This window comes from Chryseobacterium sp. HMWF035, assembly GCF_003094695.1.
Classification (GTDB): Bacteria; Bacteroidota; Bacteroidia; order Flavobacteriales; family Weeksellaceae; genus Chryseobacterium; species Chryseobacterium gambrini.
Map to the genome: position 1 here is coordinate 1 of NZ_QEHP01000015.1, position 98344 is coordinate 98344.

90 protein-coding genes and 1 pseudogene are annotated in these 98344 nt (G+C 36.5%); 53 read left to right on the forward strand and 38 right to left on the reverse strand.

What is annotated here, in order from left to right:
* Window positions 1-60: 60 nt before the first annotated feature.
* The 4 genes from DD829_RS02460 to DD829_RS02475 are packed head-to-tail and all read right to left on the reverse strand — an operon-like array spanning window position 61 to window position 8573.
* Entirely contained in the window at window positions 61-426 is a 366-nt protein-coding gene (locus DD829_RS02460; RefSeq protein WP_116547488.1) for a hypothetical protein, read from the reverse strand.
* 5 nt (window positions 427-431) lie between these two features.
* The gene (locus DD829_RS02465; RefSeq protein WP_108408999.1) at window positions 432-4034 is read right to left on the reverse strand and encodes a DUF6443 domain-containing protein; all 3603 of its coding nucleotides are present in this window, start codon (window positions 4032-4034) and stop codon (window positions 432-434) included.
* Window positions 4035-4041: 7 nt separating this feature from the next.
* On the reverse strand, window positions 4042-6903 hold the full coding sequence (locus DD829_RS02470) for a hypothetical protein (RefSeq protein ID WP_108408998.1): 2862 nt from the start codon (window positions 6901-6903) through the stop codon (window positions 4042-4044).
* A gap of 5 nt (window positions 6904-6908) precedes the next feature.
* Window positions 6909-8573, reverse strand: coding sequence for a T9SS type A sorting domain-containing protein (locus DD829_RS02475; RefSeq protein WP_108408997.1), 1665 nt, complete (start codon window positions 8571-8573; stop codon window positions 6909-6911).
* 999 nt (window positions 8574-9572) lie between these two features.
* Between DD829_RS02475 and DD829_RS02485 the strand changes: the two genes are divergently transcribed.
* Genes DD829_RS02485 through DD829_RS02505 form a run of 5 tightly spaced genes read left to right on the forward strand, consistent with a single transcriptional unit; the run spans window position 9573 to window position 13121 of the window.
* Entirely contained in the window at window positions 9573-9821 is a 249-nt protein-coding gene (locus DD829_RS02485; protein ID WP_165796547.1) for a hypothetical protein, read from the forward strand.
* A gap of 46 nt (window positions 9822-9867) precedes the next feature.
* Complete coding sequence (locus DD829_RS02490) at window positions 9868-10494, forward strand: NUDIX hydrolase (protein WP_108408995.1); 627 nt, start codon at window positions 9868-9870, stop codon at window positions 10492-10494.
* A gap of 27 nt (window positions 10495-10521) precedes the next feature.
* Window positions 10522-11328, forward strand: coding sequence for a lysophospholipid acyltransferase family protein (locus tag DD829_RS02495; RefSeq protein WP_076395816.1), 807 nt, complete (start codon window positions 10522-10524; stop codon window positions 11326-11328).
* A gap of 8 nt (window positions 11329-11336) precedes the next feature.
* Complete coding sequence (locus DD829_RS02500; protein ID WP_228408106.1) at window positions 11337-11777, forward strand: hypothetical protein; 441 nt, start codon at window positions 11337-11339, stop codon at window positions 11775-11777.
* Between the two features lie 6 nt (window positions 11778-11783).
* The gene (locus tag DD829_RS02505) at window positions 11784-13121 is read left to right on the forward strand and encodes a UDP-N-acetylmuramate--L-alanine ligase (RefSeq protein WP_108408994.1); all 1338 of its coding nucleotides are present in this window, start codon (window positions 11784-11786) and stop codon (window positions 13119-13121) included.
* Between the two features lie 249 nt (window positions 13122-13370).
* Here the strand turns inward: DD829_RS02505 and DD829_RS02510 are convergent, their stop codons facing one another.
* From DD829_RS02510 to DD829_RS02530, 5 genes are all read right to left on the reverse strand, one after another.
* The gene (locus tag DD829_RS02510; protein ID WP_108408993.1) at window positions 13371-13817 is read right to left on the reverse strand and encodes a lipocalin family protein; all 447 of its coding nucleotides are present in this window, start codon (window positions 13815-13817) and stop codon (window positions 13371-13373) included.
* A 138-nt stretch (window positions 13818-13955) separates the two neighbouring features.
* Window positions 13956-14225 (reverse strand): RebB family R body protein, encoded by a 270-nt coding sequence (locus tag DD829_RS02515; protein ID WP_108409000.1) that lies wholly within the window; start codon window positions 14223-14225, stop codon window positions 13956-13958.
* Window positions 14226-14562: 337 nt separating this feature from the next.
* A complete protein-coding gene (locus DD829_RS02520) occupies window positions 14563-15438 on the reverse strand; it encodes an aldo/keto reductase (protein WP_108409144.1) in 876 nt (291 codons plus the stop codon).
* A 76-nt stretch (window positions 15439-15514) separates the two neighbouring features.
* Entirely contained in the window at window positions 15515-16030 is a 516-nt protein-coding gene (locus DD829_RS02525; protein ID WP_108409145.1) for a GNAT family N-acetyltransferase, read from the reverse strand.
* A 10-nt stretch (window positions 16031-16040) separates the two neighbouring features.
* Window positions 16041-16949, reverse strand: a complete 909-nt coding sequence (locus DD829_RS02530) for a LysR family transcriptional regulator (protein ID WP_108409146.1) — start codon at window positions 16947-16949, stop codon at window positions 16041-16043.
* Window positions 16950-17174: 225 nt separating this feature from the next.
* Between DD829_RS02530 and DD829_RS02535 the strand changes: the two genes are divergently transcribed.
* The 3 genes from DD829_RS02535 (at window position 17175) to DD829_RS02545 (ending at window position 18885) form a co-directional block, all read left to right on the forward strand.
* Complete coding sequence (locus DD829_RS02535) at window positions 17175-17789, forward strand: NAD(P)H-dependent oxidoreductase (protein ID WP_108409147.1); 615 nt, start codon at window positions 17175-17177, stop codon at window positions 17787-17789.
* 73 nt (window positions 17790-17862) lie between these two features.
* Window positions 17863-18075, forward strand: a complete 213-nt coding sequence (locus DD829_RS02540; protein WP_410493802.1) for a putative quinol monooxygenase — start codon at window positions 17863-17865, stop codon at window positions 18073-18075.
* A 42-nt stretch (window positions 18076-18117) separates the two neighbouring features.
* Window positions 18118-18885, forward strand: coding sequence for a type 1 glutamine amidotransferase domain-containing protein (locus DD829_RS02545; RefSeq protein WP_228408107.1), 768 nt, complete (start codon window positions 18118-18120; stop codon window positions 18883-18885).
* A gap of 279 nt (window positions 18886-19164) precedes the next feature.
* On the opposite strand, the gene DD829_RS02550 is transcribed toward DD829_RS02545, so the two are convergent.
* Window positions 19165-19608, reverse strand: a complete 444-nt coding sequence (locus DD829_RS02550; protein ID WP_108409148.1) for a carboxymuconolactone decarboxylase family protein — start codon at window positions 19606-19608, stop codon at window positions 19165-19167.
* Between the two features lie 65 nt (window positions 19609-19673).
* Entirely contained in the window at window positions 19674-20246 is a 573-nt protein-coding gene (locus tag DD829_RS02555) for a Crp/Fnr family transcriptional regulator (protein ID WP_108409149.1), read from the reverse strand.
* Window positions 20247-20314: 68 nt separating this feature from the next.
* On the opposite strand from DD829_RS02555, the gene DD829_RS02560 reads away from it, so the two are divergent.
* Complete coding sequence (locus DD829_RS02560) at window positions 20315-20680, forward strand: DUF1304 domain-containing protein (RefSeq protein ID WP_076395792.1); 366 nt, start codon at window positions 20315-20317, stop codon at window positions 20678-20680.
* A gap of 167 nt (window positions 20681-20847) precedes the next feature.
* Here DD829_RS02560 and DD829_RS02565 read toward each other — a convergent pair whose 3' ends face one another.
* Both DD829_RS02565 and DD829_RS02570 read right to left on the reverse strand, forming a co-directional pair.
* On the reverse strand, window positions 20848-21303 hold the full coding sequence (locus DD829_RS02565) for a thioredoxin family protein (RefSeq protein ID WP_228408108.1): 456 nt from the start codon (window positions 21301-21303) through the stop codon (window positions 20848-20850).
* A gap of 386 nt (window positions 21304-21689) precedes the next feature.
* Window positions 21690-23759 carry a TonB-dependent receptor plug domain-containing protein gene (locus DD829_RS02570; RefSeq protein WP_116547490.1) on the reverse strand — a complete coding sequence of 690 codons (2070 nt, stop codon included), beginning with the start codon at window positions 23757-23759 and terminating at the stop codon, window positions 21690-21692.
* 122 nt (window positions 23760-23881) lie between these two features.
* Here DD829_RS02570 and DD829_RS02575 point away from each other — a divergent pair, with 122 nt between their 5' ends.
* The 9 genes from DD829_RS02575 to DD829_RS02615 all read left to right on the forward strand — a co-directional run bounded on the left by DD829_RS02575 (window position 23882) and on the right by DD829_RS02615 (window position 32726).
* Window positions 23882-25069 (forward strand): homogentisate 1,2-dioxygenase, encoded by a 1188-nt coding sequence (locus DD829_RS02575; RefSeq protein ID WP_108411025.1) that lies wholly within the window; start codon window positions 23882-23884, stop codon window positions 25067-25069.
* 196 nt (window positions 25070-25265) lie between these two features.
* The gene (locus DD829_RS02580; RefSeq protein WP_108411024.1) at window positions 25266-26540 is read left to right on the forward strand and encodes an acetyl-CoA hydrolase/transferase family protein; all 1275 of its coding nucleotides are present in this window, start codon (window positions 25266-25268) and stop codon (window positions 26538-26540) included.
* A gap of 135 nt (window positions 26541-26675) precedes the next feature.
* Complete coding sequence (locus DD829_RS02585) at window positions 26676-27455, forward strand: hypothetical protein (protein WP_108411023.1); 780 nt, start codon at window positions 26676-26678, stop codon at window positions 27453-27455.
* 230 nt (window positions 27456-27685) lie between these two features.
* Window positions 27686-28816: a 4-hydroxyphenylpyruvate dioxygenase gene (hppD, locus tag DD829_RS02590; RefSeq protein ID WP_087707682.1), complete on the forward strand. Its 1131-nt coding sequence runs from the start codon at window positions 27686-27688 to the stop codon at window positions 28814-28816.
* Between the two features lie 71 nt (window positions 28817-28887).
* Window positions 28888-29373, forward strand: coding sequence for a hypothetical protein (locus DD829_RS02595; protein ID WP_076395835.1), 486 nt, complete (start codon window positions 28888-28890; stop codon window positions 29371-29373).
* A gap of 69 nt (window positions 29374-29442) precedes the next feature.
* Window positions 29443-30690 (forward strand): fumarylacetoacetase, encoded by a 1248-nt coding sequence (fahA, locus tag DD829_RS02600; protein WP_116547491.1) that lies wholly within the window; start codon window positions 29443-29445, stop codon window positions 30688-30690.
* 101 nt (window positions 30691-30791) lie between these two features.
* Window positions 30792-31205, forward strand: coding sequence for a GxxExxY protein (locus DD829_RS02605; RefSeq protein ID WP_116547492.1), 414 nt, complete (start codon window positions 30792-30794; stop codon window positions 31203-31205).
* Between the two features lie 89 nt (window positions 31206-31294).
* Window positions 31295-32116, forward strand: a complete 822-nt coding sequence (locus DD829_RS02610; protein WP_108410520.1) for a flavin reductase family protein — start codon at window positions 31295-31297, stop codon at window positions 32114-32116.
* A 7-nt stretch (window positions 32117-32123) separates the two neighbouring features.
* On the forward strand, window positions 32124-32726 hold the full coding sequence (locus DD829_RS02615) for a hypothetical protein (RefSeq protein ID WP_108410519.1): 603 nt from the start codon (window positions 32124-32126) through the stop codon (window positions 32724-32726).
* A gap of 32 nt (window positions 32727-32758) precedes the next feature.
* Here DD829_RS02615 and DD829_RS23430 read toward each other — a convergent pair whose 3' ends face one another.
* Complete coding sequence (locus DD829_RS23430) at window positions 32759-32947, reverse strand: bacteriocin-like protein (protein WP_185204911.1); 189 nt, start codon at window positions 32945-32947, stop codon at window positions 32759-32761.
* 83 nt (window positions 32948-33030) lie between these two features.
* Window positions 33031-33870: an alpha/beta hydrolase family protein gene (locus DD829_RS02620; RefSeq protein WP_108410518.1), complete on the reverse strand. Its 840-nt coding sequence runs from the start codon at window positions 33868-33870 to the stop codon at window positions 33031-33033.
* 204 nt (window positions 33871-34074) lie between these two features.
* On the opposite strand from DD829_RS02620, the gene DD829_RS02625 reads away from it, so the two are divergent.
* Genes DD829_RS02625 through DD829_RS02635 form a run of 3 tightly spaced genes read left to right on the forward strand, consistent with a single transcriptional unit; the run spans window position 34075 to window position 36262 of the window.
* A complete protein-coding gene (locus DD829_RS02625) occupies window positions 34075-34848 on the forward strand; it encodes a HipA family kinase (protein ID WP_076395768.1) in 774 nt (257 codons plus the stop codon).
* Window positions 34835-35218, forward strand: a complete 384-nt coding sequence (locus DD829_RS02630; protein ID WP_108410390.1) for a DUF3037 domain-containing protein — start codon at window positions 34835-34837, stop codon at window positions 35216-35218. Before DD829_RS02625 ends, DD829_RS02630 begins: the two co-directional genes overlap by 14 nt.
* Before the next feature lie 21 nt (window positions 35219-35239).
* Complete coding sequence (locus DD829_RS02635) at window positions 35240-36262, forward strand: alpha/beta hydrolase (protein ID WP_108410389.1); 1023 nt, start codon at window positions 35240-35242, stop codon at window positions 36260-36262.
* A gap of 72 nt (window positions 36263-36334) precedes the next feature.
* Here the strand turns inward: DD829_RS02635 and DD829_RS02640 are convergent, their stop codons facing one another.
* From DD829_RS02640 to DD829_RS02665, 4 genes are all read right to left on the reverse strand, one after another.
* Window positions 36335-37261: a helix-turn-helix transcriptional regulator gene (locus tag DD829_RS02640; protein WP_116547493.1), complete on the reverse strand. Its 927-nt coding sequence runs from the start codon at window positions 37259-37261 to the stop codon at window positions 36335-36337.
* 532 nt (window positions 37262-37793) lie between these two features.
* Window positions 37794-38234, reverse strand: coding sequence for a transposase (locus DD829_RS02650; protein ID WP_116547495.1), 441 nt, complete (start codon window positions 38232-38234; stop codon window positions 37794-37796).
* 87 nt (window positions 38235-38321) lie between these two features.
* A complete protein-coding gene (locus tag DD829_RS02655) occupies window positions 38322-39494 on the reverse strand; it encodes a glycosyltransferase (protein ID WP_108411306.1) in 1173 nt (390 codons plus the stop codon).
* Window positions 39495-40063: 569 nt separating this feature from the next.
* A complete protein-coding gene (locus DD829_RS02665; protein ID WP_116547497.1) occupies window positions 40064-41587 on the reverse strand; it encodes a hypothetical protein in 1524 nt (507 codons plus the stop codon).
* A gap of 534 nt (window positions 41588-42121) precedes the next feature.
* Between DD829_RS02665 and DD829_RS02670 the strand changes: the two genes are divergently transcribed.
* Window positions 42122-43219 (forward strand): serine hydrolase domain-containing protein, encoded by a 1098-nt coding sequence (locus DD829_RS02670; protein ID WP_108410595.1) that lies wholly within the window; start codon window positions 42122-42124, stop codon window positions 43217-43219.
* A 105-nt stretch (window positions 43220-43324) separates the two neighbouring features.
* Here the strand turns inward: DD829_RS02670 and DD829_RS02675 are convergent, their stop codons facing one another.
* The 6 genes and pseudogenes from DD829_RS02675 to DD829_RS02695 all read right to left on the reverse strand — a co-directional run bounded on the left by DD829_RS02675 (window position 43325) and on the right by DD829_RS02695 (window position 52740).
* On the reverse strand, window positions 43325-44086 hold the full coding sequence (locus tag DD829_RS02675; RefSeq protein WP_165796673.1) for a phospholipase D family protein: 762 nt from the start codon (window positions 44084-44086) through the stop codon (window positions 43325-43327).
* A 235-nt stretch (window positions 44087-44321) separates the two neighbouring features.
* Window positions 44322-45218, reverse strand: a complete 897-nt coding sequence (locus tag DD829_RS24045; protein ID WP_317047715.1) for an alpha/beta hydrolase — start codon at window positions 45216-45218, stop codon at window positions 44322-44324.
* A 30-nt stretch (window positions 45219-45248) separates the two neighbouring features.
* Window positions 45249-47966, reverse strand: a pseudogene (locus tag DD829_RS02680) (TonB-dependent receptor plug domain-containing protein); the annotation flags it as partial.
* A gap of 133 nt (window positions 47967-48099) precedes the next feature.
* Window positions 48100-50433 carry an ATP-dependent helicase gene (locus tag DD829_RS02685; protein WP_108410491.1) on the reverse strand — a complete coding sequence of 778 codons (2334 nt, stop codon included), beginning with the start codon at window positions 50431-50433 and terminating at the stop codon, window positions 48100-48102.
* A gap of 87 nt (window positions 50434-50520) precedes the next feature.
* Window positions 50521-50883 (reverse strand): response regulator transcription factor, encoded by a 363-nt coding sequence (locus DD829_RS02690; RefSeq protein ID WP_108410490.1) that lies wholly within the window; start codon window positions 50881-50883, stop codon window positions 50521-50523.
* A gap of 3 nt (window positions 50884-50886) precedes the next feature.
* Entirely contained in the window at window positions 50887-52740 is a 1854-nt protein-coding gene (locus tag DD829_RS02695) for a PAS domain-containing sensor histidine kinase (RefSeq protein ID WP_108410489.1), read from the reverse strand.
* Between the two features lie 184 nt (window positions 52741-52924).
* Between DD829_RS02695 and DD829_RS02700 the strand changes: the two genes are divergently transcribed.
* From DD829_RS02700 to secG, 3 genes are all read left to right on the forward strand, one after another.
* Window positions 52925-54238 (forward strand): M16 family metallopeptidase, encoded by a 1314-nt coding sequence (locus DD829_RS02700; protein WP_076395751.1) that lies wholly within the window; start codon window positions 52925-52927, stop codon window positions 54236-54238.
* 49 nt (window positions 54239-54287) lie between these two features.
* Window positions 54288-56333: a M16 family metallopeptidase gene (locus tag DD829_RS02705; RefSeq protein ID WP_108410488.1), complete on the forward strand. Its 2046-nt coding sequence runs from the start codon at window positions 54288-54290 to the stop codon at window positions 56331-56333.
* 131 nt (window positions 56334-56464) lie between these two features.
* A complete protein-coding gene (secG, locus tag DD829_RS02710; RefSeq protein ID WP_076395831.1) occupies window positions 56465-56812 on the forward strand; it encodes a preprotein translocase subunit SecG in 348 nt (115 codons plus the stop codon).
* Between the two features lie 75 nt (window positions 56813-56887).
* Here the strand turns inward: secG and DD829_RS02715 are convergent, their stop codons facing one another.
* From DD829_RS02715 to recR, 5 genes are read right to left on the reverse strand one after another with little or no spacing between them, the layout of a single operon-like run.
* Window positions 56888-57919 (reverse strand): lipopolysaccharide biosynthesis protein, encoded by a 1032-nt coding sequence (locus tag DD829_RS02715; protein ID WP_108409999.1) that lies wholly within the window; start codon window positions 57917-57919, stop codon window positions 56888-56890.
* The gene (locus DD829_RS02720; RefSeq protein WP_108410000.1) at window positions 57916-59046 is read right to left on the reverse strand and encodes an NAD-dependent epimerase/dehydratase family protein; all 1131 of its coding nucleotides are present in this window, start codon (window positions 59044-59046) and stop codon (window positions 57916-57918) included. Before DD829_RS02720 ends, DD829_RS02715 begins: the two co-directional genes overlap by 4 nt.
* A gap of 18 nt (window positions 59047-59064) precedes the next feature.
* Complete coding sequence (locus DD829_RS02725) at window positions 59065-59874, reverse strand: glycosyltransferase family 2 protein (RefSeq protein ID WP_108410001.1); 810 nt, start codon at window positions 59872-59874, stop codon at window positions 59065-59067.
* Window positions 59875-61047 carry a hypothetical protein gene (locus tag DD829_RS02730; RefSeq protein ID WP_123906791.1) on the reverse strand — a complete coding sequence of 391 codons (1173 nt, stop codon included), beginning with the start codon at window positions 61045-61047 and terminating at the stop codon, window positions 59875-59877.
* 3 nt (window positions 61048-61050) lie between these two features.
* Window positions 61051-61665: a recombination mediator RecR gene (gene recR / locus DD829_RS02735; RefSeq protein WP_076395741.1), complete on the reverse strand. Its 615-nt coding sequence runs from the start codon at window positions 61663-61665 to the stop codon at window positions 61051-61053.
* 178 nt (window positions 61666-61843) lie between these two features.
* On the opposite strand from recR, the gene DD829_RS02740 reads away from it, so the two are divergent.
* From DD829_RS02740 to DD829_RS02775, 8 genes are all read left to right on the forward strand, one after another.
* Entirely contained in the window at window positions 61844-62449 is a 606-nt protein-coding gene (locus DD829_RS02740; RefSeq protein ID WP_076395739.1) for a hypothetical protein, read from the forward strand.
* 27 nt (window positions 62450-62476) lie between these two features.
* On the forward strand, window positions 62477-62935 hold the full coding sequence (locus DD829_RS02745) for a hypothetical protein (protein WP_108408561.1): 459 nt from the start codon (window positions 62477-62479) through the stop codon (window positions 62933-62935).
* A 95-nt stretch (window positions 62936-63030) separates the two neighbouring features.
* A complete protein-coding gene (locus DD829_RS02750) occupies window positions 63031-63522 on the forward strand; it encodes a hypothetical protein (RefSeq protein WP_076395735.1) in 492 nt (163 codons plus the stop codon).
* An 84-nt stretch (window positions 63523-63606) separates the two neighbouring features.
* A complete protein-coding gene (locus tag DD829_RS02755; RefSeq protein ID WP_108408564.1) occupies window positions 63607-65052 on the forward strand; it encodes an aminoacyl-histidine dipeptidase in 1446 nt (481 codons plus the stop codon).
* A 116-nt stretch (window positions 65053-65168) separates the two neighbouring features.
* On the forward strand, window positions 65169-65402 hold the full coding sequence (locus DD829_RS02760) for a hypothetical protein (protein WP_108408562.1): 234 nt from the start codon (window positions 65169-65171) through the stop codon (window positions 65400-65402).
* Window positions 65386-65685 carry a type II toxin-antitoxin system RelE/ParE family toxin gene (locus DD829_RS02765; protein WP_108408563.1) on the forward strand — a complete coding sequence of 100 codons (300 nt, stop codon included), beginning with the start codon at window positions 65386-65388 and terminating at the stop codon, window positions 65683-65685. The genes DD829_RS02760 and DD829_RS02765 overlap by 17 nt, the downstream gene beginning before the upstream one ends.
* Window positions 65686-65708: 23 nt before the next feature.
* A complete protein-coding gene (locus DD829_RS02770; protein WP_108408565.1) occupies window positions 65709-66290 on the forward strand; it encodes a TIGR00730 family Rossman fold protein in 582 nt (193 codons plus the stop codon).
* Window positions 66291-66334: 44 nt separating this feature from the next.
* On the forward strand, window positions 66335-68485 hold the full coding sequence (locus tag DD829_RS02775) for a prolyl oligopeptidase family serine peptidase (RefSeq protein WP_116547503.1): 2151 nt from the start codon (window positions 66335-66337) through the stop codon (window positions 68483-68485).
* 65 nt (window positions 68486-68550) lie between these two features.
* Here DD829_RS02775 and DD829_RS02780 read toward each other — a convergent pair whose 3' ends face one another.
* Together DD829_RS02780 and DD829_RS02785 are read right to left on the reverse strand one after the other, a co-directional pair.
* Complete coding sequence (locus tag DD829_RS02780) at window positions 68551-68880, reverse strand: 2Fe-2S iron-sulfur cluster-binding protein (RefSeq protein WP_087707626.1); 330 nt, start codon at window positions 68878-68880, stop codon at window positions 68551-68553.
* Between the two features lie 62 nt (window positions 68881-68942).
* A complete protein-coding gene (locus DD829_RS02785; RefSeq protein ID WP_108410176.1) occupies window positions 68943-69998 on the reverse strand; it encodes an NAD(P)/FAD-dependent oxidoreductase in 1056 nt (351 codons plus the stop codon).
* A gap of 156 nt (window positions 69999-70154) precedes the next feature.
* Here DD829_RS02785 and DD829_RS02790 point away from each other — a divergent pair, with 156 nt between their 5' ends.
* Together DD829_RS02790 and DD829_RS02795 are read left to right on the forward strand one after the other, a co-directional pair.
* Complete coding sequence (locus DD829_RS02790; protein ID WP_116547499.1) at window positions 70155-70925, forward strand: DUF3108 domain-containing protein; 771 nt, start codon at window positions 70155-70157, stop codon at window positions 70923-70925.
* Between the two features lie 117 nt (window positions 70926-71042).
* Window positions 71043-73466: a DUF5916 domain-containing protein gene (locus DD829_RS02795; protein WP_108410983.1), complete on the forward strand. Its 2424-nt coding sequence runs from the start codon at window positions 71043-71045 to the stop codon at window positions 73464-73466.
* A gap of 635 nt (window positions 73467-74101) precedes the next feature.
* On the opposite strand, the gene DD829_RS02800 is transcribed toward DD829_RS02795, so the two are convergent.
* From DD829_RS02800 to DD829_RS02815, 4 genes are all read right to left on the reverse strand, one after another.
* Complete coding sequence (locus DD829_RS02800) at window positions 74102-74746, reverse strand: response regulator transcription factor (protein ID WP_108409809.1); 645 nt, start codon at window positions 74744-74746, stop codon at window positions 74102-74104.
* Window positions 74743-76461, reverse strand: a complete 1719-nt coding sequence (locus tag DD829_RS02805; protein WP_116547500.1) for a sensor histidine kinase — start codon at window positions 76459-76461, stop codon at window positions 74743-74745. The genes DD829_RS02800 and DD829_RS02805 overlap by 4 nt, the downstream gene beginning before the upstream one ends.
* A gap of 178 nt (window positions 76462-76639) precedes the next feature.
* Window positions 76640-77650 (reverse strand): phenylalanine--tRNA ligase subunit alpha, encoded by a 1011-nt coding sequence (pheS, locus tag DD829_RS02810; protein ID WP_108411033.1) that lies wholly within the window; start codon window positions 77648-77650, stop codon window positions 76640-76642.
* Window positions 77651-77779: 129 nt separating this feature from the next.
* Entirely contained in the window at window positions 77780-78439 is a 660-nt protein-coding gene (locus DD829_RS02815; protein WP_108411032.1) for a YceI family protein, read from the reverse strand.
* An 85-nt stretch (window positions 78440-78524) separates the two neighbouring features.
* On the opposite strand from DD829_RS02815, the gene DD829_RS02820 reads away from it, so the two are divergent.
* Complete coding sequence (locus DD829_RS02820) at window positions 78525-79460, forward strand: sulfate/molybdate ABC transporter ATP-binding protein (RefSeq protein WP_108411576.1); 936 nt, start codon at window positions 78525-78527, stop codon at window positions 79458-79460.
* 408 nt (window positions 79461-79868) lie between these two features.
* Here DD829_RS02820 and DD829_RS02825 read toward each other — a convergent pair whose 3' ends face one another.
* Window positions 79869-80213, reverse strand: a complete 345-nt coding sequence (locus DD829_RS02825; protein ID WP_076395707.1) for a zinc ribbon domain-containing protein YjdM — start codon at window positions 80211-80213, stop codon at window positions 79869-79871.
* A 56-nt stretch (window positions 80214-80269) separates the two neighbouring features.
* Here DD829_RS02825 and DD829_RS02830 point away from each other — a divergent pair, with 56 nt between their 5' ends.
* From DD829_RS02830 to DD829_RS02910, 17 genes are all read left to right on the forward strand, one after another.
* A complete protein-coding gene (locus DD829_RS02830; RefSeq protein ID WP_108409736.1) occupies window positions 80270-80602 on the forward strand; it encodes a hypothetical protein in 333 nt (110 codons plus the stop codon).
* Between the two features lie 69 nt (window positions 80603-80671).
* Window positions 80672-81877 carry an RsmB/NOP family class I SAM-dependent RNA methyltransferase gene (locus DD829_RS02835; RefSeq protein ID WP_076395703.1) on the forward strand — a complete coding sequence of 402 codons (1206 nt, stop codon included), beginning with the start codon at window positions 80672-80674 and terminating at the stop codon, window positions 81875-81877.
* Window positions 81878-82130: 253 nt separating this feature from the next.
* Window positions 82131-83795, forward strand: a complete 1665-nt coding sequence (locus DD829_RS02840) for a GLPGLI family protein (protein ID WP_108409737.1) — start codon at window positions 82131-82133, stop codon at window positions 83793-83795.
* 323 nt (window positions 83796-84118) lie between these two features.
* A complete protein-coding gene (gene asnB / locus DD829_RS02845; RefSeq protein WP_116547501.1) occupies window positions 84119-85792 on the forward strand; it encodes an asparagine synthase B in 1674 nt (557 codons plus the stop codon).
* A 272-nt stretch (window positions 85793-86064) separates the two neighbouring features.
* Window positions 86065-86877, forward strand: a complete 813-nt coding sequence (locus tag DD829_RS02850; RefSeq protein WP_084196489.1) for a hypothetical protein — start codon at window positions 86065-86067, stop codon at window positions 86875-86877.
* Window positions 86878-87218: 341 nt separating this feature from the next.
* The gene (locus DD829_RS02855) at window positions 87219-88625 is read left to right on the forward strand and encodes an MFS transporter (RefSeq protein ID WP_108410615.1); all 1407 of its coding nucleotides are present in this window, start codon (window positions 87219-87221) and stop codon (window positions 88623-88625) included.
* Window positions 88626-89035: 410 nt separating this feature from the next.
* Window positions 89036-89911: a pirin family protein gene (locus DD829_RS02860; protein WP_108410616.1), complete on the forward strand. Its 876-nt coding sequence runs from the start codon at window positions 89036-89038 to the stop codon at window positions 89909-89911.
* Window positions 89912-90133: 222 nt separating this feature from the next.
* Window positions 90134-91036 (forward strand): pirin family protein, encoded by a 903-nt coding sequence (locus DD829_RS02865; RefSeq protein WP_108410617.1) that lies wholly within the window; start codon window positions 90134-90136, stop codon window positions 91034-91036.
* Window positions 91037-91058: 22 nt separating this feature from the next.
* Window positions 91059-91592: an NADPH-dependent FMN reductase gene (locus tag DD829_RS02870; RefSeq protein ID WP_108410622.1), complete on the forward strand. Its 534-nt coding sequence runs from the start codon at window positions 91059-91061 to the stop codon at window positions 91590-91592.
* Window positions 91592-92170: a TMEM175 family protein gene (locus DD829_RS02875; RefSeq protein ID WP_108410618.1), complete on the forward strand. Its 579-nt coding sequence runs from the start codon at window positions 91592-91594 to the stop codon at window positions 92168-92170. Before DD829_RS02870 ends, DD829_RS02875 begins: the two co-directional genes overlap by 1 nt.
* 1 nt (window position 92171) lies before the next feature.
* Entirely contained in the window at window positions 92172-92390 is a 219-nt protein-coding gene (locus DD829_RS02880; RefSeq protein ID WP_087707574.1) for a (4Fe-4S)-binding protein, read from the forward strand.
* Window positions 92390-92788, forward strand: coding sequence for an OsmC family protein (locus DD829_RS02885; RefSeq protein ID WP_087707571.1), 399 nt, complete (start codon window positions 92390-92392; stop codon window positions 92786-92788). The genes DD829_RS02880 and DD829_RS02885 overlap by 1 nt, the downstream gene beginning before the upstream one ends.
* A 1-nt stretch (window position 92789) precedes the next feature.
* Window positions 92790-93089, forward strand: a complete 300-nt coding sequence (locus DD829_RS02890; protein ID WP_175608849.1) for a GNAT family N-acetyltransferase — start codon at window positions 92790-92792, stop codon at window positions 93087-93089.
* A gap of 153 nt (window positions 93090-93242) precedes the next feature.
* Entirely contained in the window at window positions 93243-94802 is a 1560-nt protein-coding gene (locus DD829_RS02895; protein ID WP_108410619.1) for a sodium:solute symporter, read from the forward strand.
* 42 nt (window positions 94803-94844) lie between these two features.
* Window positions 94845-95366, forward strand: a complete 522-nt coding sequence (locus DD829_RS24050) for a hypothetical protein (RefSeq protein ID WP_108410620.1) — start codon at window positions 94845-94847, stop codon at window positions 95364-95366.
* A 77-nt stretch (window positions 95367-95443) separates the two neighbouring features.
* Window positions 95444-96295 carry a transketolase gene (locus tag DD829_RS02905; RefSeq protein ID WP_076392612.1) on the forward strand — a complete coding sequence of 284 codons (852 nt, stop codon included), beginning with the start codon at window positions 95444-95446 and terminating at the stop codon, window positions 96293-96295.
* Between the two features lie 86 nt (window positions 96296-96381).
* Window positions 96382-97329 (forward strand): transketolase family protein, encoded by a 948-nt coding sequence (locus DD829_RS02910; RefSeq protein ID WP_087707565.1) that lies wholly within the window; start codon window positions 96382-96384, stop codon window positions 97327-97329.
* A 70-nt stretch (window positions 97330-97399) separates the two neighbouring features.
* Here the strand turns inward: DD829_RS02910 and DD829_RS02915 are convergent, their stop codons facing one another.
* Entirely contained in the window at window positions 97400-98215 is an 816-nt protein-coding gene (locus tag DD829_RS02915; RefSeq protein WP_116547502.1) for a GLPGLI family protein, read from the reverse strand.
* Between the last annotated feature and the right edge of the window lie 129 nt (window positions 98216-98344).

Genomic DNA, 98344 nt, shown 5'->3' on the forward strand with positions numbered 1-98344 from the left:
TCGCAATTGCGGTGGGTTCTTTATTATTGCTCACGGATTACAAATCCGCGAGATCGGGTTTTACAAACCATTACCTTTCGTGACATGTCTTTTCATTTTATATTTGAAATCCTCAAAATTAGAATCCCAAAAAAATGGTGGATTATAAGTATATAAAATCGCTAATTCATCCATAAAAAATCTTACGCGTTCGCCACAATTATCTTCATAACCATCATCTTCATAATTGTAAACAAAATCATTTGCAAATTCCCTGAAGTCTATGGATGTTAAAAGATATTTATCCTTATATAGATTGATATACTCAAATATTGAAATAATAAAATCTCTATATTCATCCAAGGTCATCTTGGAAATATTTTCTGGTCTTAGCTCAATTTCTAATTTTTCCTGAATTTGTTTTATAATTAAGTCTCTTTCTTCCATATGATTTATTTTACAGGTTGCCAAGCCGGGGCAGTAGTTTGAATTAATGCCCTAAATGTTCCTACGTTCATAGGAATTGCCGGGCGTATTTGTCCATAAAAGGGATTTGAAGTATTTGGGACAGGTGTTCCAATCAAGCCATAAGATATTAATGAACTTGCTGATATTCTAAATAAAGTTTGTTTTTTATGAGTATCAGGAACATTTGATGGTATGCTATCTCCATAACCCACAGTAACAGACAAACCATTTGAGAAAAGAGGTGTTATCATAGTGGAGTTAGGAAGAAAATTAACATCTTTATCTCTTAAACCTAGTTTGTCCAAACCTTCTCCAACCATAGGCACTCCGTTTACACTTCTCATGTTTCTATATAAATATAAATTAGGATCTGGTTCCGCCGGTATATCTGTTGCCCCTGTAAGCGGAATATCATAACCACGTGCATGAGAACTGTCTCCGTTTAGCATTAAAGGTATTGCGAATTGACCTGCCCTTGAAATAGTTCCCAGTACCGCTGCAACTTCTTCCCAATTTAAAGCTGTCTCAAATGATCCTTCCAATGTTCCTACTTGTACAGGTGACACTCTTGTTATTACTGCACCAGGTAAAACTGTTGAGATCTTCGCATCCCTCTTAGCTGTTCCAAAAAGTCGGGCAAAAAAGTTTGAAAGAATTTGTCCTAATTGGATTCCTGTGCTGCTTTTAGGTGTAGGGTCACTTCCCCCACCGCCTGCTGCATCCTGCCATAACGACATCTGATTGCTGAAATTAGCTGCTCCCAAAGTACTTCCTGCAAAGTAATCACCTCCTGTTAGTGTCGTATTAGGATCAAACTCCCAATATACGGCAGAAACATTCTGCATTCCGTCCGGATCTAAAAACATTACCGGATTATTATAGGCATAAGCGTAAGGAGACCATCGTCTGGAAGTTTCTGCCAAAGGATCTGTTACGCCCCATCTTGCGATGTCGCTCATATACATCCTTGCCCCGTAATCGCTCCATCCGGTTTCTGTTTGCAGCTCTTTACCATTGTATTGGTAGCTGTATGCAGGATTTCCTGTCGTCTGGTTATATCCTTCATGCTTCATCCCAAAAGGGTAGAAGTTGTTCTCTTCAAGAACTTCTGCGCTGCCATTGGTGTTTTTAAAGTAGCTTACTCTAATGTTCCCCAAATGGTCTGTATAACTGTAAATATACTTATTATTTTCGAAATTATAATATCCTTCTGCGGTTGGAACAAATTTTAAAGTAAGTACAGAGGGAATTCCTTTTTTTCCGTCCCCTTCGTACTGAAAGCCATCGAGATATTCTGTTACTTTTGAGGACAACTGAGTAATTGTTCCTAAAGGATTATAAGGCGCATAATTGTAAACTTTTCTTAATTTGGTACCATCCGCACGATAAAGATAAGAGGTGTTTTCATTAATCCTTCCCGTACGGGTAGATAATCCTGTATTGAATTTCAAATAATCTGGTTTGTTCAGTATGTTGTACTCAATCTGCAAAATTCCTTTATCTATCTGGCTGGTCATATTTCCGTTGGCATCATAAGAGATGGTGTTTCCTGAAGTATCAGGGTAACCGCTGTAATTGGTAGAGCTGTCGGTAACAGAAGTAAGCCTATTACCCGAATAAACATAACTAAGATTATCCATCAGTGATGCTGTTCCGGAAATCCCTTTCGTATATCTTTGGAGCGAAATAATATTTCCTCCGAGATCATAGCCCGCAATTTCGTTGTAGAAATTGTTTTGAGGAACGGAAGCTTCCGGTTCAGCATAAATTCCCTGGCTCAGCCTGTTCAGATTGTCATACTGGTAACTGTATTTTCGCAATACATTATCCTGTGCAGATTTCCAGCTTACAGAAGATATATTTCCACTGTATTTTCCTGCAGAGGTGTTGGTAGGATCAAAATAAGACAGAGAGTATGCAAAAAGATCGGTTCCAAGATTTGCAGGATCATTTATTGTAGTAATAGCTCCTCTTAGATTATAGGTGTAGTCTATACTCTGAAGATTGTTTCCCACCTTTTTATTGGTAAGCTGGGAAAGTTCGTTGTATGAGTTTTGAGACAGCAATTCCTGAGGATTACTGTTTACCTGGTGCCACTGTTTTTTCAGGCGGTTTTGGCTGTCGTATTCATACGTCTGAGAAATTATTTTCTCGGTGTCGGAAGACACTCTTTTATGATAAATCTTAGTCTGCAGAACCACACCCGTAAAATCCAGAGAAGATTCTGTTTTGGTATAGCCGCCTAAATGATTAATCGCGTAGCTTCCAATAGGTCTCCTGTTTGTATCATACCATATATAGCTTTTTGTCCAGTTGTCATCCTCAATATTCTTCACCATCGATAGTGTGGGAAGAGTCTGGGTATTAACAGCATCGGCGGCATTATCGCCAATGGTATTACTCCCCATAATCTGAGCAGGTCTTGCAGGGCCGTTCTGAAGATAGGTATCATAATAATTGATGGTAAGAATCTTTGTAAACACAGCAGGGTAGGCAGAGTTTGTATAATATGCCGTTACTCCGTTCGCATCAAATCCTGTTGTATTTCTGCTCTCATTCAGTGCAGAAGAGCTGTTTGCCAAAGTCTGTTCAGCCTGCCTTCCTGTACTTCCATAGTTTTGTGCACTTGTATAAATTCCTGTGTAAAGTACTCTTCCGAACTGGTCGTATTTCGTGAAAAACCATTGTTTTAATACTCCCGTATTGGCATTCTGAGATAAGATCATACGATCCTGCTTATCATACACCATATATTCCCATCCTTTTCCGGGAATCTTCTTTTCCACCAGCCTGTTCCAGCCGTCATAATGATACTGGTAGCAAAGATTGTCTAATGTAGTTTGATCTACCTGTCCTGATTGTGCCGCTAAAGGAGGGATTACATAAGCCAACTGTCCATATTCGTTGTAAATATAGTAGGTATCTGCATTTTTATTTCCGTCTTTCCTTCTTAACAGAACAGTTTGTCCTTTTTTATTTTTAAATTCTATACTTACATTATTATCCTCATTTGTAACTACATTCTTTGTAAGCGTACTGCCTGCATAGTTACCGGAATTGGCAATGGTATATTTCGTTCTTCCTTCAAACCAGTCTGTAGAAATAGTGTACTTTCTTACTTCCCCATCTTCGTTGGTATTGTAATTAAAATTTACAGGTTTATTCGCCCAGTTATTACCTGCCTGTATCTGCTGTTGAATTCTTTCTATTGGCGAGTTTTCCAAAATTTTCTCAGAATAGATCTTTTCCGCTCCGTAGATTGCGGAAGCATTGGCTAAAGGAGAGGCGTAGATCGCTCCGTTCTGGGTTGTTGCCTGCGGAACAGGTAAATAGCTTTTTGTCTGTCTTCCGAACGGGTCATATTCTATATGGCTTACGATATCCCGTCCCAGCGGTGTTGCTTTGATATCGATCGTCTGCACAGGCTTTCCCCAACCGTCAAAATACTGGACGTTTTCAGAAACTTTAGAGCAATCTCCGTTAAGACATGTTTTGCTATATACGTAGTTTTCCGAGGAAGTAAGATTGGTCTGTGCAAAATACATCGCTACAAACAGCAAACTTGAAATACTTAAAATCTTTTTCATGATAACATTAGTGTTTATAGTTGTATTGATATTCTTTTAATGTTTTGAATGATACTGTTCCGGATGAATCCTTTTCCATTCTCTTTACTCTTTTTAGTCTTCCTGCATCATCATATTCATACACTTCTCTTAAACCGGAAGGTGGAGTGGTGGTAGTGATTCCTGAAATGGGATCGTATGTATAAGTCGTTATCGGATAATTGGCTAATGCAGGGTTTTTTCTGAAGTTATCCAAAGCGGTAAGCAATGCCGGTTCATAGGTTCCGTTCAGGTTATCTGCATCAGAAAGAGTAATAATATCTGTAGCCAAAGAAGCAATCTGGCTGTATGCTGCACCTTCCACCTTTGCAATCAGAGAGGTTTTATTATATCCGTAGACCAAGGCTGTTGTTAAACCTCCCGGACTTGAAACCTGAAGAAGATTGCCCTTGTCATCATACAGATCCATCTTTACGCTTTCTTTTGTACTTCCGTCTGCCAGATTGGTTGTAACCACAGAAGTAGGGAGCAGGGAAGAGTTGGCAAACAGAGTGGATGATTTTGATACCGTTTTTCCGTTCTCTTTCTCTTCAGTTTTTACAGGGAACCCTTTCATATATGCACTTTCCAGATGAGCATACCCTGATATATTGATAGGATAAGTAAGGAATTTTTCCTTTATATCTCCGTCGATAACCGATTTCGTATAAATAGGTTTGCAGTTGAGATTGCTGATCTGCGTTTCAGACTGGTTTTCCAGCACTTTTCCTCCCGGATAGAAGAGCTTCTCTGTATGCGTGGTCTTTGTAATATATGCAGGTTTGCTGGAGTGTTTTTGAGATAAAATATTCAACGGATATTCAGCATCAGAATAGTTGGCAAACTCATAATTGATTTCTTTTGATGCCAATAAAGTATTTTGCTGATCATAAACCTCTTCTTTAGAAGGCAGCCCGTTTTTCGTTAGATTATAGTATGACCAGAAAAAGGCGGGTTCTAATTGAGTTCCTCCATTCTGAATCTTTGGGTAATCATTGGGAGTTTTAAAAGTCTTGTTGGTATATCCTTTTCCGTTCTCAAAAACTTTTACATTATTATAAAGTACATACGGTGACATAGGATCATCTTCGGTATCTCTTTCGTTGTAAAATAAATATCCGCTGCTGCTGTTATTTAAAGTAAAAGAATCATATCCGTAACTGATCGTTTTTTCCGGTGTGGTTTCCGAAATATTTTTATAATATTTTATATTCTTAATTCTCTGCCCTTTCGCAGGAAGAGAATTTCTAAAAGGACCCGGTAAAAATTTAGTACCTGTAATTCCAAAAGTTCCAATTCCTTTTGCTCCGTCTGCCGATGATACTTCAAGGGTATAGTTTCCCGGATTGTTGGAAAATACAGGATTGTTATAATTGGCTGCTGCATTGCTATACTGCCCGCTCCAGATTTCCTGACTGCCTTTTTTCAATTTGAAATTAAGGCGCGGATGTATATCCGGTGGCGGTAACTGCGAACCGATGGGATCATTGGGATCCGGCATTTCCGGTTCAGGATATGTAAAAGTATCTAAGTTGATGAACAGCTCAAACCTTTTTATTTTGGCAGGATCTCCCGGTATGGTAAAATTATATATTTGTGTAGTTTCGCTATTTAGCGGAGAATTTACTAATGTTTCTTTAGTTTGAATGGCAGGATCAAAGCCATATGCTTCCATATAAGCTACATATTCAGGATCACTATAATTAAAATACTGTTCATTACTTTCAAAATTATACTGGATAACTCCTCCTGTTGGAGTCACCACTTTTTCCAGCATACCATCCGTTACACGTCCTATAAAATCTGTAATATTATTATAAATAAAAGATGTTTCTTCTATTTTAACGTTGTTTTTATCATTTTTTCTTATGGAAGCCAGTACACGTTTTCTCTTAGCTTCCTCATCATAAGGATGCGTAAGAATGCTGTTATTAATCATATAACTGTAATAGGTTTCCCCTGCAGGATTTTTTAAAATAATTTTATTTAAGGTGAACGGATCATTCACCGTCTCTTTCAGGCTTTCATCATAAGCAAAATCAAATGTAACTTCACCCTTTGGAGTTTTGATAGATTTTATTTTACAGTACTGATATTCAATCTTACCTCCGGGAAAAATCTTATTTTTCTTCTCATATTGAAGTGTTGCAATTTCAACACCTATCGGATTGACAATTTTTGTTAAAAAATAAGATGATTTAAATGTTGGAGCCACAAAAACAGAATTTGAACAGGGATATTGTCCATAATCATATTCCTGAAAATAATATTTGTAACCGTTATCTGCTGTTATAGTAAAATTATCAGCTTTAAATGTAGTTGTATTGCTGTCCCTTACGTATTCGATTTTAGCATTATTAGGGCTAAGATTAATAAGGCTGAATGTATTGGCAACTACATCTCTTTTTATTCTGAATTTTCCTGACAGTCCCGGTAATGAATAGTAATACATGTCATCGAATTCGTTATTAAAATGATTGGGTGCGGAAGGATTATCATAGCATTCATCCAATTCTCCTATAACCTTTTTATAAATAACACTGGTTCCGAGCAATGACCAGCCATAACCAACATCACTAATTCTATCTGTATTTTCGTAGTTTTGAATATTGTAGCTTAAACTTATCGGATAACTCAGCGTATTATCACTCATAGGAACACTTAAAAGCGGAATATTGATTTCAGGAATTCCTGTAGCTTCATTAACAGGAACATCCGAATACCGGGATAATGAGGCAATTGACGGTGAGGCAATCGAATTATGCACAGTTTCTCCAATGCTATTTTGTGCATATCCTTTCTGCAATCCTAATATCAGAAGGGTTTGCAGTATAAAAATATTTTTTCTCATTTGTCTTATTTTTTAATCAATTTAGCATTCGCCGTTTTGTCATTGGTTTTCACCACCACCAGATACGCCCCCTGAATCAGCGGCTGGGTATTGATCTTGGTGATCTTATTTTTTGTTTTTACCATTTCAAGCTTTCTTCCGCCCATATCATACACTGCAATTTCAGCTTCAAATGCTCCTTCTCTCAAGCCCTCAAAGCCAAGCTCCACGTACACATAATCCGTTACCGGGTTCGGGTAGATCTTAATATCCTGCTTTTCGATCAGCTGGTCAACCTGTTTATCTCCCAGCTTCACGATCTTCCAGTTTTCTTTTCCCAGTTCCTCTGCGCTGGTTCCTGCGAGTACAATTGATCCGTCACGGTTCAGCTTAATATCAGATAATCTTTCCTCTTTTTTTCGGGATTCTCCTTTTACGTGCTTTCTCCACTGCTCATTTCCGTTCTGGTCGAGATACAGCATCCAGAAAGTCTCATCATCATTTTCAATCCTGCCTTCCGCCTGTGTGTAACCGCCTAAGAGAATTCCCTTAGACTTCCCGCCTCCGTCTTCCTGCTTCCCGGCAATGACGCACATTCCCATCAGAACATCCCTGTTTTTAAAGCTGTAGGATTTCTGCCAGATTTCTTCGCCTCTTTCATCAATGGAGATTAGCCAAAGATCGGTTCCCTCTTCAATACCAACGGATTTATTTCCCGATCTTTCCGATCTGGATTCCCCTCCGATCAGATAACCTGTTGAAGTCAGGGCAAGTGTTCTTATATGATCATCGCCTTTACCTCCGAAATTCTTTTCCCATTCCACTTTTCCGTCTTTCGAAAGTTTCACGATCCAGTAATCGCCTTCACCAAAATTGTTGCTTGTTTTTGGTTGATAGTTGATGGTTTTACTACTTCCAGCCTCCGTCTTCCCGCTTCCTGCCAAAGCTGCGCTTCTGGAATAGATCCCTAACAATGCTCCTCCGTCTTTGGTGGGAATCATTTTTTCCACTTCATCCAGACCTTTTCCGCCTAATACCAATTGGGATAGTTCCTTCCCGTTTTTATCCAGTCTTACTACCAAAACATCTTTGGAACCGTAGCCCTTCATTTTCGGATCCTGAGCGGAGCCGAAGGATCCTGCTACAAAGAACCCCATATCGGTGGTCTGAATCACCGCCCGCGCTTCTTCATCCGCTGTACTGCCAATCGTTTTCTGCCATAATTCATCGCCAAATTCGTTGATTCTGATAAGCCAGAAATCGCTGCCTCCTTTGGAATCGTCCTTTTTATCTAGCCCTTTTCCTGAATAGCTGGAACCCGCCAAAAGAAATCCTCCTTCCTGCGTATTGACGGTTGCCGAAAGAAAATCATGGTTTTTCCCAGAGAAATATTTTTCCCAGACCTCTTCGCCCTGCTGGTTCAGTTTTACCAGATGGAAATCGTAACCGTTGTTCTGCTGCGAGGTGGCAGAAGGCAGACCGGAGGTTGCAGGAGAGCTGCTGCCTGTGATCTTTTGGCTGTTACCCCGAATGCTGCTTCCGGTAATTAAATACTGCTGATCGATGGTCGTGGTGATCTGTGAGAGAAAGTCCTGCGTAGAAGACCGGATGTCTTTCTGCCAGACCACTTCCTGGGCATACACCCCCAGAATGCTGCACAGAGTGAACACACTCATGCCGAGTTTTTTCATACTTAGTGTAATTTTAACGTTATTGTAAAGGTGAAATTAAGAAAGGGAATGCTTAGAAAAATAAGGAAACCCGCATTCTTAAAGTATTGATCCTGAATTTGACAGAACCTGTCCGAAATTTATTTGTTTTAATCATGGCTATTGTTTTTTTATGAGCTTTTAACAGCTTGTTTTTATTAATTTTTTGTTCAGAATAATAAAAATAAACTCCTGTCTTTTTTACTTTTCTGCAAAATTACAAAGCATTAACGACAAAACATGTCGTTTTATTTTAAAGGATGCTTTTTTTTTCAAAAAGGTTGGAAATCATGGTGAAAAATATTTTTTATGGGTGTATTTTAATGTACGCTTCGGCTCCGCTCAGCGCACTGCGTGGGGTTGCATTACAATAATTTGTTTAAATGAAATTGTAGTGCGCTTCGGCTCCGCTCAGCGTACGGTGGAGGGTTTCGTTTACAATGATCTGTTTAAAATGAAATTGTAGTGCGCTTCGGCTCCGCTCAGCGTACGGTGGAGGGTTTCGTTTACAATGATCTGTTTAAATGGAATAGCACTGAAGTACGCTGAGCGGAGCCGAAGCGTAAAAATATCTGCATTAAAATTTTATCGGAGATAAAATCTTTGCGCCTTAAAACGTGATTAAAAAATAAATACCTGCGTCTTTGCGATTAAAACAACTTTAGGAATGATTATTTACGATGAGGTGCGCTTCGGCTCCGCTCAGCGCACGGTGATGGTTTGGCTTACAATGATCTGTTTAAAATAAAGTCGCACTGAAGTACGCTGAGCGGAGCCGAAGCGTACAATTAAAGAAATACGGTAATCAAAATTCTCCCTAAATCATTCGACTGCTGTTCGGTATTCCTTCGGAAAAAATCCCATTTTTCCGAAGCCGATCCGAAGAAGACCCGAACATGACCCGAAGAAATGGGTTTTCAAACCGGTCAAAACCGGTCAAAAGCAGTCAAAACCGGTCAGAATTTTTTATGATGGTGGAAAATGGACATTTCTGTGGTAATTTTAACCCGTTCATCAAAAAACATCCTTCAAAAACAAGCAAAAAAACAGATTTTCAGAAATTTATTCATTCAAACAAATCAACCAAGCGGTACGCTGAGCGAAGCCGAAGCGCACAGCCATCAATCATCAACCATCAATCACCAATCATCAATCATCAATCATCAATCATCAATCATCAACCATCAACAAACAGCCAACTACCCCTCTCCCACTTTTACCATTAATTAACATTCTCCGCTCTTCCTTTCTTCAAAAGAAATGATTAAATTTGAGAATGAGTTTTGGAAAAGATTTATTAAAGAAAATAAAAACTGCGGAATTGCCGGGAATCCATGCGCACGGTGTTTTCTCGCCTCCTTCCCGCCCTGTTTTTACGTATGAAGAGGTTTTGGAAAAAAATCCAAAGTTTGCTGCCGTAAATATTGTTTTGTACCTGAAAAACGATGAGTGGCATTTCCCTTTAATCCAGAGAACCATTAATGAGCACGACCGACACAGCGGACAGATCTCTTTACCGGGCGGAAAGCGCGAAGAAACGGATGAGGATTTTGCAGAAACTGCCGTGCGGGAAACTTCAGAGGAAATCGGCATCGAGAAACATTATGTACGGATGATTCGCGAAATGTCGCCGATCTACATTCCGCCCAGCAATTTTTATGTCTATCCTTATATTTCATACACCAGAAAGAATCCTGAATTTATTCTGCAACAAAGTGAAGCAGTGGAAGTGATCGAATTTCCGATCACCTGTTTTCTCAATCTTCCGGATGAGCCGGACATGATGGTTTTGCCAAGCACGGCAGGAAATGAAGTTCCGGTGATTAATTTCAACGGATATATTATCTGGGGCGCTACCGCAATGATCCTGAGCGAATTCAGCCAGTTGCTGAAAAAAATGTAACTTTGCAATACCGTGTTTAATTGAGAGATGGCGAAGAAAAACATTTTCACCGACGCGTTCGGAACTCCTTATTTTTTAAAAAGGCTGATTATTTTTATTTTAGGAATTGTATCTTACAGAAGATTCAACGGCTTTAATAAACTGAAAATCACCGGTACTGAGTATCTTGTGGATCTTCCGGATTCCAATGTGCTGTTTGTATCCAACCATCAGACGTACTTTGCAGATGTGGCAGCAATGTATCATGCATTCTGCTCGGTGAACAATGGATATTTAAACACCATTAAAAATCCGATCTATCTTTTAAATCCTAAAATCGATTTTTACTATGTAGCTGCGGAAGAAACCATGAATAAAGGGATTCTTCCTAAAATCTTTAAGATTGCAGGAGCAGTAACGGTAAAAAGGACTTGGAGAGCAGAAGGTAAAAACGTCAACCGAATGGTAGACATGAGCGAGGTCGATAATATCATGAAAGCCTTGGATAACGGTTGGGTAGCTACTTTTCCTCAGGGAACCACGGCAGCATTTGCACAGGGAAGAAGGGGTACGGCAAAACTGGTAAAAAACCAACGTCCTATTGTTATTCCTATTAAAATCAACGGATTCAGAAGGGCTTTCGATAAAAAGGGACTTCGTGTAAAAGTAACGGGCGTAAAACCAACGATGGAATTTAAAGCGCCTCTTGATATAGATTACGATAAAGAAAATGCGCAGCAGATTCTGCATAAAATCATGACAGCGATTGAGCAGACGGAGGACTTCAATGTTCTGCACAGTTATGATGAAGAATTAAAAGCTAAAAAATCAGAGCAAAAAGAGTCAGATAATTAAAGTATAAAATGATGAAAAGAATATTAGGAATTTTATTCGCGATCATAGTATTAGTATCCTGCAACAGCCAGAAAGTGTATTCGGATTTCGACATCAGCTATTCGAAAAGCGGGGGATTTGCACCGATATATGAAAATCTTCTGATTAAAGGAAATACTGCTCATTATTCTTTCGAAGGACAGGGTAAAAAATACAAGCAGGATTTTAAAATTACAGACGAAGATCTTAAAAAGCTGGACAATACACTCTCCCAGAATAATTTCAGAAGAATACAGGAAGACCACCAGAAAATTTATGACGGGATTGCCACAACGATCAACATAAAAAAAGGTCCGAATGAAGGCAGCAAAACCGATGCAAGCTCGGTAATGCCGAATTACAAAACAAACTGGACGAACATTACCAATGCTTTTCAGGAGATCATTAATACTAATGTAAAAAAACCGTAAATACAGTTGAAAACCCATTTCATCGCGATCGGCGGAAGTGCGATGCACAATCTTGCCATTGCATTAAAAGATAAAGGATACCATGTAACAGGTTCGGATGATGCGATCTTTGAACCTTCGAAATCACGTTTGGAAAAGAAAGGAATTCTTCCCGGAGAAATGGGATGGTTTCCGGAAAAGATCACTTCCGATATCGATGCCGTCATTCTCGGAATGCACGCCCATCAGGATAATCCGGAATTGGCGAAAGCCAAAGAGCTTGGGCTGAAAATCTATTCGTATCCCGAATTTCTGTACGAACAGTCTAAAGATAAAACAAGGGTTGTAATCGCGGGTTCACATGGAAAAACAACGATTACTTCCATGATTCTTCATGTGCTGAATTTCCATCAGAAAGAGGTGGATTTCATGGTGGGAGCGCAACTGGAAGGTTTCGACTGTATGGTGAAACTTAGCGAAGACAACGATTTTATGGTGTTGGAAGGGGATGAATACCTTTCCTCTCCTATCGATCTCCGTTCGAAATTTTTGCTCTATCAGCCGAATATTGCTTTACTGAGCGGAATTGCATGGGATCACATCAACGTATTCAAAACGTTTGATGATTATGTGGAGCAGTTCAGAAAATTTGTGGCAAGTATTACAGCGGGCGGTGTTCTGGTATACAATGAAGAAGATGCCGAAGTGGTAAAAGTGGTGGAAAGTGCCGAAAATTATTTCAGAAAAATTCCTTACAAAACCCCTGAATACGAAATTGTAAATGGTAAAGTTCACCTGAAAACGGAAATGGGCAATGTTCCGCTTTCGGTTTTTGGCGCACACAATTTATTAAATCTGGAAGGGGCAAGACACATCTGCCATACGCTGGGAATTATGGATGAAGATTTCTATGAAGCGATCATGAGCTTTAAAGGAGCTTCAAAGCGTCTGGAAAGGGTGGAAAGAGAAGACAACGGAACATTGTATAAAGATTTTGCACATGCGCCGAGTAAGGTAAAGGCAGCCGTAAAAGCATTCTGTGAGCAGTTTAAAAACGAAAAGAAATATGGTTTCCTTGAACTTCATACGTATTCCAGCTTAAATCCTGTGTTTCTGGAGCAGTACGATCACGCAATGGACGGACTGGATGAAGCGATTGTTTTCTATTCTGAAGATGCCCTGAAAATCAAAAGAATGGAGCCGATTTCACCGGAACTGATTAAAGAAAAGTTCAAAAATGAAAATTTAAAAGTGTTCACCAACGCGGAAGAACTTCATGCGTACTGGAACACACTGGATAAAACACACGGCGTTTATCTCATGATGAGCTCCGGAAATTTCGGAGGTCTTGATCTTACGAAATAAACTGTACAGAATATAAAAAACAAACTCCTTTCAGACCGAAAGGAGTTTTTTATTTTATTGACTTACCCCTTTTTACTCATAAAGGCTTTCCTTCGTCAGGCTCAGGATAAACTAAGCTCAGCCTGACAATATTTAAATATTGCGGTTAGTATTCGAGAGGTCACCCTGAGCTTGTCGAAGGGACCCTATTATAAAACCGCCTGCTCATTATTATTCTCTAATATTAAGTAAAAGGATAAATCAATTATTTTATTTGATTCTTTTATAAAAACGTCTCAATACATCTTTCGCTCCGTCGCCGTCGAAATCCTGAGTGCGGTCTTCTACCACCATATCATATTCATTAAGCTTTGTGATGTAGTAAGGATACTTTTCCTGCCCTTCAAACCAGAATGTACTGTTTGTTTTATCAAACGTATATTTTTGGCTTACAGCATTTCCTTTTTCGCAGGTATTGTTGTTCTGGGCAAAAGAAATGGAAAAAAGATGGGTAGAAGTAAATTCGTGGGTACTCATTTTCTGACATTCCGTTGAAAAAGAAACAAGAATCTGCTGATTTAAAGATTTGTAAATCTCGGTTTTTTCGACATACCATGTTCCGATAATGGAAGATTTATTGTCTGTGTTCTGATCTTCATCACTTCCGGTGCAGGAAATAAAAGAGAGCAGAAAAAATGACATGAGTATTTTGTTCATATTGATAAAAACTATTCTGGCTGTTCTAATTTCTTAAACAGAGGTATTGTAAGTCCGCAAAAATAGATGAAATTCACGGCTTATACACGTCATGCCGAAAAAAATCAGATGTTTTTGTTATTTAAAATTTTTGAATATTCAGACACCGCCATTCAATATTTTTGTAATGGAAATCGCATCCGCAACTGTATCGATGCTGTAAATCTGCATCACGCCCTGTTTAGTTGCTGCCTGAGCTAATATATTCTGCTGATTCTGAGCGCTTACTGCATTCTGAAAAAGTATGCCTGTAGAATGTGCCATAGCCTGATAAAGATTTCCCATTGCCATCGCAGGAGCCTCTCCTAAAACTTTTATATTAGCCTGAGTTACCGCATCGGTGATTTGATCATTAACTTTTGTATCCATAATTTTAGTTTTTAAGTATCATCGTAAAGTTAAATGATATTTTTTAATAAAAAAAGAAGCAATAATAATTTACTGCTTCTTTTTATTTAAAACATATTTAAACTAATTTCAGAATTAACCGCAAAAGGGACAAAAGATAATTGTTAAAACGAATTTCATTAATAATCAAAGCGCTCAAAAGAATAAAAATCAAAGATTTTTAAAAACTATGGTGAGCTTTTTCATTGATAATGATCAACTTTAAATAAAAAATTTAGTACATCTTTTGTGACTTTTGTGGTTAAATAAAAGTTTAAACAGACTTTTAATGAAAACTATTTAAATGAAATTCCAGATCTTAAATATCCGCTACCGATTTCAGCATTTTCTGCTCCCATTCCGGATCTTTCGGATCGAAGAATAATCTTTTTCCGGTGTCTAAAGAACGAACCACGTTCATTTCATCTTCGGTTAATTCAAAATCAAAAATATTAAAGTTTTCTTCAATTCTGGAAGGGGTAACCGATTTAGGAATCACGCAGAATCCTTCCTGTAAGTGCCATCTTAAAATTACCTGCGCCACCGTTTTACCGTATTTTTCGCCGATTGATTTAAGATCCTGATGATCCAGTAATCCTGCGTTTCCGTTTCCAAGCGGACTCCAAGGCTGCGTGATGATGCTATTTTCCCTGTTGTACACCTGAAGTTCTTTCTGCTGGAAAATCGGGTGCAGCTCGATCTGGTTAATCACAGGAAGTACCGTTGCATTTGCCTTCAGTTCCTCCATTTTATCTTCAGGGAAATTACAAACCCCGATTGCTTTTATTTTTCCTTCCTGATACAGTTCTTCCATCGCTTTCCATGCTCCTTTGAAATCCGAATACGGCCAGTGAATAAGATACATATCCAGATAATCCAGCTGCAGTCGGTCTAAAGTTCTCTGAAAAGCCCCTTTTGCCTGCTCATAAGAAGTATCCTGAACCCAAAGTTTCGAAGTAATGAATAATTCTTCACGGTCTGTTCCGCTGTTTTTAATCGCATTTCCTACTGCGGTTTCATTCTGGTAAATGGAAGCCGTATCAATCATTCTGTAGCCGGTTTCAATGGCTTTGATCACCGCATCTTCGCATTCCTGAAGATTTTCCATCTGCCAAACCCCGAATCCTAAAGCCGGAATATCCACTCCGTTGTTCAGTGTAATTACAGGCTGCCCTGTGTATGTTTTCTGTTGCATACTTTTTATTTATCTATTTAATTGTTAATTGTTGATTGTTGATTGTTAACTTTTTTAATTTTCATTTGAACTATCATTAGATTTTTAATCCGGCAGGTTCGATCTTATACCTCAAACCTTGATGACCATCAAAATCGAATTCTCTATCGTAAACAAGTCCTAATTTTTCTAAAACCTTTATAGAAGCAATATTTTCAGCCATAACTCTTCCTACAATTTTACTCAGATGAAATTCATTAAAGCCATATTCTAAACATGCTTTTGCACTTTCTGTTGCAAATCCTTTGTTCCAGTATTCTTCAAAGAAACGAAAACCGATATCCGTTTCATCTGTTTCCTTACTGTATTTCAGACCGCACCATCCCAGAAAATTTCCCGTAGTTTTTTCAATTACTGCCCACCTTCCAAAACCATTTTCATCATAATCTCTGTAGTTCAACAAAAAATCTCTGGCTTCTTCCACGCTCTGAAAAGGCACGTTTCCAGTATATTTAATAACATTGGGATTATTATTAAGATCATAAAAACTTAGTGCATCATTTGAATTTAATTCACGTAAAATAAGCCTTTCTGTTTCAAGAATTTTTTTCATAATTAAATGTTTATATGTCTTCTTTCCCCATCATCTTCCTGAAAAGTTCTTTGATATGATCAATCTCCGTCTGATAATTCGTTTTCTTCCGGCATCCGAAATGCAGCGTGTTTTTCAATGGTTTTTCGCCTTCCCAGATCAGCTGCACTTCTCCGTTTTCAATTTCTTTTTTGCATAGAAAATCAGGAACCACTGCCAAACCTGTTCCGCCTTTCAGACAACGCACAATTGAATTCAGGTTCGGAACGATATAATTGGGACGGAAGTTTGGTTTATGCCCGAAATTCAGAATCCAGAACTGAAAAAGATGCTCCATATCTCCTGCCGTTCCGTACCATTTTTCGTTTTTCAGCCATTCTTCCGCGTGTTCGATTCCCTTTTCATTTAAAATAATTTCAAACTGCTCTTTATCAACATCTTTTCCTCCCACAAGAATGATCTGTTCGGAAGAAAATGCTTCATGCTCAATATTCGGCGAAACTCCTTTTTTGGGAGTAATGATTAAATCTAAAATTCCTTTATCCAGCTGATCGAGCATTTCGCGGTATTCTCCGAAGCTGATGATCAGATTGAACGGCAGACTGGAAACGTACTGCTCCAGTGTTGTCTGAAAGGTTTCAAAACACATGCCGACACTGATAGTTGGCGTGAGTTTCTCCGTCGATTTCTGAAAGTTTTTTTCTACCTCTTCCAGTTTTGCCAAAGGTTCCGTAATCGCATTATACAAAACCTTTCCTCTTTCCGTAGGAATCATTCTCCTTCCGGTCCTGTCGAATAACTTATACCCGACATAGGCTTCAAGCGAACTGAGATGCAGACTTACGCCCGGTTGCGAAATAAACAGGGTATCCGCAGCTTCGGTAAGCGTTCCTGTTTTATAGATTGCCTTAAAAGTTCTGTACCATTCTAAATTAACCATAGGTATTACTTTTATGATGCAAATGTACCTAAATAATCATGATTATGATATTTTCAGCATCAATGAAAGCGATAAAGGCGGTCTATATTTAAAATAAAAAACTGATAATCAACCATATATACTAATTATCATTTAAATAATACTTAGCTATGATTTTTATTATTTTTCTTATAGCAATTTAGCCAATACCTTTGTCCATGTAAAATTTAAACAATCATAAAAGCAATGAAAAAAGTATTAATTATCAACGGAGGACAGAATTTCGGACATTCCGGAGGAAAATATAACCAGACTATCGCAGAGAACACACTGGAAGTGCTTAAAAACTTTGAAAATGTAGAAGTAAAAATCACCAACGTAGATGAAGGGTATGATAAAAATGAAGAAGTGGCAAAATTTGTATGGGCAGATTACATCATTTACCATACTCCGATCTGGTGGTTTCAGTTACCAAACGGTCTTAAAAAATATATCGATGAAGTCTTCACTGCAGGACACGCCAAAGGAATTTATATGAGCGACGGAAGAAGCGCCGATAATCCGCAGATCAATTACGGAACCGGAGGAATGCTTGGCGGAAGAAAATATATGGTAACTACAAGCTGGAATGCGCCTGCAACCGCATTTACGCTTCCGGGAGAATTTTTTAAGGAGACCAGTGTAGACAATGGACCGTTATTTGGATTCCACCGTATGAATGCTTTCGTTTCTCTTGAAAAATTAGAAAGCTTCCATTTTCACGACGTCGAAAAAAATGCAGATGTAGAAAGAGATATGAAGCTGTACAGAGAACATCTTACCGAAGTTTTCGAGAAAGAATTAAAACCCCAGTTGGTGTAATGAAAATATATTTAACAGCAGTTATTAAAGCCAAAGAAGAATACAGACAGAAGTTCTGGAAGTTCTTCAGAATATGGTGAAAGAGACGGTGAAAGAGGAAGCCAACGAACTTTATACGCTTCACCAGGGAATTGAAGATAAAAACCAGTTTATATTTTATGAAATCTGGAAAAACGAGGAAGGTTTAGCAAAACATAACAAGCAGCCTTACATCAAAGCTTTCGGAGAATTGGTGAATGAAAAGCTTCAGGAGCAACCACAGATTTATTTAACAGAAATTATTTAATACCCAAATCACCATTAAAAAGTAAAGTTAAAGTACAGCATAATGGCAGAATACATCATGAAGAAGTTAGCATTACTCATCCTTGCCGTTTTTACCGCAGGACTTATACAGGCACAAACCAAAAAATATAAAAATATGGATAAGAAAATTTTATTCGTCATTACCAGTCATGGGACAAAAGGCGACACCGGCGAAAAAACAGGATACTATCTTGGTGAAGTGGCTCATCCGTGGGAAGTTCTTCACAAAGCAGGATATGAAATCGATTTTGTAAGCCCGAAAGGCGGAACTTCTCCGGTAGACGGATTTGATCTGAAAGATCCTGTAAACAAAGAATTCTGGGAAAACGAAAAGTATAAAAACAAGATCGATCATTCCATGAAACCTTCGGAAGTGAATCCGGAAGAATATAAAGCGATATTTTATGCGGGAGGTCATGGTGCGATGTGGGATTTTGCAGACAACACAGAACTGGCTTCCATCGCTTCACAGATTTATGAAAACGGCGGTGTGGTTGCAGCAGTCTGCCACGGTCCGGCTGGTTTGGTCAACATTAAACTGAACAACGGAAAATATCTGGTTGACGGTAAAAAGATCAATTCTTTCACCAACGAAGAAGAAGCTGAGGTGAAATTAACCCACGTGGTCCCCTTCCTTCTGGAAGACAAGCTGAAAGAAAGAGGTGCAAAATTTGAGAAATCCGGACTTTGGCAGGTTCACGCAGTGAGCGACCAGAGGGTAATTACCGGACAGAATCCTCAGTCTGCGAAAAGTGTAGGCGAAGAAATTCTAAAGGAATTAAAAAAATAAATAGACTAGTTTAAACAAATTTCAGAATAAACCGCAAAAGGTACAAAAGATAATAATAAAGCGAATTTTCAGAATAATCAAAGTGCTCAAAAGAATAAAAATCAAAGATTTTTAAAAACTATTGTGACCTTTTTTATTTTTAATCACCAACTTTAAATAAAAGTTTAGTTGATCTTTTTTGACTTTTGCGGTTAAATAAAAAGTTTAAAAAGACTTAATAATGAAAAGAGCTTTTCAGATATGGAAAGCTCTTTTGTGTTTACCTTTTGTATTAAAAATCTATTTCCCAATCGGCATATGCGTGGAAATGGCAATTCTGTTCCACATATTAATGACAATACCTGCCATAATGATATCTGAAATCCGGGTTTCATCAAAAAGCTCTTTCGCCTTCTGATAGGTTTCTTCGGTTAATCCTTTCTGGCTGATTAACGTAATTTCTTCCGCAATCATCAGAATAACCTGCTCTTCCTCCGTATAAAGTTCTTTTGCATCTCTCCATGCATTCAGCAGGAAAATTCTTTGCGGTGTTTCGCCATACTTCAACGCATCTTTCGTATGCATATCCAGACAGAAAGCACATCCGTTGATCTGCGAAGCTCTGATTTTGATTAATTCTTTCTGAATTGGACTTAAAAAGCTGTTCTGAAGAGAAGTTTCCATGCCTATTCCCGCTTTGTATGCGGCAGGATGAACGGTTGTCCAGTTGAATCTTGCACTCATAATATTTTGGTTTAAATTTCTGAGACAAAGTTCCGGTTTGAAGTCTTTAAAAATCTTAAACTGGTTTAAGAACGTAATTTTGCTCTGATTTCGCTTAAATATTCCGGAGTAAAGCCTAAAAAAGAAGCCACTAAATATTGCGGAATTCTCTGAATAAACCACGGATATTGGGTACTGAAATGCACATACAGCTCTTCGCGTGAAAATTCGTAAAGATAACGGATGCGTCTTTCCGAAGCAGCATACGCTCTCTGGTAGATCATCCTGAAATACCGCTCCATAACGGGATGTTTTTTCAGCAGTTCCTCCTGATCTTTTGAATCAATTTTCAAAATGACTGATTTTTCGACCGACTGGATGGAAAAGTTCGAGATACACTGTCTTTCATACGCAAAAGTATCGGTGATCCACCAGTTTTCAATCGCAAATTCCGTAGTCTGCTCCACTCCTTTTTCATTGATGAAAAATTTTCTCAGACAGCCTTTTACCACAAAATACATTGACCGGCAGATTTCTCCTTCAGTGATCAGATTCTGTTTCTTCTTACTATCCATCGGCTGAAAAAATGAAAGAATGGAAGAAAATTCATCATCGGTTACCGAAATAAATTTTTCCAAATGCTGCCTGAAAGTTTCCATTTTTTTTGAAAATTGTATAACCAAACTTAACTTTATTTTTTTAGTTTTACAAAACAAAAACGTAAATTATGGAAATTGTAGCCAAAATACTCATCGCCGCTGTTGCCCTCGAACACCTTTATATTCTCTGGATGGAAATGTTTGCATGGGAAACCAAAGGAAAAGAAGTTTTCAAGGCAGCTTTGCCTCCCGAAATGTTTAAACCGACCAAAGGTTTAGCCGCCAATCAGGGACTGTACAACGGTTTTCTTGCAGCCGGACTCATCTGGTCATTCTTCATCGAAGATCCGAAATGGCAGACCAATATTGCTTTATTTTTCTTAGGATGCGTTGCCGTAGCCGGAATTTACGGTGCCATTTCAGCAACAAAGAAAATATTTTTTGTTCAGGCTTTACCTGCAATTTTGGCGATTGCTGCAGTGCTTTTGAAATAAAAACCCCTCCCGCAGATTTCATAACCCTTCATCATTTTGAAGTAAAAATTTCCTCTCCAATAAAATAGATGAGGAATATTTGTATTGGTAACCTTCTGCTGTACGCTGAGCGGAGCCGAAGCGTACGGTAAAAAATCCACAGCTTCCTATCAATATAATAAACAAAATCACTGTTCCGAAATCTCTTTGAGCTTCTTCTTTAATCTCTCAGGTTTAAATAACCCTTCATGATATTCAATTAAATTTCCATATTTATCCAGAATAATCCACAAAGGATAAACCGGCTGACTTTTATTTTTCGATAAAGCCAGAGCCAGCTCATGAATTCCTGAATTTCCGTTAGACAGATAATGGTATTCTTTTCCTAAAAAAACGATGTTCTCTTTTGTTTTTTCGGCTTCAAAATTAATAATATAAAAATGCTGATTGATGAGTTCAACCAGTTCTTTATCCTTATTTAAATTGAATTTCTCGATTTTACAGACACCGCACCAATCTGTATAAAGATGAATCATGATTGGTTTCGGATCTTCCTTCTGCTGAATTTCCAAATCCGCAAAAGTGCCGGTTTTCATCTGCGAAAGACAAAAACACGGCAACAACATTAAAAATAAAAATTTCATTACATTTTTCATTTTATATATTCTTCGACCGCAAAAGGGGCAAAAGATTTTTAAGCCTTTTAGAAAAACAAAACTATTCAGAATCTGTTTAAATATATTGGAAAAACGCTAAGGCGCAAGATTTGATAAAAGTTCTATTCTTTTAAGACGCAAGGAGAAAATCAAAGATTTTCTTTTATAATGCTGATAATGAATTTTATTGCAGATAAAATCCTTGTGCCTTAAAGCATACTATCTTAAACGACTTTGCGACTTTACGAAAATCCAACCTGAATTCATAGTTATTTTTTTTTAGTAAGCTCTAAGTTTAAAAACTATTGAATTTTGTAAACTTTTGAAGCTTTTTTAACCATTATTTTTTTATTTTTTGCGTTAAAAATTCACAACTATTTTAAAGTATATTTCACTCCCAAAAAGCCTCTTATTTTCTGCATCGGCGCATATCCGTACGTTGTATCAAAAGTATAATGATAAGGATTGCTTACCGGATCATTTACATTTTTATCAAACGGATCAAAAGGCCGCATTAAAGGATCTTTCGGAGTGAAATTGAACAGGTTTTTAATTCCGCAATACACTTCAAATCCCGATTTAAAACTCTTCGAAACCTGAATATTCGCCAAAGTATACAACGGAGAATATTCCGGCCGGTAATCATTCGGTAAAACCGGCAGCCGCATCGGTCCGTAAAACTGTCCTGTAAAATCTATTGTCAGATTATTCATAAACCTATAACTCAGATTATAAGTTCCGCTCCATTTCGGGGCATGAAGCTGCTGCGTTTTTTTATTTTCCCCATCAAACTTCTGATAAACATCCAGATACGTCACTCCCAGATTAACGCTCAAAGGAAAATCAAAAGTATAATCCAGATTTAAAGAAGCTCCTCTCGAAATTCCGTAACCCTGAAGATTATCATAAATAATTTTCGCAGGATCGGTATCAAAATCTCCTACAATTTTATTGCTGAAATACGTATAAAATGCTGAAGCATCCAAATTAATCAATTGATCTCCAACCGGAATTTTCCATACATAATTTACATTTCCGTTGATGGATTTTTCAGGCTTTAAATTCGACTGAATCACCACTTCACGCGAACCCGTTAATGCAGCGTGATCTTCGGTAAACAAATTCACCACACGGAAACCCGTCCCAAAATTGAATCGTAAGGTATGATACGGATTCGGCGAAAATTTCCAGGCAAAACGCGGAGAATGTACGGCATGATGAATTTTGTCATAATCCAATCTGTAACCCAAAAGCAACGTATTTTTCTCATTAATTTCCCACTGATCCTGAATAAAAGCTCCAAAAATCGGCGACCTCATCGGTTCATTGGTTGATCCGTCCGCAGACAATGTTCCGGGCGTATTGTCATCATAATATGTCTTTTTAAACGTAACCCCCAGAATCAAATCGTGTTTTCCGAATTTTTTATCCCAATACGTCTGGGTAAAAGCCACTTTCTGATTCGCCAGAAAAGGATTATTGCCGTAAAAAGAATTTTGGTCATGAAAATTATAGGAAAACTGGGTCATAATATTTTCTTTCAAAGGCCATTGATAGACCCCGAAAGCCTCTACTCTGTTTGTATAAATACTTTCTCCGTACACTTCACTGCTCCCCCGATAGAATCTATTCCACTGCATTTCTCCGCCAAAGCGGTCTTCATATAAATATCTCAGAGCAAAACTCCCCAATCGGTTTTCCTTCCTCCGGAAATTCCATTTGTTAAAAACTGAAATTCTGTTCTGCAAAGCTCCATCCGTAAAATTGTCTTTATTGTAATCGAATCTTTTTGTATAGTTGAAATAATTCATACTCAACAGCGAAGCGACATTCTTTCCCAAAGTAAATTTCGTGGAAAGGTCTACATTATTTTCACTCCAGGTTGTCGTCATCAGATCGACACTTAATTTGGGTGCAGTCAAAGCATTTTTAGTAATGATATTAATGACTCCGCCCATTGCTTCGGAGCCGTAAATAGAGGAAGCAGGACCTTTCACCACTTCAATCCTGTCAACCAGACTGTTCGGAATTCCGCTCAGTCCGTAAACGGTGGACAGCGAACTGACAATCGGCATTCCGTCAATCAAAATCATCGTGTAAGGACCTTCCAGTCCGTTGATGTGAATATCTCCCGTATTGCAGACGGAACAATTTAACTGAGGTTTTACTCCATTCACCATGGAAATGGCTTCAAAAATGCTCGGAGTCGGGTTTTTCTGAAAAAATTTCTGCGAATAAATTTCAACATTTACAGGACTTTTTGATTTGCTGATTGGTTTTATCGTTCCCGTAATCACCACATCATCAATATCTCTTGTTTTGATTTTTGGATTTGAAACTTTTACAGAATCCTTTTCCTTTGAAACGTTCAAAGCCAGACTGTCCGTTTCCTGTGAAAAGCAGAACCCCGAAAAGAAGATTGCAGAAAATAATATTCGCCTCATGAAATTATAATTGTTAGACAAAGCTAACAATTATTTTTTAATCACAAAACTCATCTGAAAAATATTATTAAATTGAATTCATGAAAAAGTGTTAAATTTGAGAATCAACATATAAAAGTAAAATGAGATATCATCAGTCGGGAAATATTCCCCAAAAAAGACACACGATTTTCAAATCTCCTGAAGATAAATTTTACTATGAACAGCTTTTCGGGACGGAAGGTTTTCATGGAATTTCTTCGTTATTGTACCATATTCACCGTCCGACACAGATAAAATCCATCGGTGAACCGAAAGATGTAGCCCCGAAAATTGCTGTTGAAAAAAACGTAACACCAAGAATGTTTAAGGGAATGAACGTAACTCCCGAAGACGATTTTATGGACAGCCGTAAGTTCTTAATGGTGAACAACGACCTGAAAATGGGACTGTCGAAGCCAAGAAAATCAATGGATTATTTCTACAAAAATGCTGAGTGCGATGAGCTTTTATATGCTCACAGCGGAAGCGGAATTTTAAAAACTTTTGTAGGAAATTTAGAGTTTTCTGTAGGCGATTATCTAATTATTCCGAGAGGAACGATTTATCAGGTGGAACTGCATTCTGATGATACGGTTTTCTTCGTAGTAGAAAGCCACTCCCCGATTTATACGCCGAAAAGATACAGAAACGAATTCGGACAATTATTGGAACACTCTCCTTTCTGCGAAAGAGACATCATCACTCCTACTTTTGTGGAACCGAAAGACGAAAAAGGAGAATTTTTAATTAAAGTAAAAAAGGAAAACCAGATTACAGATTTCATCTACGCAACGCATCCGTTTGATGTTGTAGGATGGGACGGTTATTTTTATCCTTATAAATTCAATATCAAAAACTTTGAGCCGATTACGGGAAGAATTCATCAACCGCCTCCGGTTCACCAGACATTCGAAGCTCATAATTTTGTGGTTTGCTCGTTCTGTGCAAGAATGTACGATTATCATCCACAAGCTATTCCGGCTCCTTATAATCACTCCAATATCGATTCTGATGAGGTTTTATTCTATACGGAAGGTGATTTCATGAGCCGAAACCATATCGACTTAATGGATTTCACGCTTCATCCGGGAGGAATTGTTCACGGACCTCATCCGGGAGCAATGGAAAGGAGCATTGGTAAGAAATTCACGGAAGAATATGCTGTAATGGTAGATCCTTTCAGACCTTTAAAAATTACGGAAGAAGCTTTAAAAGTGGAAGACACATCATACAAAACCTCTTGGCTGGAAAACGAAGACAATCATCTTGAAGACCGTTCTCAGGAGTAATGAAGCTTTTGGCGACTGGCTTCCGGCTTTTAGCTATAAAATTATTATCAAAATATATTGAGGACTGAATATTAATTTCAGTCCTTTTTTTGAATCAATTTAATTAAAACATGATAAAAATCTTCGAATAATAAGACTAAGTAAAAACAATATGAACTATCTTTAAGACTAAGAAAAATTCATAAAAAATTTCAATATGCATAATTACATCAGCGCCGAAGAAGCTATTTATACCATTAAAAGCGGAAACCGTGTTTTCTTTCACGGAAGCGCCTGTACTCCGAATTACTTAATCGACGAACTAGCGAGGCAATCCCACCGTTTGGATAATGTAGAAATGGTTTCTATTACCCAACAGGGAAATGTGGAAATTGCAAAACCTGAGTACAAAGACAAATTTTTCGTTAATTCTTTATTTGTTTCGTCTCCTGTACGCGATGCGGTGAATTCTGACAGAGGAGATTTTGTTCCCGTATTTCTAAGTGAGATTCCTATCCTTTTCAGAAAAAATATATTACCGCTTGATGTTGCTTTAATTACCGTTTCCCCTCCGGACAAACATGGTTTCTGTACACTGGGAACTTCTGTGGATGTTGCGAGAGCTGCGGTGGATACCGCAAAAATAATTGTCGCCGTAGTCAATCCTTTAATGCCGAGAACGCATGGTGACGGAATGATCCACATCAGCAGAATTCATAAGCTTGTATGGCATGAAGAAGAACTTCCAACCGTAGATTATGGAGCAAAAGTAGGTCCGGAAGAAATGCTGGTCGGAAAAAATGTTGCGGAATTAATTGACGATAAATCCACCCTGCAAATGGGAATCGGAACCATTCCTGATGCGGTTTTGAAATGTCTTCATAATCATAAAGATCTGGGAGTACATACCGAAATGCTGAGTGACGGTGTAATTGATCTGATCCAGAATGATGTTATCAATAATAAATATAAAGGTTACAACGACAATAAAACCATTACCAGTTTCTGTTTCGGAACAAGAAAACTGTATGATTATGTAGACGATAATACGGTATTTTCTTTTGATGATGTAAGTACGGTAAATTTCCCGATCAATATCATGAGAAATAATAAAATGGTTGCCATCAATTCGGCGATTGAAATTGATCTTACCGGACAAGTTTGTGCAGATTCCATCGGAACGATGCAGTACAGCGGAATCGGCGGACAGATGGACTTTATGAGAGGAGCAGCATTAAGCGAAGACGGTAAACCGATTATTGCGATTACTTCAAGAACCAAAAAAGGAGTGTCCAGAATTGTTCCTTTCCTGAAACAGGGAGCCGGAGTGGTAACCACAAGAGGACATATTCATTGGGTTGTAACGGAGTACGGTACCGCTTATCTTTACGGAAAAAATTTAAGGCAGAGAGCTCAGGAATTAATCAGCATTGCGCATCCCGATGACAGAGAAATGTTGGAAAAAGCTGCTTATGAAAGGTTTAAGCAATAATTTTTTCAATATTTTACCAGATTTTCAGTTTCTATGTCCTTTCAAAAATGCACCTTCAATTTAACATAATGAAATAGTCGGAAAAATTAAGTTAAATGGCAGTATATTTGCTAAAGAGCTTTTAAAAACAGGACATTGAAAACGATATATAATTCGATAAGAGAAGAGGTTATAAAACATCCCAAAGTGAGAAATTCGGTTCTGGGAAATGTACAGGAATGGAAGCGAAGCCATTATATTATTCTTTCTGAAATCATTAAAGATGAACTTTCTGAGGCTGAAGAACTTAAAGGCGGAAAAAAGTTTGAAATTGGGAATACGATTTCCCATGTTACCCTTCAGCGTTTTTTTGAAAATGATTATCAGGACAAAACGCACAACGATCTCCGGTTTCTGAAAACACTGGATAAGATCTGTATTTTTCTGGGGTATAAAGATTTAAATGCCTACATCCAGTTTGTAAAGGAAAAAAGACAGGGGAATGAAGAAAACAACAACCAGAAGTTTTTCCAGATGGTGTATGATTACTGCGCTACCGTTTTTGAATTTTATAAACAGTTTCCGGATCATAAAACTGAACTCTTCAAAGATTTGGTTTTTAATGAATCTCCTTTTCTGGAAAGAGCATCGCACTTCAGCAAAGAATTGTGTGACAGGGATTTTCATCTGGTAACGAAAAATAACCGTTCGAATTATGAAGTATTCGATATCCATATCGTGACGGATGAACCGGACAAAAAAATTCTGGAATCTCAGGAATTCTGGAATCTTCTGTTCAAAGTAGGGACGGCAGGCGAAGAGCATTTTGTCAATCAGCTGAATACCCAAATTTATTTCATCCGCAAAATAGACAATGTCTGGAAAATATGGGATAATTATAATCCCGACGCAGGAAGATTAAACAATGTAAAATAAAGAAAGCCGCAGGGAAAACCTGTGGCTTCGTTTTTCGAAATATTTTTTTTTCATTTGTTAGCAATACAAATCTATAAACATTATTACCAAAACAATAAACTTAAGCATACTTAAATGAACTTTTCTTTACGATTATGTTAAATAAACCTAACGGGTGTTTGTTAATATTTTTCGTATTAGTAAGAAATTCGTAATTTGCATTCCCATAAATATAAAAGTAAAAATAGAATATGTCAACACTTACATTTGCCGAAAAAATTGCTCAGGCTGAGAATTTTTTACCCATCAACGGTACAGATTACATTGAGTTTTATGTAGGAAATGCTAAACAGGCTGCGCATTATTATAAGACCGCTTTCGGTTTTCAGTCTGTTGCCTACGCTGGTCCTGAAACCGGAGTAAGAGATCGTGCTTCTTATGTTCTTCAGCAGGGAAAAATAAGATTGGTACTTACAACAGGGCTAAAGTCTGATTCTCCCATCAATGAGCATGTAAAAAAACATGGTGATGGAGTGAAAATTTTGGCTCTTTGGGTGGATGATGCCTATTCTGCGTTTGAAGAAACCACAAAAAGAGGCGGAAAACCTTATCTTGAACCGGTAACATTAACAGACGAAAATGGTGAGGTAAGAATGTCAGGAATTTATACTTACGGAGAAACCGTTCATATGTTTATCGAAAGAAAAAACTACAACGGTCCTTTCATGCCGGGTTACGAAAAGTGGGAAAGCGATTACAAGCCTGAAGATGCAGGTCTTTTATATGTAGACCACTGTGTAGGAAATGTAGACTGGGACAGAATGATTCCAACAGTAGAATGGTATGAAAAAGTAATGGGATTTGTAAATATTCTTTCTTTTGACGATAAGCAGATCAACACAGAATATTCTGCTTTGATGTCTAAAGTAATGTCCAACGGAAACGGTTACGCAAAATTCCCGATTAACGAACCTGCAGAAGGTAAGAAAAAATCTCAGGTAGAAGAATATCTTGATTTCTACGAAGGTGAAGGTGTACAGCACATCGCGGTAGCTACAAAAGACATTATCCACACCGTAACAGAATTAAAAAAACGTGGTGTTGAGTTTTTATCTGCGCCGCCTGAAGCCTATTACGATATGGTTCCTGAAAGAGTGGGACACATCGACGAAGATCTTAAAAAACTTCAGGAACTGGGAATTCTTATCGATCATGACGAGGAAGGATATTTGCTGCAGATCTTTACAAAACCTGTAGAAGACCGTCCTACCCTATTCTTTGAAATCATCGAAAGACACGGAGCACAAAGCTTCGGAGCCGGAAACTTCAAAGCATTATTCGAAGCATTGGAAAGAGAACAGGAAAGAAGAGGAAACCTGTAATTTTATTTGTAATATTGAGTTTTGTCAGGATGAACAGTCTTGACAAAACTTTTTTTAAAAAACACATTAATATGAGAAAATTTTTAATTGGAATGTTATTTTTAGGAGCAAGCTTTGGATTAAAAGCGCAGTACGGTTCACTAAATGATATTCTTACCCGACTTGAAGAAAGAAAGGGAGTCAACCAGAATCTGGAAGCGGTAAACATTGACAATAAAAAGTTTGTTTTCATCAATGATGAAGCAGACCATACCGAAAGGGATTTTATTGTCATTAAAGGAAACAAAGCGACTTATGTAGAGGTTTTTGATGATAAAGCCACCGGAGAAAGCAGTTCTAATGTTTTTTCAGGGGATATCGTGAGAAACAAAAAGAACATCATTTCTTTAAGAGCTGATCTTCTGGAAAACAAAAAAGTTCCGATCCCGGTTACCAAAACGCTACTTTTAACAAGACAGGACAATATTCTGTACCTGATTGACGTGAACACAAAAGCAAGATGGATTGACGAAGAATCTTTTTCTAAAGTTAAAAACAAAACCAAATCTAAAAAGTAATATTTAAAGAAATATTACAACCAACAATTCTAACGGATTTATATAAAGTCCAAACTAAATTCTAAAATTATGAAATCATTTGTAGAATATTCATCAGATTCAGATTTTTCTATCCATAATATTCCGTTTGGTGTAGCGGTTTTCAACAAAGAATACATCGGATGCTGTACAAGAATCGGTGATCAGATTATAGATCTGGCAACGTTGTACGATTTAGGATATTTCGAAGAAATTGAAGGCTTTGGCGATAACGTTTTCGAAGCCTATACCTTAAATGAGTTCATCGAGCTTGGAAAGCCTGTAACGAATGCCGTTCGTTTAAAAATTCAGGAATTATTACAGGAAGGTTCTACTTTGTCAAAAGACGAAAAAACCATTGAAGAAGCTTTCTATGAGCTGGATCAGGTTAAAATGATGATGCCAGTTCATATTCCGAATTATACAGATTTCTACAGCAGCATTGAACACGCAACCAACGTGGGGAAAATGTTCAGAGATCCTGCAAATGCACTGCTTCCTAACTGGAAACATCTTCCGGTAGGTTATCACGGAAGAGCTTCCTCTATCGTAGTTTCAGGAACGGAAATCAACCGTCCGAAAGGTCAGATGAAACCCGCAGATGTGGAAAAGCCAATTTTCGGACCTTGCAAACAGTTGGATTTCGAATTGGAAATGGCATTCATCATCAATAAAAATACCGAAATGGGCGAAAGTATTTCCACCAAAGATGCTGAAGACGCAATTTTCGGAATGGTGGTTTTCAACGACTGGTCGGCAAGAGACATTCAGTCTTGGGAATACGTTCCGCTGGGACCATTTTTAGCTAAAAATTTCGGTTCCTCTATTTCGCCGTGGGTGGTTACTCTGGAAGCTTTAGAACCATTCAGAACCGCTTCTCCTACACAGGATCCTGAAGTTTTGGATTATCTGAAATTTGAAGGAGATAAAAATTACGACATCAATCTTGAAGTCTATCTTCAGCCTGAAAACGGAGAGCAAAACCTGATCTGCGAAAGCAACTACAAGCATATGTACTGGAACATGACGCAGCAACTGGCTCATCACACCGTAAACGGCTGTAACGTGGAAGTCGGAGATCTTTACGCGAGCGGAACTATTTCAGGAAGCGATCCGAAATCTTTTGGTTCCATGCTGGAATTAACGTGGAGAGGTCAGAATCCTATTCAGTTAAACAACGGAGAAGAAAGAAAATTCATTAACGATAACGATACCGTAACCATGAAAGCCTGGGCTGAAAAAGACGGGGTAAGAGTTGGTTTTGGAGAAGTTTCTGGCAAAATTATTCCTGCAAATTAATTATATTTAAACACTTAAGTATTTTTAAGTTAATAATATATCATAAATTTAAGTTCACTTTAGTTTTCTGAAAATCTATGATTTTCATTATCTTTCACTTTATGGTAACTCAAAAATTCATTAATGACCTTTCATATAAAATTGTTGGAGCTTGTATTGAAGTTCATAAACAGGCAGGACCAGGATTATATGAAGATGTTTATCATCAATGTTTAGAAAGAGAATTTGAAATTTTAGGTTTAAAATACAAAAGTGAACTTGAAATTCCTTTTTCATATAAAGGGAAATTAATAGATTGTAAATTAAAATGTGATTTTCTTATTGAAAATCTAGTTGTTTTAGAAATAAAGTCGGTTTCTGAAATTCACCAAATTCATAAAGCTCAAACGATGAACTATATGAATTTACTGAAAGTTCCAAGATCAATTTTGGTAAATTTTAATGTCATTAATCTTTATTATGAAGGTTATGAATCTTTTGCCTCAAAAATCTTCAAAACACTTCCCATAGAATGAAAATCGTAGATTTTCAAAAAACTAAGGTGTACTTCAAATAAAGGAAAATCTTTAAAACTAAATTAACTTAAGTGTTAAAAAGTAAAAATATGAAAACACTCATCCCATCAGAAATAACTCCCGTACAATTGCAGACAGTAATGCAGACAGCCGTTTCACCGCGTCCGATTGCACTGGCTTCAACGGTTGATAAAGACGGAAACAGCAATCTGTCGCCGTTCAGTTTTTTTAATATGTTCAGTACGATTCCTCCGATTTTGGTTTTTTCACCTTCAAGAAGAGTTCGCGATAATACGATCAAACATACGCTGGAAAATGTTCTTGAAGTTCCGGAAGTGGTGATCGGAACGGTTAATTTTCCGATTGTACAGCAGATCTCTTTGGCTTCAACAGAATATGAAGAAGGCGTTAACGAATTCATTAAATCCGGATTAACGATGAAAGATGCTGATCTTGTTCAGCCTAAATTAATTGAGGAATGTCCTGTAAATTTTGAATGCAAAGTTTTAGAAGTAAAATCTTTAGGCGATCAGGGCGGTGCAGGAAATCTGGTGATCTGTGAAGTTCAGAAAATTCATATCCGCGAAGAATATCTGGATGAAAACGGCAATCTGGATCAGGCAAAACTGGATATGGTGGCAAGATTGGGAAGCAACTGGTATTCCAGAAATACGGCAGACAATCTTTTTGAAGTTCCAAAACCTCTGGTAACGAAAGGAATCGGTTTCGATCTTCTTCCGGATGAAATAAAATTCAGCAGAATATTCACAGGAAACGACCTGGGAATGTTGGCGAATGTTGAAATCTTACCGGCAGGAAACTATCATTCCGACGAGAATGTTCATCTGGAAGCTCAGAAATTATTACTGGAAAGTAAAATTGAAGAAGCGTGGAAAATTCTGATTTATTAAGGGATTTATGAGAAAATATTTCTTCTTATTCTTGATATTGCTGGGTTTGCAGTCATGCTACTATCCGGTTAGAAAAGATTATGGAATTTACAGCAAATCGCTCGTATTTTCAAAAGATCAAAAATGGCTGATAAACAATATCAATACTACGGTTGATGCGCACCACCGGGAAATGATGACTGCAGAAACCATGAAATTGTTTACTCAGTTAAGTGAAGGAAAAGCCTATGATTTAAAGACAGCAAAATCTGAAAACTTAATCAGTCATGGTATTCCGTTCAGTCCGGAAACGGATGATCTGGAAGATCTTAAAAACAATTCCGATTTCAATTTTCTGGTGAATATTTATACTTTCAAAGTTAGAAACGGTTTAGACAATTCGATCGGTGTACAGTATGAATACAACAAAAATGAAACATTTGCGATGATGGATGTTTATGACATCAAAACATTGAAAAAAATCTACACCCTTAAAGCCTATTCGGAAGTTTCTGTAGAAAAAGGTGAGAAAGCAACGATCTTTACACCGTCCACTGAAATGATGACCATGAAGAACTTCAGAAGTCTCTTAAAATCGGTAAAAAAGAATGCTATACAAATGAATAAATAAAAAGGAGTGAAAAATTTCACTCCTTTATTTTTTTAAAAGCAACACTGAGAACGTCCGTTTACAGTGACGATTGTACCATAATCGTTTGGACATCCAGAAGCGATACAAGTACTGTCTCCATCGCTGAGATAGAAATTATAACATCCTACAGGCGGACAACTAGGTCCTTGCCCTACAATACTTTTTTTAGCTTCTCTGCTCAATTTTTTTAAATTTTTCATAGTGTACGATTTAGATTTGTTGATATCACTAATGTATGAAAAATTTTTAATTTGAATATTAATTATTTATAAATCCAGAAAAATCATATTTTCTCTTTAATGAACATAATGCATTTTTCCGTAACTTCATTAAGGTCTTTGGGCAGTTTTGGCTCTTCCCAAGGTTCTTTTGCCCCAAAAGTATGATTGGCTTTTTCAATAAGATACAGCTCAGAATTTGGATTCAGAATGTGAAGATGCTCTGCGCTTTTTACATTCACCGCCTCATCATCTGTCCCATGAATGATTAAATAATGTACTTTCGCCATCTCGGTTGCTCTTTCGACATCAAAACGGTGAAAATTATTTTCAAAATCTTCATAAAACTGATAATAATGAGGCATTTCCTGCTTTGTTCTTCCATTCATCACATAATACACTCCGGCTTCCTTCCATTTTTCGAAGGCATCGTTTTTCGGGAAACGATCCAGTGTATCTACACTTGCAAGGGTAATTAAACCGTTAATTCTTTCATCCTCAAAACTTTTTATGATTGAAATTCCTCCTCCCCTGCTGTGACCGATCAGGATAATCTTATCAGCATCTACATTTTCATTTTTAACGAAGTAATCAATCACGGTTCCCAGATCCGAAAGCTCTTTAGAATAATTATTATTTCCAAAAGCTTCAAGATCAGCAAATTGATGAGGATTTTCAACCGTTGTTCCGTTGTGCGAAAAATTAAATTTCACAAAGAAAAATCCGGCTTCCGCAAACTTTTCAGCCATAAGATTCCATGCGCCCCAGTCTTTGTAGCCTTTATAGCCATGAACAAAAATGACCAACGGTAGTTTCTCCCCTGTTTCCGGAAAAAAGGCATCGGCAAGAAAATCTCTGGTTTCAGGATTGGAAATAATGATATTTTGCTTTTTTGTGATCTGCATATTGTATTGTATAATGATTTATTAAAAAACTTTTTTGTCATTCCGACACAGCATTAATAGATGCGGGCATCGTTCAGGAAATTTATATTTAGATTCTTCATTCCACTATGCTCCATTCAGAATCATAATTTCGAAACAATCATTTTTTTACCTAAAAATAGTATAAATAGAAATAAACACAAAGGAATATCTTATTTTTGCCTTATGTTGGATTTAAGAAAGGTAACCGTCATGCGTTATATTCTGCCGCTTCGGGAGGGAGGTTCTCTTCCTGCTCTGGCAGAAGCAGATGATGATTTTAAATATGTTCTGAAATTCCGTGGAGCAGGTCACGGAGTAAAAATGCTGATCTCTGAACTGATCGGCGGAAAAATTACAGAAATTTTGGGATTGAAAATTCCCGAGCTTGTTTTTGTGAATCTGGATGTGGATTTCGGAAGAACCGAAGCCGATGAAGAAATTCAGGATCTTTTGAAAAATTCCGAAGGTCTTAACTTGGGACTTCATTATCTTTCAGGTTCCATTACTTATGATCCGAGTGTGAAGATCGATCCGCTTCTGGCTTCAAAAATCGTCTGGCTGGATGCGTTTATCACGAATATCGACCGCACTTTCAGAAACACGAATCTGCTGATGTGGCACAAAGAACTATGGATTATTGATAACGGAGCTTCTTTTTATTTTCACCATTCATGGCAGAATTTTGATGCTGCAGCAAAAACACCTTTTAAATATGTAAAAGACCATGTTTTGCTTCCACAGGCATCGAAGCTGGATGAAGCCGATCTGTTTGCCAAAGAAGTACTGAACGAAAAGGTATTCAGGGAAATTGTGAATATCATTCCCGAAGACTGGCTGCACTGGAATGATGCGGAAGAAACGCCGGAAGAAATCCGTGAAATCTATTTCAACTTCCTGAAGACCCGATTAGAACATTCTGAAATCTTTTTAAACGAAGCTAAAAATGCAAGAGGATAAAATCTACGAATACGCGGTAATACGATTGGTTCCGAAGGTTGAAAGAGAAGAGTTTTTCAATATCGGACTGGTGATGTTTTCAAAAAAAGAAAAATTCATTAAAGTGGAATTTTATCTCTGTCCGGATAAATTTAAGCTGATGCGAAGCAAAATCGATTACGAAGACGTGATCCAGAATCTGGAAAGCTTCAAAAAAATTGCAGATGGCGCAAAAGACGGAGGACCAATTGCACAGCTTGAAATCCCGGAAAGATTTCGCTGGCTGACTGCCGTAAGAAGTTCTGTGGTGCAGACTTCAAGACCTCATCCTGGGAAATCCAAAAATCTGGAAGATACTTTTGGTAGGCTTTTTGAGGAGTTAGTAAAATAATACGCTTCAAAAAAATATTCTATGAAATTTACGAATGACAATACTATATACAGGTTTTCCAAAAGCCTGTTTTTTATTTTTCTGCTCAGCTTTTTTACATTAGGCTATTCTCAGGGTCCGATCGAAGGAACTCCATCACCGCCAAGTGTTCTTCTTCCTGAAAAAACGGCTTTTTCAGAAAATATTACGTATAAAAATGATGCTTCCGGAAATCCCATCAAATTGGATCTGTACAAACCGAAAAATGCAGGTTCCGCAAAACTTCCGGTGGTTATTTATGTTCACGGCGGAGCATGGGCAAAAGGTGATAAAGTAGTAAGATCCAACAATTATATCGAAAATTTCCTTTTAAAACTTGTTGAAAAAAATTATGCTGTTGTAAGCATCGATTATACGCTTGTAAGCGAAACCGTACACTTTCCGCTGCCGATTCAGGATACCAAAGATGTGGTGAGATGGGTGCGAAAAAATGCTTACCAATACCATTTTGATCCCGATAATATCGGATTTTTCGGAGCTTCTTCGGGAGCGCATCTTGCTCTGATGGCTGCTTATACGAATGATAATGAATATTTGGGAAGCCCTGAATTATCTTCTTATTCGGCAAAGGTGAATTATGTGGTTGATAATTTCGGACCGACTGATATTAACAAACTTCTGCATACAAGACTGGGAAAAGTTCCGGTGTCTATTGTAGGTTTGTTCTTTAAACCTATTGTTGAGATCAGACAAAAACTGGTTTATGGAATTTCCGGGTACGATATTAATGATGAAAAAAGAAAAGCCATAGATTATCTGGAAACGGTTTCCCCGATCAATGAGACGGAAAACGGAATTCCAACCTTTATTCTTCATGGAAATAAAGATAAGGTGGCTCCCTTGAGTCATTCTAAAAAACTGGTAAAAAAGCTGAAAAAGCAAAATATAGAAGCTGAACTTGTAGTGGTAGAAGACGGAACACACGGTTTCGGAACGACTGATAAAAAATATATGGATCAGCTTACGGATGACATGATGCTTTTTATTGAAGCGCACAAAAAGTGAAAATAATAAAATTCGCTAATTTTACCCTAAAGTATTAATTTACCTAACAGTTTTTCTTATAAAAAACCACAATTAAAAATCTATAAACCAAGCGTTTAAATTTATTTCACTGGGAATATTCAGCTTATTTCTCACCCTATTTTTTTTTCTGTTGATTGCTAAAACAGTGCTGTTAGTAGAGGCTGCTATTTCTTTTGTTGTAAAGTTTAACTTCAGCATAGCACAAACTTCAATTTCTGTTGCAATAAGCGTGGGAGCAATATTAGTTAGCTTGACAATAAAATCAGGAAAATAAGAGCTAAATTTTACAACAAAACCGTCATTCGATTCTTTTGCCTGTACAATAAATGCCTGTAATTCTTCAAGATTAATAATTGTTTTACTTTTTTCTAAAAGTAATGATTTTTCTAAATTTTCTTTTAGCAAAGATTGAATGTTCCGAAACTTAATATAGAATAGATATGCAAAAATAATAAGAACAGTAAAAATGTAGGAAAAAGCTATATTTCTTATATCCTTTTGAGAATTCCTATTAAGATTAAAAAAATTAAAAAGTTTAAACTGGGTAAAAAAATTAACAAATAATAATACTAAAATAATTGTAGTAATTATTATTACATATTTAAAATCTTTTTTTTGTTGAAAAATAAATGGCAATGAAACTACAAGTGGAATATTATATAGATAAACCATAGACTCTTCTCCCCAATAAGAAGATCCAAAAAATATTTCTAATGCAAAAATTAAATAAAGCAAAAAAATTATACGCTTATTGAACCTTAAATTTGGCAAGTATAATCCTCCAATAATAATAAAACAAATAATAACCTTTACATAAAATGAATAAGATGGTCCATAAATGAAATCAATAATCATTAATACAGTCTCCTCAATAAGTACTAAGAAACTAAAAACATTAATTAATTTAAAATTTTCTTTATCTGAAAGATCTTTTAATTCAGATAAATCTAAATTTACAATTTTATGGAAAAAATTCATTTAACTATATGAAATTTAAAATCTAAAACCTGATGAAATTAAAGATATATTTTTGATAAAAACGAAATATAAATATAATAATTTATTTCTTAACAAATTATATTATTCAATAAATGTATGCCCCTCAAAAATGCGTAATTACTTAATCTCTACAGAATAATAGAACTTTTTCCACTTAGTGATCGTATTTCGGCTAAGTCTGAAATGTCGAGCTAATTCTGAATTATTTAACTTGTTTTTTACTTGGTAGTCAAGAATCTCAAAAATTGAACTCTTATCATATGATCGGTGGCTGTTGTTTATTTTATCTTTATCTGAAACATAATTTTCAAACAGTTTATCATTTAAACGAATAACATCCAAAGATGAAAGCTCCTTTTTGCATAACAGAAATAAACAATCTTTTTTCTTCTCGGGATATTTTTTTGTAATTATGTCTATGTAAAGACGCTTATAATCGGGGGTAATTTTATTCATGATTATTTTAACGAATTAATAAGAATATTAAACAGTAAATTCTAAACTGCATTTCTCAATCAATTTTTTCTTTATATTTAGAAATCCATTTATAAAGAGTTGTTTTGGGTATTCTATAGTCCTCAATTATCTGCTGACATGTTTTTTCTTTACTTTCGATAAGTTCTAAGACAAAATCAATAATTTCTCTTGTATAAAGGTGCTTACGAAATTCAGGAAGAGAGGTTTTCTTTATTAGACCACACACTATATCTTCACTAACAATAGCAGGAGGTGAGTATAAAATAAGGTGCTGACTATAGAGACGAAAAAAATCATATTTTAAAAGCTTACTCCATTTTAACAGATTGTCTACTGAAATATTCTCACTTAAATAGATATTTTGGACTTCCTCTTTATTACATTTAAAAAAAGTACAAATTCTATTAGTGTTTATTTTTAATTCTTTAACACGCTTTTCAATTAAAGAACCCACATGAATTTTTTTATAGTTCATAATTAAATTTACTTTAATCTTTTTTTTAAATTATTTATTTAATTTGATAATTGCCAATCACATTATTTAAAATAATACTCTTCAGAATCATTTTTTATTTTCAGTCAGAGCAAGTTTTGAAAGAACATGATTAATTTTTGAGTGAATCTTTGTGTTGTAATTTTCTACATTAAATTTTTTTTGTTCATTTTTTATTTCTCTGACCAAGTGAGGATTACTCATAAATTTTTTCATCGCTGTTTTCAATTCATATTTATCGAAATTTACAAGATAAGCCGTCTTTCCATGGTTCAACAATTCACTTACCCCTCCTACGTCTGTGCTTATGATAGGAATATTCAGAATAAGTGTTTCTCCTAAAGCAATAGGATAAGATTCATAACGTGAAGGCTGAATATAATAATCTGCTTTCCTGATATAAGGATAGGGATTATTACGGTTACCAAGAAGAAGAAAACTGTCTTCCAGCTTTAAAGCTTTCACTTTATTATTTAAATTTACGTTCTGACTTCCATCTCCAATTACAACGATGATGTGATCGTACCCCTCATTAATAAGTTCCTGATGTACTTCAATCAGAAGGTCATAACCCTTTTGGTATTCAAGTCTACCTACTGAAACGAAAATCTTTTTTTGGGTATCAAGACTTCTGTTGTTTATATCCGTAATTTCTAAAAGAGATTTTTCTAAAACATTTTTTTCGTCAAAAGTATTATGAATGTGTATTCCATTATATATTTTAACATCGAGAAACTTCTCAAATATCAGTCTTGTATGCAGAGAACCAAATATTGTAAGATCACATTTCTTCATCATTCCTGCAATTTTTTTTCCATAATCCTTACTGTGATGCCAACTGATGTCTGTGTGGAACCAATTTACTTTTTTTGAATTATTGAAAGGACTTCTTAAAAGATCCGGAAGGGATGAATGTGTTATAGCTATTTCAATATCTGGAGTTTCAAATAATTTTTTCTTAATAAGAGAAGGAAAAACTTTATACATCTGAATCTTTAAATTTCTAATCACAAGCTGAATAAAGCGTATAGGTTTTATAAAGCTCATTTCCTGTCTTCCTTTTGCCAATGCAGTTATTTTCACATCTTCAGGAATATCAACCAGAAGTTCTCCCTGATTAATCTGTAAAAGAACTGAAGGTTCAAATTTTTCCCTATCAAGATTCTTAAGTATATCAATCAGTACTTTTGGAACACCTCCCATTTGCATGGAACGTATTCTGAACATTACCCTCTTTTTCATCTTTGCTTATTTATACTCAAGGTAACTGTAGTTTACTTTTATCAGATTATCCTGACAAAAATGAAGTATAAATATATAATCTCCTTTACTAGTCTTTTTTATTTCATAAATCCACTTGTTAGATTTTTTTTTGATTAACTTATAATCTTGAAAGAATGATATAGCCTCAGGTTTTGTATTACCAATTAAAGCTTCATAATTATTCAGAACATCCTGTACAAGATGTTTTTTCTCTCCGATTCTTAGATCCCATAAATGTTTGTTATTATAGGAACAATAAAAGAGTCTGAAAATATCTATAATTTTATTGAAAAATCTCATAGCTTAATACTTAAAAAGTAAAGTACCCCTAACTCACCAGATGTTATATTTAGAATGATAAACTTTAATTCTCTCTAAAAACCAAATAGAGAAAAATAAATGGTATTTTTTGCAGATCTATTTAAAATAATCTCAATAGATAACACTTGATAACAATTATCACAGCTTTAAAAACTAAACTCTGTTTTACACAAATAAAACTGCTTATCAAAATACTACATTCAACATCAAGCACTTAAACTTATATCTTAATTGGCCTTTATCTGTTCTATTTTTAAATAAACTTTTGTTTGTGCACAATTAGCATCATTAGCTAAAGCAGTAGGGTTTGGGGCACCCATCATGAATTCTAAATTGTATATGGTTTGATCGGAAGTGTTGGAGGTAGTCCAAGTATAACGTCTGAATTCAGGGGCTCCATTGTAAACATCTTGATCTGCCCAACCGTAGTAAGACGTTAGGGATGTAACAGTAGATCCACTAGAAGGTATCGCATAAAATGCACTTGATTCAGGAGTAGCAGGAGATCCGTTATTGTTTCCATACCATTTTCCATCTCCAGGAATGACAGAAGCATTGCTGGCATAGCTTAAATAACCGTTAGTTATAAAATTATCTCCAAAATTCCAAATAATAGTTTGGTTTGTGCCTGTGTTATTTCGTATGGTGAGATCGGCATATTGTAATGCATATCCTTCTACTGTTCCAAGACGAACAGAAAATTTGCCGTCTGGGCTAGTAACTATTTTTTCATACACCTTATCATTTACTGCCCCGGGTGTAAAACCAGTATTGTCGATTATATAGTTCCCGTAATAAGCCAAAGGTCCCATCACTGCACTTACTTTATTTTCTACACTAGATTCTCCAACCTTTACTGTACAACTATAACTGGAAGGCATAAAAGGAATTAAAGAATTATTCATAAGGATATTAGTCATTACAGGAGAAGAACTGCTAGGAGTTCCAACCGCTTTAAAAACGAGATTTCCAGATCCGTATTCTAATTTATTCCCTTGTAAAGTAAAAGTTATACCATTAGCTACAACGGATGTACCTCCCGCATACGTACCACCATTTCCGTTTTCATAAGGCACTAACAAAGTTCCTGAATAAGCGACTCCTGATGTATAAGTAGATGGGGTTAAAACTGCTGCATCACAAAGTATATTGGTAATAATAGGCGCTTCCGCAGTAGAATTATCTAAAGTTCTCCATTCGGTTCCATTCCAAAAATAAAAACCGCTTCTAATAGTAGTTCCAGTATTAAAAACAATTAGACCAACAGGTTGGTTTGCAATATTATTATCCCCATCGGCATTTAAATCCATTGTTGCAGATGTAAGATTCATCCTTGGTAAAAGAATACCTTTATTTGTAGATTGTATATCTAACTTTGCATAATCGCTTCCAGAATTACTTCCAATCACAATATTATTACTAGAATTGGTATTTCCTACTCCATCTATCCATGAATCTTTACTAGAATCACCTGAAATGGGAACCCAAATACTACCATCCCAATAATGAAATCCTTTAGTAAAGCTACCGTTATTAGCTGTTAAATATACTAGCTGACCATTAATACTACCCGCTGATGCTAAATTATTTACACGGGGAACCAAAATCCCATCATTAGCAGTTACCGTACCATTGTGATTTTTCGCTCTGATATCTAACGTAGCTTCTGGAGTATTTGTATTAATACCTACTTGACTAAAATATACAGTACTGCAAGATAAGAACAAACTTATTTGAATCATTTTTTTCATAGCTTCCTTATGTTTAAAATTATTTTGGCTAAAAGTATTCTAAGAAAAACGGCAGAACAAAGAAATAGACATCCAAATATATCCATGGAGATTTATGGAGAGTAATAATCATCTGTTTTAGAACATAAAAACACACAAAATTCCCTTCATTCATCTTGTTTATATCCTTTGTGTAACAATTTTTTTGTTTATCTGAAAAACCAACTATTTGTCATCTTTAAGTTTAAAGATTTAAAGATTTTTCCGATAAATTCAATTCGCAATCCACAGATAATCTAAAAAAAATAATTAACCCAAACGTGTAATTTTGATTATCTAAATGTTAATTGGATTTTTTGCTGTTATGGATAATAAATTTTAACATAATTCACTATTTGCTAAAAATTAAATTTCAAAATTTACAATTTTCTATTATCACCTATTCGTATTCGTTATTATTTACAATTTCAAAGATAATTTTAACATTTTTTATCCAATGTTTTTAACTATTCGTTGCTATGCTTATCTAAAAATTAGAATTTAAACTAATTTCGTATGAAAATAAAAAATCTATTTTATGTTCCCGCATTTTGTTTTTTAGCATTATCCTGCAGTTCTTCTGATGATATTACGCAACCCTCTTCAGATCCGAACAGTACCGTTTCTACAACGGAAGCCATGTACTTTCCTCCTTCCAACAGTGATGTCTGGGAAACGAAATCTCTTTCTGCATTAAACTGGCATCAGGACAAAGTTCAGGATCTTCTGACGTATCTGGAAACCAAACATTCTAAAAGTTTTATGATCCTGCAAAATGGAAGAATTGTTATGGAAAACTATTTTTCGGGACATACTTCTACTACACCTTGGTATTGGGCAAGCGCAGGAAAAACGTTAACCTCAACAGTGACAGGAATTGCAGAACAGGAAGGATTTATCAATATCAACAATAAAGTTTCCACATACATCGGAACCGGTTGGACAAGCGCTCCCTTGGCAAAAGAAAATTTAATTACCTGCCGGAATTTACTGACGATGACTTCTGGTCTGGACGACAGTCTCGGAGATAATGTAAGTCCGGCAAATCTACAGTACAAAGCCGATGCGGGAACAAGGTGGGCGTATCACAATGTCTATGTAAAACTTCAGGATGTGGTTGCCGCAGCAACGGGACAAACATGGTCACAATATTTCAATGCCAAACTGAGGGATAAAATCGGGATGACAGGAAACTGGATTCAAAGTGGTGACAACAGTGTATATTGGAGTACAACCAGAAGTATGGCGCGTTTCGGACTGATGGCTTTAAACAACGGAAACTGGAACGGAACACAGATCATTAACTCCAATTATTTTCAAAGTGCGACGAATACTTCCCAAAGTATCAATTTAGCCTACGGTTATCTGTGGTGGCTGAACGGAAAGACAAGTTATCATATGCCGCAGACTCAGTTTCAGTTCAACGGAAAACTGATTCCGAGTGCGCCGGATGATATGTTTTGTGCTTTAGGTAAAAATGATCAAAAAATCTATGTCGTTCCAAGCAAAAAACTCGTCATCATCAGAATGGGTGATGCTGCAGACAATGTGAATCTTGCTCTTTCGGATTTCGATGATGTTTTGTGGCAGAAAATAAATGCAGTGATTAATTAAAGTGAATGGTCAATAATCAATTTGCTTCGCAGTTAATTTAACATGATTGAGATAGTCTTAATGAAAAAATTCACCATTGACTGCAAAGCAAATTCACCATTCATCTTAATTAATGGGTTCTTCATACAACTGACTTCCCCAAAACTGGATATCTCTTTCCGGAAGATTGGAATGATAAAAAATTTCTTTTACTTCTTCGATGATTTTAGCAACGGCTTCCGGATCGGTTGTTCGTATTCTGGTTTCGTGGTTGTCTTTCACGCCGCTTCCTGTGAAATTTAAAGAGCCTAAATAAGCAATTTCGTCATCAATGATATAAATTTTACTGTGAATGAAGGTTTTATTGGTAGAATTTCCGCTATTCGGAGAGACAAAAACCTTGAAGGGAAAAAGCTGTTTGTAGCTGTAATGGTAAACTTTTGTTTTTTTTATTTTTTTAACGATGGAATCTCTTATTAAAAACATTAAAATGACAATAATAAATCCGTAAGCAAGTTTAAAATTGTTTAAAAGATACATCAACGGAAGCAAAACCACGCCCAAACCGATCATGGCAAAAAGCAGGGTTCCGGAGAGGCTTACCAGATTGTCTCTGGTCTGTTTTGCCTTTTCGTCAACGTGTTTATTCTGAATAATCAGTTTGTGAATATTCTTGTCGTAGCCATAAAAATCTTCGATTTCATCGCTGGTAACCAATCTTATTTTAATCCCTCTGGAATGAAGATGAATCAGCTCTTTAATTAAAAAAGGAGAAAGATAGGGAGAAACAATTTTCACATTTCTCTGAGCATTTCTGATATCCTGCATCATTTTAGCTCCTGCACTTTTTCCTATATAAATATCACAAACCGCATTGTTGTAAAACATACCCATCGTTCGAAATCATTTTATTTTCGCCCCAAAGAAAGAAAAAATAAAAAACTTTGCAAAATAATTGGGAGAGAAGTTGGGAGTTAGAAGATGGAAGATAGAAGTAGGGAAGCTGGAGGATGGAAGTTTAAAATCTACATGCACATTTATTAACATCAAATCTTCCCGCTTCCCGCTTCCAACCTACTCCATCCATCTTCCATCTTCCATCTTCTAACCTCCTACCTCCATCCTATCTCCTGCCCTTTTCCACTCTTTTCATTTCGTTGATGAGCAAAGGAAAAGCGGGTTGCGCCATTCCGCCGTGATCAAAACCCTGAAGTTCGTATAAAGTGGTTTCTTTATGACCTTTCAGCTTCATCATTCGCGCCATATAAGCGTTTTCTTCATATCTTCCGAGCAGTTCTTTCTCGCGGTCTCCGGTAATTAATAACAATGGCGGTGCATCTGCTCTGATGAAATGCAGCGGTGCATATTCGTCAATTCTTGCATCCAGCTCATCAATTCCTTTTTCTTTTCTTGTGGTAAAATGAGAGATCATCTGTCCGCTGAAAGTGATAATTCCGGCAAATTTATTGGCATCAATTCCGTATTTGTTCAGGTACATTTTATTTAAAACTACCATAATGGCAAGATAACCTCCCGCAGAATGTCCTGAAATAAAGACAAGATCTTCATTTCCTCCATAATTTTTAATATTCTTAAAAACCCATGCTGTTGCTGCGGCTGCATCTTCAATGTATTTCGGAGCATTAACTTTCGGAGAGAGTCTGTAATTAACTCCAATCACTGCGATTCCTTTATTTTTCAGCCCTTCCGGAATTTCCTTTTCACCTCCGGTTAATCCTCCGCCGTGAAACCAGATCACCGTAGGAAAATTTTTCACATTTTTCGGAATATAAATATCCAGCACGCATCTTTCATTGATGTAAGCATCGGATTTACTGTTTTTTTCATCGTAATAATGGATATTATTTTCGGTGCGGTATTCCTGAGAAAAAAGCGGGGTGGAAAACAGGGTAAGAAGTAAAAATAGCAGAATCCTTTTCATTGTAAAACTTTTATGGTTTAAAGATACAAATTGTCTTTTTACCCAAATAAAAAATGAACCCGGAAAAGCCGGATTCATTTCAGATTGAGAATTAAAAAAATTACTTAAAAAATTAAAGTTAAGTCTTGAGAATACATATCTTCCGTTCTGCCCAAACTGTGAAGTCGATCTTGAGTAAATAAACTGATCGTTATTGGAAGAAGCAGGAAGGTTTTTCGTTGGGTAAATATCAAACAGGTTATTGACACCAACGGTAAGTCCTATATTTTTGGTAAACTGATAAGCAAGAGAAACATCGGTAATGATTTTATCTGTAATTTCCTGATGTTCGTTCGGAGAAATGACACCGTCTCCGTTTGCATCGATAATATCGGCGCTCGTTACCTTTCCGAAGTAGGTATTTCTAAGATAGAAAATGGCATTTCCCCACGTAAGCTGATTGGATAAGCTGGCTTTTACTCTGGGAACTGCTTCTTCCAGATACACTCTTGATGCTTCGGAAAAATAAACATTTTCCAGATTTGAAGACTGTAATAATCCGGATGAATGGATGGCTCCGACTTTTCTGGTCTGGTTAAGATTGACTGCAAAATTATTATCCAGTTTGATGTTGGAGAATTTTGCATTATGCGCAAGGACAATATCCAATCCTCTGGTTTCCGTATCTATTGCGTTGGTAAAAAGCTGTACGGCATTTACTCTTTCGGCATCGTAAATCAACTGCGTTGCCGGAGAAACGGCAGATCTTGCAAACTGACCGGTAAGCAGAATTCTGTTATCAATTCTGATGAAATATCCGTCTGCAGTAAGCGTAAGTTTTGCCGAAGGAATTTTATAGGTAAATCCTACACTTGCTGATTTTGAAGTTTCCTGTTTCAGACTTGGTATTTCCAATGAATTGGCAACTTTTGAATCGTTGCTGAATGTTCCCACTTCCAGAAGCTGTCCGTTTGTAAACAAGGTTGACGTTACATTATAATAAATCTGATGAATGGAAGGCGCTCTGAATCCTGTAGAACCCGCAAATCTGAAATTAAGGTCTTTATTTACTTTGATTCTTGAAGCCAGTTTATAATTGAATGTAGAACCGAAATCTGAATAATTTTCATATCTCACGGCTGCATCTGCCAATAACCAGTTGGTAAAATTGAATTCAACATCTGCGTATCCCGCAATTGCCTGCCGGTTTTTATTTACTGCGTTTTCTGGTTTAAATCCACTGAAAACCTGAGAACCTCCCGGAAGTGAAGCGCCGAAAAAGTCGGTCGGACGAACTGTATTTCCGGTCCAGAGATTTCCGGAAACATCATACGTAGCGTAAGATGCTTCTTCTCCTGCTGTTATTTTGAAATTTTCGTAACGGTGTTCTACTCCAAAGGCAACGTTGATTCCGCTCCAGACATCATATTTCTTTGAAAAATCTAAATTGATTGTATTTTGGGAAAATCTTAGACCTCCTGCATCAAATTCATTCGGAGAATTAAATCTTAAAGAAGTATTTCCGGTATTTTTAATATCATAACTGAAAGAATTCTGTCCGAAAGTATTGCTGAAATCGATATTCCAGCCTTTCCAGTCTCCTTTAATTCCAGCGGACAAAGAAAGATCCTGAATGTCTGTTCCAATCTGCGGCAGATAACCGTTGGGATACAATCCTGTAAATGTTCTGCTTTGGTTGGGTCTTCTGAAAAATCCTCCCGAAGTTCCGTGTCTGAAGCTGTATCCGCCAAAAGTATAAACTTTCCAGTTGTCGTTCAGCGGAACTTCTACATTGGCAAAAAGCTGATGATTATTCAGTTTAGACTGTCCCACCTGCATATTGAAATCTTTTCTGGACAAACCTCTGTAAGCCAGCTCCTGATCCGTCACATTCGTATTTAAAATTCCCTGTAATGCGGAAATTGTATTCGCCGACTGAATCTGGTTCTGCAACGTCGGAGAAAAATAATTGACTTCCTGCGCATACTGATGAATATAATTGATGATCTGTTGGGAATTCGGAGTATTGTTAATATTCGTGAAAAGAGATGAAAGATTCACGCCGTTATTTAAAGCACGCTGTTCGATCGCGTTATAAGCATTGAAAATGTTTCCGCTTTCTGTTCCCGCTCTGTAGGTAGGATTTCTGAACTGGGATGTCCATGTAATGTTATAAAATCCGCCTTTCTTCCCGATTTTATTTCCGTAGTTAAGATCCACCTGAATATTCTGTCCGTCAAAATCTCCTGTATGATCGTTGGCTGTCGGGGTAAGATTTCCGCCGTAGCTTATTTGTCCCGCCAATTTTCCGGTATCTCTTTTCAATCCTAAATTGATGACTCCGGCAATGGCATCCGAACCGTACTGCGCAGAAGCACCGTCTCTTAAGACTTCAATTTTATTAATGGCAAAAGACGGAATGGCATTAAGATCGGTTCCTACTGTTCCTCTTCCGGGAGATCCGTTTACATTGACTAACGCGGAAGTGTGTCTTCTTTTTCCGTTTACCAGAACCAAAACCTGATCGGGACCCAACCCTCTGAGCTGTGCAGGATCCAAATGATCGGTTCCGTCTGCATTGGTTTGTATGGTTGATGTAAACGACGGTGCAATAAAATTAAGGATTTGTGCGACGTTTGTTTGCGGTAAAATAACCGAAGATTCTTTGATATTGAAAACGTCCACCGGAACCGGGCTGTCTACTTTAGACCTTGCTCCGCCTCTTGATCCTAAAATAACAACTTCCTCTAAGTTGTTTGTTTTTACTGTATCTTTTTCCTGTGCGTACGCAAATGTTCCCAGGAAAAATAATACCGATGCCGAGAAAATAGTTTTTTTATTCTTCATACATTCCTCACTTTAAATTCATGTTTTAAAAGTGCAAATGTAAATTATATTTATTAGTCTACAAAATTAATAGACTAAAAGAATATAGAAAATGAATATTATCATCTTCTATTTTTTAAAGTTGAAATGAATTTTAAATCTTAGTGAGTTTCGCGTATTTCAGGATAAGATTTTTCTCGCCTTCATGCTGAAAGACTACTTTGGCTTTGATATTCTGAGGATCAGTTCCGTCGAGGAAAGTTACTTCTCCGATTCCGAAACGGTCGTGTCTTACTTTATCGCCCACTTCAATATCCTGAGAAGAAGCTCCGCTCGGATTGATTATTTTTGCCGTACTTACAGGTTTCAGTTTGCGTGGTTCTGCAATCGGTTTTGAGCTGTCGCTTCTTTCGATGGTTTTCTTTTCCACCTTTTTGAAGCTTCTCATTTCCGATGGATGTTCATCAAAAATATTGGATTTGATGCCCGAATTGTTGATAAAACGTTTTTCAATCGCAGGATTTACAAACTCGATATATTCTTCATCAATTTCACTTAAAAATCTTGAAGGTTCCGCATCGGTAATTTTCCCCCACTGGAAACGTGAAACGGCATAAGAGAAAAACACCTGCTTTTCGGCTCTCGTTAAAGCAACATAGAAGAGACGTCTTTCTTCTTCCAGATCTTCTCTTGTGGAAGAACTCATAAAGCTCGGGAAAAGGTTTTCTTCAAGCCCTACCAAATGTACAACCGGAAATTCAAGACCTTTTGAAAGGTGGATCGTCATTAACGATACCATATCCTCTTCATTGTTTTTATCCTGCGTATCGGCAGAAAGGGCAATGTTTTCAAGGAAATTCGGTAAACTCGGATCTCCGTCTTCCAACTGCATCTGTTCTTCAATGAATCCCTGCATTGAGTTCATTAATTCCTGAACGTTTTCTACACGGGAAATTCCTTCGGGAGTCTGATCGTCTTTTAAAAATTTAATCAGTCCGCTTCGTTTTGCCACTTCCATTGCAACACTGTACGCGGTTTCCGTTTTCAGCAGTACCTGAAATGCTTTGATCATCGACCAGAAGTCGTTCAGTTTGTTCAAAACCCCGTTGTTTAAGCCTAAATGCGGCGCATACATCGGTAAATTATCCAAAACTTTTGAAACGGCAACATTCTGTGCATCTGCAAAAACAACCAGTTTATTCTGGGTGGTTTCTCCAATTCCTCTTGCCGGATAGTTGATGATTCTCATCAAAGCTTCAGAATCGTTTTCATTGACTAAAAGTCTCAGATAAGCGATGAGATCTTTTACTTCTTTTCTTTGGTAGAAAGAGAGTCCTCCGTAGACTTTGTAAGGAATATTTTTTCTTCTCAGTGCATCTTCAAAAGCACGCGTCTGAGAGTTAGTTCTGTATAAAATGGCAAAATCGCTGTATTTTCTCTGCTCGCGGTTTCTGGTTTCCCAGATGTTTCCGGCTACGAAATTCGCTTCATCGGCATCGGAAAGGGAACGGTATACTTTAATCTTTTCTCCTTCTTCATTTTCGCTGAAAACATTTTTCTTGAACTGCTGAAGGTTTTTAGCAATCACTACATTTGCTGCGTTCACAATATTCTGGGTAGAACGGTAATTCTGCTCCAAAGCTACCGTCATTGCATCCGGATAGTCTTTTTTAAAGTTCAAAATATTGTAGATATTCGCGCCACGGAAGGAATAGATTGACTGTGCATCGTCTCCCACGACACAAATATTTTCAAATTTTGAGGCTAAAGCTTTAACGATAAGATACTGAGAATGGTTCGTATCCTGATACTCATCCACAAGAATGTATCTGAATCTGTCCTGATATTTTGCTAACACTTCAGGGAAACGGGTTAACAATTCGTTGGTTTTTAACAGCAAATCGTCAAAATCCATCGATCCGTTTTTGAAGCACTGCTCTACATACCGCTGGTAAATCTGCCCGATAAATTTCATATTGGCTTTTTCATCGGCTTCCATCAATTCAGGATTGTTGAAATAAGCTTTTACGGTGATGAGATTATTTTTGTAGGTAGAAATTCTTGCCTGAACTTTTTTGGGTTTATACAGATCGGCATCAATATTCATGTCTTTCAACACTTTTTTGATGACATTTAATGCATCCTGCTGATCGTAAATGGTAAAATTGGAAGGATATCCCAAATAATGTGCCTCATTTCTCAGAATTCTTGCAAAAACAGAGTGGAAAGTTCCCATCCAGAGACTTCTTGCATTGCTCTGTCCCACTACTTTTGCAATACGTTCTTTCATTTCTTTTGCTGCCTTATTGGTAAAGGTAAGCGCCAAAATATTAAAAGGATCTATTCCGTTGGTAATGAGATGGGCAATACGCATGGTAAGTACACGCGTTTTTCCGGAACCCGCTCCTGCAAGAACCATTAATGGTCCCTGTAATGTGGTAACGGCTTCGTATTGTGATTCATTCAGTCCTTTCAGATAATCCTCCATGCTGCAAAAAATTTTTGGGAACACAAAATTAGTGTATTATATGGAGAATTCAAATTTTGGATTTTGATGTTTCAAGAAAATCTGTTTTTATTTGATATACGTTCTCACGCGGGAAATCATATCTCCCATATCGAAAGGTTTTGCGATAAAATCGTTGGCTCCCGCATCGAGCGCAGACTGCTCCAGTCCTCGGCTTGCGGACATGATAAGCACCGGAATATCTTTTAAATTTTCATCGGCTCTTATGGTTCTGCATATATCTCTTCCGTCTTCTCCTGAAAGCCACATATCCATGAGGATAACATCCGGTTTTGGCTGTGTATTCAGTGCATCGAGCATATCCGATCCTTTATAGAACTTGGCAACAGTAAGTCCTTCAAGCTCCATCATCATTTCAATAGAATCAACAATTGCAGGACTATCATCCAAGACTAAAATTTGTGTAGACATGTTTTATATTTTAATTTTAGGTATTTCGAAGCAAAAATCAGACCCCTTTCCTTCTACGGAGTGAACATAAATTTTTCCGCCTGTCCTTTTGATGATTTCCGAGGAGATGTAAAGTCCTAATCCTAAACCCGGAAAGGTATGTTCTTTTGTTCCGCTTACCCGGTAATATTGCTCAAAAACTTTATGCTGTTTGTCTTCCGGAATTCCGATCCCGAAATCTTTGACACTGAAATTAATCATGTCGTCTTTTATCTGGGTAGAAACCACAATTTCATCTGCATCAGGAGAATATTTAATGGCATTACTGATGAGGTTGCTCATTACCTGAGAAATTCGGTGTCTGTCTGCGGTTACTTTTCCAATCTCACTTTTATTGAATATAATTTTGTGTCTCGCCGTCATCTGCTGTTCCACAATAACGTCTTCCACAAGCTGATCAAAATCAAACTCAGACTCATTGAGCTGGATCTGTCCTTTCTGAATTTTGGTAACATCCAGAAGATCATTCACAAGCTCCGTCAGTTTATCAATCTGATCGTTCATTCTCTTTGCCACCTCCGCATTTTTATAATCGCCCTGTTTGTTAAGATTCATTTCAATAAACTGGGTGTAGAGCTTTAAACTGGTAAGCGGTGTTTTAAGCTCGTGACTTGCGATGCCCAAAAAATTATCTTTCTGGGTCTGCAATTGCTTGAAATCATCTATATCGGTGAAGGTTCCGATCCATTGGTTTATTTCTCCGTCCGGATCAAAACTGGCTACTGCTCTTCCCAAAAACCATCTGTAAACATCCGGATTCTGAGGATCTGAAAATTCGTATTCCACTTCAAATGGTTTTCCTGTGTTTACACTTTCTTCCCAGATTTTTATAATATTCGGATAAACTTCGGGTCTTATGACTTTTTTAATGGCTTCATTGGCATCTTCTTCTTTGCTGAAATTCATGTATTTGTACCAATTATCGTTCATATAGGTTATTTTGCCATGTCTGTCGCAAGTCCAGACAAACTGAGGCATAGAATCTGCCAGATCACGGTATTTTCTTTCACTTTCCTGTATTTCTTTTCTGGCTTTTACAAGATCTGTAACATTCACTGCCATATTAAGAATCGCATACACTTCCCCATTGGAATTTTTAAGCGGTTTATAAGAAAAGTTATAGTAAAAAGTCTGAAGTTTACCGTCTACTACAAGATCTGCACGGTCTTCTGTCGCGGAGTAGGTTTTTCCTGTTTTAAAGATGTCTTTTAATAAGCCTATAAATGGCTGTCCTTCGAGTTCGGGAAGTGCATCTTCAAGCTTCCTGCCTATCACGGAAGCATCTTTACCCCACGTTCTCAGCATTTTGTCGTTGGCAAGTTCTATGTATAAATCTTCTGAGCGATAAATGGCTGTGGAATAATCTGATTGTCTGATGAGGTCTTCAAAACGGTACTCACTTTCTAAAAGTTTTTTCTCGGAAATAACGTGTTCTGTAACTTCTGTGGCTACAACACTTACCCCGATAACTTTATGTTCATCACTGTAAACGGGTGCATAGATAAAGTTGAAAAAATGTTCTTCGTAGTTGCCAAATTTTTCCAGAAAAACAGACCATTTGTTTCCTTTGAATATTTCGCCTGTTTTGTACACATTATCTAAAATTTCAAAAAGTCCCTGCGATTTTATCTCCGGAAGGGCTTCAAACAGGGGCATCCCGATTACCGAAGCATCTCTCCCCCAAAGATCAAGAATCTGCTGATTGGCATTGTTTATTATGAAATTTTCTCCCATCAGCAAAGACATCGCAACGGGAGCCTGGCTGAATAAGGTAACTAAAGATTCTAGTGAGATATTCTGGTCTAAAAAGTTTTTCATCACGACAATGATTTCTTGTTTACAAAAGTAGTTGTTATTCTAGACTTTCACTGAAAATATGATACCACTTTTTAACATAATATAATTTTATTCCAGAGAAATACTTTTAAGGCTAATTTTATTTTGATAATAATGTAACAAATAATGTATTTTTGGAACTAATTGACAAAACAATTTCTACTTTATGAAAAAGCGACTTCTTTCTGTTGCTGCAGCGGCTTTCTTCGGAATGGCCCTTAATGCACAACAAATTAAATTCGAAGAGTATGACTTACCAAATGGTCTTCATGTAATTCTTCATCAGGATAACTCGGCTCCGGTTGTAACAACGGGGGTAATGTACCATGTGGGTGCAAAAGACGAGGTAAAAGGAAGAACAGGTTTTGCTCACTTCTTCGAGCATCTTTTATTTGAAGGAACACCCAACATCAAAAGAGGTGACTGGTTTAAAATCGTTTCTTCAAACGGGGGACAAAACAACGCCAATACTACGAACGACAGAACGTATTACTATGAGACTTTCCCATCCAACAACGAGCAGTTGGGACTTTGGATGGAGGCTGAAAGAATGCGTCATGCTGTGATTAATCAGGTGGGTGTAGATACTCAAAGAGAGGTTGTAAAAGAAGAAAAAAGATTGAGAATGGATAACCAGCCTTACGGAAATCTTTTCACAACAGTACAGAAAAATTTATTTACCAATCACCCGTACAACTGGCCTACAATCGGTTCTATGGAGGATCTTAATGCTGCGAAATTAGAAGAGTTTCAGGCATTTTATAAAAAATATTATGTTCCAAACAACGCTACTTTGGTAGTAGCGGGAGACATTAAGCCTGAACAGACTAAAAAATGGATTAAGGAATACTACGGAGGAATTCCGAAAGGAACGGTTTATCCGAAAGATTTCCCGAAAGATGCTCCTATTACTCAGGAAAAAGAAGTAACGGCTACAGATCCTAATATTCAGCTTCCTGCTTATGTATTTGCGTACAGAACGCCGGGTAACAAGGAGAAAGATGCTTATATCTTAGATATGCTTTCTTCTTATTTAAGCAGCGGTAAATCTTCTGTTTTATACAAAAAATTAGTGGATCAGGATAAAAAAGCGCTTCAGGTACAGGCTTTCAACCAGGGTCTTGAAGACTACGGTATTTTTGCATTCTTTGCGATCCCGATGGGACAAACCACAAAGGCTACTTTGCAGGCGGACATCGATGCAGAGATCAAAAAACTGCAGACGACTTTAATTTCTGAGGAAGATTATCAAAAACTTCAGAACCAGTTTGAAAACCAGTTTGTAAATTCTAATTCCAATATTCAGGGGATTGCTGCTTCACTGGCAACCAACCACGTTTTGATGGGCAATACAAACCTGATTAACAAAGAAATTGATATCTACAGAAGCATTACAAGACAGGATCTTCAGAATGCGGCTAAAAAGTATCTTAATTCCAACCAAAGAATAATCATCAATTACGTACCTGAGAAAAAGTAATCTACCGGTATTTAGGTTAAAATGATTATTAAAAATTAAATTTTTACAAATGAAAAAGCAATTAACATATATAGCTGCAGCATTTTTCTTCGCAGGAATGGTTTCAGCACAAAAGATAGATCTTAATGCAATGCCAAAACCGGGACCTACTCCTGCCATTAACATTGCAAAGCCAAAAACTTTCCAGCTGAGCAACGGACTTACGGTAATGGTGGTGGAAAACAATAAACTTCCAAGAGTAAGCGCAAGTCTTAGCATGGACAGAGCGCCTTATTATGAAGGAAGTGTAGCAGGCGTAAGCGAAATCATGGCGGAACAGTTCGAAAACGGAACCACCAACATGAGCAAGGATGAATTCAACAAAAAAGTGGATTATCTTGGAGCGAACTTAAACTTTTCTTCTAACGGAGCTGCGGCAAATTCCCTTTCAAAATATTTTCCTCAGGTATTGAGCTTAATGGCAGATGCGATCATTAATCCAAAATTTTCTGCTGAAGAGATCCAGAATTCTAAAGACAGAGCGATTGAAGGATTAAAATCTGAAGAGAAAAATGCGTCTTCGATTGCTTCAAAGGTTTCTAACGCTTTAATGTATGGTAAAAATACATCAAGAGGAGAATTTGAAACAGTAGAATCAATCAACAAAATCCAATTGGCTGATGTACAGAATACGTACAAAAAATATTACGCTCCGGACAATGCTTATCTGGTAATCGTTGGAGACGTAAAATTCGATCAGGTAAAACCAATGGTTGAAAAAGCATTCAGCGGATGGAAAAAAGCAAATACTCCGGTTTCTCCTTTAGAACCAGCTTCTAATGTTGCCAAAACGGAAATTAACGTAGTGGATGTTCCTTCTGCAGTACAGTCTGTGGTTTCTTTGAACAACCTGAACACGCTGAAAATGAAAGATCCGAACTACTTCCCTGCAACCATTGCAAACTATATTCTTGGAGGTGGCGGTGAAGCGAGACTTTTCATGAACCTTCGTGAGAAAAACGGATTTACATATGGCGCTTACTCTAATCTTAGCGCAAGCAAATATTCTCCGCAATTCTCGGCAAGTGCAAATGTAAGAAATGAAGTTACGGATAAAGCGGTAAAGGAATTCATGAATGAACTTAACGCGATTTCTACCGTAAAGCCTGAAGAACTTGCAAATGCAAAAGCAAAACTGAAAGGTTCTTTCATCATGTCTCTGGAGCAGCCTGCAACCATTGCAAGATTTGCTTTAAACCAGAAAGTACAGGATCTTCCTGATGATTTTTATACCAATTATCTGAAATCTATTGATAAGGTAACAGCCGCAGATGTTTCTAATGCTGTAAAATCTACCATTCTTCCTAACCAGAGCAGAATTTTCATTGCCGGAAAAGCATCTGACATTTCTGAAGGTCTGGAAAAATTAGGATATCCGGTAAAATATTTTGATAAAGAAGCAAATCCTGTAGCAAAACCAACAACACAGAAAGTGGATGCCGGAGTTACTGTTGCTTCTATTGCAGATAAATACATTAACGCTATCGGAGGAAAAGCAAACATCGATAAAGTTTCTTCTTACACGGTAAATGCTTCCATGTCTATGCAGGGACAGAATATCGACCTTAAAATGATGAAGGCAAAAGGTGGAAAAGAGCTTACTATGGTTACTGCAATGGGACAGACTGTTCAGAAGCAGGTATTTGACGGTAAGACTGGTTATTCTGAGCAAATGGGGAATAAAGTGGATATGAAGCCTGAGCAAATTGCTGAAAAGCTTAAAAATACTGAACTTTTCCCTGAGGTTGGTTTTGCAAAATCTGCTGACTACAAGCTTGCAGGAATTGAAAAAATCGGCGGTGAAGATTCTTATGTTGTAAAAAATGGAGATACTACTTATTATTACAGCGTAAAAACAGGTCTTAAAACCGGAGAAACAAAAACAGTAAAAGCAATGGGACAGACAATGACTGTTCCTACAACATACTCAGATTACAAAGATGTGGCAGGCGTAAAAATGCCTTACACCATTACGGTAAGCCAAATGGGAATGGACATGACGATGAACGTAAAATCTTACGAAGTGAATCAGGCTAAAGATTCTGATTTTAAATAAAACATCCTGTTTTTACAGAAAAAACGGCAACAGTTGTTGCCGTTTTTTATTTTTGTTAACATTTATAATATCTTTCTTTGTCATTCGGTAAAAAAAGATTAAATTTGCCCATTCAAAAAGATATCAAATTAATGGATTCTATATTTATACTATTGATGGTTCTTATTATGATCGCCAGTATTTTACTGGTTATCATCGTTATGGCTCAAAATCCTAAAGGAGGAGGTCTTTCCAGTACTTTCGGAGGAGCATCTTCTGCTCAGTTTGGAGTACAGAGAACCAACGACTTTATGGAAAAAGCAACATGGACTTTAGGAGGAACAATTATTGTTCTTATCCTTTTAAGCGTTGTAATTACAGGTAAACCTTCAGCAACAGCTCCGGTTCAGACGCCTGCAAAAAAAGAAGCTCCGGCTAAGCAGTCTTCTGCTCCTGCTTCAGCAACAACTCCGGTTCAGACTCCTGCACCAACGAAGTAAGCAAATCTTATTTTTACATATAAAAAGCAACTCTGTCGAGTTGCTTTTTTGTTTTTATGATAAACTGATTTAAGTTTAATTAGTTCTGAAAGAATTCCAGTAATCATTCTGATCTTCTCCAAAAAGACAGTCTATAAAAGAATCCAAAGACATCTTATATAAAATTTTCTGATCCATTTCTTTACAATCGGTTGCAAAAAATTCAGGATTGAGCTGAATATCTTCCCGATCAATCACCAGAATATTTTCAGGACAGTAAAAAGGATAATTTTTGATATCCGAATTCGTGGTAATTAATTTTCTTCCCGAGGCCAATACCTCAAAGGTTCTTATTGTTAAGCCATTCTGGAAAGGTTTATTAATATCCAGCACAGATTTTGTTTTTTTGTAAAAATCGATGATCTGATGGTGATTCAGCTTATCAAAACTTACTTTTGTAATGTCAAACTGCTTCAGGTTTTTATCAATCATCTTTTTCAGTCGGAATGCGATTCTTCCCATTGCATAGTAATAAAAGTAAGATTTCAGATTCAGCCGATCTGCCATTACTCTGATCTTTTCTCCTACAATATAACGATCCGTATGAGCGCTTCCGATAAAAACAATGTCATATTCCGGTTTTTGAGAATACTGTTGTAAACTTTTATATTCATCAACATAAAACAAAGGTCTGAAGCTTATGTTATATTTTACCGAATCATTGTATTCAAACGTAAACTTTTTGTCGAAATATTTAAGATTTTCAATCAGATTGGGATATTCCGTCAATGGATCAAAATTATAGTAAATCATTTCCATTCCGGGATTATCATTCTTTATTTTTTCAAGAAAAAAAACAGGAATGGCTTCTCCTTTTATCAGGAAGAAATAATCGTATTTTTTGCCTTTAATTTCGTCAAGAATCCGGTTATAATAATTGTTTATTTTAAGATGGTAGAATCTTTTATTAAGACGGATAATACCCTTCGAAAAATTGGAATTGGAAGGTCTTTCATCATAAAAATCCACTTCAGCGCCCAGTTCAGAAAGTCTTTTTGCTATGGCTCTTTCATATTTAAAAAAACTAACCGACAGAAAAAGTATTTTTTTGTCTTTTAAACTGATCATTTTAAAAGTCCTTTTACTTTCATTTCTTCCAGAGATTCTTTGAACTTTACATCCTGAATATTCTGTTGCAGAACCCAATGGGTAAACTTAGACATTCCTTCTTCAAAAGATATTTTTGGCTGAAAATTTAATTTTGATTTAATCTTGCTGATGTCTGCAAAATTATGTCTGATGTCTCCCAGACGAAACTGCCCGGAAACATTAATTTCAAAATCGACATTGTAAAATTTTCTGAAATTTTCCGCTACCGTAGTTACTGCGGTAGAAACCCCTGTTCCCACGTTGAAAACTTCGCCGTTCGCTGCATCATTTTCAATACAACGAATTGTTGCTTCTACGGCATCATCCACATGAATGAAATCTCTGGATTCGTTTCCGTCTTCAAAAACATTAATATCGTTTCCGTTAAGAATCTGGGACGAAAAAATAGATAAAATTCCTGTGTAAGGATTTAGAAGAGACTGTCCTTCTCCGTAAACATTCTGAAACCTCAGCGCAACCGGAGCAACTCCCATGGAAGAACAGGCAGTCATTACCATCTGTTCCTGTGTATATTTTGTAATTCCGTAGATAGAAGTCGGATGTATTTTAGACTCTTCGTCCGTTGGCAAAGCGCGAAGAATCTGCCCGTCGGGATAAATAATTTCGAAATTTCCTTTTCGCATCTCTTCTACGTTTCTGGGTCTGGGATAAATCAGTCCCAATTCGGGATGAAGATATTTTCCTTCTCCATAAACCGCTCTGGAAGAGGCGATAATCACTTTTTTTACCTGATGGGGTTTATTTACGAGAATATCCAGCATTTTTGCCGTTCCGGAAACATTCACCTCCGTATATTTTTCGATTTGGTACATGGATTGTCCGGTACCGGTCTCTGCCGCAAAGTGTACAATAACATCCTGCCCTTCAATCGCTTTTTCCCAGTCTTCAAAATGAGCAACATCTCCTTTAATGAAATTTACATTCCCTAAAATATTTCTGTACAAAGGGGAATCCTCATCAGGATTTTCTCCGTGAATCTGAGAAGAAAGATTATCCAGAACCGTAACTTCATACCCCTTCTTCTTAAGTTCTAAAGACAACTTACTTCCAATAAATCCGGCTCCTCCTGTGATGAGTATTTTCATTTGATACTTGTGAAATGTTTATTTTGTTCTGTTTAAATTATAATAAAAAGTCCGAAGGAGCAAAAGTAAATATTTTGCTTTATAAAAAAGCTTAAATGTGGTATATTGAATAAAGTTTATTTCTTTTAAATCATACATTTCCTTCAGATTCTTTTTAAAACCTTTTGCCATTTCGGGAAGATTTGCAGACAAACCCGAAACCCCGAAACTTCTTTTTCCTTTGCCTACCAGAACCAGACTTTCATTCAGAATGTACATTTTATTTTTCAGGGAAACCTTCATCCAGTAGTTTACATCTTCCGCATATCGTTGGTCTGCATCAAAATATCCTGTATTTTCCAGAACTTTTTTTCGGAACATTACCGTTGAAGGCTGTGCTTCGTTTCTTATCAAAAGCTTTTTAAAGGTAATTTCTGCAAGACCATTTTTTATACGGTACGGAAAAAGAATTTTATTGTTATTTCTCGCCGTGGCAAGAAAATCTATTTTCAGATTACTATTTTCAAAATACTGTATCTGTTTTTCCGTTTTCGTGGAATCCCATTCGTCATCGGCATCCAGCAAAGCAATATAATCTCCTTTTGCAATTCTTAAACCTGTATTTCTTGCACTCGAAACCCCACCGTTTTTTTGATGTAATAAAGTTATATTAAGCTGAGAATGATCTTTAATGTAAGCTGTAACCTTAGAAGCACTCTCGTCTGTGGAACCGTCATTCACAATGATAATTTCAAATTTCTCCAGTGGAAAAGTCTGATTTTTCACAGAATCCAAAGCAGAAACAATGGATTGTGCAGCATTAAACATAGGAATAATTACGGAAACCATCTATACTTTTATATTATTTTTAAAAATGCTCAAAATTAAAGCAGTCATTACAAACGGCATCGACATATTGAAAAAACTGATATCAAAATATGAATTAACGATCATATTTTCATAGCCATATTCTGCGAAAAACATCGCAAACGGTACAAAAACACAGATAAACAGTAAAACTCCTGACCAAAACAGAGTTTCATAAAAAGATTTTACTTTAAATGAAAGTATACAGCCTGCAACAATATAGGAAATACTTAATATCAAAGGTTGTTTTGCTCCCTGAATAGCAAAAGGATTATGCTTCAAAAAAACATTAAAATCTGGTGCGTTTTGAAAGAAAATATAACAGACCGCAATCACTGTAACTAAAAAAACAGCCGTAAAGCGCAGTTTTTCTTTTATTGAAAAATCAACAAACTTTTTAAACAATAAAATCGTCAGCGGAATAACTACGGAAAGCCTCGTGAGTAAAATTAAAGCGGATAAAAACGATACAACCGCAGAATTTATCTTTTTCTCTTTGATGAATTTTTCCCAAATTAAATAAACCAATCCTACAATGATAATAAAATTGGAAAACAAATCACTTTTAACATATATTTCCCACAAATAACTTGGCGAAAGGAAAAGCAATACCAATACAGCCAGTCTCTGCCTGTAATCCGGAAAAATTTTAAAAATTAAATAAGCAAAAAGCAGGAAAGAAAAAGACTGCAGATAACCTACACTTCCGAAAAGCAGGTAAAAAGGCATCCCAAAAACAATAAGAACCGGCAGATTGGAAGATTCTCTTCCCATATGATCCGGAATATGGTAAGGATACTGCCCATTGAAAACAGCCTTAATTCCTACTTCCATTGCCGACCAGCGATCAACATTCAGCGTATTTCCATCCACTTTGTAATTTAGATAAATACTGATGAGAAAAAAGAAAAATATTCCCAAGAAAAAAGCCGTTTTATAAAAAAATTCCTTCACACGAATTTTCAGATAAAAGAAACCCAATCCTAAAAATACAACAAGATATCCTGCCAAAAGCGGGATGTTATACTGTTCTCCGTATTTAATGATAAAAAGAGAATTTACAGCAAGATAAATACAGGCTAAACTGTAAGTCTTTAATTTTTCTGATATGGGATTATTTGAATAAGCAGTTTCCATGAAGTATTTTTCTTTCAATTTTTAAGAATTTCCTTCATTATAAGGCAGCCTGTTCATAATCGATCTTCCCAGAGAAATTTCATCTGCGTATTCCAGCTCATCTCCTACAGAAATCCCCCTCGCAATGCTGGAAAAGTTTACCTCAAAATTTTTAAACTTTTTATAAATATAATACGCTGTGGTATCACCTTCCATCGTTGCGCTTAAAGCAAAAATAAACTCCTTCACCTTTCCGTCATTCAATTTTTTTTCGATGCTCGGAATGTTCAGCTGATTGGGTCCTACTCCTTCCATCGGAGAGATTTTACCCCCCAGAATTAAATATTTCCCTGTGTATTTTCCCGTATTCTCAATAGCAATTACATCGCGTACATCTTCCACAATACAGATCACCTCATCATTTCGCTTCTCGTTGCTGCAAATCTCACAAATTTCAAAATCTGAAAAATTGTGACATTCTTTGCAGTATTTTATTTCGTTCACGAGATTAATGAGGGAATTTCCAAGACTTGTTGCTCTGGAATTGGGCTGTTTCAATAAATGTAATGCCAAACGCAAAGCCGTTTTTCTTCCGATACCGGGTAATCCGGCAATTTCATCCACTGCTTTCGCTAAAACTTTACTCGGGTAATCCATAGAACAAAAATAATGATAATTGTTGACAGTTTACTACCTGTTGTTTTTATGTTAAGAGCCTAAAAATAAATTTTAATTCTTTTTAATAATCATCCTTTTCCACAGTTCCGTTTTCTAAGCTCAGATTAAAAACCTTATATTTGATCATCCAAATATTAACTTAAAAAAATAAAACTCAATGGTTCTTAACAATTTAAACTATCCACTGGATTTTAAATTTAAAATTTCAACACTGGCAAGTGATTTCAATATTACAGACAAAAACGGAAATTACGTCGCTTATGTTCGTCAGAAAATGTTCAAACTGAAAGAAGACGTTATCATTTTTAATGATGAAAGCAAGTCTAAAGAACTTTTCAGAATCAAAGCCGATCGATGGCTTGATTTTAATGCCTCTTATTCTTTAACTGAAATAGCGACAGGAAGAAGCTTTGGAAGACTTGCGAGAAAAGGGATGCGTTCTTTCTGGAAATCGACTTACAACGTTCTGGACAGTAACGATAAAGAGAGATTTACCATCACAGAAGACAACGCATGGACAAAGTTTCTGGACGGAATGGTGAGCGAAATCCCTGTGATCGGAATGTTTACCGGATATTTCTTAAATCCTTCCTACACCGTAGCCGGAATAGATGGAAAAGCTTATTTTAAACTGAAAAAGATGCCGTCTTTCTTCGGAAGAAGATTTCAATTGGACAGACTGGTTGATATTGATGACGAAGAAGAAAGCCTGGTCATTCTTTCATTGCTTATGATGACGCTGCTTGAAAGAGCGAGAGGATAGCCTCAGAATTTCCGCAGTTTTCAATCTATGAAAATATCTTTTGATTTAGATGATACCATTATTTCCAACAAAAGATTTCCTTTAGAAAAAGAGACTTTTTGGGCTAAAATTATCGGATGCGAAAGGATTCGATCCGGAACAGTTGCATTGTTTAAAGCATTAAGAGACAGAAAACATACAATTTATATTTATACGACTTCTTACAGGAGTACCTTAAAAATTAAGCTGATGTTTCTATCTTACAGCATTCCGGTTGATTTTATCATCAATCAGCAATTGCACGACAGAAAAGTAAAAAAGAAAGGCAAAAATGTCTCTAAATTTCCTCCGGAATTTGGCATTAATATTCATATTGATGATTCTGCCGGAATTGAAATGGAAGGAAAAAAATTCGGATTTAAAACCATCATCATTTCACCGGATGAAGGAGACTGGAGCAATATCATTCTGAAAAAAATTGATGAATTCGGAATGATATATGAATGATTTTAAACGGTCAAACTTTATCAGAAAAATCAATAAATTAAATTTTTCATACCTTTAAGTTTCGAAAATTTTTAGGTTAAATTAAATAATACACGATGAAATATGTAATCATTTTCTTTTCAGCTTTCCTTCTGGTTGCCTGCAAAAAGGATAAAGAAACAGTTTCCGATTCGGCAAAAAAAGATTCTGTAACGGTCGTTCAGGATTCTGTAAAAACAGATGCCCAGAAAACAGGCATTGTTGTTGATCCATTTCCTTTTCCAAAAGAAATTAAGGAATGTTCATGCTATTTTGCGAAAAGCAAGTCGGATTTTGAAAACGAAAAATACATTTATGCAGATGATGCCGGAAAAACAGCCTACATGAAGCTGGACGGAAAAAGACTCGCCATGAATCTGATCTCTTCAAGTGATATGGAAGTAGACGAAGAACTGAGCAAAGAAATTGAAAGCGACGATTATAAAATCTCGGTAAAAGGTAAAAAAATAAAAGGAGAAGAAGCTTTACTTTTTGAAGGTACGCTTACGATTGAAAAACCGGACGGAACGGTTGTTACCCTACCTGTTTACGGAGAATGCGGATGCTGAAAATACATTTAAAACAATAAAAAAGAATGCTTCTGAATGATCGGAAGCATTTTTTATTTCGTAATTTTGATAAAAATAAATTTCATGGAGCTATCTAATATAGAACCGCAGATTATCTGGAAAAATTTCTCCAAATTAAATGCGGTTCCGAGACCCTCAAAAAAAGAAGAAAAAGTAATTGCGTTCATCAGAGAATTTGGTGAAAACTTAGGATTGGAAACTACTGTTGATGAAGTAGGAAATGTAATCATCAAAAAACCGGCAACAGCAGGAATGGAAAACCGCAAATCTGTGGTCCTGCAATCGCATCTGGATATGGTTTGCCAAAAAAACAATGATGTAAATTTTGATTTTGAAACAGAAGGAATCAAAATGGAAATCGATGGAGACTGGGTAAAAGCAAAAGGAACCACTCTGGGAGCCGACAATGGCTTAGGAGTAGCAACAATCATGTCTATTCTGGAAAGTTCAGATATTCCGCACCCTGCTTTGGAAGCTCTTTTTACCATTGATGAAGAAACAGGAATGACAGGAGCTTTAGGTCTTAAACCGGGACAGTTAACCGGAGATATCCTTCTGAATCTTGATACCGAAGAAGACGATGAAATTGATATCGGCTGCGCCGGAGGAATTGATGTAACGATCTCCCAAACCTATGAAACTGAAGCGGCAAACGGACAAATCGTGAGATTTGAAGTAAAAGGTTTGCAAGGAGGGCATTCCGGAATGGATATTCACAAAGGCTTCGGAAATGCAAATGTTATTTTGGGAAGACTTCTCTATAAGGCTTTGGAAAAAGAAAACATTCAGCTGATTTCTATTGACGGAGGCGGATTGAGAAATGCCATCCCGAGAGAAGCCGTTGCTGTTGCTTCCGTAAGAAATGCTCAGGAATTTATCGAAGAAGTGACGAACGGACTTAAAAAAGAAATTTTAGACGAGTTTGCAGGCATTGAAGCCGGTCTTCAGATCAATATCGAAAACACGACAACTTCAGAGAAAGCGATTTCGGAAGCAGATTCCAGAAAGATTATTTTAACATTGAAATCTCTTCATAACGGAGTGTACAGAATGAGTCCGGATGTAAAAGATCTGGTAGAATCTTCCAATAACGTCGCAAGAGTTGAATTAAAACACGGTGCATTAAAAATTTTAAACCTTTCCAGATCATCCGTAGAATCATCTAAAGATTCAGTGGCTGAACAGTTAAAATCGGTTGCTGAACTTGCCGGAATGAATACCGTTTTCAGCGGTTCTTATCCGGGATGGAAACCAAAACCGGGTTCTGAAATCGTTCAATTGATGGAAAAAATCTACGTGGAGAAATTCACTGAAAAACCTCACGTGGTAGCCTGTCACGCAGGTCTGGAATGCGGAATCATCGGAGCCAATTATCCTGAAATGGAAATGGTAAGTTTCGGACCGACTATTCGCGGCGCACACTCTCCGGATGAAAAGGCAAATATTCCTTCGGCACAGAAATTCTGGAGTTTTCTGAAAGATATTTTAGCCAACATTCCTCAGAAATAAAATTGTAAAATTGCTATATTGAATATCCAAAGTCTTTTTGATTTTGGATATTTTTTGTTCCTAATCTTTCTCAATTGTTATCAAAAAGTTATACATTTGAATAAACAATCCAAAGTATGAACACACAGACACTCAATGAAAAACTTGAATTAATTCAATGGCTGTCAACATTGGAGGATGCTTCTGTTATCAAAAAACTGATTCAATTCAGGAAAGAGGAGACTAAAGACTGGTGGAGTTTAATTTCGGAAGAAGAAAAAAAATCAATTGAAAAAGGAATTTCTGAAGCGGATAATAATGAACTAAAATCTCATTCTGAAGCCAGAAAGTTATATGGAAAATGGTTATAATATTCTCTGGACCCCAAATGCTTTAGAGGAATTAGAACAGACAATAGAATATCTTCAACTTCATTTTACGGATAAAGAAATTAAAAAGCTTGTTCAAAAAATTGAAAGTTTAATTGAAATTATATCTCAAAACCCTTTCATATTTCCCATATCCGAAAGCAAAAACATTCACAAACTGGTTATTCTGGAATTTAACAGCATGTATTACCGCGTAAACAATGGCAGCGTGGAAATTTTATCATTCTTTTCAAACAGACAGTCCCCTCAAAAAAGAAAAATTTAATTCAGTTTTTTTAAATGTTAATCATGAAAAGCATCACCGTATTCTGCGGATCCAGCTTCGGTTCTGCATCTATTTACAAAGAACAGGCAGCTTTGCTTGGTGAAACTCTGGCAAAACAAAAAATTCAGCTTATTTACGGCGGCGCAGATGTTGGTTTAATGGGCGCTCTTGCAGACGGAGCACTGAATGAAGGCGGAAAAGTAACCGGCGTCCTTCCCCGCTTTTTACAGTCCAAAGAAATTGCTCACAAACAATTGACAGAATTAATTCTGGTGGAAACCATGCATGAGCGAAAAACCAAAATGAATGAACTTTGCGACGGCGTTATTGTTCTTCCGGGAGGTTACGGAACAATGGAAGAATTTTTTGAAATGATAACCTGGGCGCAACTGGGACTTCATAAAAAACCGATTGGAATTTTAAACATCAACGGATTTTATGACGATCTGATCAGACTTGTGGAAACAATGGTGGAAAAAGGATTTTTAAAGCAGATTAACCGTGAGATGCTTTTAATCTGTGAAAATATTGAAGAATTACTGGAAATGATGAAAAATTATCAGGCTCCGAATGTTGGAAAATGGATTTCGAGGGAGGAAGTTTAGTATATTTACATTACAGACTTTTAATTGTCAAAAAAAATACAGCCATGAAAAATATATTTCTTTCAGCAGGATTATTTTTAAGTCAAATAATATCCGCACAGTACAATTATCCTGCAACTCCTGAAAAAGCGGTGGTGGATGATTATTTTGGTAAAAAAATCACAGATCATTACAGATGGCTGGAAGACATCAAAAATCCTGAAGTAAAAAAATGGTTCAAATCTCAGTCTGATTTCAGCCATACCGTGATTGATAAAATTCCGCACCGTGAAGATCTTTACAGACGCATGAAAGAAGTACAGGAAATGAACGGTGATTCTTTCGACGTCATCTATCAAAGAGGAAACACCTATTTCTACACAAAGACTAAAAAAAGCGAAAATCTTTCTAAGCTTTATTCAAGAGATCTTGCAACAGGAAAAGAATCGCTGATTTTTGATCCTGAAACGCTTGGCAAAAATACACAAATCACCAATTTTGTACTTGACTCGAAAGCGGGGAAAATTGCCATTTTACTGTCAAAAGCAGGTGGGGAAATCTGCAACTTAAGAATTTTTGATCTTGCCACCAAGAAATTTTTAAAGGATGAAATCGGTCCTATCTGGAGTGAATTTGCTTTTGAATTTACTCCCGACGATAAGGCTCTTCTTTATACAAAAATGAGTACCGCAGATCCAAGCAGCAATATGCTTCTAAAAGACATGAAAGCAATGCTTCATGTGATTGGAACCGACACAAAAGCTGACAAGGTATTAGCATCCAGAGAAGATTACTCGGAACTGAATGCTTTAACAGAGCAATTTCCCTCAATTTATTTTACCGATGACTATAAAAATATTGTTTTAAGATTAAGTTCTGTAAAATCTGAAAGTCCGATTTTTGTTGCACCTTTTTCTGAATTAAAAAATAAAAAAATAAACTGGAAGCAAATCGTAAAACCATCAGACGATATTACTGATGTATTTATTTCCGGCGACAAATTATTTCTGCTGACTCATAAAGATGCACCTAATTATAAAATCACTCTCACAAGCTTATCCAATCCTGTCCCTGATAAAGCCACCACAGTAGTTGCGGAAAACAAGGATAAAGTAATCATAAGTATTCATAATTCTAAAAACTATCTTTATTACTCTTTAGGAGACGGTATTGTAAGAGATAAATATCAGGTCAATATCAATACGCTTGCCGGAAAAAAAATTGATTTTCCAACCGGAGTTAACAGTTCATTATCTCTCAACCAAAGAGAAAATGACAACATATTCTGTAACAACGTTAACTGGCTGACTCCACTAACGACCTACGAATACAACCCTGAAAAAGGAGATATCGTAAAAAGTAAATACCTTAATTCAGAAACAAAATATCCGGATTACAGCACACTTTATAACGTAAAAGAGGTGGAAGTAAAAAGCCACGACGGCGTTATGGTTCCGCTATCTGTTATTTATCCTAAAAATATAAAAATGGATGGCAGTAATCCTGCTTATATTACAGGTTATGGCGGTTATGGATTTTCATATGAGCCCCGTTTCTCAACAAGACTTTCCGTACTTTTGGAACAGGGTGTCGTATTGGCAATAGCCCACGTAAGAGGAGGAGGTGAAAAAGGTGAAAACTGGCATAAAGACGGTATGAAAGCAAAAAAACCGAATACATGGAAAGATTTTATTGCATGTTCGGAATACCTGATCTCCCAAAAATATACTTCATCTTCAAAACTCATAGGAAATGGCGTAAGTATGGGCGGAGTACTTATTGGAAGAGCCATAACGGAAAGACCTGATCTGTATGCTGTAGCTATAGCAGAAGTAGGAATGACCAATGCCTTACGTTCTGAGATTACCCCTAATGGTCCCAATCAGATTCCGGAAATAGGAACTTTAAAAAATGAAGAAGATACCAAAAACCTTATTGAAATGGATGCCCAGAGTAAAGTAAAAGAGGGAGTAAAGTATCCCGCTGTAATTATCCGCACTGGAATGAACGACTCCAGAGTTGAACCTTGGGAGCCGGGAAAATTTGCTGCCATACTGCAAAAAGATTCCGCCTCAAAAAAACCTGTTTTGCTGTATGTAAACTATGAAAACGGACATTTCACAAGTGATTTCGATGTTATTTTTAAAGAGTACGCCGATATTTATTCATTTGCTTTGTGGCAGGTGGGACATCCAAAATTTCAGCCTGTAAAATAATAGAAACAAAGCCTCCCGAAGAAAATCTTCGGGAGGCTTTTATTTTATGGTAAGTTAAAATCTTTTTAAGGATAAGGAGCGATCTCTACTTCCAGACCTTCCATTTCAGGAACGATATGCAGTTGACAGCCCAGTCTGCTGTTTTCCTGTACATGGAATGCTTCACCCAACATGGCATCTTCTTCTGCGCCCATTTCATCAAGTCCCGGATCGTTGGTCACGTAAACCTGACACGAAGCACACATCGCCATTCCTCCGCAAACTCCGATGGTTCCTTCTTCCGCCAGTTCATAAGAACGGATGATTTCCATCAGATTCATAGACATATCCGTTGGTGCAACAACATCGTGCGTAACTCCTTCCCTATCGGTAATTTTTATATTAATATCGCTCATCTTTTGTTGATCGTTAATAGTTGATTGTTGATGTAATTGATATTCAACAACAGACAACAAAATTAGTCAATTTTTTTCACAACTGCCTTTTCAGCCTCTTTTCTGCTTCCGTCGAATCCGTCTACGCCGCTTACCGTTGTATATTTCAGAACGAATTTTTTACCTGGATTCAGTCTGTTGTAAACACTCTGACACATTAAAGTTGCTTCATGGAACCCGCAAAGAATCAGCTTTAATTTTCCCGGATAAGTATTGATATCCCCGATCGCGTAAATTCCGTCGATGTTCGTCTGATAATCCAAAGCATTGTTTACAACGATTGCATTTTTCTCGATATTCAGTCCCCAGTTTCCGATTTCTCCCAATTTTGGTGTTAAACCGAATAACGGAATAAAATAATCTGTTTCAATATCGTAAGGTTCCTGTCCGTCAATTGCCACTGTAATCGCTTCTACTTTTCCGTCACCTTTAATTGCTGTAACTTCTGCAGGAGTAATTAATTTAATTTTACCCTGATTTTTAAGATCCTGAACTTTTTCTACAGAATCCAGAGCGCCACGGAATTCGTTTCTTCTGTGGATCAACGTAACTTCACTCGCTACATTAGATAAGAAAATACTCCAGTCCAGTGCAGAATCTCCTCCTCCGGCAATCACTACTTTTTTATTTCTGAAATGTTCAGGTTCTTTTACGAAATACTCAAGACCTTTTTCTTCGTAATCGGCTACGTTTTCAATGGTAGGTTTTCTTGGCTCGAAAGTTCCTAAACCTCCTGCAATAGCAATCGCTTTCGCTCTGTGAACCGTTCCTTTGTTCGTAATGACTTCAAACCATTCGTCATCCACTTTTGTGTAAGAAACTGCGGTCTCTCCCAAAGTGAATCCCGGCTGAAACTGCTTGATTTGCTCCATTAAATTATCCACAAGCTCTCCCGCATTTACAGAAGGATATCCCGGAATATCGAAAATAGGCTTTTTAGGATAAAGCTCAGCCAACTGTCCTCCCGGTTGAGGAAGTGCATCAATAATATGGCACTTCATTTTTAATAAACCTGCTTCAAATACAGCAAAAAGTCCTGTGGGACCGGCTCCTATGATCAATATATCCGTCGTTATCATAATTATAAGATAATTTAATTATACTTGTGAGCGCAAATTTACTAATTTTAATGCGAAGCATATTTAATTCAGTCTAAATAAAAAACTGAGATTTGTCAAATATATTTCATATTTTAAAGTTATTGAATTTGGCAATGTTTTTGTAAAATTTTAATTATGAAGAAATTTTTAAGTGTTATTTCGATATTTATATTCATTCTGGGATTTGGACAGATTGATAATATTGCAGACGGAGAGTCTATTACGCTGAGAATCCATTACGGATTTCTGAATGCGGGTACCGCTAATCTTACGGCACAGAAAACCACGTTCAAAGGAGCTCCGCATCTTCATGTAAGAGGAACGGGACAGACAACGGGAGCAGTAAGAGCATTTTTTAAGGTAGAAGATTTTTATGAAAGCTACATCAATATGCAGACTGAACTTCCGAGCTTTTATGTAAGAAACGTGCGGGAAGGAAGCTACAGACAGCATCTGGAAACAACCTTCAACCACGACAACAATACATTGGTTTTAACGGACAAGAAAACGCCGGCAAACGGATCGAAAGTAATAAAATCTGTAAAAGGAGTTCAGGATATGCTTTCCTGCTTCTATTATTTAAGAAGTAAAACTGCCGCTGAACTGAAAACCGGAACAGTAATCAACATGAATGTATGGATTGATGATGAAATGTTTCCTTTTCAGCTAAAAGTGGTGGGAACTGAAAATCTGGATACCAAATTCGGGACAATTAACTGTTTAAAGATTATTCCGTCTGTGAAGAGCGGAAGGGTTTTTAAAGAGAAAGAAGGAGTAACGATGTGGGTTTCTAACGACGCCAATCATATTCCTATTTTATTGAAAGCTGAATTGGCAGTCGGATCATTAAAAGCAAGTATCGACGGATATAAAAATGTAAAATATCCTTTAAAGTTTACAAAATAAATTCATTGTAAATCATTAGAAATAAGGTTTCTGCAAATTTTGCAGACATTTTTTTGTTTTGTGATGTAATAGATTTCAGATTTCGGTTGTCTTCTTTAAAACATTAAGAACTGAACTATGAAAACTCAGATCCTGGCAATTTGCCTTACTTTATCTTCCATACTCACATTTTCTCAGAAAAAGGAAGATGCGCAGATTGTCAGAAAAAACATCGTCATCACAAAAACCTCATCATCTCCCAAAATAGACGGAATTCTGGATGATGCAGAATGGCGGAATGCTCCTGTTGCTACCGGTTTTATAGAAAGAGAGCCCAACAACGGAAAACTTCAGGCAGATTCTATCAGAACGGAAGTCAGAATTTTATATGATGATACAGGAATTTACTTCGGAGCCCAGATGTACGATCCTACTCCCCATAAAATTGCCAAAGAACTCACAGAAAGAGACGGCGTAGGAAATGATGATTTCTTCGGAGTTACTTTAAACGGGTACAACGACAAACAGCAGAGTCTGGAATTTATGGTAACCGCAGCCGGCGTTCAGTTTGATGCAAAAATAACGACGGACGGAGAAGATGACACTTGGAATTCCATCTGGTACAGCGGTGCAAAAATCAACGAAAAAGGATGGGCGGTAGAAATGAAAATCCCTTATTCTGAACTGAGATTTCCAAAAAGTAATGTTCAGGAATGGGGAATGAATATGTTCCGCAGGATTCAGCGGATCAAAGCTTCCTATGACTGGAATTTTGTGGATAACGCGAAAAATTCCTACACATTATTCGATGGTATTTTAAAAGGAATTGAAAACATCAATCCTCCTACCCGATTGTCTTTCACGCCTTATTTTTCCACGTACGTCAACAGTTTCGACGGAAAAACAACCGCTAATATCAACGGCGGAATGGACGTAAAATATGGTATTAATGATGCTTTTACCTTCGATATGACTCTGATTCCGGATTTCGGACAGGCAAATTTTGATAATTCGATTTTAAACTTAACCCCTTTTGAACAGCAGTTTTCCGAACAGAGAACATTCTTTACAGAAGGAACCGAATTATTCAGTAAAGGTGGAATGTTTTATTCAAGAAGAGTCGGCGGAGAACCTTCGAGATATCCTGCAACCAATGACAATGAAGAGGTAACGGAATATCCTTCAAAGGTAAAATTATTCAATGCTTTTAAAATTTCGGGAAGAACAAAAAAAGGATTGGGAATAGGTTTTTTTAACGGAATAACGCAAAAAATGGAAGCTACGATTTTAAACCATGAAACCGGGGAAGTGAGAAGAGAGGTTGTAGAACCGTGGACGAATTACAATGTTCTGGTTTTTGATCAGCGATTCAACGGAAATTCTTCTGTCTCTTTGGTGAATACCAACGTTACCCGAAACGGAGATTTCCGCGATGCCAATGCAACGGGAATTCTCTGGGATATCAACAACAAAAAAAATACTTACAATACTTTCGGAAGTTTAAAAGGAAGCTGGGTGATGGATGGTGAAACGAAATTCGGGACTAAAGGTGAGCTTGGTTTTGCAAAAATTTCAGGGAAAAACCGTTTTAATATCAACGGAAATGTCACTACAAAAGACTGGGACATCAACGATGTAGGATTTTCGACAAGAACGAATTTCGGAAATTACAACGCCTGGTACGGTTACAGAATTTTGCAGCCTACGAAAACGTTCAACAATATGTATCTGAATTTCAACCTGAATTATTTTCACAGACTGGAACCTTTTATTTTTCAGAATCTGATTTTTAATAACAATAATAGTTTTACGGATAAAAACTTCAGGGTTTTCGGGGGAGGAATAGAATTTACACCTTTTACCCAGAATGATATTTACGAGCCGAGAACTTTTGGGAGACATCTTCAGGTTCCTAAATATTTCGATTCGTGGATCTGGTTTGAAAGCGACAGCCGAAAGAAATTACAGCTTAATTTCAGTTTCGATTATTATGCGTATGATGAAAAAGGAAGAAATCAGGTTCTTACCAATTTTGGACTGCGCTACCGTTTTTCAGACAAATTTAATGTAAACTGGGGCTTTAATCCGAGTTTCAGCAATAATGAAACAGGTTTTGCCGGAAAAAACAGTGCTGATATTTTCATCGGAAGAAGGCAGAGAAATACCTACGAAAATGTGCTGACTTCAAAGTATACTTTTAACGAAAAAATGGCTCTTACATTAACATTCAGACATTATTTTTCGGATGTTACGTACAAACAGTTTTATACGCTGAATCAGGACGGAAGTCTTGCAGAAACGAATGCTTTTGACAAAAACCTGAACGGAACCTATAATGCATGGAATGTGGATCTGAGATTTTCGTGGTGGTTTGCTCCGGGAAGCCAGATTACTTTATTATACAGAAACGCAACTTCCAATTATCTTGAATTTTCGAGGCTGAATGTGAAGAAAAACTATGATATGCTTTTCAGTGAACCCACTGTAAATAATATTTCTCTAAAGTTAACGTACTTCATTGATTACAACAGGATAAAAAGCTGGACGAAGAAGAAAAGTTAACCGTTGAATTAGACTGATCTTTTTTTAAATCTAATAAAACTAATTTAAAAATTAACTGGAAACCGAAGGTTCAACAATGTCAAAAATCTCAAAAGACAATCATAAAGAATAAAGAAGTTTAACCATTCTGTAAATAGAACCGTAGTAAATTTTCAATAGAATCTTGTTTTTAATTACGTTTTGTTTCTTAGGTCAGTAATTAAAAACGTCAAGCCTCCGAAATTTCGGAGGCTTGATTTTCATTGTGTGTGTTTTTTTAGGCTGCTTTCTAACCTTTGCTACCTTTTTTAGTATCTGTTACAGAGCATTTCTGCTCTGCAATCACGATACAAATATTATCATTTGTGCTTTAAATCTTTGATTCTGAAATAATTTTTTTTTCATCATTTGTGTTTTCAGAATCAAAAATCACTTTTAACTATCGGTTAATAATTGTTTGCTTTTGTTGATACAAATGTAGGCACATTGTGGTATATAATTCTAATAAATCCTTTAGATATATATCGCTAAGCTTGTAGATATTTATCTACAACAATAAACAATTCAATACTTTATCGAAAAATTAATCATTTTAATAAAAAAAATCATGAAATATTGCAATTTCATGATTTCAATTTCAAATTGTATTTTAAAGTTTAGTAATGATTTTTCATCACTTCGATAAGTTCTACAATATTTTCAATTTTAAGTTTATCGAAAATTCTTTTTTTGAGTGTACTCACCGTATTCTGTTTAATATCAAGCCGGTTGGCTATTTCGAGATTTCCAAGACCTTCCGCATACATTTCCGCAATCTGGAGTTCCCTTTCCGTTAAAGACAACAAAGGATTAATGAGTGTCGGGTTGCTTATGGAGTTTCTCAACAAAGCCTGTGTAACCTCAGAAATATAACTTCCATGGCTGTACATTTTCTTAATCGCTTCCGCAATCTCCTCTTCCTCGCTCAGCTTGCTTAAAAATCCGTCTGCTCCTGCGTTTAAGAATTTTAAAGAATGGGCGCTTTCTTCAATTCCTGTAAAAATGAGAATCTTGGTTTTCGGACTCATCTTTTTAATCTCCGGAACAACAGTAATGCTGTTTCCATCGGGAAAATGAGCATCTATAATCGCAATATCCACAGGTTGTTCCTGTATGGAAATCATAAGCTGCTCCAGATTGGAAGCGTGAAAAATCTCACTCTCCCAATCCATATCTTCCAGAAGAAAAACAATTCCCTGTCTTATCAGGCTATGATCATCCGCAAGTAAAAATCTTACAGATCCTGAATTTATTCCACTCATTTACTGATATTTAAATTAACAGAAAAATGTACGGTTGTCCCTTTTCCTTCTTCGCTAGAAACAGAGATATTCCCATCATACAAACCAATGATTTCTTTGCATAAACTCAATCCCAATCCTGCTCCGAGATTTTCCACATCTTCTGATAAAACTCCCTGATAATAAGGTTCGAATATCTTTTCAAGATCAGATTTGGAAATTCCGACACCGGTATCGCTGATTTCCGTAATCAAAGATATTGTATTTTCGTCAACAGGCTGCGTTTTTGCAGTGACTTTTATCTGTCCGTTTTCAGTAAATTTATTTGCATTTCCCAGAATATTCATGAAAATCTGGTTGATCTTTTTATTATCAGAATAAACATTGATATCCGGATGTATATTTTCATCAATAATGAATCTGTTGTTTCTGGTTTCAATGTAGGGTTCGATGGAGGTAAGAATCGAAGTGATCTCGTTTTTAAGATTGAACTTCACCGGAATCAGTTTATTTTCCACAGCCTGATTTTTGGTGTATTCCAAAATCTGGTTTGCCTGCATCAGCAGAGAATCATTGGTAAAACTGATGGATTTCAGATATTCCTTCACCTTTTCATCCTGCGTTCTTTTATTAATTCTGTTGATGAACAACCCTATAATTTTCAGAGGCGATCTCAGTTCGTGACTCAGCATTCCCAAAATTCTGTTTTTGAAATTAAGGTTTTCACTGATCTGCTTATTGGCAGCATTCAGTTTTTTCTCATAAATAAATGCAATTCTGGTCAGGAACATAATCAAAACGGAAACAATGAACATCAGGATCATCGCACCGAATACCAGATTCTTTCTGATTCTGTTGCTTTCGGAATTCTGTTTTTGGTATTCTTTTTCCAGCTCAGCTTTCGAATCTTTAATGGCAACATCATAAATATTCATCAGACCGTTGCTGTAAACGAGAAGATTATTAAAGATTTTATAGAAATTACCGCTGTTGTTCTGGTTTCTGACCACATTTACCTGAATCTTCTTAATTTCTCCTTTATAATGATTGTTAACTTCATTAAAAATGCTGTCGAATTCAGCCTTAATATTGGCGGGATTGGGTTCCTTTCCCTGTTTTACCGTGATAATTGTACTTTCCTTCCGTACATTTTCTTTTCCAGAAATAGCATCTCCCAAACGTCCGAAAAGTCCTTTTTTCTTTACCGTATCGGAGATTGTTTTTGTTTCTACTTTAAATTTATCGAAATCGTAGTTTACGCTGTATTTCTCCAGTTTCGGAAGGCTGTTTTCTACTTTGAAGTTCGATTTTGTAGAATACTCGTAGGTAGAGTCTATCAGAGATTTTAGCTTTTTTATCTCCATAGAATCTTTTTTCTTGGAGGTTAACACGTTTTTAAGCTTCGGATATTTGTTTTCGTAATGTCCGATGCTGTCGAGATTTTTACCCAGTTTATTAAGAGAAGTAAAATATGAATTGAGATAGGTATTATCATTACTCACCATATATTTCTGAAGAAAACTCTGTGCATTCAGGAGTTCTCCGCGGGAATTGTCCGTAAGATTTTCCAGTGTGTGAACTTCTTTCAGCTGATTTTCAAAAAAAGTTAAATTCTTTTTCGATATAAACTCGTTATAGAAAAAGCCTGCGATAAGAAGCTGGATAAGCAGGATACAAACGAGTAATGAATAATGAATAATTTTCCTCGCTTTAAAATTCAATAATTTCTTAGCCATTTTTGTTTGTGTTATTAGTAAGTGTTTTTAGTGTGTTTTTTAACTAAAAAAGAATTTCTGTCAAAAGATTAAAACGATCATTCGAATATGAAATTTTTAAACTAGTTTAGCATAAAAATAGTAAAAAATCCTGTAAATAAAGTTTTTACAGGATTTAAATTTATTTAAACTTCAATATTTATAAAGTTTTGAATTGCTCTAATGTTCTGATATCATTTTCAAAGAACATTCTGATGTCGCTCATCTGATAAAGAAGCATTACAATTCTTTCAATTCCCATCCCGAAAGCATATCCCGAATATTTCTCCGGATCTATGTTTACATTCTTCAAAACGGCAGGATCTACCATTCCGCATCCCATGATTTCCAGCCATCCCGTTCCTTTCGTGATCCTGTAATCTGTTTCCGAGTTTAATCCCCAATAAACATCAATTTCCGCACTTGGCTCCGTAAAAGGGAAATAAGAAGGTCTGAGTCTGATTTTTGATTTTCCGAAAAGTTCAGTCGTAAAGAACTGAATGGTCTGCTTCAAATCTGCAAAGCTTACATTTTCATCAATATATAATCCTTCAATCTGGTGGAAAATACAGTGAGAACGTGAAGAAACCGCTTCGTTTCTGAACACTCTTCCCGGCGATAAAATCCTGATCGGCGGTTTATTTTCTTCCATGTAACGGATCTGTACGGAAGAAGTGTGTGTTCTTAATAAAATATCGGGGTTCTGCTCGATGAAAAATGTATCCTGCATATCTCTCGCCGGATGATATTCCGGAAGATTCAGTGCTGTGAAGTTATGCCAGTCGTCCTCGATTTCAGGTCCGTCTGCCACAGCAAAACCGATAGATTTAAAGATCTCGATGATCCTGTTTTTCACTAAATTGATCGGGTGTCTTGATCCCAGATCCAAAGGAAACGCCGGTCTTGTAAGATCTTCTTTTTCTACGATAATAGAAGATGCAGAAGCATTTTTCAAATCCTCCAGTTTCACGTTAACAGCCTGCTTCAGGGTATTGATCTTCTGCCCGAAATCTTTCTTCTGGTCGTTGGGAACTTCTTTGAATTTTTCAAAAAAATCATTCAGAATTCCTTTTTTACCATTATACTTGATTCGGAAGTTTTCGATCTCCTCCTTAGATGTAGCATTAAAGCTGTTTACCTCAACGAGTAATTCTTCTATCTTTTCTATCATTGTTTTACCCTTTCAAAATGTTTTGCAAAAATACGGTTTTTCAGTTGAATAATTTTCTTAAAAATGTTAAAAAATCTGCCTCTTTTGGGGAGGCAGACTTCAATCACTTATTTCACTTAAATAAAAAAATTATTTTTTTTCTAAAGCTTTCACGTTGATCTGAAGAGTTACCTCATCTTTTATCACGCCATTTTCGGCGGGAGCCTGAAACTTCACCCCAAACTCTTCTCTCATAATGTCTTTCGGTTCTGTAGCAATATTTACCAGACCTTCCTTCACGGAAACATTGGCTTTAAACTGAACCGGTTTTGTAATTCCTTTGATGGTTAAATTCCCATCCAGTAAAGTATTATAATCTCCTTCGGATGAAGGGGTTACTTTGGTAATTTCATATGAAGCCGTGGGAAATTTTTCTACCTCGAAGAAATCCCCGCTTTTCAGATGCCCGTTAAGTTTGTTTAAATTTTCGGTATCGTTTTTCAGATCTTCAGAAGTAAGGGAAGCCATATCGGCAACAAATTTTCCGCTTTCCAGCCTGCCTTCTTTTACGGTAACATCGCCGCTTTCGAATTTAATGGTTCCGAAATGGCTTGTGTTTTCAGATTTAAAAATTTTATATCCCTTCCACTCCACTCTGCTGTTAAGGGTATCCACAACATATTGTGCCCCGTCTTTTGTAGTTGCCACTTCATTGCTATCGCTGGAAAGGGGTTTTTCCTTTTTACAGGAAACCACTGCAGCTAACGCGAAAAATGCAGGAATAACCAGCGAAAACAGCTTTTTCTTCATGATTTATAAATTTTTATTACTCCCGCTAAAATAATAAAAAATATTGTTCTTTCCTAAAAACATTTCAATTCATTACTTTTGTAATATGCTATTAGAAATAAATCATTTAAACTTTTCCTATTCTAAAGAAAAACCTTTGTTTCAGAACCTCAATCTCGGCTTTGAGGGAGGTAAAATTATTGCGCTTGCCGGAGAAAGCGGATGCGGAAAATCTACTTTACTGAGCCTGATCTACGGATTGCTGGACTGGGAAAGCGGTGACATTATTTTTGACGGTAAAAAATTACTGGGACCTAAAGGAAATCTGGTTCCGGGAGAAGCTGAGATGAAATTTGTTGCCCAGAATTTTGATCTGATGCCTTATGCAACGGTTGCTGAAAATGTAGGAAAATTTATTTCGAATATTAATCTCGCAAAAAAGAAGGCAACGGTTTCTGAACTTCTGGAAGTTGTCGGGTTAGAAGAATTTGCTCCTATTTTACCTAAATATCTGAGTGGCGGACAACAACAAAGAGTTGCCATCGCAAGAGCACTTTCTGTACTTCCGAAGCTTCTGATCCTTGATGAACCTTTCAGCAATCTGGATTTTCCGAGAAAGATTGAACTGAGGGAAAAGCTTTTCAGATACGTAAAGCAGAATAACATTTCTCTGGTAATTTCCACGCACGAACTTCAGGATATTATTCCGTGGCTGGATGAAATTATCGTGCTGCAAAACGGAAAAATAGTACAGAAAGGAAATCCCGAAGAAGCTTTTAAAAATCCTTATAATTCTTACGTTGCCAAACTTTTCGGGGAAGTAAATATTTTCAGTGAAAGTGAAATGCAGGATTTTCAGATTTCAAAATTTTCCTATTATCCGAAAGAAATAAAAATCTCTGAAAACGGTTTTGAGGCGGAAGTTCTGGAGAGCCGTTTCGCAGGAAATCATTACTGGAATAAAGTAAGGGCAAAAGATAAAGAAATTATTCTGTATTCTGATGAAAAACTGAACGGAACTATTGCTGTTTCATTTGGTTAAATTCTGACGAATATTTATGACGAAACTGAAAATCATAGCCCAGATTGAGCGGCGTGTCTGAGCTCTTTTCTTAGTTTCGGCGGCTGCTCCGCAGCCGCCGAAACTAAGAAAAAGCGAGTAGCGAAAGCTGGAAAAAGCTCCTGAAAAAATCCCGTAACGATCGCATTCTCTACAACTTATTGTGGATTTGTGGATAAAAAATACAAATGTAAGAATTGGGTTTAAAACTTTTTCTTACATTTGTATATCAACAGCATAAGGAAATTTTTGGTTAATTCTCTTTCTGCCTCCTGAGACGAAATCCGTTTATTCTAGACAAACAATGCAGTCTCTTGAAAGATTACCCTGTCCAATTCTTTCCTTTTTTTATTGCTTTATTTTCTTCTTCTGAAAGAAAAATCCTAAAAATTAAGCTTTTTTCACAAATTCAGATTTCAGTGCCATAGAACCGAAACCATCGATTTTACAGTCGATATTATGATCGCTGTCCGGTCTCAGACGGATATTTTTAACTTTTGTTCCTGCTTTTACAGGTTTTGGAGCTCCTTTTACGGGAAGATCTTTAATAACCACCACAGAATCTCCATCCTGAAGTTCGTTTCCGTTAGAATCTAAGATTTTCCCTGAATTTGATGCATCTGCGCTTTCTTCTTCGGGATTCCATTCGTAGAAACACTGGGAACAAACCATCATATTATCGCTCGGATAAGTAAACTCGGAGCTGCATTTTGGACAAAGTACAGTATCACTCATATTTTTAATTTTTTGCAAAGTTAATTTTTTAATACCTTCAATTAAAATTTAATAACATGAGATATATCCGTAGATTTTTAATTTTTATTTCTTTAGTCCTGTTTTTCAGGTTATTTGTTCAGATATTTAATGAAGTTGACTTAATTCCTAATTACACAATGACATTTGTTGATGAAGAAATTTCCCAAGTCGACCATTTTCAGAATTTAAATGAATCTAAAGAATATTCAAAATCCCAGATTTACAAATATCAGAAAATCAACAAAGAAAGATCAGATAAAGCCAATTCGCAGCTTATAATGATTGTTGTTTTGGTTATTATTCAGTTGTTTTTCTATTTTTCTAACCACAGAGAAAGCCCAAAGCAAAATTTTGAATTCACAGACTAAAATTTTGAAACAGAAATTCTCAGCAGAAATTCGTACTTTTGCAGATTCAAAATAGCAGAACCCAATTTTATGGAATTGATACACAGAAACCTGGCAATCGGAATTCACGATGCTTTGCAGGAAACATTTTTCGAAAAAAATAAATACGCCGATAAAGTAATCGAAAGACTTTTGAAAGCGAATAAAAAATGGGGAAGCCAGGACAGAGCAGTGGTTTCTGAGATTTTCTATAACATCATCCGTTGGAAAAAACGCCTTGAATATTACATGGGGGAAGGTGTAAAGCCCAACAATATTTATAAATTAATCATTGCTTATCTTCTTTGGAGCAAAACGAACTATAAAAAATTTGAAGAATTTGACGGAATAAAAATCGCCGACATTCTTACCAAACTGAAAAAAGGAACCGTTCCTACGAAAGCAATCGAACATTCTATTCCGGAATGGCTTGCCGAGACTTTAGAAAAAGAACTGGGTGAAAAGTGGGAAAAAGAAATGTATGCCCTGAATGAGCAGGCTCCGACGGTTTTAAGAGCAAATTCTCTGAGAACAACAACGAAAGAGCTTATCTCTGATCTTTCTGATGAAAACATCGTTTCTTACCCTATTAAAAATTATCCGGATGCAGTACAATTGGAGGAAAAAAAGAATGTTTTCCTTACCACTGCTTTTAAAGAAGGTTTATTTGAAGTTCAGGATGCATCATCACAAAAAATCGGGTATTTCCTTGATGTAAAGGAAGGACAGAGAGTTGTAGATGCTTGTGCAGGTGCAGGAGGAAAAACGCTTCACTTAGCCGCTTTAATGCAGAATAAAGGACAGATCATCGCACTGGATATTTTCGAATGGAAACTTGCCGAACTGAAAAGACGTGCAAAAAGAGCCGGAGCGCACAACATTGAAACCCGCATGATTTCTGATAATAAAGTAATTAAAAGGCTTCATGAAAAAGCAGACCGATTATTGATCGATGCTCCGTGTTCAGGTTTGGGCGTTTTAAAAAGAAATCCGGACAGCAAATGGAAAATCGATCAGGCTTTTATCGACAGAATTAAAATTGAACAGCAGCAGATTCTTCAGGATTATTCTAAAATGCTTAAAAAAGGGGGGAAAATGGTTTATGCAACGTGTTCTATTCTACCTTCTGAAAATAATTTGCAGGTTGATGAATTCATCAGAAACAATCCGAACTTTAAAATGATTAAAGACGAAAAAGTAATGCCAAGTGAAGGCTATGACGGATTCTATATGGCTTTAATTGAAAGAGTTTCTTAAAAAACATTCTTTATATAATGAACAAAACTACTCTTTTCAGGGTAGTTTTTTTGTTATACTCTTCATTACAAAAGACAATTGTAACGAGATTTTAAGGTTCTCAAAAGAATAAAAATCAAAGATGTTTAAAAACTGTTGTGGTCTTTTTCATCTCTGCTAAATAACTTTATAAGGATTCTACTAATCTTTTGTAGCTTTTGTAGTTAAAAAATGAATTTCTAAAGAATTATCTTTGCTAAAACCATTTCAAATTATGCATCTAAGAATTTTAGTAAGCTTCTTTACTTTTTTATGCTGTTTATCTTTTGCACAGACGTACGAAGTACAGTACCTCAGTTCATCCAACGGAAAAGTTTTAACGGAGCAGCCTCCCACTCTGGTCTGGGCAAATGAAAAGGAAAATTTTATCCTGAATAACAAAATCAGAGAACAAAAAGCAGATTTTCCTTTCGAAATTACGAAAATTGAAAAACCTTCGAATACGGTTATTTCTTATGCGTTTTTAAAATCTGACGAAATTATTTCAACTTCAGACAAAGAATCTGTGGCAAAACAGACTTTTGAATTTACCAATGAGACCAAGAAAATTTTAGGCTACACTTGCAAAAAAGCAGTTACCAAAATCAATTCCAACACTATTGAAGTCTGGTACACCAACGATCTGAAAATTCAGGGAGGACCTTCTGTAATCGGGCAAAATCTAGGATTTGTTCTGGAAATTGAAAGAAATAAAAACTCTCTGATCACCGCTCAATCTATTAAAAAAGTTAAGAAAACTGACATTGATGCTATTCTGAAAGGATCGATTAATTCAACCGATCAGTTAGGTTACAGAGATCTTTTGTGGAAAAGCAGATTCACTACCCTTAAAGTTTTTGATCATGAAACCATTAATTTTTCAGATCAATCTAAATCTGACGAAAACATAAAAAGATTCGCTAACGGAACCATTATTATGAAAAAAATTAAGTTCCCGAAAATTTCTGATGGCGAAAATATTTTCGTTGAATTAAAACAACAATCCAACGGCGACGCGTACGACAGAACAGGAACCGTATTTTTTGTACCACAGGACAAATCTCAGTCGTTTTTCGACGGACTGGAAAAAGGCGTAAAAACACTTCCTGTGTATGAGAACGGAAACGGAAAACAATATTACGGAATTACAGCAACGGAAAATTACAGTCCTACAGTAGAAATGATGAGATTTTTTACGGCGTTCGGGATCAATAAGTTCAATCATATTCAGTTAAAAGATAAAAACTGGCAGACCATCAGTCCATATCGTGAAGACATCACAGACCTTAAACCTTCCCTTTCTGAAAAGGAATTATGGATCGGAACATTCATCGGAAATTACGATAAAGGCGGTCATAAAGTCAGTTTGGAAATCACCATTCACAAAAGCGATCAGACCATCTATAAAAACAATACGGTTATTCCTTTATTCAACACTCTGAACATTATGGAAATGGCGGGACAGGATTATTCTACCATGTTTAATAATGATAAAGGACTGTTTGTAGAGTTTACTTTAAAAAAGGATCTGAAAAATGCCCAGTTGAAATATACAACAACCGGTCATGGAGGCTGGGAAAACGGCGATGAATTTGTACCGAAAGCCAACTCGATCTTTTTAGACGGAAAAATGACCTATTCTTTTATGCCGTGGAGAACCGACTGCGGATCTTATCGTCTTTATAATCCGGCTTCAGGAAATTTTCCGGACGGACTTTCTTCATCAGACCTCAGCAGATCGAACTGGTGTCCCGGAACGGTTACCAATCCCAATTTTATACAACTTGGAGATTTAAAAGCCGGAAAACATACCATTCAGGTAAAAATTCCGCAGGGCCCGACTGAAGGAACGAGCTTCAGTTCGTGGAACGTTTCAGGAGTTCTGTTAGGTTCCGAATAAAAACAAAACCTTCTCGCAAACTGAATTGCAAGAAGGTAAAAACACAAATGATGAAAAAAAATTATTTCGAGCCACAAAGTAAGGGTTAAAATTTGTAGAATAAATTACCATACATTAAGAAATATCTCATAATAATTTCGTATGTAATGAATAAATTAGAGATCTGAGTTAAAAAAATCAACTAAAATCATATTTTTAATTTAAAATAATTAAATTTTTACTTTATTTTAAATTAATTAATTAAAAATATTAACTTATTTAATTTTTTTGTTGTTATTTTTAAACCACTATTCTACTTTTGTTTCAAATTAAATGAAAAAAAAATGTGTGGAATTGTATGTTTGTTTGACACCAAACAAAAAACCGAAATATTAAGACCTCAGGTTCTTGAAATGTCTAAAAAAATTCGTCACCGCGGTCCGGACTGGAGCGGAGTGTTCCAGAATGACAAAGTGGTTTTCTCTCATGAAAGACTTGCCATCGTGGATCCTACCTCCGGAAAACAGCCATTATTTACCAAAGACGGAAAAATAGTTCTTGCCGTGAACGGTGAAATCTACAATCACAGAGAACTGAAAGAAGAATTTCCTGATTACGAATTTCAGACACAGTCAGACTGTGAAGTTATTTTAGCTTTATATCAAAAATATGGAAAAGATTTTGTTGAAAAATTAAACGGAATTTTTGCCTTTTCTTTATATGACACAGAAAATGATGTGTATCTCATTGCACGCGATCACATGGGAATCTGTCCTCTATATCACGGTTGGGATAAGAACGGAAACTATTACGTTGCTTCAGAACTAAAAGCACTGGAAGGAGTTTGCAAAACCATTGAGACTTTTTTACCGGGACATTTGGTGTACAGCAAAGACGGAAGCGAGCTTCAGCAATGGTATAAAAGAGACTGGGAAAGTTTTGATGCCGTAAAAGATAACGAAACGGATATTGAGAAATTAAGAAAAGGACTGGAAGATGCGGTTCACAGACAATTGATGAGCGACGTTCCTTACGGAGTTTTGCTTTCAGGCGGATTAGATTCTTCTGTAATTTCTGCGATTACGGCAAAATTTGCAAGACAGAGAGTGGAAAGCGGAGATACACAGGAAGCGTGGTATCCGAGATTGCACAGTTTTGCAGTCGGTTTGGTAGGATCACCGGATTTGGCAGCAGCTCAGAAAGCAGCAGAACACATCGGTTCGGTTCACCATGAAGTTAATTTTACCGTTCAGGAAGGTCTGGATGCGGTTCGTGATGTTATTTATCATCTGGAAACGTATGACGTAACGACGGTAAGAGCTTCTACTCCGATGTATCTTTTGGCAAGAGTGATTAAATCGATGGGAATTAAAATGGTGCTTTCGGGAGAAGGTTCTGATGAACTGTTCGGTGGTTATTTATACTTCCATAAAGCTCCGAATGCGAAAGAATTCCATGATGAAACCGTAAGAAAATTAGGAAAACTTCACCTGTACGATTGTTTAAGAGCCAACAAAGCGTTGATGAGTTGGGGAATTGAAGGACGTGTTCCTTTCTTAGACAAAGAATTTATGGATATTGCCATGACTGTGAATCCAAAAGATAAAATGGTAAATGCTGCCGAAGGAAAAATTGAAAAGTGGGTTCTGAGAAAAGCTTTCGAAGATATTCTTCCGGAATCTATTGTCTGGAGACAGAAAGAGCAGTTTTCGGATGGAGTCGGTTATTCATGGATCGATACTTTAAAAGCCGTTGCTGAAAAAGAAGTAACGGATGAAATGATGGCAAATGCAAAATTCAGATTCCCTTTAAATACACCTCAAAACAAGGAAGAATACCGTTACAGAACAATTTTTGAAGAGCATTTCCCAAGCGAAACTGCGGCTGCAACAGTTCCTTCGGTTCCTTCCGTTGCGTGTTCTACGCCAATTGCACTGGAATGGGATGAAGCGTTCAAAAACATGAACGATCCGAGCGGAAGAGCAGTAAAAGTGCATGAAACGTCTTACGGTGAGTAGGCTTAAGTGTGTATGAGTGTGAGCGTTTTTTGAGTTTGTGAGATGGATTTTTTATTCTTCATTTTTTATTTAACAAATAGAAGATGAGCATTCTGAAACGAAATCCTGAACTCTAAAAATCTAAACTTTACATAAAAATTTATCAATCCTGTAGCAATACAGGATTTTCTTTTGCATTTACCTTAGTAATATTGTCAGAATTTAACCGTTAATCAAATATATTATCTAATAAATAATTATATTTGGAAAACGAAAATATCAATTATAAAAAAATGAGAAGAAACATTACTATCTTATTTGCTTTATTATCCATGACTTTTGCTTTCGGACAGGGAAAATATGGTAAATATCTTAGCTCCAAAAAACTGGCAATGGTGTATAAAAGTGTGAAAGATGGCGATAAAGACGACTTCTACCAACAATACTACTGGCTGGTAAAAGCGGAACAGCTGAAAACGTATCCTCACCTTAAAGATATAAAACCGAAAGTTTTATATGAATTTGTAAAAAAAGTGAATCCTCAGAATCCGACTAAAAAACTGGATGCAAGAGGTAAAGAACTTAGAGAAACCGCAGAATTATCCTTAAACCAGTATTTCAAAAACAAAAATCTGGATAACAATTCTGTTTTAATGTACAATCTGGAAACGTATGTAGATCCTTCTAAAGGACAGTATTATACAAAAGTTGATGCAGAAAAGATCAAAGAACTGGTTCCGAAAGAGCTTTATGCTTTCAACTCCAACAACAGAAATACAGGAGAAGATAAAACCTATTATCTTTGGATTAATAAAGAAAAAGACGATTTCAATATCGTAGACATTATTCCTGAAGAGAAAGAAAATAAAGCGTTCTATGCGAGAGTGAAGCAGTATCTTCCAAGCTATAAATTCTCAAAATATGTTCCTTCTGTGAAAAAAGGGACAAAAACGGACAGAACAGATGCAGATTTCTACTACATCATGCCGTTTGAGCAAAACACAGATAACATCGAATACAAAACAAAAGATTTCAAAACTTTTGAATTAAGCCAGTACAGAAAAGCCGGCGAAGAATGGAAAGGGGTTGAAAAACCAAGAAAATAAATAAAAAAGTCCTGCGAAACTTCACAGGACTTTTTTATTGGAATATTTTTTAATACAAATGACACAAATTTTTGCACGAATATTCACAATTGCTCGTAAAATTTAAGAAAATAGAATATTATAAATGTCGTTATTGATAACATCATCAAAAACTTAAAATCTAACAGTTCAGGAGTATCAGGAAAAATATTGCGGCAAATAGATTTCTCCTTCGTGGAAATGACAGCTTAATCCATCAATTAACATCTTCTCTTTATTAAAAGGAATAAAAATTGCTCTGAAAATTACATTCTCATTTTTTTTGAACCAAACAAATCTGGAAACTTTTCCAGTAAAAATACATGTCAGAAACACTTTCGCAGCCTCAAAATTCAGTTAAAAAAATTCTACCGCTGATTCTTGCAACGGCTATCTTCATGCAGATGCTGGATTCCACTATTCTGAATACTTCACTGCCTTCCATCGCAAAAGATCTTCAGGAATCTCCGCTGAATATGCAGAACGCCATCATCAGTTATGTACTTACATTAGCTGTTTTTATGCCGGCAAGCGGATTTCTGGCAGACCGTTTCGGAACCAAAAAAGTGTTTATATTTTCTCTGATTCTTTTCAGTCTCGGATCTCTGTTCTGTGCCATGTCTCAAAATCTTACACAGCTCGTTATTTCCCGTGTCATTCAGGGTATTGGAGGAAGTTTGATGACGCCTGTCGGAAAATTAGCTTTAATTAAAACTTTCGATAAAAGTGAATTATTAAAAGCGATGAACTTTGCCATTATTCCTGCACTGATCGGTCCCGTTCTCGGTCCTTTGGTGGGAGGTTATATGGTAGATTATCTTTCGTGGCACTGGATTTTTTTAATTAATATCCCGATCGGAATTCTGGGAATTGTTTTAGGCATAAAATTCATGCCCAACTACACATCCAAAGACGTTGATTTTGATCTGAAAGGATTTTTGATCTTTGCAGCAGCCTCTCTCCTGCTGTCCATTGCTTTGGAACTTTTCGGAGATATACAGAATACCACACCGGTTCTGGTCATTTTCATTCTGGGATTTCTTTGTCTCTACTACTATTACAAACACGCCAAACGTGATGAAAGTCCTATTTTTCCTTTAAATTTGTTTCAGGTAAGAACTTTCAGAGTCGGAATTGTCGGAAATCTTGCCACCAGATTAGGAATCAGCTCTGTTCCGTTGCTTTTACCGTTAATGATTCAGATTGCGTATAAACAATCGGCAGTAACTTCCGGCTGGATCATCGCTCCGATGGCTTTAACCGCAATGTTCGGAAAATCGTATGTGATAAAAATCTTAGACCGTTTTGGTTACCGACAGACTTTAATGACGAATACTTTTATTATCGGAACGCTGATCTGTCTTCTCGCAATTCCCGATATCAACACCTCATTGTATTGGTTTATTCCTATTATTTCCATTTTGGGATTTTTTAATTCCATTCAGTTTACTTCGATGAATACCATTTCTATTGCAGATCTTCGAAATTTTCAGACCAGCAGCGGAAATTCACTTATATCCGTCAATCAACAGCTTGCCATCGGATTCGGAATTGCTTTCGGATTAATTGTACTTAAAATTTTTGAAAATACCGATCTTATTCACGGAGAAATCCACAACGCTTTCCGATTTACTTTTCTTACTGTCGGAATTCTCACGATCATCTCCGGATTTATTTTCCGCAGGCTTCATATTTCAGATGGGAAGAATATGAAATCGAAGGAGGATTGATAAAACAAACCGATTTGTCAATTTCCTAATTTAGGCAAAGAAAAAATCAATTGTTCATTGATTTAAGGAGCTTTTGCAGCTTTCGCTACTCGCTTTTTGAGGATTCGGCGGCTGCTTCGCAGCCGCCGAATCCTCAAAAAGAGCTCAGACATCCCACTCAATGAGCTCTGAAATTACGGAAAACATTTATTCAACAGGAAATTTCAGCTTTAGTTCTGGAACCACCCCGTCAAAATTTTTCCGAAATTTTCGCCACCCCTCCAAAGGAGGGGAATTTTTACATCCCAAATAAAAAACTGAAAACATCTGCTCAGCGCAATCATCAATCATCAATCAATCCCCCTTATTAACACAGATCAATGTACAGGATTTTTGCTTAAGATACCTTTGCTTAATAATACAACCATATTATGGCAACTAAAAAAATAGAAAAAATAGTATCTCCGAAACCTGCGCATTTTGTGGGCGACGGTTTTAGTGTTCATAATTTTATTCCGGGCGTTCAGGGAATGGATATGAAAAGGATGGATCCGTTCATTATGCTCGACTACAATTCAAAATTTCACTTTAACGGAACAGATCAGCCTCGCGGAGTGGGCGTTCATCCGCACCGAGGTTTTGAGACTGTAACCATAGCGTATAAAGGAAAAGTGCAGCATCATGACAGCGCAGGAGGAGGCGGAATTATCGGTGAAGGCGATGTACAGTGGATGACTGCCGCAAAAGGTGTTCTTCACAAAGAATATCACGAAAAAGAATGGGCAAAAGAAGGCGGAATTTTCCAGATGGTTCAGCTTTGGGTAAATCTTCCGTCGGTTTATAAAATTAGCTGTCCGAAATATCAGGCAATCAAAAATTCGGATATGACGAAAGTGGATCTTGGAGAAAACGGACATATTGAAGTGATTGCCGGAGAATATCAAAATCAGAAAGGTCCCGCTTTTACCTTCAGTCCGGTTCTCATGATGAATGCAAAACTGAAAAATGGTGGAAAAGCTGCATTCACCTTTCCCGAAAATTTCAATACTGCTGCATTGGTGATAGAAGGAAGTATTATCGTTAATGATGAAGAAAAAACACCACTTAATCATCTCGTTTTGTTTCAAAATGAAGGAGAAAATTTTACGGTAGAAGCAACAGAAGATTCAGTCGTTTTAATCATCAGTGGAATGCCTTTAAATGAGCCTATCTTTCCTCACGGACCTTTTGTAATGAATTCCAGAGAAGAAATTATGCAGGCTTTTGAAGATTTTAATTTAGGGAGATTCGGTTATCTTGCAGATTAATTTTAATTAAAAATCATCATCAAGCTGTTCTTTTTCTTAATTTTATATTTTAATGATTTCTCTGTCATTCAGAATGTAGCGGAAGCGAAGTGAAGAATCTATGAAGCTAAATAGATTTCTCCTACGTCGAAATGACGGATTCAATTGAAATTTTTAAATCATTATCTGAAAGTTTTCTCAAAATTCAAAACAAAAATTTAATACAAATAAATCACGCACATCATGTCAAACATCGGACTTATTATAGAAGAAAAATCTGCGGACATCGGAAACTTTCTGGTCGGAAGATTATTGCCTTTCCGCGAAAAAAGAGCAGTCGGACCTTTCGTTTTTATCGATCATATGGGACCATCCGACTTAAAAGATTATCAGAACCTGGATGTTCCGCCGCATCCGCACATCGGGCTTTCAACATTAACGTATCTTCTGGAAGGATCTATTTTTCACAGAGACAGCATCGGAAGTGCTTTGGAAATAAAACCGGGAGCCGTAAACTGGATGACTGCCGGAAAAGGTGTGGTACACTCTGAAAGAACTCCGGAATACCTGCGACATTCTGATAAAAGACTTCACGGATTCCAGATCTGGGTGGGACTTCCGAAACATCTGGAACAGTCTGAACCCACATTCCACCACATTGAAGCAGATGAAATTCCGGTTTGGGAGGAAGACGGAATTCAGTATAAATTAATTGCAGGGGAAGCTTTTGGGAAAAAATCGCCGGTTCCGGTTCACAGCAAGCTGTTTTTTATTGAAATTAAAACCAAAGAAGCAAAAAAGATCAGCATAGGAAAAGATCTTTACGGAGAAGCTGCCATGTACGTTCTGGACGGAACTGTTTCTACTGACGGAAATTCTTACAGATCTAAACAACTGATGATAGCCAAAAACACCCAACTCTGCGAATTTGATATGAGCGAAAACGGAACGGTTTATCTTTTCGGTGGCGAACCATTTGAAGAAGAGCGGTTTATATTCTGGAATTTTGTAAATTCCGAAAAAGAACTGATCGATCAGGCAAAAGTGAACTGGCACGACCAGAACCACGATGCTTTTCCTTTGGTTCCTGGAGATGAAAATGAATATGTACCGCTTCCGAAAGCTATTTTAAACAGAAAACCGTAATTCAATTTTTAAATCATACATGATGAAAATATTAGCATTTGCAGGAAGTACGTCTTCCACTTCCATCAACAGGGAACTTGTAAAATTCGTTCTAAAAGATTTTAAGAATGAAGAAATCAATCTGATTGATCTGAATGATTTTGATATGCCTGTTTTTTCCGTAGATCGTGAAAAGAAAGGCTTTCCGGAAGAAGCACACCACTTTTTGAAAGCGATAGAAGAATGTGATGTGATTATCTGTTCGCTTGCGGAACACAACAGATCGTACAGTGCGGCTTTTAAAAACGTTTTCGACTGGGCTTCAAGAATCAACGTGAAGGTTTTTCAGGAAAAACCGATGTTTCTGATGTCCACTTCTCCGGGAGGTTACGGCGGCGGAAATGTGATGAATACAGCAAAAATATTTTTCCCGAATTTCGGAGCGGATATCAAAGAAACTTTTTCGCTTCCTAAATTTTATGAAAATTTTGATCTGGAAAGCGGCGTTATCAATCCTGAAATGCTGAAAGAGCTGAACAGTAAAGTGGAGAATTTCAAAAATACGATCCGCAAATAATGACCAAAGGAAGATTAGAAGCCTTCAGTGACGGGGTTCTTGCGATCATCATCACGATTATGGTACTGGAACTGAAAGTTCCGGAAGGAAACGACTGGCAAAGCCTTAAACCGCTTATTCCTAAATTTTTGGCGTATATTTTCAGCTTTCTGTATGTAGGAATTTACTGGAACAATCATCATCACCTTTTTCAGACAGTGAAAAAAGTAAACGGAAAAGTTCTTTGGGCAAACCTTCATCTGCTGTTCTGGCTTTCCTTAATGCCTTTTGCAACGGAATGGATCGGAGAAACACATTTTGCCAAAAATCCTGTAGCCACTTACGGATTCGGACTGGGACTTTGTGCGACTGCCTATACGATTCTGGAAAATGCGATCATAAAATCCGAAGGGGAAAGCTCTAAGCTGAAACAGGCCATTGCTTCCCGTTTTAAGGAAAATGCATCCATAGTGCTTTATGTTTCAGGAATTATTGTTTCATTTATTTATCCTTATATTGCAGTAGCACTATATTATACGGTTGCTTTGCTCTGGCTGATTCCGGACAGACGAATAGAAAAAACTTTAAACGAAAATTGATATGGAAACACACGAATATGTAAACGGAGAGATTACCGTGCTCTGGCAACCCAAAAAGTGCATCCACGCCGCCGTTTGTGTAAAAACACTTCCGAAAGTGTATAACCCGAAAGAAAGACCGTGGCTGAAACCTGAAAATGCAACCGCAGAAGAACTTAAAAACCAAATCGACCTGTGTCCTTCAGGAGCACTGAGTTATCAATTTAATAAAGAAAAATAATGGCAATCACAGTAAAAGCAAGTCTGGGAACAGAAAAATACTACACCGAAGTTGTTGCGGGAGAAAACACGCTGATTACAGATGAACCTGTAGACAAAGGCGGCGGAAATAAAGGCTTCAATCCTTTTGAAATTCTTGCCACTTCCCTAGCAAGCTGCACAGCGGCAACCCTGAGAATGTACATCGACCGAAAAGAATGGAACGTCGAAAAAATAAATGTTGAAGTGGAACTGGAAAATTTTCCTTTAACGAAAAGAGCCATTTTCAAAAGAGACATCAGCTTTGAAGGCACAAATCTTGATGATGAACAACTGAAAAGACTTCACGCCATAGCGGATGCGTGTCCGATTCATAAGATTCTTACAAACGATATAGAAATATTAACCAAATTTTCATAATATGATTGAAGTAAAACAAACCAACGACCCGAAACACGGAAATTTTGAAGCATTCATAGACGGAAACCATGCAGGTTTAATGACGTACACCTGGGCTGGAGAAGAAAGATTCATCATCGATCACACAGAAGTTGAAGAAGCATACAACGGAAAAGGCGTTGGGAAAGAAATGCTTCTTGCAGCAGTAGATTTTGCAAGAAAGAACGGAAAAACAATTATTCCGCTTTGTCCTTTTGCCAAGGCTACTTTCCAGAAGCATGAGGAACTTCAGGATGTTCTGGTAAATAAGACTCAGGCTTAGTTTTAGGCTAAGGTTGACGTTAAGTTTGAGCTTCTGAGTTATCAGCCTTAACTTCAACATTACATATAAAACCTTCCGGAAATATATCCTGAAGGTTTTTTCTTTTTGGGCAGAACAGAAAAAAACTATATTTGCTAAAATTTAAATTAAAGCATGAATTCCGGAACTGTTCTTTTGCTGTTTGTTTTTGTCTATTTCATCGGACTTTTGGTTATTTCTTATTTTACAAGCCGAAATTCTGATAATCAGTCGTTTTTTATCGGGAATAAAAAAAGTAAATGGTGGCTTGTTGCTTTCGGAATGATCGGAACCAGCTTAAGCGGAGTAACATTTATTTCCGTTCCCGGAACAGTCGGGAAAATGACCGGAAGTGAATACATCTACGGCGGATTCGAATATTATATGATGGTGATCGGCTTTTTCATCGGATATTTTATTGTTGCCGCAATTCTTCTTCCGCTGTATTACAAAATGAACCTCACCTCGATTTATACGTATTTAGGCAAAAGATTTAATGTCGAAGCGCATAAGATCGGGTCAATATTTTTTATTATTTCAAGGGCAATTGGTGCAACGGCAAGGTTATATTTAGTGGTCAACGTTCTTCAGATTTTCCTTCTGGAAGGTTTGGGCGTTCCTTTCTGGGTTACCGCTTTAGTTCTGCTGTTAATGGTGCTTTTATATACGTTTGAAGGCGGTGTAAAAACAATTGTGATTACCGATACTTTGCAGACTTCATTCATGATTATCAGTCTGATTGCGTGTATCGTTTATATTTTATCCCATTTAAATTTATCATTTAGCGAAGCATATACTATTTTAGAACAGAAAAATTATACCCACTTCATCAATTTTGATCCGAATTCCAAAACATTTTTCCTGAAAACGATTTTAGGGGGAATTTTCATTACAATTGCAATGACAGGATTAGATCAGGAAATGATGCAGAAAAACATCTCTGTGGATAATCTTAAAAACTCGAAGAAAAATATGCTTACTTTCGCAGGAACGCTGCTTTTTGTGAATCTTGCATTCCTGTTTCTAGGTGGTCTTCTTTATCTTTTTGCTTTGCAGAACGGCGCAGAATATGGAAAAATAGACGGAGAAACCGTTACCAATATTTTCGGGTTCAAAGATTCTGCGGGTAACATTAAAAATATCATGGGAGACGATTTGTTTCCTGCTTTATCGCTTCAGGGACATTTCCCGATGATTATTTCCGTGATTTTCATCATCGGATTGATTTCCGCGCTATTTCCTTCTGCGGATGGCGCTTTAACTGCTGTTACGAGTTCATCCTGCGTAGATCTTTTGAATCTTAATGAAGACAAAAACAAGACGGAGAAAGAGAAAAAACAGCTTCGTATGAAAGTTCATTTAACGTTCACCATCATTTTCTTTATTCTGATTATGGTTTTTAAAGCTTTGAATGACAAATCGATTGTTTATCTGATCATGGAGATTGCAGGCTATACTTACGGACCGCTTTTAGGACTTTTCGCCTTCGGAATTTTCACAAAGTTTCAGATTTCAAAAAAATATTCAATTTTGGCGGTAACGATTTTAGCTCCGGTTGCAACATACATTATCAATTATATGGTAACAACGTATACGGATTACAGAATCGGGGTAGAGTTAATTGTTCTGAACGGGTTACTAACTTTCATTGGACTGTGGATCGTAAGACATAAATCTTATCTGAAGGTTGTTTAGAATAATAAACAACTGTTCTAAGCTGATGTTCTCTGCTTAATCATGAAAATTCATTTCTCTATTCTGAATGCGGTTTTACCATTATTTTTTTATGAATGGTGGTATATTCTTGTTTTCTTTGCCTTCGTTGTAATTATAGAGTCTTTGATTTTTTCATTTTTATTTAAAACCAGCGTTAAATTAATCTGGCATGATGTCTTTATCATGAATATATTTTCAACTCTTGGAGGTTTTATGATTCAGGGTATCATCAGATTAGGTTTAGGTATTTCATTATTTAGTTATTTAGATAGCTATGATTATTTTCCCGTCTTGGATATTATTTTTGGAAATGTAAAATCCCCTGTACATTCAAAAATCACCTCTGAAATCATTTTTGATTTAGAGATAAGTATTCTGATAACTTATATCATGTCAATCTTTATGGAATATTCTTCAGTCAGAAGGAATAAAGTATTGATCCACGTTGAAAAAAGTAAAATTTTTAAAGGAATTATCATAGCTAATCTGGTATCATATTCTTTGTTAAGTATCTGGATTTTTTACAGACTGAGCAATTTTTAGATTTAAAAACGTGAATCTTTCATATTTCCGTAAGCCATTAAAAAATTGTAAATTCGCATACAAATAAATCTTATATAATGAGTAAAAGTATTGAAGAGTTAAAATCTCTTACTACACAAATCAGAAGAGACATTTTAAGAATGGTTCATGCTGTAAATTCCGGTCACCCGGGAGGAAGTTTAGGTTGTACTGAATATTTCACAGCCCTTTACGGAAAGGTAATGAACTATCATCTTCCTTTCACGATGGAAGGTAAAAATGAAGATCATTTCTATCTTTCTAACGGACATATTTCTCCGGTATTCTATTCTACTTTGGCAAGATTCGGATTTTTTCCGGTTCAGGAGCTTAGTACATTCAGAAAATTAGATTCAAGATTACAGGGACACCCGACGACTCACGAAGGTCTTCCGGGCGTAAGAGTAGCTTCAGGTTCTTTAGGACAGGGGCTTTCTGTAGCTTTGGGTGTTGCTCAGGGTAAAAAACTGGACGGAGACAGCTCTTTGGTTTACTCTCTTCATGGCGATGGCGAATTGCAGGAAGGTCAGGTTTGGGAAGCATTTATGTACGCAGCAGCCAAAAAAGTAGACAATATTATTTCTACCATCGATTATAACGGACAACAGATCGACGGAAGTACAGATAACGTACTTTCTTTAGGAAATCTTCATGCAAAACTGGAAGCCTTCGGATGGACAGTTCTGGAAGAGAAAAACGGTAACGACCTTGAGGCGGTAATTGCCATTCTTGAAAAAGCAAAAACAGAAACCGGAAAAGAAAAACCGGTAGCCATTATTCTTCATACAGAAATGGGTTATGGTGTAGATTATATGATGGGAACTCACGCTTGGCACGGAAAAGCGCCGAATGATGAGCAACTGGAAACAGCATTCAAACAGTTATACTTAGAGGCTCCGGCTGACTATTAATATGAATGATTACTGATGATTGATGAATTATATTTTTACATCAATTATCATCCATCATTAATCAATTATTAAAATTTAAAATCCTCATGAAATTTACATATACAGAAAAAAAAGATACACGTTCAGGATTCGGAGCCGGATTGGCTGAACTTGCAGATAAAAATCCTAATGTTGTGGCGCTTTGTGCAGACCTTATCGGTTCTTTGAAGATGGAAAAATTCATTGAAAAGGCTCCTGAAAGATTTTTTCAGGTAGGTATTGCAGAAGCGAATATGATGGGTCTTGCAGCCGGTCTCAGCATTACAGGAAAAATTCCTTTTACGGGAACTTTCGCTAACTTTTCTACTTCAAGAGTTTACGATCAGATTCGTCAGTCGATTGCGTATTCCAATAAAAATGTAAAAATCTGTGCTTCTCACGCGGGTCTTACTTTGGGTGAAGACGGTGCAACACACCAGGTTTTGGAAGATATCGGAATGATGAAAATGCTTCCGGGAATGACGGTGATTAATCCTTGTGATTACAACCAGACAAAAGCAGCTACTTTAGCGATTGCTGATTTTGAAGGTCCGGTTTATTTAAGATTCGGAAGACCTGTAGTTCCTGTTTTCATTCCGGAAGATATGCCTTTCGAGATCGGAAAAGGGATTATGCTTCAGGAAGGAACGGATGTAACGATTGTTGCAACCGGTCATTTGGTTTGGGAATCTTTGCTTGCTGCAGATGAGCTTGAAAAAGAAGGTATTTCCTGTGAAGTGATCAATATCCACACGATTAAACCTTTGGACGAAGAAATCATCTTAAAATCTGTTGAAAAGACAGGAAAAATCGTAACGGCTGAAGAACACAACTACATCGGTGGTCTGGGAGAATCTGTTGCGGGAATGTTGGCAAGAAAAAGACCGACAAGACAGGAATTTGTAGCAGTGAACGATACTTTCGGAGAATCTGCAACGCCTGCTGAACTGATGAAGAAATATAAAATTGATTCTACTGCCGTGAAAGAAGCAGTGAAGAGAATTTTAGATAAATAATCAATTTGTTTTACATTAAAAAGCTGTTCCGGTTGGGACAGCTTTTTTTGTTTATACTTTTTTCTTTTATTTAAAAAATTAACAAATAAATTTGACCATCAATGGGATTATTATACTTCCTATAGACTCCTTTTAAATATTCATTCATTTCCCTGTAAGCATTATCTTTTTCACCGCTAAAACTATATCCAAATTCATCACCATAACTATTAACCAATTTGAAATTTTGAGAACCCGGATCTTTTAAAAAATTAAAAATAAAGGTCTGAATTTTTTTCTTCTTTACCATAACAAATTTATTTGTCCGAAATGAATCCATATAGCTTTCGGATATATTTTTAATAAGCTCAACCATTTCGAAACTATAATCACCATCTTCAGAATACACTTTTAATATTAAACCGGGTAACCCAGAAAATTTGTATGGACCGGAATTAATTGGAATTTCCGGAGCAAATAAAGCTGTCCATCTTCTTCCATCTAATTCTATTTTAGCTTCCTGAACTTTATAACCATTAAAATCAGAAGTATTATTATTCACTTTCCAATCAGTTTTTAAGGGCTCATTAAAAACAAAATATAAATCATTGAAATTTCCGTAATACTTATAATTTTTGTTCTCTTGAATAATTGTAAATTTTAAGTAAGATATTTTATTTTCTTCCTGAATATCTATTGAGTCTTTTTTGCTGAGAAAGTTATAAAATATACTTTTAGATTTTGATAAAGTTTCTAATCGCATATACTCTGTCTTATATTCTAGTTTTTCTTTTTGAGGACGAAAGCTTATTTTGTAAATAATCTGATAGTTTTGAGAAAATCCAAAAAAAGTTCCACAAAAAAGAAATATAAAAAAGAGTACATTTTTAAATTTTAGCTTAGACATTAATTGTTAAATTTTTCTTTTAGTATATTTTTATAAACATCCTGTTCCGGATTATTAATATGATTAAAATAGTTGTATTTTTTTAAGAAATAAAATTTTTGACAATTTACAGGAAGATATCTATTAATA

Coding starts and splice junctions, on each gene's coding strand:
- DD829_RS02460 (WP_116547488.1), bottom strand. CDS start 426: ATGGAAGAAAGAGACTTAATTATAAAACAAATTCAGGAAAAATTAGAA.
- DD829_RS02465 (WP_108408999.1), bottom strand. CDS start 4,034: ATGAAAAAGATTTTAAGTATTTCAAGTTTGCTGTTTGTAGCGATGTAT.
- DD829_RS02470 (WP_108408998.1), bottom strand. CDS start 6,903: ATGAGAAAAAATATTTTTATACTGCAAACCCTTCTGATATTAGGATTG.
- DD829_RS02475 (WP_108408997.1), bottom strand. CDS start 8,573: ATGAAAAAACTCGGCATGAGTGTGTTCACTCTGTGCAGCATTCTGGGG.
- DD829_RS02485 (WP_165796547.1), top strand. CDS start 9,573: ATGGACATTTCTGTGGTAATTTTAACCCGTTCATCAAAAAACATCCTT.
- DD829_RS02490 (WP_108408995.1), top strand. CDS start 9,868: ATGAGTTTTGGAAAAGATTTATTAAAGAAAATAAAAACTGCGGAATTG.
- DD829_RS02495 (WP_076395816.1), top strand. CDS start 10,522: ATGGCGAAGAAAAACATTTTCACCGACGCGTTCGGAACTCCTTATTTT.
- DD829_RS02500 (WP_228408106.1), top strand. CDS start 11,337: ATGATGAAAAGAATATTAGGAATTTTATTCGCGATCATAGTATTAGTA.
- DD829_RS02510 (WP_108408993.1), bottom strand. CDS start 13,817: ATGAACAAAATACTCATGTCATTTTTTCTGCTCTCTTTTATTTCCTGC.
- DD829_RS02515 (WP_108409000.1), bottom strand. CDS start 14,225: ATGGATACAAAAGTTAATGATCAAATCACCGATGCGGTAACTCAGGCT.
- DD829_RS02520 (WP_108409144.1), bottom strand. CDS start 15,438: ATGCAACAGAAAACATACACAGGGCAGCCTGTAATTACACTGAACAAC.
- DD829_RS02525 (WP_108409145.1), bottom strand. CDS start 16,030: ATGAAAAAAATTCTTGAAACAGAAAGGCTTATTTTACGTGAATTAAAT.
- DD829_RS02530 (WP_108409146.1), bottom strand. CDS start 16,949: ATGGTTAATTTAGAATGGTACAGAACTTTTAAGGCAATCTATAAAACA.
- DD829_RS02535 (WP_108409147.1), top strand. CDS start 17,175: ATGAAAAAAGTATTAATTATCAACGGAGGACAGAATTTCGGACATTCC.
- DD829_RS02540 (WP_410493802.1), top strand. CDS start 17,863: ATGGTGAAAGAGACGGTGAAAGAGGAAGCCAACGAACTTTATACGCTT.
- DD829_RS02545 (WP_228408107.1), top strand. CDS start 18,118: ATGGCAGAATACATCATGAAGAAGTTAGCATTACTCATCCTTGCCGTT.
- DD829_RS02550 (WP_108409148.1), bottom strand. CDS start 19,608: ATGAGTGCAAGATTCAACTGGACAACCGTTCATCCTGCCGCATACAAA.
- DD829_RS02555 (WP_108409149.1), bottom strand. CDS start 20,246: ATGGAAACTTTCAGGCAGCATTTGGAAAAATTTATTTCGGTAACCGAT.
- DD829_RS02560 (WP_076395792.1), top strand. CDS start 20,315: ATGGAAATTGTAGCCAAAATACTCATCGCCGCTGTTGCCCTCGAACAC.
- DD829_RS02565 (WP_228408108.1), bottom strand. CDS start 21,303: ATGAAATTTTTATTTTTAATGTTGTTGCCGTGTTTTTGTCTTTCGCAG.
- DD829_RS02570 (WP_116547490.1), bottom strand. CDS start 23,759: ATGAGGCGAATATTATTTTCTGCAATCTTCTTTTCGGGGTTCTGCTTT.
- DD829_RS02575 (WP_108411025.1), top strand. CDS start 23,882: ATGAGATATCATCAGTCGGGAAATATTCCCCAAAAAAGACACACGATT.
- DD829_RS02580 (WP_108411024.1), top strand. CDS start 25,266: ATGCATAATTACATCAGCGCCGAAGAAGCTATTTATACCATTAAAAGC.
- hppD (WP_087707682.1), top strand. CDS start 27,686: ATGTCAACACTTACATTTGCCGAAAAAATTGCTCAGGCTGAGAATTTT.
- DD829_RS02595 (WP_076395835.1), top strand. CDS start 28,888: ATGAGAAAATTTTTAATTGGAATGTTATTTTTAGGAGCAAGCTTTGGA.
- fahA (WP_116547491.1), top strand. CDS start 29,443: ATGAAATCATTTGTAGAATATTCATCAGATTCAGATTTTTCTATCCAT.
- DD829_RS02605 (WP_116547492.1), top strand. CDS start 30,792: ATGGTAACTCAAAAATTCATTAATGACCTTTCATATAAAATTGTTGGA.
- DD829_RS02610 (WP_108410520.1), top strand. CDS start 31,295: ATGAAAACACTCATCCCATCAGAAATAACTCCCGTACAATTGCAGACA.
- DD829_RS02615 (WP_108410519.1), top strand. CDS start 32,124: ATGAGAAAATATTTCTTCTTATTCTTGATATTGCTGGGTTTGCAGTCA.
- DD829_RS23430 (WP_185204911.1), bottom strand. CDS start 32,947: ATGAAAAATTTAAAAAAATTGAGCAGAGAAGCTAAAAAAAGTATTGTA.
- DD829_RS02620 (WP_108410518.1), bottom strand. CDS start 33,870: ATGCAGATCACAAAAAAGCAAAATATCATTATTTCCAATCCTGAAACC.
- DD829_RS02625 (WP_076395768.1), top strand. CDS start 34,075: ATGTTGGATTTAAGAAAGGTAACCGTCATGCGTTATATTCTGCCGCTT.
- DD829_RS02630 (WP_108410390.1), top strand. CDS start 34,835: ATGCAAGAGGATAAAATCTACGAATACGCGGTAATACGATTGGTTCCG.
- DD829_RS02635 (WP_108410389.1), top strand. CDS start 35,240: ATGAAATTTACGAATGACAATACTATATACAGGTTTTCCAAAAGCCTG.
- DD829_RS02640 (WP_116547493.1), bottom strand. CDS start 37,261: ATGAATTTTTTCCATAAAATTGTAAATTTAGATTTATCTGAATTAAAA.
- DD829_RS02650 (WP_116547495.1), bottom strand. CDS start 38,234: ATGAACTATAAAAAAATTCATGTGGGTTCTTTAATTGAAAAGCGTGTT.
- DD829_RS02655 (WP_108411306.1), bottom strand. CDS start 39,494: ATGAAAAAGAGGGTAATGTTCAGAATACGTTCCATGCAAATGGGAGGT.
- DD829_RS02665 (WP_116547497.1), bottom strand. CDS start 41,587: ATGAAAAAAATGATTCAAATAAGTTTGTTCTTATCTTGCAGTACTGTA.
- DD829_RS02670 (WP_108410595.1), top strand. CDS start 42,122: ATGAAAATAAAAAATCTATTTTATGTTCCCGCATTTTGTTTTTTAGCA.
- DD829_RS02675 (WP_165796673.1), bottom strand. CDS start 44,086: ATGTTTTACAACAATGCGGTTTGTGATATTTATATAGGAAAAAGTGCA.
- DD829_RS24045 (WP_317047715.1), bottom strand. CDS start 45,218: ATGAATCCGGCTTTTCCGGGTTCATTTTTTATTTGGGTAAAAAGACAA.
- DD829_RS02685 (WP_108410491.1), bottom strand. CDS start 50,433: ATGGAGGATTATCTGAAAGGACTGAATGAATCACAATACGAAGCCGTT.
- DD829_RS02690 (WP_108410490.1), bottom strand. CDS start 50,883: ATGTCTACACAAATTTTAGTCTTGGATGATAGTCCTGCAATTGTTGAT.
- DD829_RS02695 (WP_108410489.1), bottom strand. CDS start 52,740: ATGAAAAACTTTTTAGACCAGAATATCTCACTAGAATCTTTAGTTACC.
- DD829_RS02700 (WP_076395751.1), top strand. CDS start 52,925: ATGAAAAAGCGACTTCTTTCTGTTGCTGCAGCGGCTTTCTTCGGAATG.
- DD829_RS02705 (WP_108410488.1), top strand. CDS start 54,288: ATGAAAAAGCAATTAACATATATAGCTGCAGCATTTTTCTTCGCAGGA.
- secG (WP_076395831.1), top strand. CDS start 56,465: ATGGATTCTATATTTATACTATTGATGGTTCTTATTATGATCGCCAGT.
- DD829_RS02715 (WP_108409999.1), bottom strand. CDS start 57,919: ATGATCAGTTTAAAAGACAAAAAAATACTTTTTCTGTCGGTTAGTTTT.
- DD829_RS02720 (WP_108410000.1), bottom strand. CDS start 59,046: ATGAAAATACTCATCACAGGAGGAGCCGGATTTATTGGAAGTAAGTTG.
- DD829_RS02725 (WP_108410001.1), bottom strand. CDS start 59,874: ATGGTTTCCGTAATTATTCCTATGTTTAATGCTGCACAATCCATTGTT.
- recR (WP_076395741.1), bottom strand. CDS start 61,665: ATGGATTACCCGAGTAAAGTTTTAGCGAAAGCAGTGGATGAAATTGCC.
- DD829_RS02740 (WP_076395739.1), top strand. CDS start 61,844: ATGGTTCTTAACAATTTAAACTATCCACTGGATTTTAAATTTAAAATT.
- DD829_RS02745 (WP_108408561.1), top strand. CDS start 62,477: ATGAAAATATCTTTTGATTTAGATGATACCATTATTTCCAACAAAAGA.
- DD829_RS02750 (WP_076395735.1), top strand. CDS start 63,031: ATGAAATATGTAATCATTTTCTTTTCAGCTTTCCTTCTGGTTGCCTGC.
- DD829_RS02755 (WP_108408564.1), top strand. CDS start 63,607: ATGGAGCTATCTAATATAGAACCGCAGATTATCTGGAAAAATTTCTCC.
- DD829_RS02760 (WP_108408562.1), top strand. CDS start 65,169: ATGAACACACAGACACTCAATGAAAAACTTGAATTAATTCAATGGCTG.
- DD829_RS02765 (WP_108408563.1), top strand. CDS start 65,386: ATGGAAAATGGTTATAATATTCTCTGGACCCCAAATGCTTTAGAGGAA.
- DD829_RS02770 (WP_108408565.1), top strand. CDS start 65,709: ATGAAAAGCATCACCGTATTCTGCGGATCCAGCTTCGGTTCTGCATCT.
- DD829_RS02775 (WP_116547503.1), top strand. CDS start 66,335: ATGAAAAATATATTTCTTTCAGCAGGATTATTTTTAAGTCAAATAATA.
- DD829_RS02780 (WP_087707626.1), bottom strand. CDS start 68,880: ATGAGCGATATTAATATAAAAATTACCGATAGGGAAGGAGTTACGCAC.
- DD829_RS02785 (WP_108410176.1), bottom strand. CDS start 69,998: ATGATAACGACGGATATATTGATCATAGGAGCCGGTCCCACAGGACTT.
- DD829_RS02790 (WP_116547499.1), top strand. CDS start 70,155: ATGAAGAAATTTTTAAGTGTTATTTCGATATTTATATTCATTCTGGGA.
- DD829_RS02795 (WP_108410983.1), top strand. CDS start 71,043: ATGAAAACTCAGATCCTGGCAATTTGCCTTACTTTATCTTCCATACTC.
- DD829_RS02800 (WP_108409809.1), bottom strand. CDS start 74,746: ATGAGTGGAATAAATTCAGGATCTGTAAGATTTTTACTTGCGGATGAT.
- DD829_RS02805 (WP_116547500.1), bottom strand. CDS start 76,461: ATGGCTAAGAAATTATTGAATTTTAAAGCGAGGAAAATTATTCATTAT.
- pheS (WP_108411033.1), bottom strand. CDS start 77,650: ATGATAGAAAAGATAGAAGAATTACTCGTTGAGGTAAACAGCTTTAAT.
- DD829_RS02815 (WP_108411032.1), bottom strand. CDS start 78,439: ATGAAGAAAAAGCTGTTTTCGCTGGTTATTCCTGCATTTTTCGCGTTA.
- DD829_RS02820 (WP_108411576.1), top strand. CDS start 78,525: ATGCTATTAGAAATAAATCATTTAAACTTTTCCTATTCTAAAGAAAAA.
- DD829_RS02825 (WP_076395707.1), bottom strand. CDS start 80,213: ATGAGTGATACTGTACTTTGTCCAAAATGCAGCTCCGAGTTTACTTAT.
- DD829_RS02830 (WP_108409736.1), top strand. CDS start 80,270: ATGAGATATATCCGTAGATTTTTAATTTTTATTTCTTTAGTCCTGTTT.
- DD829_RS02835 (WP_076395703.1), top strand. CDS start 80,672: ATGGAATTGATACACAGAAACCTGGCAATCGGAATTCACGATGCTTTG.
- DD829_RS02840 (WP_108409737.1), top strand. CDS start 82,131: ATGCATCTAAGAATTTTAGTAAGCTTCTTTACTTTTTTATGCTGTTTA.
- asnB (WP_116547501.1), top strand. CDS start 84,119: ATGTGTGGAATTGTATGTTTGTTTGACACCAAACAAAAAACCGAAATA.
- DD829_RS02850 (WP_084196489.1), top strand. CDS start 86,065: ATGAGAAGAAACATTACTATCTTATTTGCTTTATTATCCATGACTTTT.
- DD829_RS02855 (WP_108410615.1), top strand. CDS start 87,219: ATGTCAGAAACACTTTCGCAGCCTCAAAATTCAGTTAAAAAAATTCTA.
- DD829_RS02860 (WP_108410616.1), top strand. CDS start 89,036: ATGGCAACTAAAAAAATAGAAAAAATAGTATCTCCGAAACCTGCGCAT.
- DD829_RS02865 (WP_108410617.1), top strand. CDS start 90,134: ATGTCAAACATCGGACTTATTATAGAAGAAAAATCTGCGGACATCGGA.
- DD829_RS02870 (WP_108410622.1), top strand. CDS start 91,059: ATGAAAATATTAGCATTTGCAGGAAGTACGTCTTCCACTTCCATCAAC.
- DD829_RS02875 (WP_108410618.1), top strand. CDS start 91,592: ATGACCAAAGGAAGATTAGAAGCCTTCAGTGACGGGGTTCTTGCGATC.
- DD829_RS02880 (WP_087707574.1), top strand. CDS start 92,172: ATGGAAACACACGAATATGTAAACGGAGAGATTACCGTGCTCTGGCAA.
- DD829_RS02885 (WP_087707571.1), top strand. CDS start 92,390: ATGGCAATCACAGTAAAAGCAAGTCTGGGAACAGAAAAATACTACACC.
- DD829_RS02890 (WP_175608849.1), top strand. CDS start 92,790: ATGATTGAAGTAAAACAAACCAACGACCCGAAACACGGAAATTTTGAA.
- DD829_RS02895 (WP_108410619.1), top strand. CDS start 93,243: ATGAATTCCGGAACTGTTCTTTTGCTGTTTGTTTTTGTCTATTTCATC.
- DD829_RS24050 (WP_108410620.1), top strand. CDS start 94,845: ATGAAAATTCATTTCTCTATTCTGAATGCGGTTTTACCATTATTTTTT.
- DD829_RS02905 (WP_076392612.1), top strand. CDS start 95,444: ATGAGTAAAAGTATTGAAGAGTTAAAATCTCTTACTACACAAATCAGA.
- DD829_RS02910 (WP_087707565.1), top strand. CDS start 96,382: ATGAAATTTACATATACAGAAAAAAAAGATACACGTTCAGGATTCGGA.
- DD829_RS02915 (WP_116547502.1), bottom strand. CDS start 98,215: ATGTCTAAGCTAAAATTTAAAAATGTACTCTTTTTTATATTTCTTTTT.